Annotated in this window: 88 protein-coding genes and 2 pseudogenes (1 of these 90 running past the window's edge); 35 read left to right on the plus strand and 55 right to left on the minus strand. The window is 62.8% G+C overall.

All coding sequences use genetic code 11. From position 1 onward, the window contains the following. The 3 genes from EA472_RS14400 to EA472_RS14410 all read right to left on the minus strand — a co-directional run. Positions 1-1,298 (minus strand): globin-coupled sensor protein (locus EA472_RS14400; RefSeq protein WP_133306988.1); only part of this gene is annotated, 1,298 nt, incomplete at its 3' end. A gap of 178 nt (positions 1,299-1,476) precedes the next feature. Continuing rightward, positions 1,477-2,538 carry a chemotaxis protein CheW gene (locus EA472_RS14405; protein WP_124192222.1) on the minus strand — a complete coding sequence of 354 codons (1,062 nt, stop codon included), beginning with the start codon at positions 2,536-2,538 and terminating at the stop codon, positions 1,477-1,479. Further along, the gene (locus EA472_RS14410) at positions 2,535-3,323 is read right to left on the minus strand and encodes a ParA family protein (protein ID WP_124192223.1); all 789 of its coding nucleotides are present in this window, start codon (positions 3,321-3,323) and stop codon (positions 2,535-2,537) included. The genes EA472_RS14405 and EA472_RS14410 overlap by 4 nt, the downstream gene beginning before the upstream one ends. A gap of 120 nt (positions 3,324-3,443) precedes the next feature. Here EA472_RS14410 and EA472_RS14415 point away from each other — a divergent pair, with 120 nt between their 5' ends. From EA472_RS14415 to EA472_RS14430, 4 genes are all read left to right on the plus strand, one after another. Continuing rightward, positions 3,444-3,803: a response regulator transcription factor gene (locus EA472_RS14415; RefSeq protein WP_124192224.1), complete on the plus strand. Its 360-nt coding sequence runs from the start codon at positions 3,444-3,446 to the stop codon at positions 3,801-3,803. After that, positions 3,803-4,876, plus strand: coding sequence for a chemotaxis-specific protein-glutamate methyltransferase CheB (cheB, locus tag EA472_RS14420; RefSeq protein ID WP_124192225.1), 1,074 nt, complete (start codon positions 3,803-3,805; stop codon positions 4,874-4,876). Before EA472_RS14415 ends, cheB begins: the two co-directional genes overlap by 1 nt. After that, entirely contained in the window at positions 4,864-6,897 is a 2,034-nt protein-coding gene (gene cheA / locus EA472_RS14425) for a chemotaxis protein CheA (protein WP_124192226.1), read from the plus strand. Before cheB ends, cheA begins: the two co-directional genes overlap by 13 nt. A 172-nt stretch (positions 6,898-7,069) precedes the next feature. Further along, positions 7,070-7,690 (plus strand): chemotaxis protein CheD, encoded by a 621-nt coding sequence (locus EA472_RS14430; protein WP_124192227.1) that lies wholly within the window; start codon positions 7,070-7,072, stop codon positions 7,688-7,690. Between the two features lie 30 nt (positions 7,691-7,720). On the opposite strand, the gene EA472_RS14435 is transcribed toward EA472_RS14430, so the two are convergent. From EA472_RS14435 to EA472_RS14445, 3 genes are all read right to left on the minus strand, one after another. Then, entirely contained in the window at positions 7,721-8,503 is a 783-nt protein-coding gene (locus EA472_RS14435) for a hypothetical protein (RefSeq protein ID WP_207891166.1), read from the minus strand. Position 8,504: 1 nt separating this feature from the next. Continuing rightward, the gene (locus tag EA472_RS14440) at positions 8,505-9,215 is read right to left on the minus strand and encodes an RAD55 family ATPase (RefSeq protein ID WP_124192228.1); all 711 of its coding nucleotides are present in this window, start codon (positions 9,213-9,215) and stop codon (positions 8,505-8,507) included. Positions 9,216-9,296: 81 nt separating this feature from the next. Next, positions 9,297-11,879, minus strand: a complete 2,583-nt coding sequence (locus EA472_RS14445) for a COG1470 family protein (protein ID WP_243637854.1) — start codon at positions 11,877-11,879, stop codon at positions 9,297-9,299. A 357-nt stretch (positions 11,880-12,236) separates the two neighbouring features. Here EA472_RS14445 and EA472_RS14450 point away from each other — a divergent pair, with 357 nt between their 5' ends. The 3 genes from EA472_RS14450 to EA472_RS14460 all read left to right on the plus strand — a co-directional run bounded on the left by EA472_RS14450 (position 12,237) and on the right by EA472_RS14460 (position 15,201). Beyond that, on the plus strand, positions 12,237-12,932 hold the full coding sequence (locus tag EA472_RS14450; RefSeq protein ID WP_124192230.1) for a hypothetical protein: 696 nt from the start codon (positions 12,237-12,239) through the stop codon (positions 12,930-12,932). A 149-nt stretch (positions 12,933-13,081) separates the two neighbouring features. Then, on the plus strand, positions 13,082-14,341 hold the full coding sequence (locus tag EA472_RS14455; RefSeq protein WP_124192231.1) for a HEAT repeat domain-containing protein: 1,260 nt from the start codon (positions 13,082-13,084) through the stop codon (positions 14,339-14,341). Further along, positions 14,338-15,201: a CheF family chemotaxis protein gene (locus tag EA472_RS14460; protein WP_124192232.1), complete on the plus strand. Its 864-nt coding sequence runs from the start codon at positions 14,338-14,340 to the stop codon at positions 15,199-15,201. The genes EA472_RS14455 and EA472_RS14460 overlap by 4 nt, the downstream gene beginning before the upstream one ends. Positions 15,202-15,249: 48 nt before the next feature. Here EA472_RS14460 and EA472_RS14465 read toward each other — a convergent pair whose 3' ends face one another. The 3 genes from EA472_RS14465 to EA472_RS14475 all read right to left on the minus strand — a co-directional run bounded on the left by EA472_RS14465 (position 15,250) and on the right by EA472_RS14475 (position 16,168). Beyond that, entirely contained in the window at positions 15,250-15,444 is a 195-nt protein-coding gene (locus EA472_RS14465) for a hypothetical protein (RefSeq protein WP_124192233.1), read from the minus strand. 86 nt (positions 15,445-15,530) lie between these two features. Beyond that, on the minus strand, positions 15,531-15,809 hold the full coding sequence (locus tag EA472_RS14470) for a DUF7521 family protein (RefSeq protein ID WP_124192234.1): 279 nt from the start codon (positions 15,807-15,809) through the stop codon (positions 15,531-15,533). After that, positions 15,809-16,168 carry a winged helix-turn-helix domain-containing protein gene (locus EA472_RS14475; RefSeq protein ID WP_207891167.1) on the minus strand — a complete coding sequence of 120 codons (360 nt, stop codon included), beginning with the start codon at positions 16,166-16,168 and terminating at the stop codon, positions 15,809-15,811. The genes EA472_RS14470 and EA472_RS14475 overlap by 1 nt, the downstream gene beginning before the upstream one ends. 322 nt (positions 16,169-16,490) lie before the next feature. Between EA472_RS14475 and EA472_RS14480 the strand changes: the two genes are divergently transcribed. The 7 genes from EA472_RS14480 to flaJ all read left to right on the plus strand — a co-directional run bounded on the left by EA472_RS14480 (position 16,491) and on the right by flaJ (position 22,832). Beyond that, entirely contained in the window at positions 16,491-17,117 is a 627-nt protein-coding gene (locus EA472_RS14480) for an archaellin/type IV pilin N-terminal domain-containing protein (RefSeq protein WP_124192235.1), read from the plus strand. A gap of 12 nt (positions 17,118-17,129) precedes the next feature. Then, the gene (locus EA472_RS14485) at positions 17,130-17,828 is read left to right on the plus strand and encodes an archaellin/type IV pilin N-terminal domain-containing protein (protein WP_124192236.1); all 699 of its coding nucleotides are present in this window, start codon (positions 17,130-17,132) and stop codon (positions 17,826-17,828) included. 11 nt (positions 17,829-17,839) lie between these two features. Next, a complete protein-coding gene (locus tag EA472_RS14490; RefSeq protein WP_124192237.1) occupies positions 17,840-18,586 on the plus strand; it encodes an archaellin/type IV pilin N-terminal domain-containing protein in 747 nt (248 codons plus the stop codon). Positions 18,587-18,777: 191 nt separating this feature from the next. Then, on the plus strand, positions 18,778-19,272 hold the full coding sequence (locus EA472_RS14495) for a flagellin (RefSeq protein WP_124192238.1): 495 nt from the start codon (positions 18,778-18,780) through the stop codon (positions 19,270-19,272). Further along, entirely contained in the window at positions 19,272-19,742 is a 471-nt protein-coding gene (locus tag EA472_RS14500; protein WP_124192239.1) for a flagellin, read from the plus strand. The genes EA472_RS14495 and EA472_RS14500 overlap by 1 nt, the downstream gene beginning before the upstream one ends. Before the next feature lie 20 nt (positions 19,743-19,762). Then, positions 19,763-20,962, plus strand: coding sequence for a FlaD/FlaE family flagellar protein (locus tag EA472_RS14505; protein ID WP_124192240.1), 1,200 nt, complete (start codon positions 19,763-19,765; stop codon positions 20,960-20,962). A gap of 142 nt (positions 20,963-21,104) precedes the next feature. Beyond that, the gene (gene flaJ / locus EA472_RS14510) at positions 21,105-22,832 is read left to right on the plus strand and encodes an archaellar assembly protein FlaJ (protein ID WP_124192241.1); all 1,728 of its coding nucleotides are present in this window, start codon (positions 21,105-21,107) and stop codon (positions 22,830-22,832) included. A gap of 157 nt (positions 22,833-22,989) precedes the next feature. On the opposite strand, the gene EA472_RS22550 is transcribed toward flaJ, so the two are convergent. Together EA472_RS22550 and EA472_RS14515 are read right to left on the minus strand one after the other, a co-directional pair. After that, positions 22,990-23,145, minus strand: coding sequence for a hypothetical protein (locus EA472_RS22550; protein ID WP_165874902.1), 156 nt, complete (start codon positions 23,143-23,145; stop codon positions 22,990-22,992). A 175-nt stretch (positions 23,146-23,320) separates the two neighbouring features. Beyond that, positions 23,321-23,968, minus strand: a complete 648-nt coding sequence (locus EA472_RS14515) for a DUF7500 family protein (protein WP_124192242.1) — start codon at positions 23,966-23,968, stop codon at positions 23,321-23,323. A 379-nt stretch (positions 23,969-24,347) separates the two neighbouring features. Between EA472_RS14515 and EA472_RS14520 the strand changes: the two genes are divergently transcribed. The 3 genes from EA472_RS14520 to EA472_RS14530 are packed head-to-tail and all read left to right on the plus strand — an operon-like array spanning position 24,348 to position 28,915. Continuing rightward, positions 24,348-26,459: a FlaD/FlaE family flagellar protein gene (locus EA472_RS14520; RefSeq protein WP_124192243.1), complete on the plus strand. Its 2,112-nt coding sequence runs from the start codon at positions 24,348-24,350 to the stop codon at positions 26,457-26,459. Between the two features lie 9 nt (positions 26,460-26,468). Then, positions 26,469-27,227 carry an ATPase domain-containing protein gene (locus tag EA472_RS14525; protein WP_124192244.1) on the plus strand — a complete coding sequence of 253 codons (759 nt, stop codon included), beginning with the start codon at positions 26,469-26,471 and terminating at the stop codon, positions 27,225-27,227. Between the two features lie 14 nt (positions 27,228-27,241). Further along, complete coding sequence (locus EA472_RS14530; RefSeq protein WP_124192245.1) at positions 27,242-28,915, plus strand: type II/IV secretion system ATPase subunit; 1,674 nt, start codon at positions 27,242-27,244, stop codon at positions 28,913-28,915. Between the two features lie 1,250 nt (positions 28,916-30,165). On the opposite strand, the gene EA472_RS14535 is transcribed toward EA472_RS14530, so the two are convergent. The 3 genes from EA472_RS14535 to EA472_RS14545 form a co-directional block, all read right to left on the minus strand. Beyond that, on the minus strand, positions 30,166-31,635 hold the full coding sequence (locus EA472_RS14535) for an aldehyde dehydrogenase family protein (RefSeq protein ID WP_124192246.1): 1,470 nt from the start codon (positions 31,633-31,635) through the stop codon (positions 30,166-30,168). 106 nt (positions 31,636-31,741) lie between these two features. Further along, on the minus strand, positions 31,742-32,764 hold the full coding sequence (gene fba, locus EA472_RS14540; RefSeq protein WP_124192247.1) for a class II fructose-bisphosphate aldolase: 1,023 nt from the start codon (positions 32,762-32,764) through the stop codon (positions 31,742-31,744). 388 nt (positions 32,765-33,152) lie between these two features. Then, complete coding sequence (locus EA472_RS14545; protein WP_124192248.1) at positions 33,153-33,923, minus strand: IclR family transcriptional regulator; 771 nt, start codon at positions 33,921-33,923, stop codon at positions 33,153-33,155. A 151-nt stretch (positions 33,924-34,074) separates the two neighbouring features. On the opposite strand from EA472_RS14545, the gene EA472_RS14550 reads away from it, so the two are divergent. Next, positions 34,075-34,740 (plus strand): HAD family hydrolase, encoded by a 666-nt coding sequence (locus EA472_RS14550; protein ID WP_165874903.1) that lies wholly within the window; start codon positions 34,075-34,077, stop codon positions 34,738-34,740. Between the two features lie 121 nt (positions 34,741-34,861). Here EA472_RS14550 and EA472_RS14555 read toward each other — a convergent pair whose 3' ends face one another. After that, on the minus strand, positions 34,862-36,322 hold the full coding sequence (locus EA472_RS14555; RefSeq protein ID WP_124192250.1) for an FGGY family carbohydrate kinase: 1,461 nt from the start codon (positions 36,320-36,322) through the stop codon (positions 34,862-34,864). 147 nt (positions 36,323-36,469) lie between these two features. Here EA472_RS14555 and EA472_RS14560 point away from each other — a divergent pair, with 147 nt between their 5' ends. From EA472_RS14560 to EA472_RS14570, 3 genes are all read left to right on the plus strand, one after another. Continuing rightward, positions 36,470-38,272: a 2-oxo acid dehydrogenase subunit E2 gene (locus EA472_RS14560; protein WP_165874904.1), complete on the plus strand. Its 1,803-nt coding sequence runs from the start codon at positions 36,470-36,472 to the stop codon at positions 38,270-38,272. A gap of 66 nt (positions 38,273-38,338) precedes the next feature. Further along, positions 38,339-39,349 carry a thiamine pyrophosphate-dependent dehydrogenase E1 component subunit alpha gene (locus tag EA472_RS14565; protein WP_124192251.1) on the plus strand — a complete coding sequence of 337 codons (1,011 nt, stop codon included), beginning with the start codon at positions 38,339-38,341 and terminating at the stop codon, positions 39,347-39,349. A gap of 26 nt (positions 39,350-39,375) precedes the next feature. Continuing rightward, on the plus strand, positions 39,376-40,338 hold the full coding sequence (locus EA472_RS14570; protein WP_124192332.1) for an alpha-ketoacid dehydrogenase subunit beta: 963 nt from the start codon (positions 39,376-39,378) through the stop codon (positions 40,336-40,338). A 190-nt stretch (positions 40,339-40,528) separates the two neighbouring features. Here EA472_RS14570 and lpdA read toward each other — a convergent pair whose 3' ends face one another. From lpdA to EA472_RS14595, 5 genes are all read right to left on the minus strand, one after another. Beyond that, on the minus strand, positions 40,529-41,944 hold the full coding sequence (lpdA, locus tag EA472_RS14575) for a dihydrolipoyl dehydrogenase (RefSeq protein WP_124192252.1): 1,416 nt from the start codon (positions 41,942-41,944) through the stop codon (positions 40,529-40,531). Positions 41,945-42,135: 191 nt separating this feature from the next. After that, on the minus strand, positions 42,136-43,284 hold the full coding sequence (locus EA472_RS14580; protein ID WP_124192253.1) for an ABC transporter ATP-binding protein: 1,149 nt from the start codon (positions 43,282-43,284) through the stop codon (positions 42,136-42,138). A 5-nt stretch (positions 43,285-43,289) separates the two neighbouring features. Further along, the gene (locus EA472_RS14585; protein WP_124192254.1) at positions 43,290-44,183 is read right to left on the minus strand and encodes a carbohydrate ABC transporter permease; all 894 of its coding nucleotides are present in this window, start codon (positions 44,181-44,183) and stop codon (positions 43,290-43,292) included. A 1-nt stretch (position 44,184) separates the two neighbouring features. Next, a complete protein-coding gene (locus EA472_RS14590) occupies positions 44,185-45,072 on the minus strand; it encodes a carbohydrate ABC transporter permease (protein WP_124192255.1) in 888 nt (295 codons plus the stop codon). Positions 45,073-45,075: 3 nt separating this feature from the next. Continuing rightward, positions 45,076-46,437, minus strand: coding sequence for an ABC transporter substrate-binding protein (locus tag EA472_RS14595; RefSeq protein ID WP_124192256.1), 1,362 nt, complete (start codon positions 46,435-46,437; stop codon positions 45,076-45,078). A gap of 256 nt (positions 46,438-46,693) precedes the next feature. Between EA472_RS14595 and EA472_RS14600 the strand changes: the two genes are divergently transcribed. Beyond that, a complete protein-coding gene (locus EA472_RS14600; protein WP_124192257.1) occupies positions 46,694-47,470 on the plus strand; it encodes an HAD-IIA family hydrolase in 777 nt (258 codons plus the stop codon). Between the two features lie 61 nt (positions 47,471-47,531). Here the strand turns inward: EA472_RS14600 and EA472_RS14605 are convergent, their stop codons facing one another. From EA472_RS14605 to EA472_RS14640, 8 genes and pseudogenes are all read right to left on the minus strand, one after another. Then, a complete protein-coding gene (locus EA472_RS14605) occupies positions 47,532-48,500 on the minus strand; it encodes a metallophosphoesterase family protein (RefSeq protein ID WP_124192258.1) in 969 nt (322 codons plus the stop codon). A gap of 123 nt (positions 48,501-48,623) precedes the next feature. After that, a complete protein-coding gene (locus tag EA472_RS14610; protein ID WP_124192259.1) occupies positions 48,624-49,919 on the minus strand; it encodes an NAD(P)H-dependent oxidoreductase in 1,296 nt (431 codons plus the stop codon). A gap of 220 nt (positions 49,920-50,139) precedes the next feature. Further along, positions 50,140-51,672 (minus strand): FGGY-family carbohydrate kinase, encoded by a 1,533-nt coding sequence (locus EA472_RS14615; protein ID WP_165874905.1) that lies wholly within the window; start codon positions 51,670-51,672, stop codon positions 50,140-50,142. A gap of 785 nt (positions 51,673-52,457) precedes the next feature. Further along, positions 52,458-53,117, minus strand: a complete 660-nt coding sequence (gene ribB / locus EA472_RS14620; RefSeq protein ID WP_124192261.1) for a 3,4-dihydroxy-2-butanone-4-phosphate synthase — start codon at positions 53,115-53,117, stop codon at positions 52,458-52,460. A 201-nt stretch (positions 53,118-53,318) separates the two neighbouring features. Further along, positions 53,319-54,008, minus strand: a complete 690-nt coding sequence (locus EA472_RS14625) for a lipoate--protein ligase family protein (protein WP_124192262.1) — start codon at positions 54,006-54,008, stop codon at positions 53,319-53,321. 422 nt (positions 54,009-54,430) lie between these two features. Then, positions 54,431-54,814: a hypothetical protein gene (locus tag EA472_RS14630; RefSeq protein ID WP_124192263.1), complete on the minus strand. Its 384-nt coding sequence runs from the start codon at positions 54,812-54,814 to the stop codon at positions 54,431-54,433. Next, entirely contained in the window at positions 54,811-55,698 is an 888-nt protein-coding gene (locus EA472_RS14635) for a ParA family protein (RefSeq protein ID WP_124192264.1), read from the minus strand. The genes EA472_RS14630 and EA472_RS14635 overlap by 4 nt, the downstream gene beginning before the upstream one ends. A 590-nt stretch (positions 55,699-56,288) precedes the next feature. After that, a pseudogene (locus EA472_RS14640) lies at positions 56,289-56,750 on the minus strand (helix-turn-helix domain-containing protein); the annotation flags it as partial. A 583-nt stretch (positions 56,751-57,333) separates the two neighbouring features. Between EA472_RS14640 and EA472_RS14645 the strand changes: the two are divergent. After that, positions 57,334-58,545 carry an aminotransferase class V-fold PLP-dependent enzyme gene (locus tag EA472_RS14645; RefSeq protein WP_124192265.1) on the plus strand — a complete coding sequence of 404 codons (1,212 nt, stop codon included), beginning with the start codon at positions 57,334-57,336 and terminating at the stop codon, positions 58,543-58,545. A gap of 78 nt (positions 58,546-58,623) precedes the next feature. Here the strand turns inward: EA472_RS14645 and EA472_RS14650 are convergent, their stop codons facing one another. Continuing rightward, positions 58,624-61,095 carry a methyl-accepting chemotaxis protein gene (locus EA472_RS14650; protein ID WP_124192266.1) on the minus strand — a complete coding sequence of 824 codons (2,472 nt, stop codon included), beginning with the start codon at positions 61,093-61,095 and terminating at the stop codon, positions 58,624-58,626. Positions 61,096-61,318: 223 nt separating this feature from the next. On the opposite strand from EA472_RS14650, the gene EA472_RS14655 reads away from it, so the two are divergent. From EA472_RS14655 to EA472_RS14700, 10 genes are all read left to right on the plus strand, one after another. Further along, entirely contained in the window at positions 61,319-61,546 is a 228-nt protein-coding gene (locus EA472_RS14655; protein ID WP_124192267.1) for a hypothetical protein, read from the plus strand. A 225-nt stretch (positions 61,547-61,771) separates the two neighbouring features. Next, entirely contained in the window at positions 61,772-62,689 is a 918-nt protein-coding gene (locus EA472_RS14660; protein ID WP_124192268.1) for a HEAT repeat domain-containing protein, read from the plus strand. A gap of 108 nt (positions 62,690-62,797) precedes the next feature. Further along, a complete protein-coding gene (locus EA472_RS14665; protein ID WP_165874906.1) occupies positions 62,798-64,621 on the plus strand; it encodes an ABC transporter substrate-binding protein in 1,824 nt (607 codons plus the stop codon). Positions 64,622-64,693: 72 nt separating this feature from the next. Next, a complete protein-coding gene (locus EA472_RS14670; RefSeq protein WP_124192270.1) occupies positions 64,694-65,701 on the plus strand; it encodes an ABC transporter permease in 1,008 nt (335 codons plus the stop codon). Then, on the plus strand, positions 65,682-66,842 hold the full coding sequence (locus tag EA472_RS14675; RefSeq protein ID WP_243637856.1) for an ABC transporter permease: 1,161 nt from the start codon (positions 65,682-65,684) through the stop codon (positions 66,840-66,842). The genes EA472_RS14670 and EA472_RS14675 overlap by 20 nt, the downstream gene beginning before the upstream one ends. Next, entirely contained in the window at positions 66,839-67,909 is a 1,071-nt protein-coding gene (locus tag EA472_RS14680; protein ID WP_124192271.1) for an ABC transporter ATP-binding protein, read from the plus strand. The genes EA472_RS14675 and EA472_RS14680 overlap by 4 nt, the downstream gene beginning before the upstream one ends. Then, positions 67,906-69,000 carry an ABC transporter ATP-binding protein gene (locus EA472_RS14685; protein WP_124192272.1) on the plus strand — a complete coding sequence of 365 codons (1,095 nt, stop codon included), beginning with the start codon at positions 67,906-67,908 and terminating at the stop codon, positions 68,998-69,000. The genes EA472_RS14680 and EA472_RS14685 overlap by 4 nt, the downstream gene beginning before the upstream one ends. A 195-nt stretch (positions 69,001-69,195) precedes the next feature. Then, positions 69,196-70,197, plus strand: coding sequence for a hypothetical protein (locus EA472_RS14690; protein ID WP_124192273.1), 1,002 nt, complete (start codon positions 69,196-69,198; stop codon positions 70,195-70,197). A gap of 9 nt (positions 70,198-70,206) precedes the next feature. After that, positions 70,207-72,168, plus strand: a complete 1,962-nt coding sequence (locus EA472_RS14695; protein ID WP_124192274.1) for a glycoside hydrolase family 9 protein — start codon at positions 70,207-70,209, stop codon at positions 72,166-72,168. 83 nt (positions 72,169-72,251) lie between these two features. Beyond that, positions 72,252-73,283, plus strand: coding sequence for a Gfo/Idh/MocA family protein (locus tag EA472_RS14700; RefSeq protein WP_124192275.1), 1,032 nt, complete (start codon positions 72,252-72,254; stop codon positions 73,281-73,283). 227 nt (positions 73,284-73,510) lie between these two features. Here the strand turns inward: EA472_RS14700 and EA472_RS14705 are convergent, their stop codons facing one another. Then, positions 73,511-74,743, minus strand: a complete 1,233-nt coding sequence (locus tag EA472_RS14705) for a Gfo/Idh/MocA family protein (RefSeq protein WP_124192276.1) — start codon at positions 74,741-74,743, stop codon at positions 73,511-73,513. 322 nt (positions 74,744-75,065) lie between these two features. Here EA472_RS14705 and EA472_RS14710 point away from each other — a divergent pair, with 322 nt between their 5' ends. Further along, entirely contained in the window at positions 75,066-76,211 is a 1,146-nt protein-coding gene (locus EA472_RS14710) for a Gfo/Idh/MocA family protein (protein WP_124192277.1), read from the plus strand. Between the two features lie 133 nt (positions 76,212-76,344). Here the strand turns inward: EA472_RS14710 and EA472_RS14715 are convergent, their stop codons facing one another. From EA472_RS14715 to EA472_RS14750, 8 genes and pseudogenes are all read right to left on the minus strand, one after another. Beyond that, positions 76,345-76,986 (minus strand): Cdc6/Cdc18 family protein, encoded by a 642-nt coding sequence (locus EA472_RS14715; protein ID WP_243637857.1) that lies wholly within the window; start codon positions 76,984-76,986, stop codon positions 76,345-76,347. Continuing rightward, the gene (locus EA472_RS14720) at positions 76,949-78,061 is read right to left on the minus strand and encodes a Gfo/Idh/MocA family protein (RefSeq protein WP_165874907.1); all 1,113 of its coding nucleotides are present in this window, start codon (positions 78,059-78,061) and stop codon (positions 76,949-76,951) included. The genes EA472_RS14715 and EA472_RS14720 overlap by 38 nt, the downstream gene beginning before the upstream one ends. A gap of 197 nt (positions 78,062-78,258) precedes the next feature. Further along, positions 78,259-78,774: an NUDIX domain-containing protein gene (locus EA472_RS14725; protein ID WP_165874908.1), complete on the minus strand. Its 516-nt coding sequence runs from the start codon at positions 78,772-78,774 to the stop codon at positions 78,259-78,261. 53 nt (positions 78,775-78,827) lie between these two features. After that, positions 78,828-79,979 (minus strand): DegT/DnrJ/EryC1/StrS aminotransferase family protein, encoded by a 1,152-nt coding sequence (locus EA472_RS14730; RefSeq protein ID WP_124192280.1) that lies wholly within the window; start codon positions 79,977-79,979, stop codon positions 78,828-78,830. A gap of 339 nt (positions 79,980-80,318) precedes the next feature. After that, positions 80,319-80,885 carry a hypothetical protein gene (locus EA472_RS14735; protein WP_124192281.1) on the minus strand — a complete coding sequence of 189 codons (567 nt, stop codon included), beginning with the start codon at positions 80,883-80,885 and terminating at the stop codon, positions 80,319-80,321. A gap of 97 nt (positions 80,886-80,982) precedes the next feature. Beyond that, positions 80,983-82,233, minus strand: coding sequence for an MFS transporter (locus EA472_RS14740; protein ID WP_124192282.1), 1,251 nt, complete (start codon positions 82,231-82,233; stop codon positions 80,983-80,985). Positions 82,234-82,753: 520 nt separating this feature from the next. Then, on the minus strand, positions 82,754-82,996 hold the full coding sequence (locus EA472_RS14745; RefSeq protein ID WP_124192283.1) for a hypothetical protein: 243 nt from the start codon (positions 82,994-82,996) through the stop codon (positions 82,754-82,756). A gap of 58 nt (positions 82,997-83,054) precedes the next feature. Continuing rightward, positions 83,055-83,614 (minus strand): annotated as a pseudogene (locus tag EA472_RS14750) (transposase); the annotation flags it as partial. A gap of 152 nt (positions 83,615-83,766) precedes the next feature. Between EA472_RS14750 and EA472_RS14755 the strand changes: the two are divergent. Then, positions 83,767-84,558, plus strand: coding sequence for a sugar phosphate isomerase/epimerase family protein (locus tag EA472_RS14755; protein ID WP_124192284.1), 792 nt, complete (start codon positions 83,767-83,769; stop codon positions 84,556-84,558). A gap of 80 nt (positions 84,559-84,638) precedes the next feature. On the opposite strand, the gene EA472_RS14760 is transcribed toward EA472_RS14755, so the two are convergent. The 17 genes from EA472_RS14760 to EA472_RS14845 form a co-directional block, all read right to left on the minus strand. After that, the gene (locus tag EA472_RS14760; protein WP_124192285.1) at positions 84,639-86,507 is read right to left on the minus strand and encodes an MBL fold metallo-hydrolase; all 1,869 of its coding nucleotides are present in this window, start codon (positions 86,505-86,507) and stop codon (positions 84,639-84,641) included. Between the two features lie 231 nt (positions 86,508-86,738). Further along, positions 86,739-88,802, minus strand: coding sequence for a methionine--tRNA ligase (metG, locus tag EA472_RS14765; RefSeq protein WP_124192286.1), 2,064 nt, complete (start codon positions 88,800-88,802; stop codon positions 86,739-86,741). A 523-nt stretch (positions 88,803-89,325) separates the two neighbouring features. Then, positions 89,326-90,687, minus strand: a complete 1,362-nt coding sequence (locus tag EA472_RS14770) for a PKD domain-containing protein (RefSeq protein WP_124192287.1) — start codon at positions 90,685-90,687, stop codon at positions 89,326-89,328. A gap of 177 nt (positions 90,688-90,864) precedes the next feature. After that, on the minus strand, positions 90,865-92,643 hold the full coding sequence (locus tag EA472_RS14775; RefSeq protein WP_124192288.1) for a glycosyl hydrolase family 18 protein: 1,779 nt from the start codon (positions 92,641-92,643) through the stop codon (positions 90,865-90,867). Positions 92,644-93,036: 393 nt separating this feature from the next. Next, complete coding sequence (locus tag EA472_RS14780) at positions 93,037-94,035, minus strand: hypothetical protein (protein WP_124192289.1); 999 nt, start codon at positions 94,033-94,035, stop codon at positions 93,037-93,039. A 426-nt stretch (positions 94,036-94,461) separates the two neighbouring features. Further along, complete coding sequence (locus tag EA472_RS14785) at positions 94,462-95,700, minus strand: lysozyme (protein ID WP_124192290.1); 1,239 nt, start codon at positions 95,698-95,700, stop codon at positions 94,462-94,464. 370 nt (positions 95,701-96,070) lie between these two features. Then, on the minus strand, positions 96,071-97,819 hold the full coding sequence (locus EA472_RS14790; RefSeq protein WP_124192291.1) for a glycosyl hydrolase family 18 protein: 1,749 nt from the start codon (positions 97,817-97,819) through the stop codon (positions 96,071-96,073). Between the two features lie 521 nt (positions 97,820-98,340). Next, positions 98,341-99,762: a PKD domain-containing protein gene (locus EA472_RS14795; RefSeq protein WP_124192292.1), complete on the minus strand. Its 1,422-nt coding sequence runs from the start codon at positions 99,760-99,762 to the stop codon at positions 98,341-98,343. A 380-nt stretch (positions 99,763-100,142) separates the two neighbouring features. Next, positions 100,143-101,822: a S8 family serine peptidase gene (locus EA472_RS14800; protein ID WP_124192293.1), complete on the minus strand. Its 1,680-nt coding sequence runs from the start codon at positions 101,820-101,822 to the stop codon at positions 100,143-100,145. 191 nt (positions 101,823-102,013) lie between these two features. Then, on the minus strand, positions 102,014-103,378 hold the full coding sequence (locus tag EA472_RS14805; protein WP_124192294.1) for a PKD domain-containing protein: 1,365 nt from the start codon (positions 103,376-103,378) through the stop codon (positions 102,014-102,016). 249 nt (positions 103,379-103,627) lie between these two features. Next, entirely contained in the window at positions 103,628-105,835 is a 2,208-nt protein-coding gene (locus tag EA472_RS14810) for a family 20 glycosylhydrolase (RefSeq protein WP_165874909.1), read from the minus strand. A gap of 9 nt (positions 105,836-105,844) precedes the next feature. Next, positions 105,845-107,266: a PKD domain-containing protein gene (locus EA472_RS14820; protein ID WP_124192295.1), complete on the minus strand. Its 1,422-nt coding sequence runs from the start codon at positions 107,264-107,266 to the stop codon at positions 105,845-105,847. Between the two features lie 3 nt (positions 107,267-107,269). Next, positions 107,270-108,970, minus strand: a complete 1,701-nt coding sequence (locus tag EA472_RS14825; protein ID WP_124192296.1) for a PKD domain-containing protein — start codon at positions 108,968-108,970, stop codon at positions 107,270-107,272. A gap of 398 nt (positions 108,971-109,368) precedes the next feature. Then, positions 109,369-110,991, minus strand: coding sequence for a PKD domain-containing protein (locus tag EA472_RS14830; protein WP_124192297.1), 1,623 nt, complete (start codon positions 110,989-110,991; stop codon positions 109,369-109,371). A 377-nt stretch (positions 110,992-111,368) separates the two neighbouring features. Then, positions 111,369-112,811, minus strand: coding sequence for a glycosyl hydrolase family 18 protein (locus EA472_RS14835; protein ID WP_207891169.1), 1,443 nt, complete (start codon positions 112,809-112,811; stop codon positions 111,369-111,371). A 352-nt stretch (positions 112,812-113,163) separates the two neighbouring features. After that, a complete protein-coding gene (locus tag EA472_RS14840; protein WP_124192299.1) occupies positions 113,164-114,906 on the minus strand; it encodes a glycosyl hydrolase family 18 protein in 1,743 nt (580 codons plus the stop codon). 92 nt (positions 114,907-114,998) lie between these two features. Beyond that, on the minus strand, positions 114,999-115,343 hold the end of the coding sequence (locus tag EA472_RS14845; protein ID WP_124192300.1) for a glycosyl hydrolase family 18 protein. Its footprint extends 1,470 nt past the window's final position; the window shows 345 of its 1,815 coding nt (coding positions 1,471-1,815); its start codon lies beyond the right edge, outside the window; it ends in the stop codon at positions 114,999-115,001.

Consider the following 115,343-nt stretch of genomic DNA (forward strand, 5'->3'; position numbering starts at 1 on the left):
CTGTCGACGGTGTCCTCGGTGTCCTCCTGGATCTGGTCGACCATGCGTTCGATGGTGGTCGCCTCCTGTTGGGACTCCTCGGCCAGCGACTTGACCTCGTTGGCGACGACGGCGAAGCCGTCGCCGGCCTCGCCGGCGGTGGCGGCTTCGATGGAGGCGTTGAGCGCGAGCAGGTTGGTCTGGTCGGCGATCTCGTTGATGACTTCGACGATTTCGTCGATGCGCTGGACGCCCTCGCGCAGCTCCTCGACGTCGTCGGTGACCTCGTCGGCGGCGTCCTCGACGCGTTCCATCTTGTCGATGGCCTGCTCTGCGGTGTCCGTGGTGTCGCCGGCGAGCTGTTCGGCCCGCTCGCTGGTGGCGCTGACCTCCTCGGCGTTGGAGGCGATCTCCTCGACGGTCGCAGACAGCCCCGACACCTCGCTCGCGATCTCGTTCATCGACGCCGCCTGATCGGTCGAGAGTACTTCGATCTCTTCCGTACTCTCTGCGACCTCGTTCGTCGACGCGGAGACGTCGTTCAGCGTCGATCGGATGTTCCGGCGAACGTCTTCGATCTCGTTTCGCTCCCGGCTTTCGTTCTCGAGTCGCCGCTCGTACTCCTCGATGCGTTCCTCGTACTCCTCGATGCGCTCCTCGTAGCGATCGATTCGCGCCTCGTGTGCGCTCGAGAGCGCCCGTATCGCGAGTTGCTCGTCGACTTTCGAGAGCCGCAGGAACGAGAGCGTCCGTTCGGCGACATCGTCGACGGCGTTCGAGATCGGTTCCCCCTCGCCCGTCGAGACGGACGCGACGCCGCCGTCGGTTCGTCGTTCCTCCTCGATCGGCTCGAGGTCGGTTTCCGACTCGTACTCGGCTTTGACGTCGTCGGCGATGGCGTCGATTACGCCCTCGTAGTGGAGCGCGAACGAGCCGAGGTAGACGTCCGGCCGGTCTGAGAGGAGCGTTTCTTCCCCGTTCGAGGGGAGCCGCCGTCCGAAGTACTCGCTGTCGTAGGAACCGTCCGCGATCGACCGCAGGTACCGTCGCCGTTCGGCCTCGAGTGCGGGCTCGTCGACGCCGGCCCGCTCGAGCAGCGCCGACACGTCGCCGTGCGACCGGAGGGTCTCGACGTACGCCGCTGGAAGTTCGTCGCTGACGGCGTCGAAGACGTCCGAGATCGACTCGAGTCTCGCCTCGTCTTCCTCGCGCAACGACGCGAGCGATTTCGCTCGCGCGACGTCGTCGTCCGTCACGTCGAACGTTGCGATCGTTCGCTCGTCGTCGACGTCGGCTCCGTCACCGTCGGTTCTGGACATAGTCATGGAAGTGGGGGTACGCTAAATAAGTGTTCTTGCAGGTCGATCGTTCGTCGTGTATGAGTGCTCGTCATGGTGGTTCGATTTCCTCACCTCGTTTTCGCGCCGGCTCGTGTCGAACTCCGCCGCGTCCGCAACGGACCGCTTCCGTGCGTCGCTTCGCGCTCTCCGTTCGTCGTCATTCCGTGTTTTCGATGATCGCGTCGACGTCCAGCCACGTCACGAGCGTCGTCTGTTCGTCGACGTTCTTTTTCACGATCCCGCGGACGAACTCGTGTTGGTGATCGGCGTTCGTGTCCATCACGGTTCCCGTCTCGTCGATCTGTGACTCCCGATACGTCACCGCCTGTGAGACGTCCGTGACGCGGATGCCGAGTTTCTGTTTGTCGTCGTCGCGTTTCAACACGACGATGTACTGGTCGTCGGACAGTTCGTTTCGCTCGACGTCGAGCATCGTCGTCGGGTCCAGGACGCCCGTGATCTCGCCGCGGAGGTCGGTCACGCCGTCGATCGCCTCCGGCCCGCGGGGAAACCGGGTGATGTCTTTCATCTCGACGATGGCGCTGATCCGGTCGATCTCGATCGCGTACCGGGCGTCGTTCAGCGAGAACTCGAGCATCTGTACCGTGTTCTCTCTGTCCTGCGTGGAGTGCAACAGGGTGTTGCCCTGCTCGAACACCTCGCCCTCGCGTCCGATCGCGGCCCGTCCCTGGTCGTCGCTCGCCCGCTCGATCGCGGAGGCGTCGACCGTCGGTTCCGCGCCCATCATCTCGGTCGTGCTAACCATCGCCGACGTGTCGGCGATCGCCCCCTGCAACGCCGGATCGACGGTTTGTTGCCCGTCGCCGGCCGCGGGTACAGCGTCGTCGCCCGGGCTCGCCGCGGACTCGCCCTCGCCCTCGCCGCTCGAGGCGGGATCGATCCCGTCCGGGCCGTCTCCGCGCTCGGTTCGACCGTCGCCCGTCGATCCGTCGTTCACCGACTCGCCGCCTCCGTTCGCCGATCCGTCTCCGTCGCCCGCTGACTCGTCGTCCTCGTCCGCCGTTCGGGTCGATTCGTCGGCCCGCTCGTCTCTCGCTTCGGTCGCCGACTCGCCGTCGGTTGTGGCGTCCGTGCCGTCGTCCGTGGACGATTCGTCGTCGCCTGTCCCGTCGGCGTTCGCCTCGTCGGTTCGACCGTCACGGTCGCCCGCGGTTCGGTTTCGCAGGTCTCGAAGTCGTCGTGCTCTGTCGTCGGTCATGCCGGCACCTCCTGTGTGCTGAACTGCTCGTCGAGCTCTTCGGCCATCGCGACGAACACGTCGCGCATGTCGACGTCTTCCTCGATGGCGAACAGTGACTGCCCGTCGGCGAACGCACGCTGGAGCGCAACGCGCTTGCGGACCCGGTAGATGGGGACGTCGGGTAACGCGTCCTCGAACCACGCGAGCATCTCGTCGTCCTGTCGCGTCGTCTCGATACGGTTTGCCACTAGCGCAACCGGATCGATCTCGACGTCGTGATCCATCTCCAGCGAGCCGACGTAATCGAACAGCAGCTCGAGCGACCGCTTGCTCGTCGGCTCCGTAAGCGCGGGAATTACGAGATTCTCGGTCGCACACAGTGCGTTGTCGGTGATCACGCCCAGGTGGGGCGGACAGTCGACGATTACGTACTCGTAGTCGCGCTCGAGGCGATCGAGAAGCGAATCGAGACGCGTCTCCGACTCCGGTTGCTGGGCGAGCGACGACGCGGCCGCGTTCATGTCGATGTTGCTCGCGACGACGTCCATCTCGGCGTGTGAGTAGACGATCTCCTCGAGCGGTATCGCCGTCGGATCGACGAGCGCGTCGAGCAGCGTCGGCGGCTCGTCGTCGTACGCCTCGAGCAAGCCCAGCCCTTCGGTCGCGTTGCCCTGTGGGTCGAGATCGACGAACAGAACGTCCCGGCCGAGTTCGTTCAACGCCCCGGCCAGGTTGATCGCCACGGTCGTCTTTCCGACGCCACCTTTCTGGTTCGTTACACACAGCCGAGCGGGTCCCGCCATTCGTCTGGGTCGTTCCGACTCTGCCTACATAACTCGAACGGCCAAAATGTTCCTCGAACGAACCGCTCGCGCGCTCATCCGGCCGAATTCTTTATGCGGGGCACATCACAATCCAGTCCCATGGCAGTGAACGTCTTGATCGTCGATACTTCCGAGGCGACCCGCGAGGTCCTTCGGGAGGCGATCTCCGAGGAGTTTCGCGTCGTCGCGGAGGCCGCCGACGGTGCGGAGGCCATCGAGATCGCCGAGACCACCCACGTCGACGTCGTCGTCATGGACCTCGCGATGCCTGGGGTCGACGGAATCGAAGCAACTGCCACGATCACGGAGCTACACCCGGACGTCAGCGTCGTCTTCTGTACGAATGCTACACAACGAGAAACGATGAGATCCGCAATCGAGGCCGGCGGTGATGGCTACGTTACGAAGCCGTTCGAGAACAGTACGATTCAGGACGCGATACGCGACGCGATCTCCTGATGGTCCGAGCCGTAATCGCGGACGACTCCGCAGTGATGCGCGAAACCCTCGGGAAGATTCTCGAGGACGGCGGAATCGACGTCGTCGCCCGAGCGAAAGACGGCCTCGAGGCCGTCGAGGCCATCGATCGGTACGAACCCGACGTCGCGACCATCGACATCCAGATGCCCGAACTCACCGGCCACGAGGTGATCGAACGCGTCATGGACGAGAATCCGACGCCGATGCTGGTCATCAGTTCGCACACGACTCGCAACGCCGACGCCACGTTCGAGGCGCTCGAGGCCGGTGCGGTCGACTTCATCGCGAAACCGTCGGGCGACAACTCGGTCGACATCTGGACCAGACAGGACGAGATCGTCGATCGCGTTCGCGCGGTCGCCGACGCGGACGTGACGGGAATCGACGACGGTCGCGAGCGATCGACGCGGGATCGAGCGCCGACGCGGGATCGAACGCCGACGATCGACGTCGGCGACGAGTTTCCCGGCGAGCCGACGCTCGTCATCGGCGCATCGACCGGCGGCCCGCGCGTCGTAGAGCGGGTGTTGTCCGAACTTCCCGAACGAGCGGGACTACGAATTCTGGTGGTACAACACATGGCTGATCACTACACGAAACGGTTTGCGAAGCGTCTCGACGAACGAACAGCGTACGACATCCGCGAGGCGACCGACGGCGATACGGTCGGCCCGGGCGAGGGCGTCCTGGCGAAGGGCGGATACCACCTCGACGTGACCGGCTTCGCCGACGGTCACCTCGCGGTGGCCAACGACGACGGCCCAAAGCGCCACAACGTCCGACCCGCAATCGACGTCACGATGGAAGCGACAGCGGAGCGAGTCACCGGTAACCTCGTCGGCGTCATCCTCACCGGGATGGGTGCCGACGGCGCGGCCGGCCTCGAGTCGATCAAGGAGGCGGGCGGGAAGGCGATCGTTCAGGACGAAGAAACGTCGCGCGTCTACGGCATGCCGAAGGTGGCAACGGAGCGCGTCGACGTCGACATGATCCTGCCGGGCGATCGGATCGCAGAGGGGATCACCAACGCGTTCACGGGGTGGTCCGCGTGAGCGACGTGACGAACACCTTCGTCCAGGAGAGCCAGGAGGACATCCAGCAGCTCAACAACGCGCTGTTGGACCTCGAAAACGCCGCCGACCCGGAGAACTCGGAGTCGATCGAGACGGTCTTTCGGGTCGCACACAACCTGAAAGGCAACTTCGGCGTTATGGGCTACACGGACGCGAGCAACATCGCCCACGCCGTCGAGGACCTGCTCGATTGCATCAGATCCGGCGAACTCGCCGTGACGGGCGATCGGATGGACCTGATCTTCAGCGGCGTCGACCTCCTCGATCAGATGGTCCAGGAGATCTCGGAGACGGGTGAGACGGAGACGAACCCCGAGGCGACGATCGAGGAGATTCGCGCCTCGATCGAGGGCGAGTCCGAGAGCGCCGACGACGGCGACGAGGCGGCCGACGCGGACGACGGGGCGGCTGACGTCGACGCTGCCGTTCCTCTCGCCGACGTCGCGGCCGACCTCGGCGACGACGTCGACCTCGACGAGGCGGAACTCTACCGAACGACCGTCGAGTTCGAACCGACCGGATCGGAACACGTCGACGCGATGTTCGTCATCGACGCCATCGAAGACGAGTACGACCTTCTCCGGCTCGATCCCGACGGCGACGTGATCGAGGACGGCGAGTTCGACGCGACGTTCGACGCCTACGTTCTGACCGACCCGGACGTCACCGCCGACGACGTCGCGACGTTCTACGAGAACAACCGATACGTCGAAGACAGCGCCATCGAGCACATCACCGACGACGTCGCAGCCGAGCGCTCGCAGGCGGCGGAAGAAGCCAGCAGCTCGGACGGTTCGGCCGCCGACGCGGATGGCGATTCGCCGGCGTCGTCCGAGTCGGCGTTCGCCCACGGCAGTCAGGAGGTCGAATCGATTCGGGTCGACGTCGAGCAGGTCGACCAGCTCTACAACCAGGTCGAAGAGATGGTGACCAGTCGGATCAAACTCCGCAAGATCATCGAGGAAAACCAGCTGGTCGAAGCCGAGGACGAACTCGAGGAACACGGCAAGATCACGGCGAGTCTGCAGGATACCGTTCTCGAGATCCGGCTGGTGCCCCTGAAGAAGATCGTCGGCAACTTCCCGCGGGTCGTCCGCGACCTCTCCCGAAAGCAAGAAAAGGAGATCGACTTCCAGATGGACGGCGTCGACATCGAGATGGATCGCTCGATTCTGAACGAGCTGGGCGATCCGCTGATGCACCTCATTCGAAACGCCGTCGACCACGGCATCGAGCCGCCCGAAGAGCGCGAACGAAAGGGGAAACCGCGCGAGGGCACGATCAAGCTCATCGGCGAGCGCGACCGCGATCGCGTCTCGGTCACGGTCCAGGACGACGGTCGCGGACTCGAGGTCGAAGAGATCCGCGAGAAGGCGATCGACCAGGGTGTCATCACCGAAGAGGAGGGTCGCGTCCTCGACGACTCCGAGGTGTACGATCTCATCTTCCACCCCGGTTTCTCGACGACCGAGGAGGTTACGGAAGTCAGCGGTCGCGGCGTCGGGATGGACGTCGTCAATCAGGTCGTCCGCGGCGTCGACGGCTCGATCAACGTCGAGAGCGAGCCCGGAGCCGGAACCAGCGTGACGCTAATGTTACCGGTCAGCGTCGCGATCGTCCGCGTCCTGTTCGTCACGGTCGGCGACGAGACGTACGGCATCCCGATCAAGAACATCGACGAGATCTCCGAACTCGAGGATCTCACCGTCGAGTCGGTCGAAGACCGACCGACGATCACCCACGACGAACGCATCTACCCGCTGCTCTCGCTCGGCGACCGACTCGACGTTCCGGACGTTTCCCCCGCCGAAGACGACATGGTCGTCCGCATCAAAGACACCGTTCGACAGGTGTGCATCCGCTGTTCGGACGTCGTCGGCCAGGAGGAGGTCGTGATCAAACCCTTCGAGGGCGTCCTGAGCGGTGCGCCCGGAATCAGCGGCGCGTCGGTTCTCGGCGAGGGTGAAGTCGTGATGATCCTCGACGTGGATACGCTGTGACGCTGCACGCTCGGTCGCTTCGGCGAGGGCGCGCTTCGTTCGCGTCGCGCGGTGACGAACGCGCCGATGGGACCATCGACGTAGACCGGACGGCGGTCACTGTCGGCCGATCCGACCGACGGGACGGCTCACCGATTCGATCGCTCGTGATCACGGGACGGTGGTGTACCCGATGACGGATCCGGACTCGAACGATCGCCCGCGAGCGTTCGATCTGTCCGATCTCCCCATCCACGATGCGGAGGAGACGCCGGTTTCGCCGATCGACGCCGCCCGGCGACGTTCGTCGGCCGCCGCCCGCGACCCCGACGGCAACGGGGCGGTTCCGGTCGGCATCGCGGACTACGTCGTCGTCGACGACTCGACTCCGTTGAAAACCAGCGGACTCGGCTCGTGCATCGGGGTGGTCGTCCACGACGAAGCCGCGACCGTCAGCGGGCTACTCCACTTCATGCTCCCTCGAGCGGACGAAGCACACAGCGGGAACCATCCGGACGCAAAGTTCGCCGACACCGGATTCGAGGCCATGTTCGCCGAGTTTCGCGATCTCGGCGGGAGGCCGTCTCGCTCGTGGGCGAAAGGTGCGGGCGGTGCGACGATGGTCGAGTTCGCGGAGACGAGCCGGTCGATCGGCGCGCGAAACGTCGAGGCCGTCCGCCGCGAACTCGAGTTCTACGGCGTCTCGATCGCGGGAACCGACTTCGGCGGCCACCACGGTCGATCGATCGAGTTCGATCCCGCCACCGGAACGCTCACCGTCAACGGTGCGGACGGCGTCGAACGAACGCTCTAGATCGATTACGTCCGCGAAAGCTCCGATTCGTCAGTTTTCGCTTTCGCTCGCGTTTCGACCGTCGCGCTCGTCCCGACTTTCGCGCCCGTTTCGGCTGTCGCTCGAGCGGTGGCGCCGAGAGCCGGAGTCCGGCGTCGACGAGGCGTCGCCTTCCGTTCCGCTGGCGTCGTCCGCGGCCGAACTCGGCTCGCCGGCTCGGTCGTTCGTGGTCGCACTACTCTCTCCGGACGGTTCGTCCGCTCTCGTTTCGCCCCGGGCCCCGTCGCCGCCGGAATCCCCGTCGTCCGACGGATCGTCCGTCGACCGACCGTCGCCTTTGCCCCCGCGAGTTCGGTCCATAGACCGACCGAAGACCGTTCGTCGGCCCTCTCGAGTGCGTCCCGGACTTCGATCCCTGTCCAGCAACGACGGCCGTTTGACGCGGTCGGTGCTGTCGTCGGGAAGCGTGTCGATGGCGACCCGCCTGAGCGCCTCCGGAATCGTATCGTCGCCGTCGACGTCCTCGAATTCGGCGTCCGCCGATTCGTCACGGGGGTTTTCGACGATCGTCTTCCCGTCGACGAGCGCGTCCCACACCTGCTCGTCGTCGTCGGCCTTCCGTTGGACGTCGCTCGCCTCGGTCCGCCCCTTCTGGAACGCGAGTTCGACGAAGCTCTGGTCGTAGTTCGTGTCGATCTGTTCGCCCAACCGGTCTAGCTCCCCGGGGTGCGTCTCGCCGAGTCGCGCCGCGACGCCGAGTGCGAACGCGCGTCGGACGACCTCCTCCTGGTCGTCGATCACCTCCCAGTCGGTGCCGAAGTGGCGTTCGTACATCTCAGACCTGGATCTTCTCGTTCGGATCGACCTGGAGTCCACGATCGGTGAACTCGATCTTTCGGATGTCGCAGTCGATTTTCGTTCCCCGCATCTTGATGATCTGTATGCCCCTGGTCATCCCGCCGGACTCGAGGTAGTTGTGCATGAAGATGACTCCGTGTGCGAGGTAGTGGCCGTCGGTGTAGGATGTGGGATCGGTCATCTCGGAGATCAGTAACACGGTGGCGTCGGCGCGCTTGAGCTTCGTCAGAAACTTGATGAGCGCGTCGAGGTCGTCCGAGAAGTAGTACTCGAGCAGCATCGTCGAGTCGATGACGAGCCGGTCGACGCCTTTCGATTCGACGAAGGCGACGAGCTGGTTGGCGAGATTCTCGACGCTCGAGGGAAACTCCCCGCTCGATCGCGACGAAGGGGCGAGAAGCCGCTGGGCTTCGCTCTCGAAGGCGTTCAGCACCTTCACGTGACCGGAGTTGACGGCCTGATCGAAGCCGAACTCGTAGCCACCCATGTCGTCGACCAGTTCGGCTTCGGTTTCGTGTAAGGTCAGAAACAGCGTCGTCTCCCCGTCGATGGCGCCTTTCGTGACGAACTGCGAGCAGAACGTCGTCTTACCGCTTCCCGGCGGGCCGCTGATCACGTACAGCCGGTCTTTGAGGATACCGCCGTCGACCAGCGCGTCGAAGCCCGGTACACCCGTTGTGATTCGCATTACCCACAACCAGACCCGTCCCGGATAAATATATTCTGTATTCCTCTCTCGCAATCTAACCGTGGAAAATAGCGCCCTCGCTCACCCGAGGTTCGCGATCAGAATTCCGTCAGCCCGGAGTACGACGCCGACGTCTCCGGATATCCCCTGGAAGATCTCCTCGTGAGCCGTGATGTCCTCGACGCCCGCGCCGACTTTGAACTGGCTGACGTTTGGCAACGCACCGAGCGCGCGCCGTTCGTCGGGATCGAGTTCGAGGTCTTCGAGGAGAACGGTGTCGTGGGCCGTCTGGCAGCGAACGCGCACCGTCGCCGCTCTCGGCAACTGGTTCTGGACGACCAGCGTTCCAGGCCCGATTCCGACCAGCCCCTTCAGCGCGGCGACGAGCGCGGGAACGTCGCCGTCTCTCGCGGCGACGGCGGCCGCGGTGAGATCCTGGCGTGCGGACGCTGCCGAGCGTTCCACGCCCGCTTTCACGGCCGCCGCGTCCGGCGGGAAGTTCTCCGGATCGTTACGGTACGCGAGGAGAACGAGCACGGAACCGGCGACGCCGAGGATGCCGAGGACGACCAGATACCACGGGAGGATCCCCTCCTCCTCGTCGTCGGCCGATTCCACTTCGGTCGGCTCGCCGTCCGTCGTCTCGTCGTCGGTTTCGGACGGATCGTCGTCAGTTTCGTCCGCGTCGTCCGGCTCGTCGTCCGCGTCCTCGACGCCAGCGACCGTCGTCGTCTCCGTCGCGTTGTCGGTGACGACGGCGAACTCGATGGTCTCGTCGGGGGCGTCCGCCGTCGCCGTGAGGGTTTGTGACTCCCACGGACCGAGCTCCAGCCTGTCGATGTGGACGACCTCGTCGCCGAGTAACAACTCGACGTACTGTTCGCCGGATTCGATCCCCGTGTTGTTGATCGTCGCCGAGAGATCCACCGTCGATTCCGACGATCGATCGGCGGAGAGCTCCGTGACGTCGAACCTGTCCGTGTCGTCTCGAACGGTCGCGTTCGCGACGTCCTCGTCGTCGTTGCTGATCACGGCCACTTCGACCTGGGGGACGTCCGCGGCCCAGGTTCGAAACGAGAACCGCTCGACCGTTCGCTCGCCCGGCTCGAGCGAGACGGTGCTGTTGTCCCGGACGTGCCGGTCCGTCCTGTCGGGATCGTCGACGCCCCGGTCGATCCGCAGCCGCACGTCCTGTTCGCCGGCGATGTCGCCCGTGTTCTCGATCGCCGCGGTGACGACCAGCCGGTCGGTAACGTTCACCGGCTCCACGACGTTCTGGATGTCCACCGCGAAGCCGCTTCCGGCGACGAGCGGCCGCGCGGTGTCGCCTTCGCCGGGACTGCGCAGCTCGACGTCGACCCGCGGCGCGTCGCCCTGTTCCGTCTGGTACGTAAACTCCTCTTCGACCCACTCGTCGCCGTCCAGTTCGACGGTCTTCTCGTCCGCGAGCTCGCCGTCGACGTACAGCTGGATGGGGTGTTCCTGCGGACTGTCCGGGATGACGCCGGTGTATCCGATCTCGCCGGTGATGACGAGCTCGTCGCCTTCGTCCGGGTAGTTTCTGTCGACGATCGCCGCCGTGACGCTCTCGTTGAAGGAGGCTTCGCCGATCACGTCGACGTTCGCGCTCGCGGTATTGTCCCCGTCCTGACTGATGAGTTCGACCGAGACGCCGGGCGAGTCGTCCTCGCTCGTCTGGTAGGTGAACGTCTCGGTCGTGCGCTCGCCGGGACCCAGCGTCACCGGCTCCGTCGTGACGTACTCGCCGTCGACGCGGAACTCGATTAGCACGTCCTGTTCACCCTGCGGATAGTTCCCTCGTCGTTCGATCTCCGCGGTGACCTCGAGTTCGTCGCCGGCTGCTGGCGCGAGCTCGTCGGCGTTGACGATCGAGACGACCGTCTCCGACTCGTGGATCGTCACGTCCGCCGTATCGACGCCGCTTCCCGGCGGATGGTAGTTCGTATCGGCGGTTACTTCGACGGACTCCGCGCTCCGATCGCCCTTCGACGTCTCGTACTCGAACTCGATCGTCGTCGTCTCTCCCCTCTCGAGGGCGACGTCCTCGTCGATCGTCTCGATCACGCCGCCGGATTCGTCGAACAGCTCGAACGTAACGTCTTCCGACTCGGTCCCGTATCCGTCGTTCGTGATCTCGACGGGAACCGTGAGCGTTTCGCCCTCGCCGACGGACTCGATCTCTCCGTCCAGGATCGTGACGTTGAAGTACGCCTCGTCGTACTCCTCGAAGACGATCCGATCGCCGGTGTTCTCGACGACCGCGTCCGATCCGCCCTCGCTCGTTTCGACGTAGCCGTCGCCGTTCACCTCGAGCGTATCGTTGACGACGCCGTCGGCGGTGACGACGAGGTTCGGATCGCCGGAAATCGTCTGGATCGTGTTGTTCTCGACGACGACTGCCTGCCCGCTTTCCGTTTCGATCCGCCCGTCCTCGTTTACGACGAGCGCCTCGTCTCCGCTCGTCCCCTCGACGCTGACGTTCGGGTTCGGGGGTACCTCGTCGGCGGCGCTCTCGGTGACGACGTAATCGTCGGCGAACCGAACGACGACGTACTCGTCTTCGTGGTCGTCCCCGGCGCTCGCGACGGTCGGTGCGACGACGACCAGTGCCGAGACGAGCACCAGCGCGACGAGACACGCCACCGCGAGTCGGCGACGGCTCTTCCCGGCCGTCGTCGTGCGCTTCGTCCGCCGTCGGCTCGACGCTCGGACGCACACGGAACGTGCACTCGAGCGCTCACCGCTCGGTTCCGGATTGGCCGTCGAACTCAGCATCGCACGCTCACCAGTCGCGTCGAGTCGGGGTGCCGTGGTTGCTCCGTCATGGTCTCGTGCATTCCGCCGATCGAGTCCTGTTGTCGCCCAGTTAGTAATCCACTTATATGATATTGCCGGCCCGTACGGGAACGATCGGCACACGCGTCCCGGTTCGACGGACGGTCGACGTCGATCGAGACGGCCGACGCGTTTTTCACCTACTGGTGCGACGCCTTCAATAAGATGCCAGAGCGTTCCGAGTATTCGACCGACGACCGCCGTGCTCGAGTTCCCACAACTCGTTCTCGAGCTCCGTCGGAACCCGAGGGTACGAACCGCACGTTCGCGACGAGTCGCCGGCGAGCGCTCGCCGCCGTCGGCGGCGTCTCGCTCGGGCTGACGGCGGGCTGTCTCGATTCGGTCCAGAGCATCGGCGGCAGTCGAACCGCGATCGAGCCGGAAGATCCCGGCGACGAACGGAACGCGACGCCGAGCGAGTTCTACTTCTTCCTCGAGGAAAACGGCATCACGGTCGACGAACTCTACCACGACACCGAAGACGACGATCTGATCCTGTTCTACGAGTCCGACGCGGAAACCCGCGACGAGTCCGAAGACGAGATCGCGCTGATCTACGTGGTCTTTCGCGATGCCCTCGTCGCTCGCGGCGCGGACGTCCAGTACCTCTACACCGAAGTTCTCGATCGATTCGAGGGACAGGTCGAAGGCTGGGCGGTTAACTCCGAGTGGGCACAACAGGAGGTCGACGGGGAGATCAGCACGCTCGACGTCTGGAACGCGATCCTTCGGACGAAAGTCTACGAGGAGGGCGAGAATCCGTATCTGCCGAACAGCAGCGACGAGACAGACGATTCGGCGGCCGAAACCGGAGCCGACGACGATCCCATGAATGGTGACCAATCGACCGACGACGAGTGACGTGAATGAGGTTTTCGAATCCAGTTCCTCGGACCGATCGCCGTCGTACCGACGGGGCCGGAACGGGAACTTTGAATATTCGCAGGCGAAACACGTAGCCATGCATTCAACGGTGTGGCTTCCCGTCCCGGATAGGTGATCTCCCACGGATGACGCTATTTGAACTCGAGCGAAACGCCGACTTCGATCAGCTCATCACGATCCTCGAGGAGAGTTCGAACCCGGACATCCGAAAGCGATCGGCGGAGATCCTCGGAAGTCTCGAGTCGGAGACGGGCGAACGGAATACGCCGCGGGAGGAGGTGATCGACGTGCTCGTCGCCGCCGCGAAAGACGACGAGGACGAGGGTGTCCGCGCCGGCGCGATCGACGCGCTGGACCAGTACGGACAGGACGCCCTCGAGCAGTTCATCGGCGAGATTTCGGGTCACGACATCGACGACGTCGCCCAGTGGAAAAAGGCGGAGATCCTCGCAAAGGGGCTGAACGCCGACCTGCCCGAACTCCGCATGGCGGCGGCGACCGGACTCGGTCGAATCGGCGAGGACAACGTGGTCAACGCCCTCGTCGATCGACTCTCCGATCCCGATCCGCGGGTACGGATGCGCGTTTCGCGTGCGCTCGCACGTATTGGTTCCACCGAGTGCGTCCCGGCGCTGGCTCGTCGATTACACGAAGACCAGTACGACGTTCGAATCGAGGTCGCGTACGCGCTCGCGGACATCGGGACCGAAAACGCACTTCGGGAGCTCGTCGACGTCGCGAACGACGACGACGAGGTGTTGCGACGCATCGCCGTCGACGCGCTCGGCAGACTGGGTAGCGTGGAGGCGGTCGAAATCCTCGCCACCGCGTTGAGCGACGATTCGGACGTCGTCCGGCGAACGGCGATGTTCTCGCTCGTCCAGTTGCTCTCGCAGGCTCCCTCCGGCGCGAGCCACCAGGTTCGCGAGAAGATCGTCGGCGAACTCGAGGAAGCCAACGAGCGCGAGGCCGTCCAGCCGTTGATCGAGATTCTGGATCGGAGCACGGAGACGGCACAGCGTCGAAACGCGGCCTGGTTGCTGGGCCGGATCGCCGACGAGGAGTACGTTCGCGACGCCCAGGACGCGCTGATCGAGACGCTCGGCGACGACGACGAGATGACCTCGAAGTTCGCCGCCACGAGCCTCGCGTTGCTCGCGGGTGACGGACTCGAACAGCGGCTGTTGGAGCTGGTCGAAAGCGACAGAGACGAGGAGATGCGCGTCAAGGCGCTGTTCGTACTCGGCAAGATCGGCGGCGACAGGTCCCGAAAGAAGCTGTCGTCGTTCGTCGAGCGAACCGACAGCGATCGGTTGCGAAAACGCGGGTTCTCGGCGCTGTCGAAGCTTGGCGGCGTCGGAATGCCGAGTGGTGATATTCCATGAGCAAGTCGGAACAGAAACTCGCGGACGTCACCGGCAAGTTCACGCAAGTCGTCCGCGACGGACGAAAGCTGTCGGATACGAACTGGTCGAACGGCCGAATCGTCCTCTCGAACAAGCGACTGGTCATCGTCGGCAACGAGGGAAAAGAGACGATCCCCCTCTCTAAGATCCAGTCGATCCGCGGACGGTACGACGTCAACCAGACGATCGCGAAGGTCTCGAACTACATCAGCATCAACTACGGACCGAACGTCCACCTCGTGTCGATGGAGGAGGTCGACGCGTTCGAACTGCAGATGCAAAAGGCCATCCTGGACGGCGAGATCGTCCTGATCAAGCACCCGGCGGTCAAAGGCGGCGTCGTTCAGGACACGTCTTGGTGCAAGGCCCGAACTAAGATCGATACGGGCGTCGCCAACTTCGCGGTCGAGAACGGCACGTTCGTCCAGATCGAAGTCGACGACGTCGGAACCGTCGAGAGCGACGAGCGGACGGTCCGATCGAACGAACGACCCGTCATCGAAGCCGAACACACCGAAGACGGCTCGAGCGTCCAGACGTACATCTCGGGATCGTCCCAGAACTGTGCGATCCTGAAGTCGGTGCTCGATCGCGGCGCCGAAAAGAACGCCTCGCAGATCGACCTCTCGGGCAAGGAAGAGGAGGTGCTGATGGCGATCTACTCCGGCGTCTCACCGTTCGAGGTCCCGGAGTTTCTCGACATCGATACGGACGAAGTCGAGGAAATTTACGAGCGGCTCATCGAACTGGACGTCCTCGAGGAGGTCCGCGTTCGTCGCGAGGTCGCGTTGAAACCCCGCGGGCGAAACATCGCGAGCGAAGCGATGAACAGCAAGTGAGCGCGAAGAATCGGCGGAAAACGAAACACGAGCGGGCCCGCTCGCGGATCAATCGCTTTTGAGATAGCTCACGTCGCGCTCGAGTTCGTACCCCTTTGGCACCCCCACGTTCTCGAGGCAGTCGTCACAGAGTGGCTTGGCGTACGTCCGGTTGTTGCTCTTGCCCAGAATGTTCGCGTCGTCCAGAGAGATCACCTCTTCGCAGCGGCTACACTCGATCTTGTCGCCGTCGACGATGTTCATGTCGCGATTATCGACGAGAGCTCGAATAAGTGTCCCGGCCGAGGGTTCGCACGGACCACGGTCGAGTCGGCCTCGTTCGGCGCGCGTCACTCCGCGTACAGGCTCAGAATCACCGCGACGAACCCAAGCGTCGTCACGAAGTAGTTGACGGTCAGGAGCTGACGCGGGTTCTGGAAGTCGTTGACGAACGCGCTGATCGTCGTCGCCGTCGCGGCCGCGACGATCAGCGTAAAGCCGACCGATAGGTAGATCATCGACCGACGTTCCGTCTCCGCGTACGCCTGGACGGCCATCCCCGCCATCACCAGCCCGGAGGCGATCAGCGACGCGCTGAAGACGACGTACAGAATTTCGACGAGGTACATCAGTCGTCACCACCGATGCCGCGACCGAGGTCCTCCCAGACGCTCGTCAGGCGCTGGCTGGCGACGTCGGGTTCTTTCGATTCGATCTCGAGTTCGTCCTCCTCGAATCGGATCACGATCTCCTCGACGTTGCGCCGGTACAGCGTCTGGCTCCGTCCGGGCTCGCCGAACTCCCTGTCGTCTTCGTCGTCCTCGAGCAGGCCGAGTTCGGTGAGCACCTCGACCCGCCGGTAGCTCGTCGTGACGGGAATATCGAGCTCGTCGCTCAGCTCCTGGGCGGATTTTGGTTCGTGCGCCGACCGAAGAATGTCCGGGCTGTACTTCTTGCCCAGACTTCCCAGCACTTCGGTGGGATCCATGTGCGGCTGATACAGACCCCGTCCACTAAACCGTACTGACCACATGACAGGTCGCGTACGTCATTTTCATCGCTGAAAACGACACTCGAGAGCCCCTTCAAACGCGATTTTCTTCCGCTTCCGGAACCGTCTGACGCGTGGCGTTCGCTCGTCAGACGCTGCCGTCGTTCGTCCGGGATCGTTCCGGACCAGTCGACGGTAGGATTATCCACATTTCGCCGTGATGTCGTTCCCACACTTGAAAATATTGGCTCAGGTTTAATAACGGTCCATTTAGAGTATGGGGTAGCGCCCGTCTCAGGCGGGTGTTTACCCCCTACATATGTTCGCAGACGAGACAGACCAGAGTCGCGGTCAGGTGGGGATCGGCACGCTCATCGTGTTTATCGCGATGGTGCTGGTCGCCGCAATCGCAGCAGGCGTACTGATCAACACGGCTGGCTTCCTGCAGACGCAGGCTGAAGCCACCGGCGAAGAGAGCACCGAACAGGTTTCGAACAATCTCAACATCGTGAGTACGACGGGTAACGTTTCCGTCGACGACGAAGGTCCGATCAACGAGGCCCGGATGGTCACCCAGATGTCACCCGGTGCCGACGACATCGACTTGAGTGAGATGACGATCCAGGTGATCGGTCCGGGCGGCGTGGCGGACCTCACCTCGAACGAGAGCGGTATCGCGGACGCCAGCGACGAACACTTCGGCCTGGAGGCCATCACCGACGGCACCGAACCCGACGTGCTCCAGGAGCGAAGCGATCGCGTCGCGGTCATCATCGACCTCGAGGAGATCGACGCGACCGAAGAGATCAACGGTGATCAGGGACTTCACGAAGGCCAGACCGCCGACGTGACGCTGACGCTGCAGTCGGGCTCGCAGTCGGTTGCAGTCCTCAGCGTGCCGGATTCGCTGAACGGCGAAGACGCAGGTAACGATGTCAGGCTATAGGAGTGACTTACAATGTTCGACACACGTAACGACGACCGCGGTCAGGTGGGGATCGGCACGCTCATCGTGTTCATCGCGATGGTGCTGGTCGCCGCAATCGCCGCGGGCGTCCTGATCAACACGGCCGGCTTCCTGCAGACGCAGGCTGAAGCCACCGGTGAGGAAAGTACGGCACAGGTATCGGACAACGTCCAGGTGATGACGTCCGTCGGGATCACCAACGAGTCGTCAGAGTATCAGAACGACGACTGGTTCGACGAGGCTCCCGAGGGCAATAACACCATCGTTCACGTCGAGATGACGATCCAAAAGAGCCCGGGTGCGGACGCGATCGACATGAGCGAGGCGACGATCGAGTACCTCAACAATCAGGCGATGACGCTCACCCACAACGGGACCGTCGAAGACGGCGGATTCAACTCGTCCGAATCCTTCCTGACGGAAGAGATTCGCGGTGACTCCGGACCGAGCGTGCTCATCGCCGACGACGACCGGCTGGCCATCCACGTCCCTCTCGGAACGCTCACTTCGGATGCGTTCGATGACCACCCGTACGCGCAGGACGATCCGGGTGAACTCGTCGAACAGCCCGAGTTCATCGAGGAAGGCGACGACGTCGAACTGACGATCACGACGGCTCAGGGCTCCCAGACGCCGGTGGCCCTGCGCGCGCCCGACATCATCCGAAACGAACCGGCAGTCGCACTCTAATCTGAGAACCTATGATTTCAACAGGCAACACTACTTCCGACGACGACCGCGGTCAGGTGGGGATCGGCACGCTCATCGTGTTCATCGCGATGGTGCTGGTCGCCGCGATCGCAGCAGGCGTACTGATCAACACGGCCGGCTTCCTGCAGACGCAGGCCGAAGCCACCGGTGAAGAGAGCACCGCACAGGTGTCCGACAACATCCAGGTGATCACCTCGGTCGGTGAGACCAACTCCTCGAGCACGTTCGACAACGCCGACGGTGACTGGTGGGCAGACGACAGTCCGGACAACGACACCATCGCGCTGGTGACGTTGGCGGTCCAGAAGAGTCCGGGCGCTGACGCCATCGACATGAGCGAGGCGACGATCGAGTACCTCAACGACGAGGCGGTGACGCTCACCCACAACGGAACCGTCGACGAAGATCTCGACTCGAGCGACTTCAGGGATCTCATGGAGGACGGAGACAGTGACGGAATCGCCCAGAACAACTCCTTCATCACGACCGAACTCCGTGGTGACTCCGGACACACCGTCTTGATGAACGACGACGACCGACTCGAGATCCACATCCCGCTCGGCGAACTTAACGAGAGCCACGGAATTGTGGAAGGTTCCGATCCGATCAGCCAGCCCCACTTCATCACCGAAGGCCAGCAGCTGGATCTGACGATCACGACGGCCCAGGGCTCCCAGACGCCCGTTACGCTGACGGCACCTGACATCATCCGCGACGATCCGGCGGTCGCCCTGTAAGGGCTTTCACCGATCGCTCGTATCGCAGCCGAACGATTTTTTGTGCGTTTTCACCTCGAGCCGCGCCTCTTCGTTTCGCTTCGGGTCGATTGCCCGTCCGCCTGTCGGCTCGACGTCCTCCGGATTCGTGCCAACGCTTCGCGCACCCTGGCCAGAGGGCTTTTGACCGATGGTTGCTTCGGTACGGCACAATGGGGTTTAGTACGAGTGGCGCGATGGCCGTGATATTCATCGGTCTCCTCATCGCAGCCAGCGTCATCGTCCCCACGCTGTTTACGATCAGTAGCGAAACCGGCGAGGCCTTCTCGACGCAGTCCGAACAGATCCGCGATCAGAAGAACACGGCGATCTCCGTCCACGGCGCGGAGAACACCACCGAGAACGTCACGGTCTCCGCGACCAACGAGGGAACGCGAACGCTCGATCTCTCGAGCACCGACCTGCTCGTCGACGGCGACTACGTTCCGCTCACCGCGACCGAGACCGTCGTGATCGCCGGCGACGACCGGCGCAACGCGACGTCGATCTGGCCGCCGTCGACCGACCTCGAGGTCTCGTTCACCAACGAGACGGTCGACGAGCACGTCCGCGGCGCGTCGAACGTGACCGAGGTCGACCGGGTCACGATCGTAACCGAGACGGCGATCAGCGACGCCAGCCGCATCGAAGCGGCGGGGGACGACTGATGTCGGGCGTCTCGGCGACGCACCTGATCCTCTTCGTCGCTAGCTTGACGATCGCCGCCGCGATCACGGGAACGCTCGTCGTCGAAACCGGCCAGCTGAGCAATGCGATCGAAACGCGCGGCTCGAACGTCGCCGACGAGATCAAGACGGACGTCGCGGTCATCAGCGACGAGGCGACGACCGAGGCGGTGTACGACGAGAGCGAAAACGAGGTGACGGTTCTCGTCAAAAACACCGGCTCTCGCAGTTTATCGACCGATCCGTCGACGTTCGACGTTCTCGTCGACGGGACCTACGTACCGAGCGGTCAGCTGACGACAGAACGCGTCGACGCCGACAGCGACGCGTGGCGACCGGGCGGCGTCGTCGAGGTGACGGTCGATCTCGAGGAGAAGGCTCCGAACGGCGACACAGAGATCGCGATCATCGTGAACGGCAACGAAGACAGCATCGACGTCTACATCGACTGACCAACCAGGACAGCATACACATGAGTGGATTACTCGGCGACGACGGTGACGAATCGAACGACGACCCGGATGCCGACGTCGAGGACGACCTGCTCGGTGGCGACGACGGGTTGATGGGCGACGACATGGGGTTCGCCGACGACGAGGGCGGCGACTCGGACGAGGAGCTGACCTACCGGCTCAACGAGATCGAAAAGGAAGTCGATTCGCTGCAGAACAAGGTCGAAACCGTCCGCGGCGAGAACGAGAAGATCAGCGATTCGATCTCGACGGTCGAGCAAAACGTCGACAAGCTGGTCGACCTCTACGAGATCGTCACCCACGGCATCAATCCGTTCGTCGGAGATCAGGAGATCGGCAACGCGTTCGAGAACGCGACGGAAGGTGGATTCGGCGCGACCGACGATATCGGCGACGATATCGACGACGAAATCGCCGAAGCGAGCGCGGAAGATTTCCTCGACGATCCGATCGACGATGACGCCGACGAGTTCGACGATCCGATGGCGGACGAGTTCGACGAGTCGACGGCGGACGACGAGTTTTCGCTCGAGGAGGATACCGAAGGCGCGCCGCTGGATCTGGAGGACGACGGTGACGACGAACTGGAGCCGGAGAGCGAAGACGGGGTGCTGGACGACGCCACCGCAGACGAGAAGATCGACGAGTTTCTGGCACCGACCGACGATTCAGACGCCGAAGAGACCTCCGAGTCCGCCGACGAGAACGAGACCGACGGATCCCACGCCGACGACCTCTCTGCGGCTGCCGGCGCGACGTCGACCCAGAACGACGCGGACGCCGACGACGTCGACTCTCCAGTCACTGACATCGAAGACGCCGTCAACGGCGAGATCGGTGAGCCGCCATATCTCGTCCGCCACCCGTCTCGTCCGACTGCCGAAATCGCGACGCTCGAGTGGATCGCGTTCCTCGTCGAGACGGCCGGTATCGAGGGGACCGCACGGACCATCGCGTACTACGAGTCCATCGGCTGGATCTCCGCCGGCGTCGAAACGTATCTCCAGTCGTTGCTGTACGGATTCGGAGACGGTGAGGGCGATCCCCCAGACGATCCGGATCCTCGTTCGGTGTTGAGTTCGGCCGAACACAAGCGGAGCTTGCGATACATCGCACACATCGCGACGCCGGAGAAGACGTCGACACCGTTCGACGAGGAACCGCCACAGAGCGTCTCCGTCGATTCGTCGTGGGAGTGATGACGGCGTGGAAGTGACGAATCGAACTGCCGGGAGCAGGCCAGAAACTTTGTATGGCGAGGATACCGACGTATTCGCCACGATCCGGTTTCGTCGGTCGAAGCGAACGCGACCCGCGTAACGAGTACCGATCCGATCCATCATGAGCATCGTCGATAAGACCGTCGCCGCCAACGACTTCGGAAAGTCGGTCATCCAGTCGTACGACGAGATGGAGATCCCCACGCGGATCTACATTCTCGCGATTCTGGTCCCGGCGTTTCTGATCTTTCTCGCGACGATCGCGGCGGCGGTCGTTCTCGACGCGTTTTTGCTCGTCCGACTGCTGATCCCCGTTCTCGGGCTGTTGATCTTCTTTTCGGCGGTCGGGTATCCGCGACTCGCGGTCGACCAGCGTCGCATCGAGATGGAAAACCGGTTTCACCTCTTCGTCATCCACATGACGATCCTCTCGACGACGAACATCGACCGGATGCAGGTCCTTCGAAAACTCGCCCAGGAAGAGGAGTACGGCGAACTCGCCGACGAGATGCAACGCGTCGTCGATCTGGTCGACGTGTGGCACTTGAGCCTCGGCGACGCCTGCCAGCGACGGGCGAAGGAGGTTCCGAGCGAGTCGGTCGAGGACCTCCTCGAGCGGCTGGCGTACACGCTCGACGCCGGCCAGCAACTCGACGAGTTCCTCTTTCAGGAACAAGACGTGCTGATCGACAAGTACTCCACCGTCTATCGACAGTCCCTCGGCAACCTGGACGTTCTGAAGGACCTCTATCTCTCGCTCATCATCTCGATGACGTTCGCGCTCGTCTTTGCGATCGTGTTGCCGTTGCTTACGGGCAACGATCCGACGATCACGACCACGCTCGTGATCGTGCTGTTCGTGTTCGTCCAGATCGGCTTTTTCTTCGTGATCCGGGCGATCGTTCCGGACGATCCGATCTGGTACCTCGAGGACGGCTACCGGACCACGACGAAAAAACGGATGTTGGGCTCGACGGTCGCCGGAATAATCCTCAGCGTATTCGTCGTCATCGGGATGACCCTCGCGTTCTTCGAGTTGATCCCCGGCACCGAGTCGATCGAGTTCAGCGCGGTGCCGCTGTTGCTCTACATGCCGATCGCGACGCTTCCGCTGTTGATCCCCGGCCTCACGTTCTGGTACGAGGAACGGCGAGTGTTCGATCGCGACCGGGAGTTTCCGAACTTCATCCGCGCGCTGGGCACCAGTGAGAGCGCCAAACAGAGCACCACTTCCGAGGTGCTCGCGACGCTTCGAACGAAGGACTTCGGCCCGCTCACCGAGAACGTCGACGACCTCTACCGACGGCTCAACATGCGAGTGAGCACCGAGAAGTCGTGGCGATTTTTCACGGGAGACGCCCACTCGTTTCTGATCCAGAAGTTCAGCGAGATGTACCTGGTCGGTCGCGACATGGGAGGCGGTCCGAAGCGGCTGGGAGAGCTCATCAGCAAGAACATGAGCGAGATCATCAACCTGCGCGAGGAGCGTCGCCAGCAGACGACGACGCTGATCGGCGTCATCTACGGGATCACCGCCGCCTCCTCGTTCGCGTTTTTCATCGGCCTCGAGCTCGCGTTGATGCTCTCGAGTTTCGACATCGACCTCGAGGGAGAGATCCTCGGGGGCTCGCTCATCCACACCGAACAGTACAACGTTCCCGTGCTCCGATTCCTGATCGTTCTGGTGTTGATCTTCAACGCCTTCATCTCGTCGCTCGTGCTCCGCGTGGCCGACGGCGGCCACTTCGGTAACTCCTATTTCCACTTTACCGCGTTGCTCTGGGTCGGGGCGCTTACGGGGACGATTACGGAACGGCTGGTCGACCTGATCATCTCGGTCGACCTCTGATCCGGTCTGGCGTCCGTCACCGCCGGCGAGGCCGCGAATCGTCTGCGATCCCGCCGGTACATCGGTACGGTACTCCGCACGTCGGTTTCTTCTCGTTCCGGAGTTCACGTCCGTCTGTTCGCCATCGGTCGTGTCTTCGTCGGGGCCACAAACGTCTTTACTCGGCCGTCGAAAGTGACGAGTACCCGGTCATGATACCCCCTACTCCCCGTTTCACGTCGTCGACCCGCGGTGTCGAATCGATACACAGCGGTCTGTTGCTGTTCGGTTTTGCGGTGATGCTGTCGCTGTATATGGCGGCGGTGATCTTCATAAACGGCTACTGACACGAACTGTTGTACGTGGTTACCGGTGCAACTGCGACCGGCCTGCGGTTGTACTGACACATCGTTACAACGGACCGGACGAATCGAATCAGCGGTTCCGGTATCGACCGGAGAGGACAGCGTCGGTGGTCGGTACGTGCGGACGAGAACCGGGGCGTGTCGTCACTCGATGGCCTCGAGCAGCTCGCCGATCGTACTGGACCTGGTGAGTCCGTGTCTTCTCGCGGCCCGTCGAACCTGGGACGGAGAGAGCGGCGGGGAGAACTCGGATTTCGCCAGCAACAACGTCGCCGTCCGCTGGGTCGGCGTCTCGGTCGCGACGTGCTGTGCGTACCAGAGAACCAGGTTGTTGAACGTGCCGACGGGATCGTCCGACGTCGTTCGGTGACGGACAGTCGACTCGTCGAACCGGGAGACGATATCGATGGCGAACCGCGCGTCGGTTCGCTCGAGTTCGTCCGCGAGCACCGACCGCGCTACCTCGGGACTTCGGATCGGCTGGTGGTCGCCTTCGTTCCGCTCGTCGTTCGATGCAGCCGATTCGCCGCGTCGGTCGGTCGGTTGTTCCGGTTCGCGACCGGACTGGGGTGCCGGTCTGTCCCGACTGTGTTGGACGTTCGGCGGGCTGTGGTCGGCGGAGACGACGTACCGGCCGTCGGAAACCTCGGCAACGTACGGGCTCTCGGTGAAGTCCAGATCCTCGGGCGAGAGCGCACCGCCGCCCGCACCACCCTTGGGTTGCTCGCTCGGCAGCACGGGCGGAACGTCGGCATCTTGTTTCGGGTTCGTTTCTTTGTTACTGTCCGTCATACCCTGTCCCTTCTCAAGCCTTCTACCCCGACCGAAAAGAATCCTTTGTTTGAAACGACGTCGACCAGCACGATACCGTTTCGGCGACGATCGGATACATTTTGTCGTGCGATCCTTGCACGAGAGGCGAGTCGAATTTTCCTCGGTTCGTGACCGGAACCGAGAACGCGCCCGTCACGGAAACTGCCGTCGGCGCTCGCTGGCCGTCAGACCTCCGTCGGACGCTGGTCCGATGTGGCCGCAATCGCTTAATACGTTGATTCTCATAGTAGTCACAGATGACTACTCGTGGCCGACGCCCCGGAAGCACACCCCCGTTTCGAAACGTCGGGGTCGGCCACGGTGACGATCGAACGGCCGTTAACGTGATGGGTTCACCATGTTATTATCCATAATCGGCAACATACTCGGCAACGAGGACGAGGACGGTGGAACGACCTCCGGAAACGGTGACGATCCGCTGATGGATGGTGAACTTGCGGGCAGCATGAGCGCCGAGGAGCTGATGCCCGGTGCGAGTTCCGACGAGGGGATGGACGGCGGCACCGACGACTTCGGCGGGAGCGCCGACGGTCTGGGCGGTGGGGACGACCTTGGTGGTGGGGACGACCTCGATGACGGCGACGATCTGTTCGACGACGGCGGATCCGACGACTTCCTGGGCGACGGTGCCCAGATGAGCGACGGCGGCGAGATGTCGCTCGACGAGATGGAGGACGCAAACGGCGGCGTCTCGAGCGAGGTCGAGGCCCGCGTCGAGGACATGGAAAACGAGATCGGCTCGCTCGCCTCGACGGTGAACACGGTTCAAAGCGAGAACGAAAACATAAGCGACTCCCTCGAGGAGATCGAGGACAATATCCGAAAGCTCCTCGAGGTGTACGAGATGGTTACGCAGGGTGTCAACCCGTTCGTCGAGGACGACGCGCTCAACGATACGTTCGGTAACGGCGGCGGGGCACCCGGAACGGGTGACTTCGGCGGTGCGAGCCTCTTCGACAGCGGAGAGGCCGACCAAGAGGACGACGCGGTGGAAGACGACATCGCGAACGCCGAAGCCGAGGAGTTCCTCGACGAGAGCCTGATAGACGATGACGACGGGTTCGACCTCGACGAAGGTGAAGACGACGAGTTCGGTGACGAGTTCGACGAGGGCGAAGACGACGAGTTCGGCGGCGAGTTCGACGAGAGTGACGGCGACGAGATGGACCTCGACGGCGACGGAGGTGGCGACGGGGATCTCTCGTTCGACGAACTGAAATCGCAGTACGACTCCGGGGAGGCCGACTGGGACGACGAGGACGCCGAGGCCGAGACCGAGGAGTCGCTCGACGACGACCCGTTCGAGGACGGCCACGATGGGGCCAACGCCGACGACGAGTTTTCCGAAGGCGATCTTGCCGGAGACGACGAGTTCGCCGACGACGATCCGTTCGAGGACGGCCACGATGGGTCCGACGTCGACGACGAGTTTTCCGAAGACGACCCGTTCGAAGACGAGACGGCGTCGACGCCGGTCGAACCGGAAGCGTCGGCGGAGGACGCAGTCGAGGCGGACGTGATTCCGTGGGACGACGGCGGCAGACCGTATCTCGAGTCGGTGCCGTCCGAGTACGACACGGAGTTCGTCGTGATGGACTGGCTCGATTACCTCGTCGAAGAAGTAGGTCTCGACGGCGCGTCTCAGACGATTCGGTTTTACGGATCGATCCACTGGGTGAGCCACTCCGTCGAGGGGTATCTGCAGACGATCCTGAACGGGTTCGACGGCGGACCTGACCTCGACGATCCCGAGCCCCGGTCCGCGCTCGGCGTCGATCACAAACGGAGCCTGTGGTGGATCAGTCGAATCGCCGATCCGTCGAAGCACCACCCCTCGTTCGAGGAGTGGCTCGAGGACGAGGACGTTCCGTTCGACGGGGAGCCGATCGGCGAATCGCCGGGCGAGCGCCTGACGTACGCAGAGTCGGATGTCGACGGCGTCGGCGAATCAGGATCCAACGCGGGTTCGAATTCGTTCGGAGTGGAGTCGATCACCGACGACGCCGACCGGAGCGGCGAATCGGAATCGCTGAGCGCGAGTGACCAGGGAGACGAACGCAGCGCACAGAAGATCCTCATCGACGAGGCGGAGGACGAGGGTGAGTCCGGCGACGAGCGCGAACCGCTCGGACAGCCGGCGCTCGCTGAATCGGACGCGAACGTCGACGGCGGTCGAATGATCTGGGTCGACTCCGACGTCGTCCTCTCGGAGTCCGGCGTCGAACTTCGAAACACCCGTGACGGCCACGGACGGGACGGCCGCGTCGAACTCGTTCAGTCGGTGCTCTCGCCCGAGCGTTCGGACGAGATCACCGACGTCGAGGAGTGGCGGGAGACGTACATCAAGCCGTTGGTCGTCCCGGACGACGAGTCGGATCTCGAACGGTGGCAGGTCGATCTCATCAGGTCGCTACTGGCACCCGACGAGGGAACCGACCGAGTACAGTAGTCTTTCAGTATGAGCAATTTCAAAAACATCTTCTCGCTCGGACTGGACGAGCGCGATCGCCTGAACAAGGAACTCGGCGGCGGCATTCCGACGGGGAGCATCGTATTGATGGAAGGCGATTACGGCGCGGGAAAGAGCGCGATCTCCCAGCGCTTTACGTACGGGCTGTGCGAGACGGGCAAGTCCGTCACGTTTCTGTCGACCGAACTCGAGGTGAAGGGGTTCGTCGACCAGATGGACTCGCTCAACTACAACGTCGAGGAACACCTCCTGTTCGAGAATCTGCTGTTTCTCCACGGCGACCTCGACAGCGGCGGCGTCCTGTCGTCGTCCGACGAGGAGCAACGACGCCAGGACCTGCTGACGGACCTGATGGACGAGGAGACGATCTGGTCGGCGGACGTCATCATCATCGATACGTTCGACGCGATCCTCCGTAACGACCCGAAGTTCGAGGCCCTGGTGCGGGATAACGAAGAGCGCCAGGCCGCACTCGAGATCATCTCCTTTCTGCGAAACGTCATCTCCCAGGGAAAAGTCGTCATCCTCACGGTCGACCCTTCGACCGTCGGCGAGGAGGCGATCGGTCCGTTTCGGTCGATCGCTGACGTCTTTATCGAACTCGAGATGATCGAGGTCGGAAACGACATCCGACGACAGTTGTTCATCAAGCGGTTCGCGGGAATGGGCGAACAGGTCGGCGACCGGATCGGGTACTCGGTCCGGTCGGGAGTTGGAATCGTCATCGAAAACCGAAGCGTCGCCTGACCTGTGGTGTACTCATGACCGAAATGGGGACGCCGAAGCCGTCGGACGAGCTCCAAGAGCTGGCCGCTCGACGGCCGCATCTTCGCGATCACCTGAAGAAATTCAGACAGATAACCGGCGAGTTCCCGCTGTTGATCGACGAGCCGTCGGCGGAGTACGAGGCGGACCACCCGAACGTCATCTATCCCGTCGGCGGCCCGATCTACAGCCACATCTACGGCGACGTCGGCACCAAAATGCAGTACTTCGCGGTCGAGCCGACGCTGTCGGAGGAAGAACAGGGCGTCTTCTCGGCGGTCAAAGATTCGCTGTTGCGTCGGAGCGCGACGAAAAAGGCACCCGAAAAAGAAGCCGAGTACGACGACCGCATCGAGGAGCTACTGACCGAGTCGACCCACATTAAAGGTGAAGAGCCCGAGAACCTACTCGAGCGGCTGAAGATCAGATTCCACCCCGGAATCCAGGAGATTCCCCAGGAGACGTACGAGAACATCCGGTATCGATTGAACCGAGACATCGTCGGTCTCGGCCCGCTCGAACCGGTCATGCGCGATCCGGCCAACGAGGACATTCACGTCATCGGCCCGAACGAGTGTTACGTCGACCACGGCGTCTACGGGATGGTCGAGACGACCGTCGACTTCGGAACGCAGGCCGAGTTCGACAGCTGGCTCAGTAACATGGGCGAACGCATCGGCAACCCGATGACCGACGCGGAGCCGATCGTCGACTCGACGCTGCCGGACGGCTCCCGTCTCAACGTCATCTACAGCGACGACGTGAGCGTGAAAGGACCCAGCCTCACCATTCGTCAGGGCGACGAGGTGCCGCTTTCGGTCACCCAGATCACTAACTGGGGGACCCTCTCGCCAGAACTGGCGGCGTACCTGTGGCTGTGTCTCGAGAACGAACGAACCGTGTTCGTCGTCGGCGAAACCGCATCCGGCAAGACGACGACGCTCAACAGCATCATGTCGTTCATCCCGCGCGACTCGAAGATCTACACCGCGGAGGACACGGCCGAGGTGCTCCCGCCACACGACACGTGGCAGCAGCTGCTGACGCGGGAGAGTCGCAGCGAAGACAGCGCGGACGTCGACATGTTCAACCTGGTCGAAGCCGCGCTCCGTTCGCGTCCCGAGTACATCGTCGTGGGTGAGGTTCGTGGTGAGGAGGGTCGCATGGCGTTCCAGGCGGCACAGACCGGTCACCCGGTGATGCTGACCTTCCACGCGAGCGACATCGTCTCGATGATCCAGCGATTCACCGGCGACCCCATCAACGTCCCCGAGACGTTCATGGACAACGCCGACGTGGCGCTCTTCCAGAACCGCGTCAAGCAGGGCGACAACGTGTTGCGACGGGTCACGAGCGTCCAGGAGATCGAGGGCTACTCCGAGCAGATGGACGGCGTCGTCACCCGACAGGTGTTCTACTGGGACCCGGTCGAAGACGAGATCATCTTCCAGGGGATGAACAACTCCTACGTGCTCGAAGAACAGATCGCGACGCTGCTCGGTTACGCCGACACCCGCGACATCTACGACGACCTGCGCTTTCGGGCGGACATCATCGAACGGATGATCCAGGAGAACATCCTCGAGTACCACGAGGTGAACGCGACGATCGACGCGTTCCAGCGAGACGGCGTCGAGGGCCTGCCGTTCCACGCGACCCGGCCGGACTGATCGCGGTCGTCCGATTCGTCATCCGTTCCGGCTCGATGCGCTCGTTTTCGATCGGTCCGTCGCTCGCCCCGTCGGTTTTCGATCGGTCCGTCGCTCGAGTTCGCCGGTTCGAGCGGAGAGCTGATACTGACTGCCGTACCGATTTCCCGTGGGACTCGGACGTATTGTAGCTGTACCGGCACTGACTTACAGCAGATCACACAATAGGTAGCTATCACCAATAGGTCCAATAGCTAAAATAGGTGAATATTCTCTGAGAAACGGCCGTCTGGAAACCGTGACAGAGTCGCTCGGTCCCGCGTATGATTTCGCACGCTCCGCTCACTCGGCGCGTCGAGCGGACGCGAACGGTTGTCGCCTCGAGCCGGTTCAATTCCGTTCCGCCGATCTCATCGGGCGATCGCAGCCAATCGCGAGAGCCGGCTCGCTCGAGTTCACCCCCTCTTCGTCGCGTCGTTCACGACGCACGGTAAAAACATATGGATATAGATAACTCTCAATAATTATTTGAATACTGATGGAATATTGCTACTCCAGCGGATACCGATCAGGACGCCGTCTCGGCGCGTGTGCGAGAAGCGAGCGTCCATCATGAGTAGTGCTCACGTCGCTCCCACATTCCCCGCGAAACCGTAGACGTGGCTTGTGCAGGGCGTCGAGAGAACGAGCGCGTCACGACTCCTGTTCGGAACCTCGAAAGACGCCTTCGTCCGATTTGACTACCGGTTCGGGAGATCGTTGCGACGGTTCAGTATTCACCGTTGACGCTCTCACGGCACAATCTGAAACGGTCGTCGTCGAAACGAGTCACTCCACTCGAGTCGGGCGGCAAGCGTCGGTCGTGTTGGCGGCTGTCTCTTTCCGATTCGATTCGTCCGGCCAGTTCGTCTCCTGTCTCCGAGACCACGTCGACGGGTGGAGTCGGAACCTTCGTTCCGTCTGGCGCGACAGCCCATCAACGGTCGACGCTGGTGGAAGCTGTCCGGACGTCACTATACCGGCGAATGGCTGAAGCGAGCGCTCGATAGCCGAGCACCTGTTGAGATAGTGTATACTCAGATCGAGTCTACCGAAACATATAACTTTCAAATTATAACTGTAAAAATGATATATTCGCGGGCTACATCGTTCGTCGGCGGTGCCGCCGTACACCCCCTTCGTTCAATTTACGAACGTCACCGTTCGTGGGTCGGTGATCCACGCGCGTACCACGACGCCAGAGGACCGGGGATTCGACGGCGACCGTCCCGTCACAGTACGATGCTTTTCGTCCGCAAAAACGCGTGAATCGACGAGTCGAGTCCTTCCCGCCCGATTCCGGAGTCTTTGTTGCCGCCGAACGGTATGTCTCCCAAGCCGTGACTCGGTGCGCCGTTGATGCGAACGGCTCCGGCGTCGATTCTGTCGGCCAGTTCGATCGCGCGCTCGTAGTCGCTCGTGAACACGGCCGCGTCGAGCGCCAGGTCGGATCCGTTGACGATCTCGAGCGCGTCGCTTTCGTCGCCGAACGTCGTCACCGCTGCGACCGGTCCGAACTGCTCTTCGTCGATAATGCGAGCCTCCCGAGGAACGTTCGCGAGCAGGGTCGGCTCGACGTAGTGAGTTCGTAGCTCGTCCGGAACGTCCGTCGGCGCGCCGCGCTCGCCACCCCGCACGAGATCCGCTCCGCGTTCGAGGGCGTCGGTGATCAGCGTTTCGACCCAGTCGGCCTGTCCCTCGCTGATCAGCGGACCCAGCGTGGTTTCCGAATCGAACAGGGGACCGGCCTGCCAGTCGGCCATCGCCGCGTCCATTCGATCGATTACGTCGTCGTGAATCGACTCGTGGACCAGTATCCGCGAGATTGCCGAACACCGCTGGCCCGCGTACTTCAACGCGCCCTTCGTGCAGCTGTCGACGACTGTTCCGAGGTCGGCGTCGTCGAAGACGACGGCGGGAACGTTGCCCCCGAGTTCCATGTGGAGGTTGACCATCCCGCTTTCTCGCGCCACGCGGTTGCCGGCTCCCGAGGAACCGGTCATCGCGATCGCGTCGATTCGGTCGTCGCCGGCGAGTACGTCACCGATTTTGCTCGACGCGCCCGGAACGAAGTTGAACGTTCCGTCCGGAATTCGATCGACGCCGTCGATCACGTCGGCGAGAATCGCGGCGGAGATCGGCGTCTTGCTCGCGGGCTTGAGCAGGACGCTGTTTCCGCAGGCCAGCGCCGGCGCAACCTGTAGCGCGGTCGTCGCCAGCGGATAGTTGTACGGCGTAATGCACAGGACCGCTCCCACGGGTTCGTGCTTGACGATCGCGGTCCAGCCTTCGTGGCTCGACGTCGACCCTTCGCGGAATTCTCCGTTGCTGACGAGCAGTCGCGCCTCTTCGGCCGCGCGATCGAACCGCTCGGCGGCGCTTCGAACTTCACTCCGCGCCGACGAAATCGGTTTTCCTGCCTCCCGAACGATGGTCTCGCCGAGTTCTGCGGACTGCTCTCGTATTCCCTCCGCGATCGCTTCACACCACGTCGCGCGTTCGACGACCGACGTCCGTCGCAGCTCCGGCTTGACGGCGTCAGCGGCGGCGAGCGCAGCACGCGCTTCGGCCGGTCCCGCACCGGTCACTCGTGCGAACGTTCCGCCGGCCGCGAGATCAGTAACGGGCAGGTTTTCGTCGGTTTCGAGCCAGGATCCATCGACGTATACGCCTCGCTTCGTCCGTTTGCTCTTCGTACCCATACTCTCCCTTTTCGGCGCTAGGTAAAATATTTACTCAAATCTGCAAAACGATTCGAGGACGTCGAAACGCGCGTTCGCGATCGACCACCGTCGGCGCAAGTCCGCGTTACGTCGACTCGAGCCGATCGTTCCCGTCGTCGAGATACCGACTTCGTCCCGCGCTTCCGGAGACCTCGGCCAGTTCGGCGTGTACGTCCGCGATTCGTTCGCGAATCAGCCGGCCGCTGACTCGCGGGTCGAAGTGATCTTTGTTCGGCGTCCACTCGGTCTCGTTGAAGAAGCTCTCTCGACCGTTCAGGTGTTCGTTCGGCGGGACGATCGCATCCCGGTTCGTCTCGTAGTGGTCGAGCGCCGTTCGCGTGTATTCGTACTGATAGCGCGTGTCCTTGTTCACCTTACAGATTCCGTGTGACAACATCGTTCGTAGCTGGTCAGGCTGGACGCCGGACGAGCCGTGGAGAACCAGCGGGATATCCAGTCCGTGGTCCCGTAACGCTTCGCGGATCTCACCCGCGAGATCCGGCCGGAGCTCCAGATCTTTCCCCTTGGCCACGCCGTGTTGTGTCCCCACGGAGATCGCGAGCAAGTCGCACCCGGTCCGGTCGACGAACTCGACGGCCTGTTCGGGATCCGTGTAGAACGCGTCGTCGACCTCGATGCCGTCTTCGGCGCCTTTGATCTGTCCGAGCTCTGCTTCGATGAGGACGTCAGCGTCTTTCGCTTCGGCCATGGACGTCACTTCTCGAGTTATCCTGACGTTCTCTTCGAACGGTTCGCTCGAGGCGTCGATCATGATCGACGACGGAATTTCACGATCCAGCTGGTACTCGATAAACTCCACGTTCGTCTGGTGGTCCATGTTGAGAAACACGCCGATGTCGTATCGATCGGCGACCGCTTCGATGTACCCACTGAGAGCCGTTAGCCCCGCTCTAGCGTCACCGTTTCCTGCGAATCGGCAGGCTCCTTCCGAGAGCTGGAGAAGCAGATCCGATTTCGCCCGTGACGCTCCCTCCAGCAGTCCGATCAACACGTTCGGCTCGGCGACGTTCGATGCGATCAGTCCGAACTCGTTCGACAGGGCCTCGTCGTATACGGCATCGAGTTCACTCCCACGATAGAACGACATGATGATTCGGTTCGATCGTTGCCCTCCGCATGTATAGTCCATTCGAAACGACGATCGGTCCGTCACCGTGCTCGCTTTCGGCCTGTGATCGGAACCCGGTCGAAAGCGATCTTGCGTCGCCGTCGGAACTATCGTCGTACGCGCAGCTGTTCTCCTCCTCATAACAATAATTCTGACCCGGTGGCTCCTCGGCCACGGAGGTCTCATCCGTCGAACGCGGCCGCAGTATTCCGAGTTGCCACCGGATGGTATACGCCAGTACAACTGTAAAAAATTTGTACGCTCGTTCCGGACGTGATCTGCGACCGATCGTCCAGTTCCCGCGGATCGATACCGGGACGACGCGACCGTCGTCCGATTGTCGGTATTTTACGTCGAATATCTCGGCTCAGGGGGCGTTTTGATTGATGTTTAGCTCGATCACGTTGAGCGTACTGTTGACGATCGACGGAAACTCGTCGTAAAATCGATCGTCGGTCATGCGGCTTGCGGGCCCTGAGACGCTTACGGCCCCGAGGATGTCGCCGTCGTCGTCGTGGATGGGCGCACCGACACAGCGGAGTCCGTCGATGTGTTCGCCGTCGTCGAACGCGATTCCGCGATCACGCACCTCGGCGAGACACTCTGTCAGTTCGTCTCGCGTAGTGATGCTGTTGGACGTTTTTGCCGGCAGACCGTGCCGGTCGATGATCTCGTCGATCCGTTCCGCCGGGAGACTAGCGAGAATCGCCTTTCCGGCGGCGGTCACCTGAAGCGGTCGACGAAGACCGGGATACACCTCGATGTTGACGGCCTGGGCTCCGGCTTCACAGGCCAGGTAGACGGCGTGGCCGTGCTCTTCGACGACGAGATTCGCGATCTCCCCAGTCTGATCGGCCAGTCGTTCGATCTCGGGAAGCGCCTGCTGATACAGCGTGTGCTGATTCCGGGCGTATCCTCCGAGTTCGAGCAATCGAAGTCCGAGTCGGTACTCGGCGCCGTCACGCACGACCAGTTCCTCGTCGACTAGCGTGCTGAGGTGATTGTGCGTCGTGCTCTTGTTCATCCCGAGTTCCGATGCGAGCTCCGTTAGCGTGCCGCCGTTCTTCCGAAAGATCGTCTCCAGAATTCGGATCGTTTTCTGGCTCGTCGTTACGGGGTGGTTTGCGGTTTCGGTCATGTCTCCCAGTCTTCTCTACACCCAAATAAACATTCTGACTTGCGTAACACCCGTTCCATTCGGCAAAACGATCTTCGTTGCGGTCACTCGCCGTTCGACCGTTCGATGCAGGGTAGATACTTATCGACGAAGGCCGTGGTCTCGGTCACTGATGGGACGAACGGTCCTTTTCGACATGGACGGGGTACTGGTCGACTCGGAACCACACTGGCAGCGATACTGGCAGACGGAAGTGTTTCCCGAGACGGTGACCGGCCAACCCACGCTCGAGGACGTCACCGGCCGAAACTTCCGCGAGAGCCTCATCGTTCTCGACGAGACGTACGGACTGCCCGGCGGCCCGGATCGCTTCGAGGCCGAACTGGAGTCGTTCGCCGAGACGATGTATCGAGACCACGTGTCCGTCGTCGACGGAATGCCGGCGCTCGTCTCGGCGATCGATCGACGAGCGTCCGGAATCGGGATCGTCTCGTCGTCTCCCCGTCGATGGATTTCCATGGTCGTCGACCGATCGCCGATGACCGAACCCGACGTGATCGTCAGTACGGAGGACATCGAGGCACCTGGCAAACCGCATCCCGCGGTCTACGAACACGCCATGGAACGACTCGGTGTCGATCCGACGGACTGTCTCGTCGTCGAGGATTCGGTGAACGGGGCGCGTGCGGCAGACCGCGCCGGCGCGACCGTGATCCGGTACCGACACGGCCACGACGTCGAACCGATTCCCGAGGCCGCCTACGTCGCGGACGACTGTTCTCACCTGCGATCGCTGCTTCTCGCGCGACTGGACGGACGCGGACCCGACTCGCGGTAGCTGGTGTTCGTCGACGGCTCAGTCGTCGGTACCGCTTTCGAACCGTTCGATCCGCTCGAACGGATCGTCCGGCGCCTCCGTTGTCCGCTCGAGCGAGGCGATTACCGTCCGACGGCTCCCGCTACTCCCGATCGTACAGCTCGGCGACCTGGTGCCATCGGTCGAGGTACTCGTCCCGGCGCTCGTCGTAGCTTTCGTTTTGCTCGCGGTCGGGTTCGATTTCGGATCGCCGTCTCAGGAGACAGTCGATGGCTTCGCTGCTGTCGGCGTACTCGGACGTGATTAGTGCCGCCGGGATGAGCAATCCGGCCGTCATGCGGGGTTGCATCTCGCTGATCGATCGGTTCCAGATCTGCGACCTGAGCTCGTTCCACCAGCTGTAGTCGTCGCGTAGGCTCGGCGCGCCGTCGTTTACGAGCTGAACCCGATCGATGGTCGTCTCGAAGTGTTCCTGAATCCGGTAGATGTACGTCCACTCCGCGAGCACGATACCGGTCATCAATCCGCGCACGATCCGTCCTCGCACTTCCTCGGTCGAGAGCGCCGCGTCACACTCGACGCCGAGTAGCGACGTTCCCACCGCCGGATTGTACAGGGGGCTGCGGTGGCCCTGCAGGAAGACCTCGTACTCGTCGCCCGGCGTGGTCGATTTCGCGAGTTCGAACCCGTGTTCCGGGGCGACGTCGAGCACGTGATCGAAGTACCACCGGAGTACCGATCCGCTGTCGAAGGACGCACCGAGAATGTACCCGTCGAGCGGATGTCGGTGGTAGTAGAGCGCCTCGTGGGGCGTGATCTCGTCGAGGACGTACTTTATCACGCTCGTCGCGCCGAACGTGACGCTGAAGTCGCCCGGCTCGAGACACCCGTTCGCGAGCACCGACGCGCTCCCGTCGGTCATGCCCTGGTACAGGTTACAACCGCCGAACCCGATTCGCGTCGCGACTTCGCTCTCAGCGGGTCCGATGTACGATCCGGGGGGACGGATGGCCGGAAACAGCGACGCCGACAGTCCGCACGCCTCGAACAGCGTTTCGTCCCATTCGGGCATCGACACCGTGATATCGGCGCCGAACTTCATCGCGTTCGTCCAGTCGGTTTCGACCGTTTGCCAGCGCCTCGAGCGGCCGTACCGGAGTCGGTACAACAACCACGTCGTCGGGCTCAGAATCCACTCGACGTCCTCGAACCGACGTGGGTGATCCCGGCGAAGACGGAGGACCTTGGCGAGGGGGCCTGTCGACGAGGAGACCACGTCCCAGTTCGTCAGATCGGACCCGTTTCCGGACTCGCGAAGCTGTTCGGCCTGTTCCGGTGCCGACTCGTAGTACATCTGGGGTGGAAACACCGGCTCTCCGTACTCGTCGACCAACAGGACGGTGCCGGACGTGCTGGCGATCGAACAGGTCCCAGAGGGTGGAAGATCCGGCGTCGCGCTCCGGAGTGCACGCTCCCAGGCGATCGTCGTCTGCTCTTCGATCGGTGCCTCGCCCGCGGAGAGCAGCGTTCCGTCGGGATCGTAAACCGCGATTCGTACGCTCGAAGTGCCGAGATGGACGCCAACGAGGCGCGTTTCGCTCATGCGTGAGCGTAGAAAGAGGGAGAATAAAGTCGTTCCGTCCGTTCCGACGTTCCGGACTCGAGTGCGGGGTGAGATCCCTCGAGATCGCGATCGGTTCGGCCAGGAACCATACACTTTTATAACCCGCTCGAATATCTCGACCATAGTATGGGTTATATCGTTCGCATGCCACAGATGGGCATGGAGATGGATCAGGGTGAAGTCGTCTCCTGGGAGTACGAAGAGGGCGACGCGGTCGAAGCCGACGACGTGATCGTCGTCGTCGAGTCCGAAAAGGCGACAAACGAAGTGAACGCCCGCGAGGACGGCGTGATCCGGCGGATCATCGTCGAGGAGACCGAGAAAGTCGAACCGGGAACGCCGATCGGCATTCTCGCCGGACCCGAGGAGGATCTCGCGCAGTACGAAACGCAGATCGACGCGTCGCTCACCGAATCGGCGGACGACGGAGACGGCGAACGACGCTCCTCGAGCGGTCAGTCCGCGGCCGCCACCGCTTCTGCGACCCGGTCAGAAACGACGGACCGAGCCGCCGACGTCCGCGCCTCCCCCGGAGCGAAGCGACTCGCTGGCGAGGAAGGCGTCGATCTGACCGCGGTCGATGGATCCGGACCGGGCGGCGCCATTACCGAAGACGACGTCGAGGCTCACCTCGAGAACGCCGACGACGCGACCGATGAGACGACCACCAGCGCGGCGTCGTCCGACGAACCGGTTCGAGCGTCGCCCGGCGCCCGACAGCGTGCGACGGCGGAAGGAGTGTCCCTCGCCGCGGTCGACGGGACCGGCCCCGGCGGTGCGATCACCGAACGCGACGTCGAGGCCCACGTCGAATCCGGCGGCGAGACCGCGACCGGCGCCTCGCGAACGATCCGCGAGACGCGCGAACTCTCGACCGTCCAGCAGACGATCAGCGACCGCCTGGGCGAAAGCTATCGGGAGGCCGTTCACGTGACGCTGAACCGCTCGTTCCCGACCGGAACGCTCCGCGAAGTCAAAACGGCGGCCGACAGACGGGACCTGGACGTCTCGCTGACCGATCTTCTGCTTCGAGCCGTCGGCACCCAGCTCGAGGCACAGCCGGAGTTCAACGCTCTCTTCGAGGACGGCCAACACAAACTCGTCGAGGAGGTAAACGTCGGCGTCGCCGTCGACGCCGACGGCGGACTGCTCACGCCCGTCGTTCCTGCGGTGTCCGAAAAGAGCGTCGAGGACGTCGCGGCCGCGCGGCGGACGCTCACCCGACGCGCCCTCGATGGCGAGGCGTCGATCGACGACCTCTCCGGCGGAACGTTCACGGTTTCGAACCTCGGAATGTTCGGTATCGACGACTTCGATCCGATCATCAATCCGCCGGAGATCGCGATCCTCGGCGTGGGTCGGATCCGCGACGACGGGACGATGACGCTGAGCCTGTCGTTCGACCACCGGGTGGTCAACGGAGCCGACGCCGCGCGGTTCCTGGACGGTCTCGTCGACGTCTTGACCGCGCCGGACGCGCTGTGTGAGTACTTCGACGCCGACGTGTCGCCGGCACCGGACCTCGACGACCGCGAGTTGCGAATCGAAACCACCGGCGAACTCGCCGGTCGGGTCGCGTCGGCGTACGGCACCGTCGAGTTCGACGAACCCGAAGCCGTCGGCGGCTCGGGATCGGCTCCGTCACCGGTCGACCACTTTCTCGGCGCGCTCGGCTCCTGTCTCTCGCTGACGGTTCGTCAGCTGGCGTCCCGGGACGACGTCGGCGTCCGCTCGGTTTCGGCCGACGTCGTCGGAAGTCCCGATCGGGGACCACTCGAGACGGTCGACGTCCGCCTGCGAATCGAAACGGAAGCCGACGTCGAAACCGTAAACGCGCTCGTCGACGAGGCCGAACGGACGTGTTACGTCGCGCGCGTCGTCAGCGACGAGGTGCCCGTGCGTCTCGACGTCGACGTCGAGTCGCCGTAACCGTTCGTTCGTCGCTTCCCTGCTCGTTCATCAAAGTTTATATGGATGGGTTGGGTTTACCTCGATATGAGTTCGCAAGGAGAGCGATCCGCAGCGATCGCAGACCAGGAGCGAATCGAGATGCTCCGGACGATGGTTCGGATCCGCAAGTTCGAATCGGTCATCCAGAACAAGTTCGCAGACGCCGAAGTTCCCGGCTTCCTTCACCTGTATATCGGCCAGGAAGCTATCGCAACTGGCGTTTGCCAGGCGCTCGAGGAGCGTGACTACCTGACGAGCACCCACCGCGGCCACGGCCACTGTATCGCCAGGGGGCTCGAGACAGACCGCATGGCCGCCGAACTGTACGGCAAAGAGACCGGCTACTGTAAGGGCAAGGGTGGCTCGATGCACATCGCTGACGTCAATGCGGGGATGCTCGGTGCGAACGGAATCGTCGCCGGCGGCATTCCGATCGCGACCGGCGCGGCGCTGTCGGCGAAGATGCGCGACACCGACGAGGTCGCCGTCTCGTTCTTTGGCGACGGTGCGCTCTCCGAGGGCGCGTTTCACGAGTCGTTCAACCAGGCCGGCATCTGGGACCTTCCGCTGCTCGGGATCGTCGAGAACAACCAGTACGGCGAAATGACCGGACTCGAGGAGCAACACCCGCCGTCCGCGCTCGACGATCTGACGATCTACGGCGAGCCATACGGCGTCACTCGGATGCGAGTCGACGGGATGGACGTCGAGGCCGTTTACGAGGCGACCCTCGAGGCCGTCGAGCAGGCGAGAAACGGCGACGGTCCGGCGCTCATCGAGTGCGTCGGTTACCGCTTCGAAGGCCACCACGAGGGTGACAGCCAGTTCTACCGGCCCGACGGGGAACTCGAGGAGTGGAAGCAACGCGATCCCCTTCTCACGTACCCACGGAAGCTCATCGACGATGGCGTTCTCACCGAGGAGGAACACCAGGAGATCGAAGCCGAGATCGAAGCCGAGATCGAGGACGCGATCGAGTTCGCCCGAAACAGCGACTACCCCGATCCCCAGCAAGCCTACGAAGGGGTTTACAGCGACGGAGGTGAGCAGGCGTGAGCACGGCCGCCGGCGACGTCGAAGAGATGGCCGTCCGCGACGTGATCAACCAGACGCTCGGCGAGGAGATGGAGCGCGACGATCGAGTTTACATTCAGGGGATCGACGTCTCCGGCCGTGGCGGCACCTCCAACATCCTCAAAGGATTGGACGACCGCTTCGGTACCGACCGCGTGCGAAACACGCCGATCAGCGAAGTCTCGATGGTCGGAAGTGGCCTCGGAGCCGCTGCGACCGGCATGCGCCCCGTCGTCGAGGTCATGTACTGTGGGTTCCTGGGTGTCGCCGGCGACCAGTTGCTCAACCAGGTCGCCAAGATGCGCTACATGTTCGGCGGGGAACTCGACCTCCCGATGGTGATCCGAACGAAGAACGTGATGGGTGCCAACGCGGCCGCTCAGCACTCCCAGGCACTGCACCACTGGCTGGCTGCGATTCCCGGGCTGAAGGTCGTCTGCACGTCGACCCCCGCCGACACCAAAGGGCTACTGAAAGCCGCGGTGAGAAGCGACGATCCCGTCATCGTGTTCGAACACGGGGGCGTCTACAACAGAAAAGCCGAGGTGCCGACCGAGGACTACGTGTACGAGATCGGCGAGGCGGCGATCGAGCGCCCCGGCGACGACGTCACCGTCGTCGCGACGCAGAACCAGCTCTGGAACGCGCTCGAGGCCGCCGATCGATTGTCCGCGGAGGGAATCAGCGTCGAAGTCGTCAACCCGAGAACGATCTCGCCGCTCGACACGGAGACGATCGTCGAGAGCGCACGAAAGACCGGCCGCTGCGTCGTCGTCGACGACACGCCGCTGAGTTACGGGACTCAGTCACAGCTGTCGGCGACGATCTCCGAGGGCGCGTTCTGGGATCTCGATCTGCCGGTCAAGCGCCTCGGCGTGGACAACGTGCCGATCCCGTTTAGCCCGACGCTCGAGGACGAAGTCATTCCCGGAACCGACGACGTCGTCGACGCGATTCTCGACCTCGCCTGAGCGATCCGCGTCGTCGCCCGTTCGATCTCACGGTCGAACGAGACGAGCTGGACCTCGCGCCTGCAACTAACCCACTCGCCGTTTTTTCGTCGCACGAGCGACGCCTTCAACCATCGGTGAATACTCACGGCTCGTACTGGGCCCGGAGACCGGCGGAAGTGGATAATTTCGGAAGAACGAGCGCCGTCAGTTACCCGTTGAGCGTGTGGATCGCCTCGCCGCGAGCGTGGGCCGCAGCTTCCATCACGGCCTCGCTCAGCGTCGGATGCGTGTGGACGGTCGTGGCGAGGTCCTCGAGGGTCGCGTCGAGGTCGATCGCGAGCGCCAGTTCGGCGACGAGCTCGGACGCCTCGGGACCGACGATCTGTGCACCGAGAACGCGTTCGGTGTCGGCGTCGGCGATCACTTTGACGAACCCGTCCGTCTCGTTCAACGTGAGCGCGCGACCGGACGCCTCGAGCGGCATTCGACCGACGACCGTCTCGCGTCCGTTTTCGGTCGCTTCGTCGACCGACATCCCGACCGAGCCGACCTCCGGATCGGTGAAGACGGCGGCGGGAATCGCAAAGTCGTCGAGCGTCGTCGACTCTCCGGCGATCGCGTCGGCGGCGACGTGGCCTTCCTTGCTCGCGGCGTGAGCCAGCATCGGCCCGCCGGCGACGTCCCCGATGGCGAAGACGTGCTCCGTCTCGGTGCGCGCCTGCTCGTCGGTTCGGACGAACCCGCGATCGGTCGTCTCGACGCCGGCCGCCTCGAGATTGAGCGAGTCCGTCACTGGTTCCCTACCGACGGCGACGATCACGTGGTCGGCGTCGTACTCGAACGTCTCGCCGCTGGACGATTCGGTTCCTACGCGCACGCCGTCGGCGGTGGCGGTGGCTTCCGTCGCACCCTCCCCGAAGCGGAACGTTATTCCGAGCGCTTCGGCCCGCGAACGGACGATTTCGGAGACGTCGTCGTCGTATCCCGGTAGCACGTCGTCGAGCATCTCGACGACCGTGACGTCCGTCCCCAGTTTGGCGAACACCGTCGACAGCTCCATGCCGATGTAGCCCGCGCCGACGACGACCAGCCGTCGCGGAACTCGCTCGAGCGAGAGCGCGTGCGTCGACGACAGTACCCGCTCACCGTCGAACGCGAGCCCCGGTAGCTCGATCGGTCGCGATCCGGTCGCGACGACGGCGTGGTCGAACGAGAGGCGCTCGGTCGATCCGTCGGTTTCGACCTCGAGCGTTCGCTCGTCGGCGAACGACGCGACGCCGTCGACCAGCGTCACGCCGCGGGCCGTCGAAAGCGTCTCGACGCCGCCGGTCAGCCGGTCGACGATCCCGTCTTTCCACTCGACCATCTCCCGCAGATCGACCGCCGCTTCGGCGTACACGCCCATCTCCTCGCTCGTTCCGGCCTCGTACGCGACGTCCGTGGCCGTGATGAGCGCTTTCGAGGGGATACAGCCCACGTTGAGACAGGTCCCTCCGCAGGCGTTTTTCTCGACGAGTACGACGTCGCGTCCGTGCTGTGCCGCTCTGATCGCGGCGACGTATCCGCCGGGTCCGGCGCCGACGACGACGACGTCCGCTTCACTCGGGACTGCTCCGGTAGTCATACTGAACTCGAGTATTCACGGGAGCAGTATAAAATTACTGAGTTAGTGTCGCTTCGACGGTGGGCGTGAGGACGAACGTCGGTTTGGCTCCGAACGTGCTCTCGAAAGTCGGGAACGGTTACGCGTCGCTCACGGTGAAATAGTCCGGACAGAATAGCGATCGTTCCACCGCGTTCCCGAGCGCGATGGAACTAGGTAGATTCGATACTGATGTCGTCCGAACGTTCGTCGCGCTCGACAGTATCGTCGGAGTGATAGAGATTTTCTCCGGTGGCGTCGTCGAACAGGTGTAATCGTTCCTCGTCGACGGATACCGTAAGTGTGTCTCGACTCGTTATGTTCTGTCGGGGATTGTCGACCCAGACCCGAAGATCGTGTGTTCCGACGCTGCAATAGACCAGAAGCGCGTCGCCGAGCGGTTCGACGACGTTCACGTCGACCTGCATCGTCTGATCGTCGCCGTCGTCGCTCAGCGAGAAGTCCTCGGGCCGAATGCCCAGCTTCGCCGTCCCTTCGCCGAACGAGGTGAGCGAATCGGTTTTCGGTAACGTCAGTTCGAACTGTTCGTGGCGGGCGACGAAGTCGCTATCTTGTTCGTCGACCTCGACCGGAAGGACGTTCATCGACGGGTTTCCGATGAACTCGGCCACGAACTGATTGGTGGGGTAATCGTACACCGTTTGCGGGTCTCCGATCTGCTGAATTTCGCCGTTGTTCATCACGGCGATTCGGTCGCCGAGGCTCATCGCCTCGGTCTGATCGTGCGTCACGTAGATCGTCGTCGCCTCGATGTCGTCGTGAACGGTCGCGAGTTCGGCTCGCATCTGCGTTTTGAGCTTCGCGTCGAGGTTCGACAGCGGCTCGTCGAGCAGAAACACGTCCGGGTCTCGAACGATCGCTCGACCGATCGCGACGCGCTGTTTTTCCCCGCCCGATAGCTCACCCGGTTTGCGATCCAGCAGATCCTCGATACCGAGTAACTCCGCCGCTTCCCGAACGCGCTCGTCGATCTCCTCGTCGTCGAACGAACCTCTGGACTTCATGCCGAAGGTCATGTTGCGACGGGCGCTCATGTGTGGGAACAGCGCGTAGTTCTGGAACACCATGGAGACGTTCCTGTCCTTCGGAGAGACGTCGTTGACCAGTTTGCCATCCATGCGAAGCTCGCCGTCGGTGATGTCTTCCAGCCCCGCGAGCAAGCGAAGCGTCGAACTCTTCCCGCAGCCGCTGGGTCCGACGAGGACCAGCAGCTCCTTGTCCCGTATTTCGAAGTCGATTCCGTCTACGGCAACCACGTCGTTGTACTGCTTCGTGAGATCTGTAGCTTGTATCAATACCATGGCTATCACTTCTGTTGAACTCCAAAGGCTTGAAGTAGCGGTTTTCGCAGCAGGATCAACACGACCAGCGGCGGGAGCACCGCGAGGATCGATCCTGCCATGATGACTCCCCATTCGACCTGTCCGGACCACTGTGACCCTTCGAGCAACTTGATACCGACGACGACGACCTGATTCGCGTCGTCCTCGATGATGACGAGCGGCCAGAGGTACTGATGCCAGGTGTAGATGAACGTGATAACCGACACGCCGGCGATCATCCCGCTCGACATGGGTATTACGACTTCCCTCAGGAATTTCAGGGGCCCAACGCCGTCCAGTCGTGCTGCTTCGGTCAGCGAATCGGGAATCGACAGGAAGTGCTGACGGAAGATAAACAACGCTGTCGCGCTCGCGAAGTACGGAATCGTCAACGCGAGCATGGAGTTCGTCCATCCTACCGAGACCATCATGTCGAACAGCGGGACGATCCGCACCGGAACCGGGAACGTAAGAGTCAACAGGATGAAAATAAAGATTCCGTTTTTGTACGGAATCCGGTAATAGACGAGCGCGAGCGCCGCGATCAGCGCGAGACCCACTTTCCCGATGACGACGATGATCGACATGATCAGCGAGTTCAACAGGTACAGCCCGAACTGGAAGTCGAACAGCGCACGCTGGTAGTTCTCCAATCCGGCGCTTCCCGGCAGGAGATACCCTGGTTGATAGATTTCCGCCCGCGTCTGCGTACTCATCAGGAGCGCGAGCAACAGCGGCGATACCACGAGTAACGTCAGCGTCCCCAGGAGGACGTGTCGTCCGACGACGCCGACGGTGACCGATCCAGCGGGAGTCGAGACTGAACCGTCTCCGATCCGCCCGACGCGATCCACGGCTGAACTAATCTTTTCGATCATGTTATGACCCGTAGTGAATTCGTTTGTCGCTCCACGCGAACTGGATGTACATCGCCAGCGCGACGATGACGAACAGGATGACTGACTCCGCCGCAGCGAGTCCCATACTTCCGAACTCGAATGCGTCCCGATAGATCTTGTAGATCAGGATGTTCGTCGCTCCGCCGGGTGCTCCCTGCGTCATCAGGTCGATGAGGGGAAACGTGAGGTAGAACGAATACATCGTGTTCATCACGACCAGGAACAACAGCGTGGGAGCGATCAACGGGGCGTACACCTTGGCGATGAGCGAGTGCGTCCCGACGCCGTCGAGACGCGTCGTCTCGGTCAACGTCTCGGGGACGTTGTTCAACGCGGCGACGATGAATATCACGTTGTATCCGATCTGCTTCCAGATCGCCGCCGTCGCGACCACGAGCATCCCCTGCCAGCCGACGCTGAGCCAGCTGAGATTGATACCGAACAGTCCGAGGAAGTGGGTAATGACGCCGGTACTCGGGTGAGCGAGAAACAGCAGGATGCTCCCCGCAACGGCGGGCGGGAGCGCGTACGGCCACACGACCGCAATGAGATACGCTCCCTTCCCGAACGACGTGATGTATATCAGATACGAGATCGCGAAACTCACGACGATCGTCCCGAATATCACCAGCGCCGCGAACAGGAAACTCACCATAAGGCTGTTTCTGAACGTCGAGGACGACGCGAGGTACGCGAAGTTGTCCAGCCCGACGAACGTCTCCCCACCCCCGATCGTCGAAACGCGATAGAGGCTCAAGCGAAACAGCTCGAGCCCTGGATAGTATACCAGAAACGTTATAACGGCGAGCAGCGGCGCTAGGAGCGCCGCCGCCTGCCATCGGCTGGCGAATGGTTCCTTTGCGGCCATCGATCACTCACCAGCGTGGCGCTGCAGCAACTCGTCGATGCCGGATTTCATCGTGTCGATTCCCTCGTCGACCGCCGTCCCCTGGGAGATGTCGTTGTAGCCTTCGGCGATTCTCGTTCGAACCTCCAGGAACGGTCCCATCACGGCCCCCTGTGTCGCGATCGTCGACTCTGTCTCCTCGAACTGGTCGAAGATCGTTCGGAACACGGGGTTCTCGTCGAAGAACCCTTCCGAGGACAGCACGTCTCGCGCCTCGCTGTGTGGCGGCTGATATCCCGTATCCCTGTGCCACTGCGCACCCTGCTCGGCTTGCAAGAGCCAGTGGATGAACTCGCCGGTCGCCGCGCTCAGTTCGCTTTCGTCGGAGAGTCCGCGTCGCGTCCAGAGTGCGCCACCGCCGACGGTCAGTCCGGTGCGATCGACGTCGTCCGGCATCGGCATGAACGCGCTGCCGATCTCGAAGCTGGCGTCCTGTTGGAGCGCGCCGAGTGCCGACGTCGAGCCCATCATGATCCCGACGTTCCCGTTGACGAACGACTGGGTGGCCGATCCCCACGCCTCGATGCCCTGGGTCTCGTACAGACCGTCGTCGTCCATCTGGGCCCACCACTCGAACGCGTTCTGTCCCGCGTCGGTATCCAGCATGATCTCCGTCGGATCGTCGGCGCGACCGTTTTCGTTGTTGACGAGAACCTGATTCTGCAGAGCGAACCAGTTCTCCACGAAGTACGATGCGTTCGGCCACGTCGCGCCGTAATCCGAAAATCCTCCGTCGACGAGCTGATTCGCCAGGTCGGTAATGTCGGAGAATCGCGCGTCCGTCGGCGGTTCGGATGCCCCGACCTCGTCGAGGGCGTCTCTATTGTAATAAAGGACTCCGCCAGCGACGTTAAACGGCACCGCCTGGAGCGCACCGTCTAACGTGTAGTAGTCCATCATGAACGGTTCGTAGTTGTCGCGGGAGAACTCGTCCGGGAGGTTGTTTTCGATCGGTTCGAACTCCCCGCTTCCCATCACGCCGCCGGTCGCAACCTCGTTGACGTTTAGAATCTCGGGAGCGTTCCCCGACTGGGCGGCCGAGAGCGCGGCGTTGAACGCTTCCCGGTATCCGCCCTGGAACTCCTCTCTGACGGTTATCCCGTTGTCCATCGAGTTGAACTCCTCGACGAGACTGGTCACGGCTTCCCCGTGTGCACCGCCCATGGCGTGCCAGAACCGGACTTCGATGTCGCCGTCGTCCGTGGTAGGCGTTTCGTCGCTGCTTCCGTTTCCGTTTCCGTCGTCACCGCCGGTACAGCCGGCGAGACCCGTCGTGGTCGCTGCACTGACACCGATCAGGAACTTGCGTCTGCTGGAAGTAGACATTACGTCCTCATACAGACAATACCAGTATAAATAATTTACTTTCAACTCCTCGGAGCGCTCACGACGAGGCGTCGGTTCGCTGGCGGTGTGAGGTAACCGGCGGCATCTCGGCGGCTCTGGCCGAGGAGACGACTTCCACCCCAACCTGTTGTGTCGCGTCTCCAACCCTTGAACCGCGGGCTGTGGACGTACGGTCGATTTTCCGATCACTATCCTGATCGCAATAGATTAATAGCTGTACTCGACAGAACTCTCCATGAAGGCAGCATTGATCGACCTCGATGGAACGGTCTGGCGAGGAGAACGGCTCATCGACGGCGCAGCCAGCGGGTTAGGAGCGTTGCGCGATGCCGGTTTGCCGATCGTCTTTTTCACCAACGCGGATAACCTCCGACCGGAGCAGTTCGTCGAGCGACTCGAGTCGCTGGGACTGGACGGCGATCTTGGCTCGCTCGTCACCGCCGGTTCCGCGACGGCGTCGTACGTCGTTTCGAAACATCCGGACGCGAAGACGTTCGTCCTCGGGCCGGAGGAACTCCACCAGGACTGTCGCGACGCGGGCGTCCAGCTCGTCGAGTCGGGTGAGGCGGACGTCGTCGTGGCCGGCCGAACGCTCGAGTTCGATATGGATCTCCTCGCGCGGACGCTCGACGTGTTCACGGAGGAGACGGTTCTGCTGGCACCGAGCGTGGATCGGACTCACCCCGTCGAGGACGGGGAACGACCGGGGGCGGGCGCGATAGTCAGTGCGGTCACGGGAATGACCGGAACTGAGCCCACGGTCGTCGGAAAACCGTCGCCGTGGATGGCGGACATCGCGGCCGATTCGATCGGCGTCGATCCGTCCGACTGCCTGATCGTCGGCGACCGGCTGGAGTCGGACATCCAGATGGGTGCCGACGTCGGGATGACGACCGCCCTCGTCCTCACCGGAGCGACCGATCGGTCGGATCTTCGATCGACCGAATCGGAGGGTATCACTCCGGATCACGTCCTCGAGTCGCTCGGCGACGTCGAGGACGTGCTGTCGTAGCCGACCGCCACTCCTCTGCTCGAGGACGAATCGACGGTTATCCCTCGTCCAGGCCGACGCGTCAGCCGCGACGGTCGTCGAACCCGCGATCGACTAACGGAAGCGATCGAAGTCGCTCGGACGCCAGCTCGACGATCGCCTTCCCGTCGGGGTCGCCGTTCATTCCGCTCATCCACGCTTCGGCCATCCCCGACCGATCGGCAAGCGGTACGAGCCGAATCGTCGTGCCGGTCGACGTGATTTGTAACAGGAGATACGATTGTGGGAACGAACAGACGGCCGGTGCCACCACTTCCGGCACCGCCGATTCGGTGACCGAGGGGAGGTGATGGTGGCCGGATAGCACGAGCGAGACGTCTCCCGACTCCAGGACGTCCACGATCTCCTCGCGATTGTCCACCGAAAACCAGCTCCACGGATACGCGTCGACGTGTTCTGGCTGCGGCCAGAGCGTGTGGTGGAGTACGACCACGGGCGCTGAGAGGCCGGGAAGCCGCTCGGCGAGCCACCGAAGTTGTTCCTCGGAAACTGCTCCGCCCCATTCGTCCGCGAGAGAGCCGTCGGGCATGGACGCGCTGTTGAGACCAACGACGTCGACGTCGCCGACCGAGCGGACGAACGGATACTCCCCTGCGCCGAACCGCTGAGCGAACTGCGATAGCGAGAGCGGATTGTGATCGGTCGACGCTTTCTGCACGTCGTGGTTTCCCGGAATAGCCGCCGACGGTGGTTCGAGTTCGTCCGTAATGCGTTCGAACGCGTCGAATTCGGCCGGATACCCGTCTCGCCCGAGGTCCCCGCCGAACACGACGAAATCGACGTCGCGGTCGTTGACGTCGTCGACGGCCGTTCGGAGTCGCTCCTCCGTTCGATGAAAGAGCTTCCACGTTCCCGTCTCGGTCGGTGTGAGGTGGATGTCCGTCACGAACGCGAGCCGGGCCGGCGTTTCGCTTCGTGGTCGTTCGAATCTCGCCAGTACGGGCCCCGCACTCGAGAACCCGTCGCCGTTCTGTTCATCGTTTTCACCCATGTTTCGATTGCTGAACGCTTGCCGTTTCTCAGTATAAAGATACTGATCGCGTCCCCGGTGTCCGTTCGCGTTCTGCTGGGCGCGATCACGCTCGGGTCGTCGACACTCGGCTGCAGCGGCCGATCAAAAGTGCGAGTCCTGTAATTTTCTGAGGTGGTACAGATCCGAGTCTTGCACTTCGACGTCTTCGTACCGGATCGGTTCGTCTTTCGACACGGACTGCTGGACAGTTGCCCCCTCGACGAGGCTAATCGGAACCATGTTTTCGTCCGCGACGACGTCCGCACGTTCGGTCAATCCGTACACCGTGTGGCCGCCGATCCCGTCGATCTCGTCTCCCGCGGAGAGGTCGCATTTTGCAACGGCAACCGTGTCGACCACCGGTTTCTGGGGGACGAGGCTCGCGTCTCCGCCGAGTCCGGCCCGAGCCGCGCTGAGAAGCGGTTCGATCGTCGGAATGTGATAGGAACGGTAGAACACGTAGTTCGGTCCGCTTCCGAGTTTGAGATACTCGAGGTCCTCCTGAATCGTATCGCTTTCGGTGGTTACGACGACGAACACGCCGGGTGCGACGTCGCCGCCCAGCGCGTAATCGACCACCCCCGACTGCGACAGTATCCCGCTCTCGCCGCCAGTGCTGAACACGTCGGCCAACGCTTCCACGCTCGACACCTCGGGACCGTGCATCCCGCGGGTATCGACGGTGAGTCCAGTCGCGTTCGCGACCATCGTCATCTCCAGCATCGAATTCGTTCCGTCCACGAACGCCGTGTAGATCTCCGGATTGAGGTCTTTCTCCCGTGCCTGCTCTGCGACCGAACTGGGGGTTGCGGTTCGGTCGAGCGGATTGTTTTTCCCTTTCCCCGCCGCCACGACGTCGAACCCGCAGCTTTTCACGAAGTTGTACAGTTCCATGATGGCGCCGGGTTCGTCTCCAGCTGCGCCGCAGTAGGTGACGCCCGCCTCCTTGGCGAGCAGACTCAGGTACGGTCCGACGACGGCGTCCGTTTCGTCGGTCAACATCACGACGTGCTTTCCGTTGGTAATCGAACGCAGGGCAGCTTTCGCACCGACCTGTGGAATCCCCGTCGCGCAGATGATGACGTCCAGCTTCTCGAGTTGCGGAAGCACGAATCCGTCGGTCGTCAACACCCGGTGACCGTCGGACAGCATTGCGTCGGCCTCGGGAACCGTCTCTGCGACTCCGACGTTGGTTTCGTCGTAGCCCATCGCCTGGACGGTTTCCCAGCTTCGATCCAGATCCACGTCGGCGATCGCGACGACTTCGATTCCGGTAAGACGTTCGGAGGTAATCGCGATCGATCGTCCCATCCGTCCGACGCCGATGATCCCGAGAGAGACAGAGTCGTCAGTCGATTCGAGTAACTCTAGTTCGCGATACAAGCTAGTTGTCGACATGCCCGGACCTATAGCGTATAGGTAATTAGCTTTTTCGTCTCCGTGAGAACGTCGCCGAGTCCGTTCCGGGTCCGATTTTGGCGTGGAGATTGGTTCTCACGCGGTTCACGGAGCACGATTTCTCTCATTCGTGATCTCCTATATCCGGCGATATATCCAGTGATGAATCACTTTCTCGTCTTCGATTCGATCGGCGTCTCTCCTGACGGTGCGTTGAGCATCACCTGCTACCGAGTTCGCTCAACCGGTGCATACTGTCTTTGAGTTGCGGATAGAGATCGCGGTAAACGTCGTAGTACTCGTCGTACAGCGCGGTCGACTCCGGATCGGGCTCGGTTCGCTCGTTTACCGTGATCGACTCGCGCAGCGGCTCCAAGTCGTCGAAGACGTCTGTACCGAGGCCCGCGAGGTACGCACCGCCGAGCGGAGAGCCGAGGGGGTCCGCCACGTACTCCTGTGTCACCCCCGTGATGTCGCTGACGATATCGCGCCAGAGTTCGCTCCGTGCACCACCGCCGATCGCGCGGACCCGATCGACCGGGACCCCCTCATCGCGCATCGCTTCCAGGTGATGTCTGAAGCCGTATCCGACGCCCTCGAGCGTCGCTCGATAGACGTGTTCTTTCGTGTGCGAAAGCGTTAACCCCGTGATCGTCCCCCGAGCGGAGTCGTCGGTGATCGGCGTTCGCTCCCCGCTGAAATACGGTAACAACACCAGTCCGTCGGAGCCAGGATCGATTTCCGCTGCTCGATCGTCGAGTAGCTCGTAGGCCGTGGCGCCGTTCGCACGCTGTTGCTCTTCGAACGCGAACTCGTCTCTGAACCACTTGAGAATGGCTCCGGACGTAGCCATTCCTCCTGCTGCCGTGTATTTTCCCTCGAGACAGTGCGGAAACGACCACAACCCTTCGGGTCGGCGCTCGTTTTCGAGCGTCGTGAAGATGACGCCGGTCGTCCCGTACATGAATATCGAGTCGCCGTCGTCGACGGCGCCGACGCTGACCAGCGAGGCGATCGCGTCCCCGGTTCCGACGACGACGGGCGTTCCCTCTGCAAGGCCGGTGGCAGACGCCGCTGATTCCGTCACGTGACCGGCGATCTCGGTCGACCACTGGGTCTCCGGTAACAGATCGTGCGGGATGCCGACCGCGTCGATCATCTCGTCGTCCCAGTCGAGCGCCGTCGGATCGTACAGCGGATGAAAGTAGCCCGCGATGGCGTTGTCCATCGTGTAGTTACCCGTCAGCCGAGACACCACGTATCCCGTGGCATCGAGGATCTTGTCCGTCCGTTCGAACAGCTCCGGTTCGTTTCGTTTGTACCAAAGGATCTTGGGACCGACCGACTGAAACGTCAGCTTGTTCCCGCAGACGTCGTATATTCGCTCCGCCCCGATCCGGTCGTTGAGGATCTCGATCTCTTCGGACGTCCTCGTATCGACGCCGTAGAGGATCGCCGGTCGCAGTGGCTCTCCTCGTCGATCGACGGGAAGCATCGCCGCGTGCAGCGCGCTGATCCCGATCCCCGCGATTTTTTCGGGCGGAACCCCGCTTCGATCGAGCAGTTCGGTAGCGAGTTCGACGACGTCGTCCCACCACATCTCGTCGGCGTCGTGTTCCACCCATCCCGGCTTCGGAACGAGCACGTCGTGTTCCGTCGAGGCGGACACCACCGTATTCACCTCCGAATCGACGATGACGCCGCTCGACCCGGACGTTCCGACGTCGATCCCCAGAAGATATTCCTCGTCCATCGTTGATTCCATCCGTTTCGATCCGCTCGTAATAACTATTTCGGAGCGTTCGATCCCGGTTAGTTCGAAAAATCGAACGCACACCCGGGAAAGTCATCGACGGAGTGAGACGGCTCGTTGCATCGCCGAACTGTCCACTCTTTCGTTCACACCGCTTTCACGTCCGCAACTTACGCCGCAACGCAGACCCGACCGTTCGACGTCTACGGTCACCTTCCCGGGTAGTACGTGATCTCCGACACTCGATTCGTTCGCCTTGACACTACTATTGTTATGTATGGATGAACGAGAATCTTGTAAGCTGTAAAATGGACCCTGCGAACCATCGACTCCTCGAGAGACGACGCTCACGCGACGGCCGAACCGGGACGATTCGTCGATCGGACCGAGATCGGGGACTCAAATCGGGTCACCGGTGCGGAATCGATGGATCTTCCGCCTTCGATCGGCGACTCGTTGCAGACGCACGACAGATCATTACAACCGTACTCTCGTAATACGTTACGAAACGAGTTCTGTCGTAGTGAACGACTAGTCTGTATGATGAAAGGCCGGCGAGACGGACGGGTTCGACGGTGAGAGCTGTCGGTGGGGACCTGCCGCTCGAACCGTACGGAGCGGCCGACCGCGTCGGAAAACGTCCTACGGCCACTGGATCACGTGCGTCCTGGCGTTCCTCGAGCCGAAGACGCCCGCGACTACGGGTCGTCGGATTCGACCGCTTCCGTCGATACGCCGGTGGTCCCGTCCCACTCGGTCCCGCATCGGCCATCGCGATAGCGCGGCTATAGATCGCTCATGTCCACGTACACCAGTCCTTCAGACTCGGCGTACCGTTTCGCGTCGTCCGGGTCGAGCGCCGTTCCCGTCTCGTCGTCCAGCATCTCGCAGACGACTGCGGCCGGCGGTCTGTTTGCGTTCTGCGCGAGTGCGACTGCAAACTCCGTGTGTCCCCTTCGGTCCGCCAGGAGCTCCGGTGCGGCCCGGAGAAGTTGGACGTGGCCGGGCGATCGGAACTGCTCGACGAAGGTTCCCAGGCACGGTTCGGCGGCGAGTGCACCGAGTTCGGATATCGTTACCGCCCGATCTCGATCGGTGATACCGGTGAACGTGTCCCGGTGGTTGACCGTCAGCGACGACGCCGACCGCGCGTCGTACTCCAGGGAGTCACTGGCGGCGACCGGATGGTCGATCGCCTCCCGCGCGAACGGCAACTCGAGCGTCGCGGTCACGGCATCGGACAACGCGACGCAGATCAGTCCGCCGGCGTCGTTTCGCATCCGCGCGACGTCCGCCGGTTGCACGACACAGGCGGGATACACCATGTCCACCTCGTTCTCTCGGTCGGCGCTGTCGTAGGCGAGAATCGGATCTCCGGCTTTGAACGCCGCGATGGCATCCGTGACACGGTCCGTTTCGATCCCGACTCGGTCAGCGTTCGTCATCGTGCCTCCTGTGGAAACGGCAGTCGTACGCTTCGCCCGATCGAATACCCACCGGGAACCGTCGGTTCGGCCAGTTGCTGATCACTCCGATATCTCCGGTCGATCGTCAGATAAGCATATCGAAACTGTTTCGCGTTCCACTATTGGGGGGGGTGGCGTAGAGCCGTTCGAACGACCTCCTCGAAATGACCCCCATCGATCTCAGCGTCGGAGCTGTGTCACGGTCACGGTCGATCTGGTTTGTCCCGCCGTGAGTGCGCTTTCCAAAGCGTCGATCACGGCCGCCGGATCGCTGTTTCCACCGGAACGCGCGAGGCTTCCGACCGACTGGCGATCGAAGGGAACCCCGAGTGCGTCGTAGATCTGGGAAAGCACGCGCGATATCTCGTCGTGATCGCTGACGACGACGATCCCCGAAACGAGCGCTGCACCGTCTCTCACACGCTGTGCGATCCCGACGAGCTTTCCGTTCGCGCGCAACGAGTGCGTACCCGGACAGAAAGAGTCGTTCGGCTCGCCCCGTCGCGTATCGACGCCGAGTTCGGTAAGTGCAACGCGCACGTCCGCGCGGACCGCCTCGTACCGCTCGCTGAGACCCGCTCGCGGATCACGGATCGGAACGCAGTGTGCGAACGCGACCGTCGTCCCGGTGTAGGCGACGGCTCGACCGCCGACCAGGCGTTCGACGGGCTCGTATCCGTTTTCTCTGGCTATCCGCCGAGCGTCCTCATAGCGGACCGCGTTCGAATCGCGCCGTCCGAACGCGACCTGGCGGTGCGGTTGCCAGACGCGGACGATCGTCTCCCGGGACTGTGCGGTGCGCTCGAGTAACCGTGTAGCCACGTCGGTATCCTCGTGAGGGGTCGCCGCGTGGCCGCGAACGACGTGCATGTTCCCGATTTACGGATCGCCTCCTCTTAGCGTTTCTCCGACGCGAGCGTCGTCGCCGCCGACGGTCACCTCGTCGTCCGCTCCGGCCGCGAAGAAATTCGATATCGCGATATAGAATATACAAATCGGAAGGCGGCTCGAGACTGCTCGAGCCGGTGGAAATCTGCACTATCGTCGTATGTGGATTCACACACGTAAAGAACCCTTTAACCAAGTGGATGCTCCGTCGCCGCCGCCGTCTCGCGACGGCGTGATCGACCGCTCGCGCGCCGACGGTTACGCCCGTCGCGATGGCGTCGTGTATCCGATACTGCTATATCGAATCGTCGCTCGAGAAGGGAACGGTGTTCCGTCAGTTTCGATCCGCTCAGGCCCTCCAGCTGGGAGTCGAATACCGTGTCGGCGGTCGTCGAACGAGCGGTTTACCGCGTCCGCGTTTCGCGAACCCGTTCGGGTACTTCGTCGATGTGGTCGATCGCGACCTTCAAAATCGCGTCGTGGAGCTCGCGCGTTTCCTCGTCGCGAATCCCCAACCGACGAAGGGACGGAACCACCCGAATACCCAGTTCGTCCTCGAGTTCGTCCCACGTCTCCCCGCGGGCGTACAGCGGCCGCTGGCGAACCTCGCTGTACTCGAATCCGGGACCGGCGTCCGCCGGCGAATCGGGCTCGGCCGAGGCCGGTTCGACCGATTGCGGCTGGTCGGGCTCCGTGTCGACACGCTCGCTCGCGGTCGCCTCGCCGTCGGTCGTCGATTCCGCGACCGTCTCGTCGCCCTCGAGGTCGTCGAACGGATTGTCGCTCATCGATCGATTCCTCCGTTTGCGACGATCCCTGCGAGCTCTCGATAGCAGGCGATCTGGTCGTTGTCGGGTGCGTAGTCCTGTAGCGGCTGGTCGTGTTGCAGCGATCGCGAGAGCGCCGACCGGTGTCGAATTCCCGGCTTCGGGGGGTCGATTTCTCCCGCGTCGATCGCGTCGAACTCGTTCGCGGTAATGCGAGCGAAGTCGGGGACGACCTCCTGAAGCGCCTGGCCGTCGTTGACCTCGTAGGTCGCCGTGTTGAGATTCTCGAGCAGCTCCCGGTCTTCGGTCTGCTGGTCGATCCGGTCCGACAGTTTGTTCGGGACGACCGAGAGAACGTCGACGTCGATGTACTCGCGCGCGGGCTCGATCAGGCGCTCCATCGTTCGCTTGTAGCCGCCGATCGCACTCGAGCCGGGCTCGAGCGGGATCAGCACGTTCCCCGTCGCGACCAGCGCGTTGTTGTTGAGCATCCCCGGATACGCCGGACAGTCGAAGACGATGTACCGGTACCGATCACCGAGCAGGGGGTCGACGATCTTCGATTTCACTCGCGCGGATCCCTGCATCGCTCCGGCTAGATCGTTCTCGACGTCCTCGAGCGTATCCGACGACGGAAGGAGGTCGAAGCCGTACTCGGTCGTCCGGATGAGATCCGTCGGCGTCGCGTCTCCATCAAGGATGACGTTTCGCAGATTGACGTCCCCCTGGTAGGCGTCCTCGAATCCGAGGCCGTTCGTCGCGTGTCCGTTCGGGTCGAGGTCGGCAAACAACGTTTCTCCCCGCTCGGCGAGCTGGCGCGCGAGGTTCATCGACGTCGTCGACTTTCCGACGCCGCCTTTCAGTATGACGACGCTTACGGCGCGTGGTTCGTTCGTGTCGGTCATGGTCGATTTCTTCGCCCACGTGCGATAGGGACCTATTATCGCTAGTAGGTCAGTTTCGGTGGACAGTCTCTACACGTGTCGTCCGTTACTTAACTGTACCGTAGCTCCGATGGGTATCTACTAAAGGTGCTCGAGCTACAGCCTGTGGTTCAGGTCACTTGCCTATAATAGGTGGCTCACCTACCTAAGGTAATCTACCTATTGAACTTGAACTACCTATTTCACCTGGTTTGTGGACCATGTTTACCCGAACAGCCGTCGATCAAACGAGCCAGACATATTTTTATGCGTTATTATCTCTCGGGATTACAATTTCTAGATTAAACGATATAGTAACGTTGCATTCCATTACCCTATTCTAGCTATTCCACTCTTTTTCGAATGATATTTGAACATTCAACGAGGTAAAGCGAGTTAAACTGTGGAAATGCGATTTCATTACAGCCAAGCTATATTCCACTATCCGAATACATGTTTAACATAGTGTTCCCGCGTCGAAACGGCCTATCCCGGATATGTAACAGCGAGAGTCAACTCGGGTCACACTGCGGTACCCACGTCCAGTGGCCGCCGTTCGTCCCGTTTGCCGACTCGGCGGACGCATCGTCGGATTCGGTCGATCGAAGACGGTACTCTAGCCCCGCTTCTTTCATCAGTCGACGACAGCTTGGAATGGAGTACTCCACGTCGTAGGCTTCCTCGAGATACGTCTGGACGAGCGACGGCGTCCACGACGCGGCGTCGTATCCGACTGCCGCCGGTCGTTCGCACAGCGTGTCCGCCAGCCGATCTCGCTGACGGTCGTCGAGTTTCCGGGGCCGTCCGGATCGTCGAGCGTCGGCCACCGCCTGCTCGAGTGACGTCGACTCGAGTCGCTTGAGCCAGCTGTAGATGGTTCGTCGTTCGACGCCGAACCAGTCGGCGAGTTCCGTCTGCGTCACGCCGTTTTTGTACGCGATCGCCGCCAGCAACCGTTGTGTCGGTTTTTTCCCGTCGACCTCCTCGAGTGTCCGTTGTAGTTCCTCGACGGAGATCTCGTCGAGATGGTCCATCGGAGACGTATACGTACAAAAAATAAAAAGAGTTACCGAATGCGACGGGCCACCGCGTAGTGAAATCGGTTGACCGTCGCGAATTCGCTTCACTGTCGTTTCTCCGCCTCGATTTCGTCCGTCTCGGTCCGGATTACTCCGTTTCGCCACTCGAACGAGCTCGCCGGTCGAACGTTCCGCTATCCGTTCAGCACCGTTGTCGGAGTGTTTCGACCTTCGAAAAAATACGAGCCAATGTCGAGAAAACAAGGTGTTTCTTGCGTACTTACTGCCGTGTATTACACTCGTACGGGTGTAATGGTTTGTGGTTCAGTAACAAAGTTTCGCCAGGAGAAACACCCGCAAACGGCTCCGTCGCACGGCACCGTTCCCGAGGACTACTCGAGGGAGTGCACTCCCTCCCCGGAATCGCTTGAATTCTTCGGTGAGCGCGAAAAACGAGTTTCGTCGCGACGTCCGATAGCAGTCGACGGTTTCCTCGTCGGCGTCCGTCTCGAACCGAATTGTTTCCCACACCGAAACACACGGGAGATTGCGATCAACCGAACGTATATGTAGTGTCCTGAATTTGTATTGTATCAAAATGGGAGACCGCACTGTGTACGACGAGCTAGGAGTTCCGCACGTCGTCAATGCGACTGGCACGAAAACCCGCATCGGCGGTAGTCGGATTCGCCCGGAGGCACTCGAGGCGATGGAACGCGCCGCGAACGAGTTCGTCAAACTCTCCGATCTGCAGGCGAGAGCCAGCCAACTCATCGCCGAGGTGGCCGGTTCGGAAGCGGGATACGTGACGAGCGGTGCCGACGCGGGATTGCTTCTCTCTGGTGCTGCTGCGATCGCTGGCGACGATCTCGAGACGATGGCTCAGCTGCCGGACACCGACGGCGTTCCCCACGAGATCGTCATGCCCCGGACCCACCGAACCGGCTACGACCACGCGTTCCGGGCCGCCGGCGCGACGATCGTCGACGTCGGCACCAACGACAGACACCTCGGCACCGGCGCAACGAACGTCGAACCCTGGGAGATCGACCGCGCGATCACCGACGAGACGGCCGCGGTCGGCTACGTCCAGAAACCCTACACCGAACCCCCCCTCGAGGTGGTCGCGGAGATCGCCCACGACCACGACGTCCCCGTCATCGTCGACGCCGCGGCGGAACTGCCGCCGGCGGAGAACCTCACTCGGTTCGTCGAGGAGGGGGCGGATCTGGTGGTCTTCAGCGGCGGAAAGGCGATCCGGGGGCCCCAGACGACGGGCGTCGTCGCCGGTCGCCGGGATCTCGTTCGATCCATCGCACTACAGAATCTCGATATGCACGCCGCACACGACGTCTGGCGGCTACCGGAGGAGCTGGTCGACCCCGACGAGATCGACGGCGTCCCGCGTCAGGGGATCGGCCGCTCGCTCAAGGTCGGAAAAGAGGAACTCGCCGGCATCATCGTCGCCCTCGAGTCCTTCCTCGAGGAGGATTACGACGCGATCCGAGAGGAGTGGCGACGCGACGCCGAGCACATCGTGGAGGCGATCGACCCCATCCAGGGCGTCGACGCGACCCTCGACGGGAGCGACGTCTCGGTCGCCTCTGAGATCGTCGTTCGCGTCGACCCGAACGTCGCAGCCCGTTCGGCGACGGAACTGGTCGGCGCGCTCCGATCGGAGATCCCGCGGGTGTTCGTCGGCGCGGATCGACTCGACGACGACGTCGTCACGATCAACCCGATGTGTCTCGAGGACGGCGATCGAGAGTACGTCGTCGACCGGATCGAGTCGTATCTGACCCAGCGGTGATCGCGGGCCGGCTTCCGGTGAGTACAGCGATACCGTCGGGCCTCCCAGCGGTTCCAACCGTGAAAACGAGGTGATTGCCTACTTTTCGCCGAACTCGAACGACTGTTCTTGGCTTTCGTCATCCCGACCCGCGTCGGTCGCGTCGTCTTCGTCGTGGGTCGTCGAGCCGGCTCGTTCGCCGTCCGCGTCCGCTGTCCGCTCGCCGTCCGTCTCGTCGCCGTCCGTCTCGGATTCGGCGTCGGAGCCAGCCGTCGTCTCGGACGCGCTTCCGTCGTCGAACGTAATCGCGCCGGTGTCGGCGTTCGCAGTCGGACCGACGCCGTCCACCTCGCCGGCGTCGGCGTCGGTGTCGAACCGGTCGAGCGCCTCTGAGAGGTGAACCGCCTGCGTCGAGAGGTCTGACGCCGACTGAGACACCTCGTTCATCGCTGACGTCTGCTCTTCGGCGGCGGCGGCGACGGACTCCGCCTCCGCGGTCGTCTCTTCGCTGATCGTCGCGGCCTCGTCGACGATCGAGACGACCTCCTGTGTGGTCGCGGCCTGCTGTTCGGTCGCGGCCGAAATCTCCTGGACGCCGTCGTTCGTCTCGCGAGCGAACTCCGCGATAGCCTCGAGGGCGTCGACGGCTTCCTGGACGCGAGCGCCCGCTTGATCGACCGCCTCGCTGGTTTGCTCGACCTCGGCGGCCGAGCGCTCGGTCTGTTCGCGGATGGCCTCGAGTCGGAGCTCGACTTCCTGTGCCGCGCGCTTGGCGTCGTCGGAGAGTTCCTTGAACTCCTCGGCGACGGCGCCGAAGCCGCCGTCTTCCTCGTTGGTGACCGAGCGGGACGCTTCGATGTTGGCGTTGAGCGCCAGCATGTTCGTCTGCTTGGAGACCTCCTTGATCCGGTCGATCAACTCGTCGATTTGCTGGACTTCGTCCTCGAGCTGGCGGATCTCGGCGACGGTGTCGGCGACGTCGGCTTCAATCTCGTCCATCCCCTCGATCGCGTCGGTCGCGGCCTCCTGACCGTCTCGGCCGGTGTCGGCAGTCCGCGCCGCGACGTCCGCGACCTGATTCGAGGAGGCGGCGATCTGTTGGGTCGTCGTCGAGAGCTGTTCGATCTCCCGATTCGCCGTCTGCAGGGAGTCGTGTTGCTGTTCAGCTCCGGTCGAAATCTCCTGAGTCGCCTCCGCGACCTGCTCCGACGCCGATCGGACCTCCTCGCTCGAGGCGGTCACCTGTTCGGACGCGGTCGCGACGTCGCTCGCGAACGCGTTGAGCCGGTCGACGGTCGCTTCGATCTCCGCGATCATCTCGTTGAACGCCTCGGCGATCGAGATCATCGCCTCGTTGTCGGTCGTCGGCTCCATCCGACTCGTCAGATCGCCGTCGGCGGTCGACTGCATCACCGCGCTGTACTGGGTCGCCGTCTCCTCGAGCTCCTCGTTCATTCGCGCGACGCGTTCGCGCTCGCGTTCGGCCTCGTCTCGAGCGGACTCCGTCTCGCGCATCTGCTCGCGCAGGGAAGTACGCATGTCGTCGAAGGCGTCGTAGAACCGGCCGATCTCGTCGGTTCGAGAGGCCGTCAGATCGACGCCGAGGTCGCCCTCGCCCATCCTGGTCGCTTTGGTCTGAAGTCGCTCGAGCGGCGTCACCGTCTGTCGCCCGAGAACGACGCCGATGAACGCGAGCGCGACGAGCGCCGAAACGACGATCGACAGCACGTTCCAGCCGACGGTTTCCTGGACGGCGAACGCCTGCGACTCCGGAACGCTCGTCACGGCGACCCAGTCGGTGCGATCGACGCGCTGGTACGCACGAACGGGATCGCCCTCGACGAACTGCCCGTCGCCGCTTTCGGCGACCGCCGCGACCACGTCCCGATCGAAATCGCCGGTCTCGTCCGCGTCGGCCAGCAACACGGGGTCGCCCTCCTCGTTGACGAACGACGTCCACTGGACACCGTCGTCGATCCGCTGGCTGCGGAGTTCGAGCGAGGCGTCGAGGACGACGATCCGGTCGGAGCCCGACACGTCGGCGGCGAACCCGACGACGTGGGTCTGTCCGCCGCCGGGGTCTTGGTAGGACTGATCCGACACCCAGACGTCGTCCCGTCCGCCGAACTCTTCGTCGATGTCCGCGCGCGCCCACGGATACTCGAGTTCGTCGAACGGCGTCTCGCTCTCGAGGGTCGTGCTGGCGACGACGACCTCCGATTCGGGATCGATAACGTGGATGCCGCTTCTGTCCAGCGACGTCCGTCTCGGCTCGATCGCGTTTTCGATCGTCGACTGCTCTTCGGCTCGGACGCCCTCGTACTCGCTGACCATCCGCGCTTCGAACGCGCGGACCTGTACCCACTCGTTCATCGCGTCCGCCTGCTGGTCGGCCGAAGATTCGAGCGACTCGCGGGTGTCTTCCTCGAGCGTTTCGTTTACCTGTACGTATCCGATCGCTCCGGCCGTCCCGATCGCGAGAAGGACGATCAGGACGGAGACGGCGAACTTCGCCGCGAGCCGACGTCTGACGAACGACGGAATCAGGCGAGATAACGCGTTCCCTATCATATCTTATTTTTGGTAGCTGTCCTCTGGAACGTACAAGGAAGGTAACGGTATATATGTGTGTTGGCCGAACTGGACCCGAACGCCTGTGCCGTCCCGAACGCTCGTCTTCGGCCCGCGATCGTCCCGGGCGGCCGTGCGTCGACGCGTACCTTTATACAGGCGGGGTGGCATCTCCCGGTATGAACCGGTCATCGAGCGCGGGCGAACGAGGTGATCGAGGGCGATGAGTTACCGGGACCGCTTCTGGAACGTCGTCTGTACGTACCGTTCGGTGCTCGTGATGGTTCTCGCCGTTCTCTTCGTTCTCGCCCTGTTGAACCTTTTCGCGTTCGTCCAGCTCGACCGGTCGGCGGAAACGTTTCCGATCGTCCTGCTCAATTTCGCAATCCTGGGTTCGCTGCTTGCACTGACGGGGATCACGCTGTGGGGCTGTAAGCGACATCTGGCGTGAGACGAATCGCCGTGCTGACTCACCGGTGGGCCGGGATACGTCTTCAGAGGGTGTCTCGTGGGAGTGCAGAGGTTCCCAGTAGCGAACCGAGACGCGGTGTCGAGGGACGGACTTCGAACCCTCCAACCGGCTACGATACTCACTATCAGTTGCATCGGTCCTGACGAACGACAGTCCACACGAGACGAACAAAGTATATGGGGGTTCCGTCGATGGTGACACGTAATGAGCACCGATCTCGAGTCCAGATCGCGCGAACTCCTCGAACGAGCGCGCACCGAGCCGGATCGCGTCGACGTCTCGGCGATCGAACCGCTGCTCGAGGCCGACGACGGTCACGTTCGCCACGACGCGTTGCGAGCGGCGACGCTGATCGCCGACGACGAACCCGATCGACTGCGGCCGATCGCCGGTGTGATCCGTGCACGGGTCGACGACCCGTATCCCGTGGCTTCGAGTACCGCGATGATGGCCCTCTCGCTGCTCGGCGAGTCCCATCCGGACGCGGTTCGACCGGTCGCCCCGACGATCGTCGATCACCTCGACGATCCGTCACCAGGCTACCGATTCAGGGCAGCGTCCGCGCTCGTTCCGCTCGCGGAGCCGTATCCCGAGTTCTTCGTCGAGCGCGCGGACGTACTCGTCGACCGCCTCGTTGCGGAACCGGTCGTCACGCCGATTCGAACCGAGGCGGTTCGCGAAGAGAACCTTTCCCCGGACCGGATCAAAACGAGAGAGAAGGCGCGCGAAGCGGACAGGGGCCGATCGATCGCGTGCCGCGAGATCCTCGCGCACCTCCTCGTTCACGTCGCGAACGTTCGGCCCGACGCGCTCGCCGACCGACTCGAGGAGATCGCTGACGAACTCGAGGCGGCCGAGCCGTCGGTTCGGGAGGCGCTCGTCGACGTGTTCGGACACGTCGCGGAGGCCGACCTCTCGACCGTCGAGTTGCCGATCGATCGGACCGTCGCGCTGCTCGAGGACGACGACCCCACGGTTCGCGCTCGAGCGATCCGGACGCTCGGGTTCGCCGGAGCGGCCGACGCAGTCGATTCGCTGCGAGCGGTGGCCGAGAGCGACGACGACGAGGCCGTCGCGGAGTTCGCACGTGAAACTGCCGACTGGCTCGCGGAGACCGAGTGACTCGGATCGCGACGGGTTCGCCGGTCTCGCTGTCTGAACCGCTACGTCTCGTCCTGTCGAATAACAAATGGGAAATTTTATATAATGACAAATCAACCAGGGAGGTGTATGGTTGACAGCCAATCGCATGGAGGCTACAGTGAGATAGTCTCCCGACGGAAGTTCGTCGAACTTACCGGAATCGCGGGAGCTGCGGCTCTCGCGGGGTGTTCCGGTGGGGAGACGGACGACAACGGAAACGGTGCTGGGAACGGGAACGGAAACGGGATGGGGTCGCGGGAAGACGCGCCGGACTTCTCCGAGGCTCGTCTCAGGACCGCGAACTCGTTTTTCGATCCGGAAGACATTCAGTACAACAACCACCTGTGGGACGGGACGACCCACATCAACAACTCGCTGTTTCCGGAGCTTGCGAAGTGGAACTACATTACACAGGAGTGGACGCCGCATGCGGCCGTCGACTGGGATGCGGGCCCCGAGACGTTCACCGTCGAGCTCCGGGACGATCTCGTCTGGAGCGACGGCGAACCGATCACGGCCGACGACCTCGAGGATCGTCTCCGTATCGGCGAGGAGATGGGCGAGGAGCTACACGATTTCATCGACGACTACGAGGCGGTCGACGATACGACCCTCGAAGTGCGGTACTCCGAGGGAACGAACCCGTTCATCGTCGAACAGTCGCTGTTGCACCACCACATCGACACTCCCCGGCAGATGTGGGGGGAGTTCGTCGACATGGACGATCCCGACATCGGGAACATCCAGTCGTTCACTCCCAGGGGTCTGGGCGGGGACGACGACGTCGACGACGTGATCGCCGGCGGGACGGTCGTCCAGGACGAACGCGGGGCTCAGAACATCTCCTACCGCGTGCGCCACTCCGGCGTCGAGATCGACGGACGGGAGATCGAGCCCCACCCCGACGCCGACGAGAACATCAACTTCGCCGGCTACGAGATGGGATACCGCTCGGGCAACACCGAGTATCACCAGAGCATGATGTCGGGGGAACTCGACGCGATGCACAGCGTCTTCGTCCCACCGGAGACCGTCGACCAGTTCGAACACTGGCACATGATCCCGACGCCGATGGGATTCGGACCGGGGCTCATCTTCAACCACGACGACCCACACTGGGGCCAGCGCGAGGTTCGCCAGGCCGTCGCCCACGTCGTCGATCGACAGCGAGCCGTCGACGCCGTCGGGGACACGACGCAGGCTCACATCGAAACCCCGTCGGGAATCTCGACGTCGCTCGTCGACGAGTGGATCGACGCGAACGAACTCGACACCTACACCGGCGGCGAGGACGTCGCGGCGGACTTGCTACAGGACGCCGGCTACGAGCGCAACGACGACGACGTCTGGGAACTCGACGGTGAGCCGCTCGAGGCGGACATCCTCGCGCCGGCGGGCTGGACCGACTGGATCACGGCGGCGGACTCCGCGGTCGACGATCTCACCGGCTTCGGTATCGACGTCTCGCTCTCGCCGACGCCGCGTCCGGAGGTCACGGGCGAACGGCTGCCGGCCGGCGACTTCGAGATCGTCGTCGAGGGCTGGATTCCGGGCGGCATGAACGGCTTCTGGCCGTACTTCTCGCTCGACCACGTCTTCCGAAACACGGACTTCGCGGAACCCGAAAATCGGCCCTGGAACAACCTGCCACAGGAGATCGACGGAATCGACACCCACGAACGCCTCGACGCGTTCGCCGCCACCCAGGACGAAGACGAGATGCGCGAGATCGCACAGGAACTCGCCGAACTGTACAACGAGGTCCTTCCGGCCGTTCCGCTCACCGAGGGACTGGAACAGTCGTTCCTTTCCACCGACGGCTGGGGCTTCTCGACCGACGAGGGGGACGTTCACAACCAGTGGCCGCTTCACTGGCTACCCAAACAGGGCAACCTCTGGGCAACCGAGTAACGGAGACGAACGCACAGATAGCGCACATATGTCGATTTCCGATTATCATTTCACGCGTTGGATGACGGTTCCATGAACTGGTGGGTCAAACGCACAGGACAGGCGCTGTTTACCATCTGGGCGGTGATTACGATCACGTTCGCCCTCATCAGAGGGTTGCCGGGTGATCCGGGTTCCCGGATCCGGGATCAGGCCCAGCGTCACAATCCGAGTATGTCGCAGGCGGCGCTCGAGCGGTTGATCGAGGCGCGGATACCGGCCAGCTACGACGATCCGATCCACGTCGCCTACTGGGAGTATCTAACGAGCGTGCTGCAGGGCGACCTCGGCTACTCGACGTTCAGACAGGGCGACGTCGCACCCGAGATCGCGTCGGTGCTGCCGTGGACGATCCTCATCATGTCGCTGAGCATGCTGTTGATGTTCGCGCTCGGACTCGGCCTGGGTGCGCTCATGGCGTACAAGGAGGGATCGCGCTTCGACACCGCACTGACCGGCGTCTCGATCTTCTTCAACTCGATTCCATACTACGTTGCGGCCGTGTTGCTGATCGCGGTACTGGGCTACCGGCTGAGCGTCTTCCCGGCGCGAGGTACCCACTCGGATGCGACGGAGCCGGGACTGTCGGTGCACTTCGTCCTGGATGCGCTCTATCACGCGACGTTGCCGACCGTTTCGTTCGTGATCACCGGCTTCGGGATCATCGCGCTGACGATGCGCGGAAACAGCATTCAGACGCTCGGAGAGGAGTACATCCGCGTCGCCAAACTTCGGGGCATTCCGGATCGGCGCATCGCCATCCGATACGTCGGACGGAACGCGATCCTCCCGATGTGGACGACCCTGTTGATCTCGATCGGATTCATGTTCGGCGGGGCGATCATCCTCGAGGAGATCTTCCAGTACCGCGGAATGGGATGGCTGATGTTCCGGTCGATCGAACACAACGACATCTACCTCATGATGGGAACGTTCCTGATCGTCACGATCGCCGTCGTCGTGTCGCTGTGGATCGCCGACGCGACCTACGGCTGGCTCGATCCGCGGATCAAATCGGGTGATGAAAGTGAATCCTACTGACGCACCGTCCGACGACGAGTCGGGAACGGACGGCCGTCGGTCCCGATTCGAGGGATCGACGCTGTTCGATCGCGACGACGCCGACGGCGAGTATCGAACCGACGGCGGCCAGAGCGCCGGCGACGGACAGATGTTCGCCGACTCGGAGTTCACCGAAGTCACGACGGGACAGCGTCTCTCGGAGGTGTTCTACGAGTCGATCTACGAGCCGTTCGTGATCGCCTGGAGCGACTGGCGAACGAAAGTCGGCTTGAGCATCATCTCGCTGTATCTGTTGCTGGGTGTGGTCGCCTGGGTCTCGGCCTCGGAGCTGTTGTTCCTCGATCGGATCACGATCATCGAGCCGGCTCGCGGGGACGGGCCCATCCGACTCGCGCCCTTCCAGGACTGGAGCTACCCGCTGGGGACGGACATGATCGGTCGCGACCTGCTGGCGGCGATGATCCACGCGACGCCGCGGATGTTGCAGATGATCCTCGCCGGTGCGGTGTTCGCGACCGCCGTCGCGACGGTCGTCGGCACCGTCGCCGGCTACAAAGGCGGCGTCACCGAGCGCTCGCTCATGACCCTTTCGGACGTGCTGATGACGATCCCCGGTCTCCCGCTGGTGATCGTCCTCATCGTCCTCATCGATCCCAGCAGTCCGTACCTGATCGGGATCATCATCGTGATCAACGCCTGGGCCGGACTCGCACGGACGATCCACTCCCAGGTGCTGACGATCCGCGAACACTCCTACGTGGAGGCCTCACGGACGATGGGAATCGGCACGCCGACGATCATCAGAAAGGACATCCTGCCGAATCTGATGCCGTACATCCTGATCAACTTCACCAGCATGGCGCGACGGGTCATCTACGACAGCGTCGCGCTGTACTTCCTCGGGGTCATCTCCGTCCAGACGATCGAAAACTGGGGCGTGATGATGAACATCGGCTACGAGAACAACGCGCTGATCATCCCCGAGGTCTCACACCTCCTGTTCGTCCCGATGGTCTTCGTCGTCGGACTCTCGTTCGGGTTGATCCTGTTCTCGCAGGGGACCGATCGACTGTTCAACCCGCGCGTTCGTGCCCGCGGTAGCGGCACCACCAAATCGAAAGACGACGAGGAGATCACGACCGGAGGTGGTGCACTATGAGTACCCACGAAACGACAGCAGCTGACGAACGGGCGCACAGTGCGTCGGATCCAATCGTCGAGATCCGCAACGCCGAGGTCGTCTTCGAGATGGACCGCGGCGTCTCGCGAGTGCTCGACGACGTAAGCCTCGAGATCGAACGCGGCGAAATCCTCGGTATCGTCGGCGAGAGCGGCAGCGGCAAGTCCATGCTCGCCTCCTCGATGCTCGACGCCGTCGTCGATCCGGGGGTGCTCTCCGGCGAGATCACCTATTATCCGGAGGATGGCGACCCCATCGACGTGCTCGCTCTTTCCGACCACGAGCTCCGACAGCTGCGCTGGGAGGAGATCGCGATGGTCTTCCAGGGCGCGATGAGTTCGTTCAATCCGACGATGAAGATCAGGACACACTTCGAGGAGACCCTCGAGGCCCACAACTACTCCCTCGGCGAGGGAATGGATCGGGCCCGAGAACTCCTCTCGGATCTGTATCTCGATCCCGACCGCGTCCTCGACTCCTATCCCCACGAACTCAGTGGCGGGATGCAACAGCGCACTCTGATCGCGCTCTCCGTCGTCCTCCAGCCGAACGTGCTCGTGATGGACGAGCCGACTGCTGCGTTGGACCTGCTCATGCAGCGATCGATCATCTCGCTGCTCGAGGATCTGAAAGCGAAGTACGATCTGACGATGGTGTTTATCACCCACGACCTGCCGCTGGTCGCGGAACTGGCCGATCGACTGGCCGTGATGTACGCCTTCGAACTGATCGAACAGGGGCCGACCCAGGACATCCTCCACGACGCGGGCCACCCGTACACGCGCGCGCTGCTCAATTCGACGCCGAACCTGGACGCGCCGCTCGAGGAGATGCGACCGATCGCCGGCTCCGCGCCGGATCCGGTGAACGTCCCCGCGGGCTGTTCGTACCACCCGCGGTGTTCGCTCGCCACCGACCGCTGCGTCGCGCAGGATCCGGACAGTCGGCCCGTCGACGGCGATCACGTCGTCGACTGCCACCACTGGGAGGACGCCGCCGACGAAATTCCGCTCAACCACCTCGCAAACATGGAGGGAGACCGATGACCGACGAACCGCTCGTTTCTCTCGAGAACGCCGAAGTCCACTTCGAAGAAGAGCAAGGGCTACTCGATTTCAGCGACCCGGACGTCGTTCGCGCGGTCGACGGCGTCTCGCTCGACATCGGCGAGAAGGACGTCGTCGCCCTGGTCGGCGAATCCGGGTGCGGGAAGACGACGCTCGGAAAGACCACGATCGGACTCCAGCGTCCGACCGGCGGCAGCGTCAAATACCGCGGCCAGGACATCTGGGACGCCAAAGACGGCACTGGCGACGTCGACATCCCCTACGAGGAGATCCGACGCTCGCTCCAGATCATCCACCAGGATCCCGGTAGCTCGCTGAACCCCAACCGAAAGGTGCTGGGAACGCTCGAGGCACCGCTGAAGAAGTGGCAGCCGAACATGAGCTCCGGCGACCGTCGCCGCGAGATCGTCCGGATGCTCGAGGAGGTCGGCATGACGCCGGCCGCGGACTACGCGGGTCGGTATCCACACCAGCTTTCCGGTGGAGAGAAACAGCGCGTCGCGTTGATCCGGGCGCTGTTGATGGATCCCGATCTGATCCTGGCCGACGAGGCCATCAGCGCACTCGACGTCTCGCTTCGCGTCGACATGATGGATCTCATGTTGGATCTCCAGGAGCAGTTCAACACGTCGTTCGTCTTCGTCTCCCACGACCTCTCGAACGCGCGGTACATCGCCTCCCACGCCGGCGGACGCATCGGCGTCATGTATCTGGGTGAACTGATCGAAGTCGGTCCGCCGGAACAGATCATCAACGACCCCCAACACCCCTACACGAAGGTGCTCCGATGGGCGACGCCGGATCTGCGCACGACCGGCGAGACGGAAGCGCCGCCGGTCCGAAAGATCGACATTCCCGATCCGAAGAACCCGCCGTCGGGCTGTCGGTTCCACACGCGCTGTCCCGAAGCCCGGGAGGCGTGTACGCAGCAATCGCCCGCGTCGTACGCCAACGGGGCGAGCCACCGCGTGCGCTGTTTCCGCGTGGACGACGCACACGAGTACTGGTCGAGCCCACCCGTTTCGGACGAGCCGGACGACCAGCGACCGACCGAAGCACACTCCACGTAGCCGATCGCTTCGGAGCAGTTTCGGTTCGACTGCATCCGACCGCTACCGTTTTCGTCGACCCCGAGCGACGGTTCCCTCGAGCGACCGCGGTCGTTCCGTTCGGGTTCGCTCGTCGTTGGCCACGACTTCCCTCGCCGTTTGCCGACCGATTCGTAACCCAAAGAGTAAAATATCCTGCTTAGCATGTCTCACTCGATGCTCGAGAAAGGGACGAGTTACTTTAGTGTCAGAGACCCGAAACACGCGGAAGAGGATCTCGATCGCTTCAAAGAGAACGGATTGAACGCCGTGTTACACACGTTCAGCGAGCGGGACAGACAGTACTACACCGAGACGATGGCCGAAATCGTCGAGGCGAGCCACGACCGCGATTTCACCGTCTACATGAACCCGTGGTCGATCGGCCGCGTCTTCGGCGGCGAGGCGCTGTCCGAGTTCATCGGAAAACACCCCGAGAGCTGTCAGGTGCTGTCGACCGGCGACCGGGTCCCCACGGCGTGTTTCAACGACCCCGAGTTTCGAGAGTACATGCGCGGGTGGGTCGCGGACGCCGCGGAAATCGGTGCCGACGTTCTCTTCTGGGACGAGCCCCACTGGTACATCCCGGAGTGGTTCGACCACGAGGTTCCGGAAGGGACCTGGACATGCCGCTGTGAGAGCTGTCAGGAGCTGTACGAACAGGAGTACGACGAGCAGATGCCGGCGACGCGAACCGAGCGGATCGACGAGTTCCGCGAGGCGTCGCTGCTTTCGTTCCTCGACGAGATGATGGAACTCACCGCCGAGAAGGGCCTCGAAAACGCCGTCTGTCTGTTGCCGAGCGAGGACTCGGATCACGGTCTGCGCGACTGGGAGCGACTCGCCGCCAACGAACACCTCGACGTTCTCGTCACCGATCCGTACTGGGCCGTCTTCGACGAGGAGAGTCCGGAGTTCATCTCGTATTTCACCGACACCGTCGTCTCGCTCTCCGAGGAGTACGACCTCAAGAGCCAGATCTGGATTCAGGGCTTTCGGCTCGACGACGATCCCGAAACCATCGATGACGTCCGGAAGGCGACGCGCGCGGCGATCGACGGCGGCGTCGACAGCGTGTTCATGTGGGGCTACGACGCGTGTCGGTCGATCTCCGGCATCGCCTGCGAGGATCCCGACGCCGTCTGGAACGCCTATCTCGACGAACTTCCCGCGGAGTGACGTTCGCCGATGGACGTTCTCGTCAACCAGGCCGGCTACGACCGCGACGAACGAAAGCGAGCGATACTCGCGTGTGCGGCCGGCGAAACCCCCGGCCGGGTCAGAGTGGTCGACGCCGACACCGACGCGGTCGTCGTCGAAACCGATGCGACCCGCGACGGCCCCGTCGCGAACTGGCGGGACTGGGTGTTCTGGTCGACCGAGTTCACCGCCCTCGAGGCGGCGGGCTCGTACTACGTGGCCGTCGACGTCCTCGAGGACGCGGCGGTCGACGGTGACGGGAGCGAACGCGAGACGGAGGCAGTCGGTGACGAGAACGGATTCGCGGTGGAAACCGGCAGCGACGGGAGCGAACGCGCGGTCGACGCGAACGCCGACGGAGCGCGTCGGCGTGTGCGATCGCACGTCTTCGACGTCGACGACGACGTAATCGCCGAGGAGGTGCTCTCGGACGTTCTCTACTATTTCAAGACGCAGCGCGCCTCCGGGCGGTTCGATCGGGCCGATCGGAGCGTTCCGTTCGTCGGCGACCGGGACGACGCCGTCGACGTCAGCGGCGGCTGGTACGACGCCTCGGGCGACATGAGCAAGTACCTCAGCCACCTCAGCTACGCCAACTACGTCAATCCCCAGCAGGCGCCGATCGTCGTCTGGGGACTGCTCGACGCCTTCGAGCAGCTGTACGCGGGCGAGCGCTCGCTCGGCGCACTGCTCGAGGAGCGGCTGCTCGAGGAGAGTCTCCACGGCGCGGACTTTCTCGTCCGAATGTGCGACGACGAGGGGTACTTCTACCACACCGTCTTCGATCAGTGGTCGAAAGAAACCGATCGGCGGGAGATCTGCGCCTACGAGGGCGAGGACGGAACGAAGACTGCGGACTATCAGGCCGGCTACCGACAGGGTGGCGGCGTCTCGATCGCGGCCCTCGCGCGCGCGAGTCGAGTCGACGAATCGTCGGAGATAGCGAAGGCGGCAGCGTTCGACCCCGACACGTACCGCTCGAGGGCGATCGACGCGTTCGACCACCTCGAGGAACGCAACGAGGCGTACCTCGACGACGGCACCGAGAACGTCATCGACGACTACTGCGCGCTGTTGGCCGCGACGGAGCTGTACGGCGCGACCGGCAAGCGGCGGTTTTACGACGCAGCGAGCGATCGCGCTCGAGCGCTGCTCGAGCGCCAGACCGCCGACGGCCGATACGCGGGCTGGTGGTGCGCCGACGACGGCGATCGGCCGTTCTTCCACGCCGCCGAAGAGGGACTACCGGCGCTCGCGCTCTGTCGGTTCCTCGAGGTCGCTGCGGGGGCGGAGTCGGTCGCCGTCGGCGTGGCTCCGACGGCCGAGACCGCGTTTCGAGACGAGATCGTGGACGCGCTCGCGTCGTACTGGACGTTCGAACTCGAGATCACGACCGACGTGGTCAACCCGTTCGGCTACGCCCGCGCGTACGTGAAGGCGGTCGACGAACCCGAACCGCGGGCGGCGTTTTTCTTCCCGCACCAGAACGAGACGGGCTACTGGTGGCAGGGCGAGAACGCCCGCATCGCCTCACTCGCGGCGGCCGCCGTTCGCTCGTCGCGCGTCCTCGAGAACGCGAGCGACGGCGCTTTCGGCGGCCGTCGCGATTCGCTCGAAGGCGCACGCGACGGCTCCCTCGAAAACGAGAGCGACGACCTCGGTCGATTCGCCCAGGCGCAACTGGACTGGATCCTCGGATTGAACCCGTTCGACACGTCGATGGTCGAAGGAACCGGCCGGAACCCGCCACACTACCACGAGCGATTCAGGAACGTCCCCGGCGGGATTTGCAACGGGATCACCGCCGGCGTGACCGACGAGTCCGACGTCGCCTTCCTCCCCGAGGGGATCGGCGACGATCACGCCCACCGGTGGCGCTGGGCGGAGCAGTGGCTCCCCCACGCCGCCTGGTTCGTCGTCGCCGTCGCCTCGCGACACGCGATGGAGTAGCCCACGGTAGACGCAGATGCGCTCGGCACGTCGAATCTCCGTACAGGCGAAGCTTCTTTTACTCGCGTGCGAACGAACACGGTATGACCTGGCGATTCGTGGGTGCGAACTTCGACCAAATGCACATGAACACCAATCTCGAGTGGGTCCACTCTCACCCGGACGCCGAGCTCGTGGGCGTCTGCGACGAAGAGCCCGGAACGTCGACGGGCTCGCTGCCCGAGGCCGTTTCCGACCTCGAGATTCCCGACGGGGACGTCTACGACGACCTCGATGCGTGTCTCGAGGAAACCGCGCCGGACGTCGTGCTCGGCTGTCCGCGAAACGCCGAACACGCGACGTTCGTCGAACGCGTCGCGCCGTACGACGTCCACCTCGCGATCGAGAAGCCGCTCGCGGCCACGCTGGCGGGTGCCGATCGGATGCTCGAGGCCTGGAACGACGAGAACCTGTTCGTGATCAACTGGCCAGTGCTGTGGGATCCGGTCCAACACGAGGTCCGACAGCTCGTCGAAACCGGGATCGTCGGTGACGTCCTCGAGATCCAGTACTACGGCGGAAACGCGGGCGCGCCGCCGGACGGGAGCTGGTTCTACGACCTCGAGGCGGGCGGAGGGTCCCTGCTCGATTATCTGGGCTACGGCGCGACGTTCTCGACGTGGTTTCGTGGCGGGGAACTGCCGACCGACGTCACCGCCGAAACGTACGTCCCCGACGGGATGGCGGTCGACGTTCAGTCGTCGACGGTCTGTCGGTACGAGTCGGGACTGTCGACGCTGCAAACTTCCTGGCGGCTGCTTACCAATCCCTGGGAGATTCAGCCCCAGCCGGCGAAGGGCTACGAAATCGTCGGCACCGAGGGAGCGATCAGCACCCGCGACCGGGAGGCCCCGATTCGGGTCACCACCGCGGACGAACCGGAGGGGTACGCGGTCGAGCCCGACCCGCTTCCCGACCGGTTCGACGACCTCGTTTGCTACGTTATCGACCGCCTCGAGACCGGTGAGTCGCCCGAAGGACCGGCCGATCCGGTCTTCTGTCGCGCCGCCCACCGGATCGTCGAGAGCGCGCGCCGAAGTGCCGACCGCGACGAGACGGTCGCGCTGGTCGACTGACGATCGAACTCGCCGACTCGCGGCTCGAGACACACGAGTGCGTTCGAACATTCCGTCGAAACGACGCCACGTCCCCGTTCGTGGGTGTTCGTGGTACAGGTTCGCCCGCGATTCGCGAACGTTCGTGGTGCGGATTCGTCCACGCTTCGTGAGCGTTCGTGGTACGGGTTCGTTCAGGTTTGTGAGCGTCTCAGTTCGTGATCCGTGAGCGTCCAGATACGTCCCGGCTAGACGCGTTGTCGTCCCCGTGCTGGCGGCGGCGTGTACGTCGAAAGGTCGACCGTCCGAAGATCGACCTCCTGTCCAGTTTCGGCGGCCCTGTAGGCGGCCATACACAACCGGAGGATTCGGCGACCGTCCTCGAGGTCCAGCATGCCGTTTTCCCCGTCGCGGAAGGCGTCGACGGCGTCGCGGTTCTCCGCGACGAATCCTCCGGTTACGGCGCTTGCGGCGTCGATCGGCATGCGGCCGCTCGTGGCGGTCTGCTTTTCGGCCCACCCCTCTCCGTTTCCGGCCGAGTCGGAGAAGAAGACGCTCGAGGACTCCTCGTCGGCGACGACCTGGCCGGAGTACTCCGGACCGAGGAGTTCGATGGTGCGACGGACGCCCGCGCCGACGTAACACCACGACCCCGACGCCTCTGAGATTACCGGCTCGCCGTTTTCGTCCTCGTAGCGAACCGTCGCGCGAGCGTAGTCGTCGGTCGGATCCGACTCGTAGTCGACGCCGTGTTCCTCGCGCAGCTGCTGGGCGTACCGCTTTCGACTCCACTTGAGCGTCTCGGTGTCGGCGGAGACGGCGACGGCCTCGAGGTCTCCGTCCGGTCGCTCGGGATCCGAGAGGAGAACGTGATTGCCTGCCAGCGCGTGACAGAGCATGTCGGTGAGCGCGCCACCACCCTGTAGTTCGCCGTCCCAGAACCACGCCGAGTGCGGACCGCCGTGTTCGGCCTGCGAGCGCGCGAGGTACGGTCGACCCGCCGGCCGGCCGCGCTCCCACAGGAGTTCGCGCATCTTGCGAATGTCGGGCTCGTGGGGCCAGTTCTCGAGGTAGGCGTGCGAAAGACCCGCCTCCTCGATGCGGTCGATGACGTGAGCGGCCTCGCGCAGGTTCCGCGCCACCGGCTTTTCCATCGCGATGCCACGGAGCGATGCGCCGTCGTCGATCGCGTCGATTGCACCGTCGACGACGTCGACCCGCGTGAAGTTCGGACTCGTGACCCACAGGCCGTCGACGTCTGGATCGGCGGCCAGCGCCGCGACCTCCCCTTCGCCGTAGACGGTCGGATCGCCGAGTCCGGCCTCGCGACACTCGGTCGCGAGGTCGGCGGCGGTGTCGCGCGTTCGATTCTGTATACCAGCGACGTGGACGTCGGGAAGATACTCGACGCTCGGAACGTGTAGCTCCCGCGTGATGAATCCACAGCTAACGAAGCCGATGCCGAAGCTCTCGGTCGCCATACGTTCTACAGCGACCGCCGACAGCATAGATGTGTTGATCGAGGTGACGAACGTCGCCGACCTGGACGCTCGAGAAAGGCTACCGACACCGGAGCGATCTCGAGACGCCGAGTTTCTGTCGCACGTTGCAGAACGGAGTGAACGCTCGAGTGCCCGAAAGGAGATGGGTGGTGACGGAATAATGATGGGGTGGCGGACCGGGAGACGACGACGGGGTGGCGGAACCAAGAGATGACGGGGTGGCGAAGCCGAGCGATGACGACCGAGAGCGAAAACGGTGGCAGATGGGTGAATTGATTGTCTCCCGCGATACAATCGTGGTATGTCCGTCGAGATAGGCATTATTGGGGCGGGAAATCGTGGGCAGAAACACGCAGCCGAGTACGCGAGCGTCGAGGGCGCGGACGTGGTTGCAGTTGCGGACGTCGACGACGACGCCGCGCGGGCGCTCGCCCGGGATGCGAACGCGGATACGTACAGCGACTACCGGGACCTGCTCGCGGATGCGGACGTCGACGCGGTGTCGCTGTGCGTCCACAATAACCTCCACCGGCCGATCACCGTCGACGCGGCCGACGCCGGTTGTCACGTCTTTTGCGAAAAGCCGATGGCGTCGACCTACGCCGATGCGAAGGCGATGGCCGACGCCGCGGCCGACGCCGGCGTTCACCTCGGGGTGCAGAACAACCGGCTGTTCGATCCGGAGACGCGCGCCGCTCGGACGCTGATCGACGAGGGAAAGCTGGGCGACCCCTACTACGCCCGAGGCGTGTTCTCGCGGCGGCGTGGTAGGCCGTTCGTCGACGGCTACGGCACGCCGTCGTTCGTCTCGAAGGAGTCGGCCGGCGGCGGACCGATCATCGACGTCGGGACGTACGTCATCGGCCAGCTACTGTACCTGCTCGGGAACGAACGCACCGCGCGGGTGAGCGGCGCGACGTTCGAACACACCGCTGCGACCTACGACGAGGAACTGGTCGGCGACGGTCGCGAGCGGTACGCCGACCGACTCGAGACGTCGGGCTACGACGTCGAGGACGTCGGCCTTGGGATGGCTCACCTCGAGGACGGCTCCGTCCTCTCGGTGCGGGCGGCCTGGCACATGTACCTCCCCGACGACTCGAGCGCGCTCGTTGGCACTCAAGGCGGAATCGAACTCGAGCCGTTCCGGTTGTACACGACGACCGCCGACTACGAGGCGACGGTCTCGCTCGACGTCGAGGAGTTCGAGCGCCGCCAAACGCTCCTCGAGAGCGACTCCGGCTACGAGATGGACCGGTCGGACGGTCAGTTCCACCACTGGATCGACACCGTCCGCGGGACGGTCGACGACGCGATCCCGACCGCCGAGATCGCGCTCAACTCGATGCTCGTCATGGAGGGGATCTACCTGGCACAAGAGGAAGGTCGCGAACTCACCGCCGACGAAATCGCGGAACGCTCGGAGTCGACCGCGATCGATCTCTGAGGGTTACCTCGAGTAGTTCGTTTGAGCCAAACGCTCGAACAGTTCGGATCGTCGATCACTCGTACAGTTCGGTGACTCTCGAGTCTTCCCGAAGTGCTTCCTCGACCGACTCCGGTCGAATTGAGAACGAATACTAGTGATAAGATCCTCCTTTTGGGCCCTTATTTTTCTCCTCGACGTCGAGAAAACCTTTAAGGGTCAGTTGCGAGAGTCGATCGTGAACCGTCCGATCGCTTCGTACGTCGACACCGATCGTCGTCGATGCGATCCGATAGCGTTCGTATATCGTTCCGCGTTTCGCGGGTAACGCGTTTTCAGCCTCGAGCGTTAACAGCGCGTACAGCGTCAACTTCGATTGCGTCGGAATACAGCCCAGTTCCTCACGGACGTTATCTCGTTCGACTGCTCGATCGGCTCGTCGAACGTGTTCTTCCGTGACCGTCGAAGCACCCTCTCCACGAGCGAGGTCTCCGGCCTTGTACAATCGACGGAGTGCCTGTCGGGCTGATCCGGAACGCTGTCCCGTAAACGCCGTTATAAGCGGAATTACGTCGGCCTCAAGAACGTCGTCGCGAAAAGCGAGTGCAGCGCGTTGCTCGAGAATGTTCCGTAGTTGGTTCGCGTCGTAGGGTGAAAACAAAATCTCCTCGTCACACAACGAATCCTCGAAGGGGTTGGGTGAAATCGTACGTGACCGTGGCCCTCGAGCCGTGTTTTCCCGGGTTCGGAAGCGGTGTTCAGCGCGGATGGTCGACCGACTCGACGACCGATCCACATTCCGGCACCGTCTCGTCCGGTCCGCCCTCGAGAATCTCGATCACCCGTTCGATCGTGTCGTAGTAGTGCCGGACGTCCGACAGCGTTGGGTCCGGTTCCGCCCCCGTTCGAACGGCAGTAACGAACGACGACAACTCCGCGTAGTAGCCGGAAGCGCCACCATCGCCGATCGGGCTCGGTTCCCACCCGGACTGCCATCGTTTCTCCGAGAGATTCGAACAGTCGAAGGCTGGATTCGTCCCTTGGACGTCGATAGTGCGGAGCTGCGAAAGCCGTACGCAACGATTGTTCTCGCTCGTGAGATCGATGGAGAGATCGAACCGTGGTGCTATCGACGAGAGTTCGATAGTGCACAGCCTCCCCTTTCCATACGCGAGATGAAGGATAACTATCTGGTAGATGTTACCTCGGCGCGCGGCAGTGGCTACCACGTCGGTCGGTCGGCCGAAAAACAGATCAGCGATGTCAAGAGCGTGGATGCCGGTCGCGAGCAGTAGCGACCGCAGATGAGAGTCAAGCTCCCACAGCGTCTCTGCCGGTTTGTCGGTCGAGAAGTCGACTCGCAAATACTGCGGTTCGGACTCGAAGGTATTCCGCGAAAGTTCACGGAGCGTTCGCACGCGCTCTGAGTGACGAAAGTTCAGCCCGGTCCCCACGATCGCCTCCGACTCGTGTTCGAGGTCGATCAACCTCTCCAGCGTTCGTCGATCTCTTGCGGGGGGCTTCTCGAGGAACACGTTAACGTCTCGCTCCAGGCAGACTCGTGCGACCGCCTCGTGGACTTGCGGCGAACTGGCCGCGACGACGATATCGAGATCTTCTTTTTCGACCATTGCACGCAAATCCTCGTACGTCCGATCGGTCCCGCACGTCTTCGCGAGACGTTCCGCCCGATCTAGCTCGATATCGCACAGACAGGCCGTTCGAACGCCATCGAGGCGCGTGATGTTCGGTAGCAGATTATCGCTCATCTGTTCGCCACACCCCACGATGCCGACAGCGAGCGTCCGGTCCTCGATCGCCCCCTCTCGCGTCTCCCGTCGTGCACCCCTGCGACTCGCCCCTTGATCCATGTTCATTATAATACGTTTATAAGTAAAAATCTTTTGGTTTTATATTGGAAATAATCGTAATATAGTTGTAGTGGCGTGGCCCGGACGGCTGGGCAAGGATAAATTGAACGACGACCGACCGCAGCGGTGTCGCAAACACGCGCACGTAGCCACCACCGAAAGAGCGAAAACCACCGCGGCATCCCACCTGGCCGGCGTTAGGTCGAAACCCGATGAAGATCGAAGTCGTACTTCGTCAGGTTGCTTCCGATCGACCGATAGTCTCCGGTGCGCATTACCGAGAAGAAGTGATCCGCCAGTCGTTCGGTCGACTCGAACATTTCTTCCCGCGGCAGGGACTCCTGTGTGACCCAGTCCGCGGTGGCCGCTTCCCGCTCGTTTACATCCAGTTCCCCGGAGCGTACACGAGCCAGGTAGAGACAATCAACGTGGATGTGATCGCCGTCCTCGTAGTCGTCCCGGATGAATTCCTCGACGATCAATTCGGGCGTGATCGTTTCTCGTGCGTCGCCCAAGTCCGCGGAAAAGTGGGCGTGGTTCGAGGAGAGAAACCGTAGCTTCAGATCGAGCTCTTCGCGAACTTCTCGTACCGCCGCCTCGCACGGGTTTTCGTTCGGTTCGACGTGACCACCTGGAACCATCCACTTCCCCAACTTCTTGTGCTCGAGTAGCGCGATCTCCCACGTCCCATCCGTCTCCCTGAAGAGGTACACGGACGACGTGAATTGCTTCGGAGCAAGATCGTGTCCGTACGACAATTCGCCCGTCACGGAGAATCAGCCTCGAGTACCGAATCGATGATGTAGTCGAGTTCTGATCGGTCGAGCCCTTCGTGAGTCGGGACGGTGAATATTCGTTTGGTGAGCGCTTCGGCGTTTGGACAGTCTGTGCGGTACTCCGAAAAGAGCGGATACTCGAAGAGCGGCTTAAAATTGTACGCGTACGTGTCAGAGACCACGTTATAGTTCACGAGTCGGTCCGAGATCTCACTGCCGGAGCGGTCCGGGTCTCGGCTTTCCAGGACAAGGGCGTAATAATTCGGCGAGTGCTCGGGCGGCGTCGGAATTTCTCGTGGGCCGTTTTCCTGAGCGAGTTGGTCCATAAGATACTCGGCGTTCGTTCGCCGTCGTTCGAGCTTCGAGGAGAACTTGTCCAACTGGGCGATCCCCATCGCTGCCCCCATGGCGTTGAACTTGTAATTCATTCCAAATCGGTCGCCGTAATTTGCGGAATGGTCGGCGAATTCCCGCCTCGAGAAGTAACAAATTCCGAAACTCCGCAACTCGGCGACCTTTCGTGCCAACTCGTCGGAGTCAGTGAGCAGGAATCCGCCTTCTCCGGTACAGATCACCTTCTGTTGGTGCGTGCTGAACGATCCGATGTCGGCGTTCGTCCCGACGTAATCGTCGCCGATGGTCGCTCCGTGCGCCTGTGCGGCGTCTTCGATCACTACGGTCCCGCGTTCTGCTGCGATGTCGTTCACGGCACCGATCTTGGTAGGATAGCCCCACATCGGGATTGAGATGATCGCCTTCGTATCCGGCGTCAACCGCTCCCTGAGCGAGTGCGGACAAATCGAAAATGAATTGTGGCTCTTCGTATCGACGAACACGGGTGAGGCGCCAAGGTTCAGGATTGGTAGTGCGGTCATCACTGGGCAGGTGGGCGGGAGTGCGACCTCGTCACCCCGTCCGACACCGGCCGCGCGAAGCGCGCCTTGGAGGGACACCGTCCCATTCGCGTAAGCGATTGCGTGTGACGTGCCGAACTGTCGCTCCAGAAGCCGTTCGTATTCGTCTACGACCGGGGCATTCCCAGCGAGGCTCCCAGCGTTGATCGCGGAAACGATCTCGTCGACATCATCTTCGTCCACGCCGACGTGTAACGTCGTCAACGAACGTTCGATCCGATCGATCATCTGTCGACGCTTTCCTGTCCGGATATTGTCACAGGTCCTACCACGCTCTCAACCCAATTTGTGCTGATACATTTCATAGGTATCTAGTATATATTATCTGCACACACTCACCATAATATTTGCGGATTAGGCTTTCGGTACCGAGACTACGGCCGTGACGTCGTCGAGACCGATCAGCCGCGCCGCCCGTTTCCGCGATTGATGGACCGAGAGGGCGGTCGCGGAGGTTCGAACAATCGTAAACGCCCAGTCCGACGAGACCCACCGATCCACCATGCAGCGTCGTCCTACGGTGGAGCCCGCGCCGCATACCTCGGTGTGACGGATGAGGCTTAGAAATCAGTCGGATCGCTCCCAGATTTTCGTCTTTGGACACTTTTTTTTCTGGTGATCGAACTGGGAGACGGATCCGATCATAATGTCATAATTTCGTGCCCGCCTGGCCTCGTGATCGTTTTCGTTTGCGAACAGGAATCGCTGTGTACTGTTCAACAGCGTTGTCTTCGCGCAGTCTGGTAATTGCTCCCACGCTTCCCCCGCCGAGCAATTCCACCCTTCGTCCTCCGCCGGTAGCTCGTTCCAGACGAAGTGGTCTCCGAGGTGGTCCAAGCTTTCCAATCGTGGTGCCTGTGGCGCCGCCCAGGCGATTCCGGTGTTTGCCACCGGTAACTCCCAGCTCGGAACGACGATGAACGCGTCCATGTCGCTCAACTTGTCTCCGGTGTCGATCTCCGCGTCCGGCTGGACGAAACTGCCGTGCAACCAGACGTCCCGGGTCCTCTCGAGAAGTTTTTCGTCGATTATCTCGGTCACCAGAATGTCTTTCATCTCGTTAAATTCGAGCAGCGGAGCTTTCCGTTCGAACTCCCGTTTCGCCTGCTCGTATGGAATTTCGCTGACCACCATCGTTGCACATTATTTTATCACACTGGGTTATAAATACATCGATTGTAATTAATCATTAAATGGAGGTCTGAAGCTCGCTCCGCGATTCGGGGACAGTTCACGATTGGTTCGGAAGCGAGAGTTCCTCTGCTCCGACCCTCGTGATTGCGGGGAGTCGCCGCAAACGCAGGTGCGACAAGAATATGATGACGACGCCAAGGAAACCGAGACCCGACAGCGTCAGAACGAGGGCGGCGCCGAAGAGCTCTCCCAGGACACCGCCGAACAACGCACCGAACGGGTAGGAGACGACGGAAACGCTCTGTATGGTCGACGAAACGCGGCCGATCAGCTCGTTAGGGACCGTGTTTTGGATAATCGTTTGTTTGAACACGGTATAGGCGCCGACGGGTACCCAGGCCACTGCGAACAGTATTGTCATCAGAATAGTCGACGAGGCCTGGATCGACAGTATCCACGAAACAGTACCGACGAAGAACAGCGTGATGAGTAACTTTCCGAGCGGAAGCTCCTCCAGAAGCGATGCCGTGACGGATCCGATCAACATTCCCACTGCCAGGGCGGACAACAGAATTCCGTATATCTCGGGACCGCCACGCCCATCCGAGAACGTCGGAAGGACCGCAAATGCCACGCCGAAGGCGACATTCCCGATCGCGGCGGAAAGGACTATATACAGGAGGAGGGAATTTCTGACGTAGTCGAACCCCTCCGACACCTCGCCGAGATAGTCCCTAACGTATTCCTTCCCCAGCTGCTGACCGCTTCCGGTCTTGGCGGAGGGGATACTGGTCGTTGCGAATATCAGCGCAGCAATCACGAACGTGAGCGCATCGACCACGAACAACACCATCGTTCCGAAGACTCCGATCAGGATCCCCCCGATGGACTTGGCCGCGATATCGAGGGATCGGTACGAAACCGAAAACATCGTGTTGGCGCGGACGAGCTGTCTTTCGTCTACGATCCTCGGCAGCGCAGCGTTCTGTGCCGGATAGATGAACTGGTTGATCAGAGACAGTACCGGAATGACCGTGAGAACAAGCAGGATCGACAACGTGTCGGTGAGTGCAGCGATCGGAATCGAAAGGATGACGACGCCCTGGATGAGTTGGCTGGCGACGAATATCCTCCGCAGTTCCCACCGATCGACGAACGGGCCCAGGAGAAATTGCAGCGCCTGCGGAAGCTGTAACAGAAATCCGGCCACCCCCACGTAAAACGGAGAACCACCCAACTCGTGAACGAGCCACATCGCACCTATGATGTAGAGGCTGTCACCGATATTGGAGGAGAATCGCGCGAGGAACATTCTCCGAAAAGTGATATTGGACCAGAGACCGTTCATGGCCAGTTTTTCAGTTCCTGTGAATATATATTATTCCAATAAAATTTCCATCGATATTTTCGGGCGAACCGATCGCGTTTACCGCCCCAGTCGACGAATCCGGTGGTGAGACGCCGAAAGCCGTCTGTACAGCTATCTTCGGACGGCCCGGTCTCGGCCGGAAGCGGCGCCGGCAGGATCGAACTCCCAATCCCCCGGCAGAAGACTGACTGACCCATGAAGCCAGCGGAGAGCGGGGTACGCGCGACTGCCTCGCGACCGCCAGCTTCGGTAGCGGATTCCGGTATCGTGAGCACACTCCGGGGGCGATGCTCCCCGGCGTTGTCGCTGGCGGTGATCACGGTAGCTACGTTCGCCTCACGATCACCGCGGTCGGATCGCGGGCATCGGTCGAGTCGTCGATACGATCTGGTCTCGAACGATCCGCAACCGCCGGGTGCACAACAAGCGCACGAATACGACGATGGCACGGCGAAAAATCGGAGTCAGTTAGCGAGGTGTTTCAAGCACTCGTCAAGCGCTACGACTCTTCCATCGGCGACGCGTCGGCACTAACGGTGGCTTCCGCCATCGGTGAACCGTCTGCACTAACGGTGGCTTCCGCCATCGGCGACGCGTCGGCACTAACGGTGGCTTCCGCCATCGGCGACCCGTCTGCACCGACGGTGGCCCGCTCCACGGACTTCGACAGACCGTCGATCTCGACCTCTTCAAGGTTCACGTTTGCGGTTACCGCCTCAGCGTCATTCGTATTGACACTCATGGTTGCAATTTCATGCTCGTGTTACATAATATTAAATCTTTTGCACCATTTTCTTTAGTTAGGCCTCAGTAGCCGGTTTGATGGCGGTAGCAAGCAGTTCTTGGAGAATGGGATGTTGTTTGTGGATCTTCTGCGCGGCGGCGATAAGGCGGTCAAGCAGTGGTTACCCAAGGTAGCCACTCAACCGGTAGAGAATGAGCTGGGCGTGCGACCGGAAGGTCGCCGCCCAGCGTTCCGGCGGAAACACGAGGTCATCATCTGCATGCTCAACGACCAGACTAAGCAGCTCACGACTCACGACCAAGGACAACGGCGCCGCGTACAACAGAATCTCTACGACGTGCTTCTTCGTCGTATCGAACTCATTCAGTCTGTACTGCGTCTTCAGCTCCCGAAACAGAAGTTCTACTTCCCAGCGACAGCGGTAGATCGTCGCTAGATCCTCCGGTAGGAACTCCTCGCGCGAGAGATTCGTGATGTACAAGTGGTAGTCGTCGGCGTCCTCGTTGCGGACCGATGACGCGGAACCGTTTTCGTATCACGTGACTGCGCGCCCGCGTACTCTCTCCGGTCAAACTCGATCTCAACTTCGACATCGATGGACTTGCGACAGCGATCGACGTACTCGTCGTCGAGAACGCTTTCCTTCCTCGCATTTCTCCTGTTCCAATCCGATCGCTTGCCGCACTCGAGACGAGTCGCGTGGGTCACACAGTCACTTCCTAGACGGCGGACGAAACACCTATCCCGTCCGTTTCCGACCGTAACGTATGGTCGAGAGCGCGATTCAGCTGTATACGCTACGGAACGCCGACGTACCGTTCGGCGAACTGCTCGAGCGCGTGGCCGACGCGGGGTTCGACGGCGTCGAGTTCGCTTACCGCGTCACCGACGAGAATCCCGACGCCGTCCGCGAAACGCTCGAGGAAATCGGGCTCGCGGTCGCCGGCGCACACGTGCCGATCGAGTCGTTCGAGGAGGAGTTCGACGACACCGTCGCGTTCTACGAGACGCTCGGTTGCGACGAAATCGTCGTCCCGTGGCTCGACCAGGAGTGGTTCGCCTCTCGCGAGGGGCTCGGGTCGGGAATCGAGCGACTCGAGGCGCTCGAAGACCGCCTCGCGGACCGGGGAATCACCCTCCACTATCACAACCACGATCACGAGTACGTCGCACTCGACGAGGGGAATGCCGAAGACAACGAGGAAGGTATCGGAGACAACGAAGGAGGTGCCGGAAAGGAACCTCACACCGGCTTTCACGCGTTCGTCGAGCGGAGCGAGGTCGATCTCGAACTCGACCTCGGTTTCGTCCTGAAGGCGGGCGACGATCCCGTCGAACTGCTGCGGGCGGTCGACGGGCGCTGTCGGCTGGCTCACGTCAAAGACGTCGACATCGACTCCGGCGAGCTGGTTCCCGTCGGGACCGGCGACCTCGACCTCGCGGGGTGTGCCGACGCGTTTCGCGACTGTGGCGGCGAGTGGCTGATCTACGAGTGGGAAGGGGACGATCCCCTGGCCTCGCTCGAGGACGCCGCGGCTACGATGGATGAACTGGTGTGAGCGTCGCCGCCGATTCGATCAGCACGACGAAGTCGACGCCGCGATCGGGGTGGGCGTCGTGACCGGATCGCGATCGGTCGCTACCGATCGTCGGAGAGCGTGTCGATCCTGAGTTCGACGACGTCACCAGCTTCGAGATCGACGGGCTCGAGAAGCCGGACGAACTGATCGCCATCGCCGTCGCTCAGCACGCGGCCCCGAATCGTCTCCTCCGAACGCTCGAGTTTCGCCTCGATCGCCTCGAGACGTGCGAGGAGTTCGTCCTCGATGTGATCCCCTCGCGCTCCGGACGGCTGAGTCGTTCGTTCGGATCCGTCCGCGTCGGTCGCTCGTTTAGGTCCGTCCGCGCCGTGGCAAACGAGCGCATCGTCGGGCGACGTCTCGACCTCGGAATCGGGGACGTGACGATCCGCTGCGGACGACGATCCGCCGTCCGACGACGCTTTCGGAGCCGTCGAGCGTGCTGACGCCGTCGAAGATTGCGGCGGTGTCGAAGACTCCGGCCGCGTCGACGACGGGACGAACGCGGCCTCGAGTCCCTCGAGGTCGACGCCTTCCGCTTCGAGGTCGATCGGCCGTCGACGGTCGACCGCAAGTTCGGCGTCGGCGTCGAACGGTCGCGTTCGCATCGCCTCCCACTGTCGTTTTCTGATTCGCGTCGCGGTCTCCGATGCGATCCAGTCGGGGGCGATCCACTGACCTCCCTCGTACAGGCAGTGGACGTGTTCGTCGTTCGTTCCCCAGGTGAAACAGCGATCGAACCGCCGCTGGAATCGATTGAGCGCGTCCCCGCCCGCGTGTTTGATCACGACTTCCTGGGGGGCGAGCGAGCGAACCAGTTCGTCGATCGTCTCGAGGGACGGATGGTTGCGAAACGGAAACGAACGTGTCGTACAGCGTGCGTTCGAGCGCTGATCGCGACCGTTCGTCGACAACTGGACGAACACCGCGGCGGGGTCGTCCTCGATCGTCTCGAACAACCGGCGGGCGCTCCCGGTCGCCGCCGTCTCGGGTCCCGCGATCGTCACACCGCCGTCCTCGAGGACGGTTTCGCACCGTTCGAATACCTCACGCGTCTCCACGCCGGGAACGTCGTACTCGAGTGCGGCGTACAGCTTGGCGGCCTGTCCGACGAGGGTGATCGGAAGTGTACGGTCGATCGCAGCGGCCGCGTGTCCCAGGAGCGTCGCGTACTGCACGCCGTTCAGCGAACTAGCGGCCACGACGACCCGCGATCCGGCGTACGCTCGCTCGAGCACCGTCCGGAGCGACTCGTCGAGCGCGGACTCGTAGCCGTCTTCGTTCGAGACGTTCAACAGGAGACAGTCGACGTCGAACGGGAGCGTCGTCGGCAAACCGGGGAAGCCGGCACACGGCCGCGTCGTGAAGTCGCCGGTGACGAGGACGTGTTGGGTTCCGCCGAACAGGTCGGCGTCCGTGCTCTCGTCGCGAAACCGGATCACGAAGCCGGCCGCACCGGGGGTGTGACCGGCGGACACCGGCCGAATCTCGAGGTCGTCGAGTACCGGTTGATCGCCCTCGCCAGCCGACGCCCGTCGGTCGCTCCCGTCGTCCGATTCGCACCGGTCGAGAATCGTCGTCCATCCGTCGATCGGCTCGAGCGCCTCGAGCGCGAGCGAGACGTCCCCGAGCGCGTTGTCCTTCGTCGCCTCCGGGAGGGCATGTTCCAGGATGGTCGCCGTCGCCGGCGAGGTGTAGATCGGCGCGTCGTCCCGGACGTTTCTCGCGAGCGTCCGGTAGTGATCGATGTGGGCGTGTGTGAGCACGATCGCGTCGAGTCGCTCGTCGTCCTCGAGGAGTTCCTCGAGATCGACGCAACTCCCCGAGTCGACGAGGACGCACGCGCGCGTCCCGTCGTCTGCGGTAAACCGCAACAGCGTAGACTCGTTTCCGCTGTGAACGTTCGCGTGTTGATAGGAGACGCGCATACGTGCTGGGACGTCTATTTGCTCACAGACGCGGGCGGGTATTACAAGTATCGATCTGTGAGTAATATTCGCGTCAGAACGATGTTCGGTAATTGCGGAGGCGGCGTGGCGGTCGACGGCTGGTCGCAACGGGATCCGGACTCGCAGCAAGACACACGACTTCAACAACCGGGACACGACCTCCTCGATGGCGGCGGTCCCGGGAACCGACCGTCGCGAACGTCACCGGGGCTACTGGATGCGCTCACCCGGCTCCGCATCGCCGATCGTCGTCAGTAGGTCGGCCTGGTCGCCGGCAGCGAGGAGCATGCCGTTGCTCTCGACGCCGAACAGTTCCGTCGGTTCGAGGTTGACCAGGACCACGACGCGCTCGCCGATCAAGTCCTCGAGGTCGTAGAACTCGCGGATCCCCGCAACCACCTGTCTCGTCTCGGTGCCGACGTCGATCTCCAGGTGAGCGAGCTTGTCCGCGTTCTCGATCGGTGCCGTGGTCTCGATCCGACCGACCCGCATGTCGAAATCTTGGAACTCCTCGAAACTGATTCGATCGTCGCTCAGCGGGTCGATCGCCGCCTCCGAGTCATCCTCACCGCCCGCCTCGTCGCCCCTGGACTCGATCCGATCGGCGAGCTGGGCTTCGAGCTCCGCGACGTGGTCGTCTTCGATGGACTCGAACGGCTCGGTCGGCTCCTCGAAGGGCTCGGCTGGCGGCGCCAGGGCGGCTTCGATCGTCGCATCAGCGAGGGCATCGTCCTCGCCCAGTTGTTCCCAGAGAGCTGCCATCTTCTCGGGGGCAACGGGCGCGAGTAGCACCGCCCCGGCCTTCACCAGTTGCACGCAGTCACGGACGACCTGAGCGGCCTGCTCGGGATCCTCGTCCAATAGATTCCAGGGTTCGTGGTTCTGGATGTACTGGTTCCCGAACCTGGTGAGGTCCACGCCGATCGTTCCGATCTCGCGGATGTCGTAGTCGTTGACGGCTGCTCGGAACTCCTCGATCGCCGCTTCGATCCGGTCGATCACCCGGTCCGAACACTCGACGTTCGGCGTCCCGCCGAACTCGCGGTGGGCGAAGAGCAAACTCCTGTACGCGAAGTTTCCGACGGTGTCGACGATGTCGCTGTTGACGCGTTGCTGGAACTTCGGCCACGAGAAATCGATGTCCTTCTGGAAGTTCCCGTTGGTGATCAGGTAGTACCGCAGCAGATCCGGATGGAACCCTTCGTCGAGGTACTCTTCGGCCCAGACGGCCCGATTCCGGCTGGTCGAGAAGCCCGCGCCGTCCAGGGTCATGAAGCCGCTGGCCAGGACCGCGCGGGGCTCGTTGTACCCCACGGCCCGCAGCATGGCCGGCCAGAAGACGGTGTGGTGTTGGATGATGTCCCGACCGATCACGTGGACAATCTCGCCGTCTTCTTGCCAGGCTTCCTCCCAATCGAAGACCTCCGGCCCGACGCGTTCGGAGTACTGCATGGTGGAGGTGATGTACTCGGTCGGCGCGTCGACCCACACGTACAGCACCAGGTCGTCTTGACCTTCCGGCGGCTCACCCGGGTAGTCGACGCCCCAGTCCATGTCGCGGGTGATACACCAGTCCTCCAGTTCGCCGTAGATCCACTCCCGCGGTTGGTTCTTGGCGTTCTCGGTTCCTTCGAGCCGGTCAATGAACTCCTGGAGGTACTCTTGGAGATCCGAGAGCCGGAAGAACTTGTGGGACTCCTCGCGGTACTCGGCCGGGTTCCCCGTCACCGTCGACACGGGGTTCTCGATCTCACCCGGCTCGAGGTGACGTTGACAGCCCTCGTCACACTCGTCACCCCGCGCGCGCTCGCCGCAGTAGGGGCACTCGCCTTCGACGTACCGGTCCGGTAACGACATCTCCTCGACGGGGTCCCAGGCGACTTTTATCTTGGACTCGACGAGGTGGCCCTCGGCCTCGAGCGTCCGGACGAATTCCTTGGTCAGTTCACGGTTCTCCTCGTCGTGGGTGTTCCCGTAGTTGTCGAACTCGACGTTGAATCGGGGAAAGAGCGATTCGATCCGCTCGTGCCAGTAGTAGGCGAACTCCTCAGGGGTCGTGTCCTCTTCCTCCTCGGCGTTCACCGTCACCGGCGTCCCGTGCATGTCCGATCCGCAGACGAACGCCGTTTTCTGACCGAGCAGCTCGAGCGCGCGCGAAAAGGTGTCGCCCGCCACGTAGGTGCGGAAGTGCCCGATGTGTAAATCGCCGTTGGCGTACGGTAACCCACACGTTACGACTGCTGGATCGCTCGTCGGATACGGGTCGCGTGTCATGATTATTGTAGTTGACTCCGCAAGTGGTCATGTGACTATCGACCTGACACCGAGCATCCGGGTTTTACTGCACCACCGCAGCCGTATGACGGGCCGACGTGGTCACAGTCCACCCGAAGAAGATCGAAAGTAAGCCATACCGAGTACCCGCGATTCCGGGTACGAGTCAAAATGCATGTCCGGCGATATCCAACCTCAGATTAAAAGGATTTCGATCCAGAAGCGGGTCCAGCCGTGGTGACTGCCACTAGCTGACACCGTCCGAAGACGACAGTGCCGAACTGTCTCCCGGGCGAATACAAAAACTGAGTGTGTCTCGAACGAATGGAGCGAACGCATCGATAGAGGGGTGTGTCTGACGGTCGTTTCATCAATCGAGACGGGCGAGAGATGTGCGAGCCAAACAATGAAGCGGACGTTCAAGCAAAGAACTGGAAGCTCGAACAGCCTTAGGTAAAACGATTGAATTTTACCAGAGTCCCCACCTCAAGAGAGAACCGGAAAGAAACTCGGAACCGAGGGATTAGTCGCCGCTCTCGAACTGGTAGAAGACGTCCGAGAACTCGCCGCCGTCGTCCTCGCCGAGCACCCACGGCGCGATGCTGTACATCCCCTTCTCGTTGGCGTAGTCGACGAGCTCGCTCGCGACGTCGGTGGTGATCTCGCCGAGATACGGCGTCACGCCGACCATCGTCCAGAGTTCGTCTCGAGACTGATCGGGATACGCCTCTTCGAGGAAGTCGACCGCACTCTCGAGCGCGGACGTGATCGTCTCGAAGTTCTCGGGTTCGCCGTCGAAGTGCATCGCCATCGCCTGGACGTAGTCCAGTTCGAGGCCCTTCTCGACGGCGTCCTCGATGAACACCTTCCCGGGGGAGTGACCGGAGTCCGCGAGGCCGTCCGGGCTGGCCGAGACGGTGAAGCCGACGGTAACCTCGGGACGTTCGTCTTTGAGCAACGCGAGCGCCTCGTTGCGGATCTCGTGGAGGTCGTCGGGTCGGTCGGGATCCTCGGCGTTCTCGTCGTCGATGTCGAGGTGGGTGACGTCGAAGGTGTCGAGCAGGTCGGCGTACGCCTCCTTGAGCTCCTCGGGGTCGTCGGCGTCGCGGGCGACGACGGGGCTCTCCCAGCCGCCGATCGAGAGGCCGACCTCGATGCCTTCGTCCTGCAGCGTCTGTATCTCGTCGGCGTAGGTGTCGAGTGGCTCCTCGTCGCACTCGTGGTTCTGACAATCCGCGAGCCAGGCGGGCGAAATTTCGTCGTCACGCGTTCCGTCGCCGATGAACGACATGATGACGCGGTCGGTGCTTCGATCGAGGGTGCCGTCGACGACGTCGTACCAGGTGCCCTGGTACGGCGAGTAAATGCCGTCGGCGTCCGGGGGTTCGACGTCGCCGACGTAGACGGTCGACTGGGTGCTGTCGCTTTCGCCGTCGACGTCTTCGACGGTGAGTTCGACGGTGTACTCGCCCTCGTCGCCGTAGGTGTGCGTGACGACCTCGCCGGTCGCCGTCTCGCCGTCGTCGAACTCCCACTCGTAACTCTCGAGATCGCCGTCCGACTCGCTCGCGTCGAACTCGACGTCGTCGCCGGGGTCGGGACTCGAGTCGCTGACGGAGAACGACGCGGTCGGTCCCGGATCGTGCGTTTCGACTTCTTCCCAGGGGCCCCAGTCGCTTTCGCCGGGCTCGTCGCCCTGGGTCCACCACTGGGCCTCCCAGACGACGCCGTCGTAGACGACCCGGTCGCCCTCGGTGTACGTCTCGTCGGGATCCCACTCGGGATACTCTTCGGCGGCGACGGTCGCGCCGGCGACGCCGAGGCCGCCGAGCAGGATCGATAGTTTCGATGCGTTTCGTAGCAGCGTTCGTCGTGTCGGTTTCATCGTATTCGTAGGTATTTCGGGGTCTCGTTTTGCGAGCGATGCGTGACGTGTTGCGAACTGCGGGCGCACTTTGCGATCCGCGCAGCCGTTCTTCGAACGACCGAGGGATCCGCGAACTACCGCGTCGAACCGACGCGTGTCTGCGACCGAGCGTCGTGTCGGAGCGCCTCGACGAGACTACTCGAGCAACGTCTCGGAGAGCGCGCTCAACAGCTCGTGATCGGGCGTGTCGTGCGACAGCGCCCACAGCATCGTGCCGCCGTAGTCGTTGTCCTTGACCCACTCCATTTTCTGCTCGACGGTCTCGGTCGTCTCGTGGGAGATCATCAGCCCCTCGTTCTCGCCCCATCCTTCGCCGGGCGAGGCCGGAACGGTCTCGTCGGGGTTGTAGCTCCAGGCGGTCACCGCCTCCTCGTCGATCGTGGTCTCCCAGCCCTCTTCGCTCAGGTCTACCTGGCTCTCGGCGTCTCCGCGAATCTCCCCGGCGAGGTCCCAGTACTCGTAGATCCCGCTGACGCTCGAGCCGCCCTCGGGGTCGGGATCGGGGAACGAGCCGTCGCCGGTGTCCTCGAACTCCTGGAAGAGACCGTCGTCTTCGCCCGTCCCGAAGTCGTCCTCGGGCGGGTCGATCCCGGCGAAGCTTCGACCGTAGAACGGGACGGCCATGTTGAGATCGTCGGGATCCCAGCCCTGGTCGACCCACCACTCGAGTGCGTACGACGCGTACCAGTCGTCGGCGTAATCGTGTGGATCGTCGTCGTTCTGGTGCAGCGGCGAGTGGTGAGCCGTGTACTCGGAGAAGCCGCCGTGATAGTCGAACGTCATGAGCGAGACGAAATCGAGGTGCTCCTGGAGCGTCTCGTGATCGAAGTCTTCGTTGTGCTCGACGTTGGCCGAGTGTGCGGCGGTGAGCCAGTACCGCTTGCCGTCTTCGTCTTCGGCTTCGTCGAGTTGCTTGCGACACTCCTCGAGCAAGAGGGCGTAGTTCTCGTGGTCTTCGTCGGGTCGGACGACGTTGCCCTCCTCGCCCTCGAAGCCCGGATACTCCCAGTCGATGTCGATGCCGTCGAAGCCGGTCTCCCGGAGGATCTCGACCGCGTCTGAGGCGAACCGCTCGCGGTTCTCCTGGGTGTGGGCGGCGTCGGAGAAGTACTCCGAGTCGCCCCAGCCGCCGATCGAGATGAGGAAGACGACGTCGTCGTGTTCGTCGACGATTCCCTCGAACGAGTCCTCGTGGCCGTAGCCCGCCTCGTCGGGGAACAGTAGACGCGCCTCGTGGTCGTCGCCGACGATCTCGATCGAGCCGTCCTCTTCGGGGCGCATGAACGCGTACTGGAGGTGGGTGATGTCGTCGTACGGGATGTCCTCCGGGTAATAGTCGCGCTCGTACTGGGCCCACTGCATGTAGTACGAGACGACGCGCTTGTCCGCGGGACCGGTGTCCCGATCGACGACGGAAAGCTCCTCCGTGGCGGTGTCCGTTTCACCGTCGTCGTCTTCGACGGTGAGTTCGACCTCGTACTCGCCGTCGTCGTCGAACGCGTGCTCGACGACCTCGCCGTCTGCCGTCTCGCCGTCGCCGAACTCCCACTCGTAGCTCTCGATCTCACCGTCCGACTCGCTCGCGTCGAACTCGACGTCCTCGCCGGGCTCCGGAACCGCGGGACTTACCGAAAACGCCGCCTGCGGCCCGTCCATCCCACCGCCGTTCTCACAGGGTCCGACGAGCGTCCAGGCTCCCTCTTCCTCGTCCGGTTCCGTCCCCTGGGACCACCACTCCGCCTCGTAGAGGTCGCCCTCGAAGACGACCCGATCGCCGCCGGTGTAGGCGGTGTCGGCGTCCCAGTCGGGGTAATCGCTACAGTCGTCTGCTGTCGCGCCGGTGGCGGTCGCACCGAGTCCGAGCGCGGACAGCGCCGATGCCTTCCACAGAACGTTTCGTCTGGTTTCTTTCATGATCGTGGATACTGGTACGGGATGTCGTCACCCGAACGGTCGAACGCGCGGGTAGCTGCCCTCGTACCGTAACGCCTCGTGCGAAGCGCTACCAAATGTCTAACTCCATCGGTAATAAATCTGTACATTCAAGATAGTATTTAATACACTGAGAGAAGAGTAATCGAGAGAATCGTAAGTAAAACAATAACATTTGCGGTGATTTCCCGACGCGATTCGCGGAAAGCGAAAGGCCGATTCCGGCAGTTCGTCGCTCGAGACAGTCTCTCGATTCGATCGCAGTTCGGACGGGGACCGCCGTCTCCCCGGTAGACGATGGGTGACGACGATCGGAAAGCGACGGGTTGCGATGGCGATGGAAAGCGGTCGCCGTCGGAAGACGACGACAAACGTTCAGGAATTGAACTCGTTGAACGTGTGTGAGAACTCGAAGTCGTCCTGTTCGATGCCGCTGCACTCCGCATCGACGGAGCCGTCCGGACAGTCGCCGTTGTCACGTTCGACCGACCAGAACGACAGGAGTCCGATATCGTTGTCCTGGGCGTACGACAGTACCTCAACAGCGTCTTCCGGATAGAACGCGCCGCCGACGTCGTTTTCGCCGATCATCGGCGTGATGCCGATCATGTTGTAGAGTTCGTCGTCGTCCCTGTCGGGGAACCACTCGGTTAGCTGATCGTGCGTGCTCTCGGCGGTCGAAATGACTGCGTCCGCATCCGGCGGAATCCAGCCGTAGTTCATCGTCATCGGGTTGACCCAGTGGATGTCGACGCCGTGGTCGATCGCGCTGTCGATGATGTGCTCGTCCATCACCCCCTGGGTGCTCGCGCGAACGGTGTAGGAGACCTTGACCTCCGACCGACGATCCTGGAGGATCGACAGCGCCTCGTTTCGCAGATCGATCTCTGCTTGCGATCCGCCCTCGTCGTCGATGTCGATGTACGGGCTTCCGTACTCGTCGACGACGAACTCGAAGGCGTCGGCGAGCTCGTCCGGATCGTCGTAGTCGGAGACGAGATAGTTACCGATCGCTCCGCCGTAGGAGATGACGACTTCACCGCCGTCGTCCCGAAAGTTCTCGATCTGATCGTCGAGTTTGCTCTCGCCGACGACGTAGTCCGGATCGCCGTCCCAGGCCGGGGTTCCGTCGCCGGTTCCCAGGACGAACGCCAGGTGAAGGTACGGCGTCTCGGCCAGATCGGACCACTTCGACGGCCCGTCGTCCGGGGCCGTCGTCATGTGATGGAACGGTGCGAACGCGTTGCTCGGGATACCGTCCGTCGTCTCGATAGTATCCTGGGCCGCTGTGGTAGTACTGATGCCGGCAGCTCCGACCGCCAGTGCCGACAGTGCCGATGCCTTCCGCAGGACGTTTCGTCTCGTGTGTGTCATGGTTCGTATCTCGTGGTGAGTTCGGCGTTGCACAGCGCTCGCTGTGTGGACGTCCCGATCGCGCGATGATCCGACACAGCCGTCGGCGATGCGATCCGACCGCGGACAGCTATCGAGAGACCACCGGCGACAGAGTCGAGGCGTTCCCGTGTATTCCGTCCGTGCCGATCGTGCGTCGAGCCCAACCGACGTGCCAGTTGGCACCCCGTTCGTCTGCTCGCGACTCGTTCAATGACCCTATTTTGTTCGACGCCACATTATTCATCAAAGGCTACAAATAAAATGCTTTTTGTCATTTCAACTCGATCAATACGTTAATTCATCGTGATTATTTTTGGTTGTAACCAGTCGGTATTGGATATGGTTCGAGCCGACGCGAACGGGCACCGAAACGCGTCAGTGAGCGTCGACGACGGTGAAACGCGGTCATTGATCGTCGATACCGCCGAAGATAGTCGAAAACTCGAACGGCTCCTGCTCGATCTGGCTGCTCTCGAACAGCGCGCTCCCCTCGCCGTCGTCGCGGATCAACTCCCAGAACGAGAGCCACCTGACGCCGGTATCCGTGGCCTGCTCGAGGACGTACTGGGCATCCTCCTGGGAGAAGACGTTCTCTTCGACGTCGTTCTGTCCGATCATCGGCGTGATACCGATCATATTCCAGCGCTCGGCGTCCGACTTCTCGGGCCAGAGTTCGCCGAGCTGGTTCTGAACGTTCTCGGCGCACTCGAAAACCGTCTCCCCGTTCAGTTCGAAGTCGGCACCGTAGTTCATCGTCATCGGATTGACGACGTCGATTTCGACCCCCTTTTCCGCGGCGTCCTCGAGGACGAACAAGACGTCGTTGTCGTCGTGAGTCGGCAATCCCTCCGGCAGTGCGGGGAGCGTGTACGAGATCTCCACGTCGGGATAGTCCGCCTGCAACAGCGCGAGCGCGTCGTTTCGCCGCTCGATGACCGCCCTGCCGTCGCGAATGTGTTGTTCCTCGTCGAAGTCGATAAACGACGCGTCGGTGGCCTCGATCACCGCTTCGTAGTGATCCCGTAGCTCGGTCGCGTCGTCCGTCGCCTCGGCGAGATACGTTCCGTCGAGGCCGCCGAAGGAGACGACGACCTCCCCGTCTTCCTGCTCGCGCAAGTCCGAGATCTGTCCTTCCACGTCGATCCAGCCGACCGACTCGCCGACGGGAACGTCGCCCGCCCAGGCCGGCTCGCCGTCGTCGCCCGCGAGGACGAACGCGACCGTGAAGTATCGCGTCCCGGCGGGCTCGACGTACTCGATCAGCTCGTCGTGGCCGTCGAGCGTCACGTCGACGTACGGGGCGAAAAAGTGCTCCGGGAGGTCGCCGGCCGAGGGAACGTCGTCGTCCTCGTCACCATCGTCGCCACCGTCGTCGCTCTCGTCATCATCCTCGTCCTCGCAGGGAGCGGTCTCCTGCCAGGGGCCCCAGTCGTTCGCGCCGGGTTCGTCGCCCTGGGTCCCCCACTGGGCTTCCCAGACGGTGTCCTGGTGGACGACCCGATCGTCGCCGCCGTAGACAGTGTCAGGTTCCCACTCGAGGAGGTCGTCGCAGTCCTCGGTCGCCGATGCGGTACCGCTTGCACCGATCGCCAGCGCGGAGATCGCCGATGCCGTCGCGAGTATCGATCGTCGAGTTCGTTTCATGGTGAGTCACGCTCCGTCGTCGGCGTCGGTCGCGGCGGTACCGACGTGACGCCCGCCAGTACTGGGCCCGTCGGTCCGGTGAGTACCGCCGCTGACGCGATGGGAGGCGTGTCGAACGCGATTCCGTGTGTCGTTTTCGTCGTCGTTGATCGTCCGTATTTCATAGTATCGTCGTTCACTCGATCGAAGGTGATCGATCGCTTCGGATACGAGCGCGTGGTGATGTACATACGAGAGCGCTCGATGGGTGGAACAACTCGAGGAACGCACAAACGTCCTCGAGAGGCGCTCGCACGGACTATCGTAAGTCATTGCCGGCGAGACCGCGTCCGTCTGCGGTCCCACCGGTAAATCGTTACAATAGGCCGTATCAGACGTTCTCGAGGATGGTATCGAGCAACGTGTCGTTCCAGTCCTGGGCGAGTTCCCAGAACATCACGCCCTGCATGCCGCGTTCTTTGGCGAACTCGACTTTCGCCTCGATGGCGTCCTCGTCGTCGTAGCTGATGAGGATCCCCTCGTCCTCGTTGACGAGGTACGGCACTTCACCGGGTTCGTGACGGTTGACCTCCCAATCGTCGTCGTCGCGCATGTTCTCCTCGATATCGCCGAAGTCGAACGCGCCGGTCGCGTCCTCGTCGTCCTCGAGGATGTGATGCCAAGTTCCCTCCGGGAGGCTATCGAAGTTGCCGTAGAGGTCGATGCTGCCGAAGCTCGACTGGAATCCGCGGCCGTAGAACGGCATGCCGAGCACGAGTTCGTCGTACTCCGCGGGGTCGGCCGGCGGATACTCCCACTGGCCGGGCCAGTAGCCCTCCTCGCCGTGGTCGCCGGCGTACAGTTCGTCGACGGCGTACTCGACCCAGTACTGTTCGCCGTCCTCGTAGCCGGCCTCGGCGGTCGCTTCGTTGTCGGTGGGATGGACGTCGGGGCCGTACAGCGGCGCGTTCAGGCCGGCGGAGTCCATCCACTCGCCGGTGAAGTCGTAGGCCATGACGTACACCGAGTCGCAGATCTCGCCGATCTGATCGTGTCGGAGGCCGCCCGCGTTCCAGTCGGAGCCGCCGTTTGCCACCGACAGGTAGTAGTAGGTGTCGTCCTCGTCGGCCGCCTCGTCGAGCGCCTCGCGCAGGTCCTCGAGCAAGAGGACGTGGTTCTCGTAATCGTCGTCGTTGCCACACTGGCACTCGCCCTGTTCGGGGCCGGGATGTTCCCAGTCGATGTCGACGCCGTCGAAGTTGTACTCGCGCATCAACTCGACGCAGTTCTGTGCGAACGTCTCCCGCAGGTCGGGATCGGCGGCGACGACGTGGAAATGTTCGGACATGGTCCAGCCGCCGACCGAGAGGTGGAACCGACAGTCGACGTCGTCGGCCAGTTCCGCGAACGCCTCCAGATTCTCCTCGTCGGACTGGCCGTCGACGTCGAACTCGGTGTCCGGATCCGTCGGCGGGAAGACGTTGCCGTCCTCGTCGAGATCGATGAACGCGTACAGCACGTCCGTGATCTTGTCGAACGGCACGTCCTCGGGGTAGTAGTCCTGTTCCTCGTTGGCCTTCCAGCCGGGGTAGTAGCCGACGACCTTGAAGTCGTCGTCGGGACCCTCGAGCTCCTCGAGAACCTCGACGACGACCGAGGCGGTGTCGGTTTCGCCATCGACGTCTTCGACGGTGAGTTCGACCTCGTACTCGCCCTCGTCGTCGAAGGTGTGTTCGACGGCCTCGCCGTCTGCCGTCTCGCCGTCGCCGAACTCCCACTCGTAGGAGTCGATCTCTCCCTCGGAGTCGGAGGCGTCGAACTCGATCTCGTCACCGACTTCGACGCGATCGATACTCGCGTCGAAGCGGGCGACGAGTTCGTCGTCATCGTCGTCCTCGCAGGATCCGACGAGCGTCCATACGTCCTCGCCGGCGTCGGGTTCCGTCCCCTGGGACCACCACTCCGCCTCGTAGAGGTCGCCCTCGAAGACGACCCGATCGCCGCCGGTGTAGGCGGTGTCGGCGTCCCAGTCGGGGTAATCGCTACAGTCGTCTGCTGTCGCGCCGGTGGTGGTCGCACCGAGTCCGAGCGCGGACAGCGCCGATGCCTTCCACAGAACGTCGCGTCTGGTTTCTTCCATGGGTGTAAACGGTGGTCGCGCGAGGGACATCGTCGCACGGAGCGCGGTTCGGACGAAACGCCGAGAGTGATCGGGTCGTTCGTCCGATGGCCGATCCGATCAGTCCGAGAGCGACGAACGGAGTCACCGCTCGGCGTCGGTCTCGAGGCACGTGATCGCGACGAACGCAGCCGTCGCTGTCCACCTCGCTACCGTGCTTTCGAAGACCGCCTGCCCTTCGCGCTGTGCGCTTCGTGCCAAGCGCTACCGAACATCTCACCACCCGACATAATAAATCTTGATATTATCGGCTGCATCCATCGGCTATAATCCACAATATTTGTCTAGTTTGTACACTATATCAAGATGATCACTTCACTCTGTTTTTCCGAAAATGCTATTATTCCTAACTTGTAAATACTTATTTTATATTCACCTCTCTCGTCGTTGTCGATCTTCGTTCACCGACGGAGACAATCGGCCGGGAAAAGAGACTCGCTCGAGCGACTCGAGACGTCGTGAAAACGTCGACCGGTGCGAGGTCACTCCGAGGTGAACGGGCTGAAGTTCTCGGAGAACTCGAACGGTTCCTGGTCGATCCCGCTGTGTTCGGGATCGAGGCCGTCGCCGGGATTGTCGCGTTCGATCGACCAGAACGACAGCAGACTCAGGTCGTTCTCCTCGGCGTACGATCGAACTTCGGCGGCGTCCTCGGGATAGAACGGGCCACCGGAGTTCTGGACGCCGATCATCGGCGTGATGCCGATCATGTCGTAGAGCTCGTCGTCTGACTTGTCGGGATACCACTCCTGCAGTTGCTCGTGGGTCCCTTCGGCGCACTGGATGCAGTTTTCGGCGCTGGTTCGCACCCAGCCCCAGTTCATCGTCATCAGGTTGACGTAGCCGACGTCGACGCCGTTGTCGATCGCGTTCGTGATGATCTCGGTGTCCGCGACGCCGTCGACGCGCGTCCGGACGGTGTAGCCGACGTGAACCTCGGGACGGCGATCCTGCAGAATCGAAAGTGCCTCGTTGCGCAGGTCGACGACGCTCATGTCGGGTGCCTCGTCGTCGATGTCGAGGTAGGGGCAGTCGTACTCGTCGACGATGAACTCGAACGTGTCGGCGAGTTCGTTCGGATCGTCGTAATCCGACGCGAGGTAGTTGCCGACCGCACCGCCGAAGGAGATGATGACCTGCCCTCCCTGTTGCTGCAGTTCGCGGATCTCGTCGTCGAACTGGCTCTCGCCGACGACGTGATCGTGGTCGCCGTCCCAGGCCGGCGTTCCGTCGCCGGTTCCGAGGATAAAGGCCAGGTGGAAGTACTCCGTCCCGGCGGGATCGGCCCACTCGAGCGGCGAGGTGTCGGGATCGGTGGTCAGGTGATGGTAGGGTGCGAACACTCGATCCGGGATCTCGCCGGGATCGACGGGCGGGGAATCGTCCTCGGCGACGTCGACCGTCTCCGTGGTGCTGTCGGTCTCACCGTCGGCGTCGGTCACCGTCAGTTCGACGGTATACTCGCCCTCGTCCTCGTAGGCGTGCGTAACGACCTCGCCGGCGGCCTCGGTGCCGTCATCGAGCTCCCACGCGTAGGATTCGATCTCGCCCTCGGAGTCGGAGGCGTCGAACGTGACGTCCTCGCCGGGTTCGGGACTCGAGTCGCTGGCGAAAAACGACGCGGTCGGTCCCTCTGGCGGTTCCGGTTCGGGATCCTCGTTCTCGTCGACTTCCTCCCAGGGTCCCCACTCGTTTGCACCGGGTTCGTCGCCCTGGGTCCACCACTGGGCCTCCCAGACGTAGCCCTCGTAAATGACCCGATCACCCCCCGTGTATACGGTGTCGGGGTCCCACTCGGGATACTCGTCGCTCTCGGCAGCGACGGCACCGCCGGCTCCGATTCCGGCCAGCAGCGCGGACAGTTTCGTTGCGTTACTCAGAACGGTTCGGCGTGTTCGTTTCATGGTCGTGTCTCTCGTTCTCGCGGTTCGTGTCCTCGTTCGGGATCCGACGGGCGCGACGCCTGTCGATCGATCCGACCGGCGATCATCGCCCTCGTTCCATGATAACTCGGAACACGAGACCGAATATGAGCACGCAATGGAACTATAAAATGATTTCGAAATAATGTATAGAGCTAATACGATTCTACGTTGATTTTCTGTTGTTTTTCAGCAGTTAAACGGCCGCTGAATGGCGTATACGAGGGGGTCACGGCCGACACTCGAGCCGGTCGATCGTCGGTTGGTGAAATGGAGGTCGAACACGAGTCAAAAAAACCGGTCGTCCGGAAATCCGGATCGACTGATGTGTCGTCTCGAAAGAGCGAACCGCGGCGGCGCGGTCAGCAGTCCTGGACGTGCGACCACCACATGCTATCGTGGCTCGGCGGGACCGTCATGACCTCCATCTCAGCCTCCCAGATTGCGCCGTCGTAGGCGACGCGGTCGCCGGGGGAGTAGACCGTCGCGTTGTCGTAGGTCGGATAGTCGTCGCAGTCACCCGGCGGGTCCGGGTCCTCGTCGACGGTGACGGTCACCGAGTCGCTGTCGGTGTCGCCGTCGCCGGAGACCGAAAGCGTCGCGGTGTACTGGCCCTCGTCGTCGTAGGCGTGCTCGACGGTTTCACCACTTTCCTCGGTGCCATCGCCGAGTTCCCACGCGTAGCTGTCGATCGGACCGGAGGAGTTACCGCCGTAGAACGTCACGGTCTCGCCCGGGTCGACGACCGACGGCGAGGCGTCGGCGACCGCCGAAACGTCGTTCGGCGGATCGCCGTTCTCGCCGACGATGTTCGCCGCGTCGACCCGACCCGATCCCTGCTGATTTCCGGGGAGGCCGATGTCGACCGCCGTCTCCTCGAGCGCCTGTCGCAGTTCGCTCGGCCCCCACTCGGGGTTGGCCGCCAGCCCGAGCGCGGCGACGCCGGCCGCCGTGGGCGATGCCATCGACGTACCGGACATGTTGTCGTACCCGCCGTTTGGCATCGTCGAGAGGACCTGCACGCCGGGCGCGGCGACGTCGATCTCGGGGCCGGTGCTGCTGAAATTCGCGAGACTCTCCGAGGAGTCGATCGCCGAGACGGCCACACAGTTCGAGAACGCCGCCGGGTAGGAGACGCAGTTGCTACATGGACCGTCGTTTCCTGCCGCCGCGATCGGGAGCGTCCCGTTGTCGTAGGCGTAATCGATGGCACTCTGGACGACGCCGCTCGGTTGCTGTGCGCCGAGGCTCAGGTTGACGATGTCGGCGCCGTTGTCGGCCGACCACTGGATGCCGTCGGCGATGTCGCTCCAGGAACCGCCGCCTCCCCCGCCGAGGACGCGCACCGCGTACAGATGGGAGTTCGAGATGCCGGCGATTCCCTCGCCGTTGTCGGTCGTCGCGGAAGCGATTCCCGAGACGTGTGTTCCGTGAGCCGAACCGCGCGCGTCGGGATCGTTCGTTCCGCCGGCGGGATCGGTCCCCGGGTTCGAGCCGAACTGCGCCTGCAGGTCGGGATGATCGTAGTCGGTGCCCGTGTCCGCGATCGCGATCGTCACGTCCGACGACCCGAGCGTCGTCTCCCACGCCTCCGGCGCGTTGACCACCTGTGGCGCGTACTGTTGATCGAATCCGGGATCGTCCGGCACGTACTGTGCCGGCTCGATCGACTGCTCGAGCGCGTAGTACGTTCCGTTCTCTTCGACGAACGCGACGCCGTCGGCTCGTTCGATGCGCTGTGCGACCGCCGAATCGGCCTGCGCGCTCGCCTCGTCGGGAAGCTCGACGGCGAAGTAGCCGAGCACGTCGTTTCGATGGACGACGCTCGCGTCGGCCGGGAGCTCTCGTTCTACGTTCTGCTGTACCGATACCGTCTGTACCGTCGGTGCCGTTCCGACCAACAGCTCGTCGGGCTTCGGACCCGGTTCGCGACCGGGTTCCGCGACCGTAACACCACTGAGCGCTGCGACACCGCCGATTGCTCCCAGACTGCGGAGCACGTCCCGCCGTCCGGGATTACTGTGATTGTTATTTTCTGTCATACCGCACCTGATGTCTATCGATATCCGTATTATATTTTTCTATTGTTTATACTAAAATAATTAATTAACTAGATAGTTAACTAGAGTGGCTGGAAAAGGGAACGAAGATAGAAAATGCGCTGGATACCGGCGAACGGCGTTCAAACCGACGATAACCGAGGGTGATCGGTCTCGACGGCGAACGCGTGCGGTCAGTTCCCGCTTCCCTCGAACTGGTAGAAGACGTCCGAGAACTCGCCGCCGTCGTCCTCGCCGAGCACCCACGGCGCGATGCTGTACATCCCCTTCTCGTTGGCGTAGTCGACGAGCTCGCTCGCGACGTCGGTGGTGATCTCGCCGAGATACGGCGTCACGCCGACCATCGCCCAGAGCTCGTCCTCGGATTTTTCGGGATACACCTCCTCGAGGAAGTCGACCGTTCCCTCGAGCGCGGACGTGATCGTCTCGAAGTTCTCGGGTTCGCCGTCGAAGTGCATCGTCATCGGCTGGACGTAGTCCAGTTCGAGGCCCTTCTCGACGGCGTCCTCGATGAACACCTTGCCCGGCGACTCGCCCCACTCGACGATGCCGTCCGGCGTGGCCGAGACGGTGAAGCCGACGGTGACCTCGGGACGTTCGTCTTTGAGCAACGCGAGCGCCTCGTTGCGGATCTCGTGGAGGTCGTCGGGTCGGTCGGGATCCTCGGCGTTCTCGTCGTCGATGTCGAGGTGGGTAACGTCGAACGTGTCGAGCAGGTCGGCGTACGCCTCCTTGAGCTCCTCGGGATTGTCGGCGTCGCGGGCGACCATCGGACTCTGCCAGCCGCCGATCGAGAGGCCGACTTCGATGCCCTCGTCCTGGAGCGTCTGGATGTCGTCGGCGTAGGTATCGAGCGACTCTCCCTCACACTCGCGATTGTCGCAGTTGGCGAGCCAGGCGGGCGAAATCTCGCCGTTCCGGTAGGGATCGCCGATGAACGACATGATGACGCGGTCGGTGCTGCGGCTGAGGGTGCCGTCGACGACGTCGTACCAGGTTCCCTGGTACGGCGTGTAGACGCCGGTCGGCGTCGGCGGCTCGACGTCGCCGACGTAAATCGTCGACTGGGTGCTGTCGCTTTCGCCGTCGACGTCTTCGACGGTGAGTTCGACGGTGTACTCGCCCTCGTCGTCGTAGGTGTGCGTGACGATCTCTCCGCTCGCGGTCGTTCCGTCGTCGAGGTCCCACGCGTAGGACTCGATGTCACCCTCGGAGTCGGAGGCGTCGAGCGTGATTTCGTCGCCGGGGGCTGGACTCGAGTCGCTGACGGAGAACGCGGCGCTCGGACCCGGGTCGTACGGCTCGATCTGGTCCCACGGGCCCCATTCGCCACCTTCGCCCGGCTCGTCACCGCGCGTCCACCAGTTGGCTTCCCAGACGTAGCCCTCGTGGATCACGCGGTCACCCCCCGTATACACCGTGTCCGGGTCCCACTCGGGATACTCCTGGGCGGAAACGGTGGTGCTCAGTCCGACGCCGACAGCCAGCGCGGACAGTGCCGATGCGTTGCGTAGTACGTCTCGTCGTGTTCGTTTCATGGTTGTCACCTCCGGCGGACCGTCGACTCAGCGAGCTGCTCGTCGTCCCCGGAGTCGCATCGGAGTCGACACCGCCGGAATAGATCCCCCAGGGACAGTACATAATTCATTGCTCTATCTAATAATAATTTTGGATAGTGTTTTAGAAATGTGTTTTTATAGCGTCACGATCTCGGAAGACGGCCGAGGAAAGCGATTCGTTCGTGAGAAACGAACGCGAGGACCGCCGACCAGATCGAAGCGACGGCGCTACCCGCCGTCCGGCCAGTCGATCTGGTCGGAACGGTAGTAGTTGATTTCCTGGCGGTCCCACCGTGGACCCTGTGCCGCCAGCCGCTCGCGGAAGTTCTCCCACTCGGTGTCGGCGTCGGGCGTCCAGCCGACCTCGGCGATGGAGGCGATCCGCGGGAACAGCATGAACTCGACGTCCGCGAACGTCTCGAGCGTCTCCGACCACAGCGCCGCTTCGGGACCGACGATCGAGGATTCGTCGACGTCGTCGACGTAGCTGCCAGGGTCCCACTCGTAGGACTCTCGCACGGACGTCGTCCCGGCCCAGGTGAGGCCGAGTTCGGTCTCCCAGTGGTACTTCATATCGAGGTAGGCGTGGCTGGCCGGCGAGGCGATAATCTCGTGGCCCTCTTCGACGGCTCCCGGAACGTCGACGCCGGAGGCCGTCGAATCCGGTGCCCAGAACTGGCCGATCGTCTCCGTCGGCGGATCCGCACCGAGGATCTCGTGCCAGCCCATCGGTCGCTTGCCGGCGTCCTGGACGATCGGTACTGCTCGATCCATGAAGTGCTCGTACTCGTCGTCGTCGAGCGGATCGGCTTCGTCGCCGCCGATGTGGAGATACGGCCCCGGAGTCAGCTCCGCGACCTCGGTGACGACGTCTTCGACCCACTCGTAGGTGAACTCCTGGTCGACACAGAGCGAACTGAACCCGACCTCGATGCCGGTGTAGGGCTCCTCGCACTCGTCGTCGCAGTTGAGTTCACAGACCGACGCCAGCGCTGCGTTCGTGTGGCCTGGCATGTCGATCTCGGGGATAACCGTGATAAATCGGTCCTCGGCGTGTTCGACGATATCGGCGTACTCCGCCTGGGTGTAGTAACAGTCCTCACACTCGCCGTCGACCTGATACTGACCGCCGACCTCGGTCAACTCCGGCCACTCCTCGATCTCGATGCGCCAGCCCTGGTCGTCCGTCAGGTGAACGTGGAAGTGGTTGATCTTGTACTGGGCGAGGTAGTCGACGAACCGCTTCATCTCGTCGGCGGTGCGGAAGTGCCGCGCCACGTCCAAGTGTGCGCCGCGGAAGTCGAAACGCGGCGAGTCGACGATCTCGCCGCCGGGAACTGTCCACTCGGCGGACTGCTCGGAGTCAGCTTCCACCGCCGCGGGCAGGACCTGTCGGAGCGACTGGACGCCCCAGAACAGCCCCGCGTCGGTCCCTGCACCGATCGTAACCCCGTCCTCGTCGACAGACAGCTCGTAACCCTCCTCGCCGAGGTCGTCCACGGCGTCCAGGAAGACGAGCTCGATCGCATCCGCCGCCTCCGACGGCGCATCTGCGACGGGCAGCTCGTATCCCGTCGGCGGACGAAGGAGGTCCGCGAGGTACTCGCCGACCGCTTCGGCCTCGTCGTCGACGACGATCGCCGTCTCAGCCGTGATCTCGAACTCGGCGTCGGTCGTGCTCACGTCGGCCGGTTTCGGAATTACGTCCTCGAGCGACCGCTCGACCGGATCGGGCACGTCGCCGCTACAGCGCGTGACCGCCCCCCAGGGACCGCCGTTTCCGGCGGGCTCATCGCTTTCGGTCCACCACCGTGCTTCCCAGAGGATACCGTCGTGGACGACCTCGTCACCGCCCTCGTAGACGGCGTCCGGGTTCCACTCCGCGATGCCGGCACAGGGGCCGTCTTCTTCGTCGCCGACGGTAACGATGACCGCGGCCGTATCCGTTCGCCCCTCGGCGTCGGTCACCGTCAGCGCCACGGCGTACTCGCCCTCCTCGGCGTAGCTGTGACTCGTCGTCTCGCCGGTCGCGTCGGCCTCGCCGTCGCCGGTGAGGTCCCACTCGTAGCTGTCGATCGACGCATCGCCGCCGCTGGAGCCGCTGGCGTCGAACTCGACCGTCTCGTCGAGTTCGACCGTCGTCGCCGAGACGGCGATCGACGCGGTAGGGTCCTCCGCTTCGCCGTTGTCCCCGCAGGCCCCCTCGAGAGCCCAGACTGCGCCATCGTCGTCGGGTTCGTCGCCTTGCGTCCACCACTCCGCGGTGAAGAGATCGGCCTCGTAGACGGCCAGATCGCCGCCGGTGTAGGCGACATCGGGGTCCCACTCGGGGATGCTCTCGCAGTCGACGGACGATGCTGCGCTCGCGCTGGCGGCGATCCCCAGCGCGGAGAGCGTCGATGCCGATCGAAGGATCGAACGTCTGGTTGGTTTCATCGTTGATGATTAGTTGAGTTGGTTGAATGTCCGTGAGAACTCGAACGGGTCCTGGTCGATGCCGCTGTGTCGTGGGTCGACCTCCTCGGGGCCGGGGTTGTCCCGCTCGACGGACCAGAACGCAAGCGTTCCGACGTCGTTGTCCTGGGCGTACGCCAGCACCGCCTCGGCGTCTGCGGGAGTGAACACGACTCCGGTGTTGTTCAGGCCGAGCATCGGCGTGATGCCCAGCATGGCGTAAATTTCCTCGTCGGACTTCTCGGGGAGTTCGCCCGATAGCTGCTCGTGGGCCCCTTCGACCGTTCCGATAACGGACTGGTCGTCGAACTCGCCCGCCGACCCGTAGTTCATGGTCATCAGGTTGAGCCGGTGGATCTCGACGCCGCGGTCGATCGCGTCTGCGACGATCACGTCGAAATCGCTCGGGGAAACGCCCTGGGAATTGCATCTCACAGTGTAAGATATCTCTACCTCGGGACGACGGTTCTGCAGGATCGACAGCGCCTCGTTGCGAACCTCGTTGGTGGTGGAACTGGCCGCTTCATCGTCGATGTCGATGTAGGGCGTCTCGTACTCGTCGATGATGAACCCGAACGTGTCGGCGAGTTCCTCTGGATCGTCGTAGTAGTCGGCGAGGTACGGGCCGACGGCCCCGCCGAACGAAAGGATCGCCTGTCCGCCACGCTCCTGGAGCGCCCGGATCTGGTCACCGAACTCCGTCTCCCCGACGACGTAATCGTGGTCGGCGTCCCAGGCGGGCGTCCCGTCCTCGAGGCCGAGAATAAAGGCCAGGTGGAAGTAGTCCGTTCCGGCCTCGTCGGCCCACTCGACGGGCGTCGTCTCCGACACCGTGTTCATGTGGTGGTAGGGAGCGAAGTACTGCTCGGGCAGTTCGACGACGTCGTCCGGCGGGTCGGGTTCGTCCTCGAGGACGGTGAGTTCTCTCGAGGCCGTATCCGCGTTGCCGTCGCCGTCCGCGACCGTGAGCGAGACGGTGTGCTCGCCTGCCTCCTCGAAAGCGCGTTCGACGACTTCGCCGTCAGCCGCCGTTCCGTCGTCAAACTCCCATGCGTAGCTCTCGACGTCTCCCTCCGAATCCGACGCGTCGAACGTTACGGATTCGTCGACCGTCGGACGGCTCTCGCTCACCGAAAACGACGCGGTCGGCTCTTCCGGCGGCTCCGGGTCGAAACCACCGTCTTCGACGTACTCCCAGGGACCCCACTCGCCCTCGCCGGGTTCGTCGCCCTGGGTCCACCACCGGGCCGCCCAGATCGCCCCGTCGTGGACGACCCGGTCGCCGCTCGTGTAGACGACGTCTGGGTCCCACTCGGACGGCAGGTCCTGAGCAACGCTCGTCACGCTCGCACCCAGCAGGACCGCGGAGATCGACGATGCGCTCCGGAGGACGTTCCGTCTGGTCTCGTTCATCGGTCAGCCCTCCTCCCAGGGGCCCCACTCGCTGTCACCGGGTTCGTCGCCCCGGGTCCACCACTGGGCTTCCCAGACCGTTCCGTCGTGGACCACACGGTCGCCGCTCGTGTACACCTCGTCGGGGTCCCACTCGGGATACTCCGGCTCGGACTCGTCGTCCTCGACGACCGTGACCGTCTGCACCGTCTCGCCCTCCCTGTCCTCGTCGTCGACGACCACGAGCCGGACGTCGTAGCTGTCGTCGGACTCGTAGACGTGCGTGAACGTCTCGCCGCGCTCCTCGAGGCCGGGCTGAAGGTCGTAGTCCCAGAGATACTCGACGATTTCGCCCGCCGGCGCGTGAGAGGCCGATGCGTCGAAGGCGACTTCCTCGCCGACGACGGGGTCGTCCGGCTCCACCTCGAAGGCCGCGACAGGCTCTTTCTCGTCTGGCTCCTCGACCGTGATGGTGGTCGTGGCCGCGTCGGTTTCACCGCGGTCGTCGGTCACCGTCAGCTCGACGACGTACTCGTCGACCGCATCGTATGCGTGCTCGACGGTTTCGCCGTCGACCTCCGTTCCGTCACCGAGGTCCCACTCGTAGGCGACGATCTCGCCCTCGGGAGCCGAGGAGTCGCCGCCGTCGAAAGTCACCGTCTCCTCAGGTGCAACCGCGTCGTTGCTCGCTGAGATCACCGCAACCGGATCCGGGTCCGGATCGGGGCCCGATCCCGGTGCCGGATCCGTGCGGTACTCGCGGCTGGGTTCGCCGATGTTCGTCTCGTCGCCGACTTCCGGCGCGTCGATCAGCCCCCAGAAGGAGTGAATCGACAGCCCGAGGTACTTCTGACCGGTCTCCTCGTCGATGAACTGCTGATCGGTCGGTGGCCCTTCCTCGATCCAGTTCTCCTCGACCCAGCCGTAAAGCGCGTCCGCGTCGTCCCAGTTCCGGTTGGGATGGCCGTGCTCGTTGATCCCCTGGCCCAGCGCGAACGGCGTGTCGTAAGGCTGGGTCACCCGTCCCAGGTTGGGCCAGAAGTGCTCCATGTCGAGGTCGTAGACCATTGTACAGTAGTAGTCGAGGTTCCGATGTTCCATCACCTCCCGTACGCGGTCGTCGTCGGTGTTCCGGGCCCACATCGGGTCCTGTGACATCGAGACGATCAGGTCGTCGGGGGCGTCGTCGAGGCGGTCGAGTATCTCGGGTTTGACGTCGTAGCGATCCCCGTTCTCGACGTTGATGTGGATGCCGTCGAAGCGTTCCTCCGGCGGGTGGTTGCCGTTCCACTCGAGGATCGACTCCGCCTGGGGCCATGCCTCCGCGGCGACCCAGCCGGCGACGCCGCCGCCGACGAGCGGTTCGACCTGAATACCCCAATCGTGGCAGACGCGGAGGAACCGCTCGACGTCCTCGTCGGGCGCTTCCCGGACGGGCTCCTCCAGGGGCTCGTCGGCGGTCGGATCGGAGTAGTGTGGATAAAAGGTCCCGATCGAGTGGGCTTCAGCTTTGTCGAAAAACAGCTCCCACCGGCCGTCGTAGCCGTCCATCACCGTTTCGCCGTCGGCGATGATCGTGTACGGAACCCAGTCCCAGAGGCCCCGGTCGTTGAAGACGGAGTAGTCGGGATCGACGTTCGTCGCCGAAACCGACTCCCCCGTGGCCTGGACCGACGAGGTGGCAGCAACCCCGAGGGTGCCGACCGAGGCCAGCGATGCTTGCATCAGTATATCGCGGCGTGTCTGTCTCATAGTTGGCGATCTGGCGGTCCCCGACGGACGTGCCGGGTACCGACATACATAATTATTCATTTTACAACTATAAAATTTTATTCCAGAGATAAACACATCTAGGATAAAATTGTTGTGTATTAACACGTTCGCGCGTTCGACGATCGGACACGACGGGCGGGTTCCGTACCTGCTCGAGGGACTGCCCACGTCGATCGCCCGACCGATCGAAATCGATCCGACCGAGTCGGTGGTCGGGACTTGGACGGATGCAGTTCGCTACCCGGTTGCGATGGCGACGCCTCGGCGAGTCCGGTCGTTCATACGTTGAAATTGTGTACCGGCGATCGGCAGGATGGGGTCGCCGATCGGCGGTAAGACAACAGTCCCTGTCAGTTCCCGAATCGATTCTTCATATCGAGCGTCTCGACCAGTTCCAGGTTCCGGTCGATGCTGTCCATCTCCTCGCGGAACTCGACGTGACAGGTGTCGAGCATCACCTCGAGCAGGTCGTCGTAGGGCCAGTCGTACTGGCTGGGGCCGGTGACGTTGTTGTAGGTACAGGAGAACTTCTGGTTGGGATAGAGCGTCCGGTACAGATAGGGGTTGTTGTGCATCGCCAGCCGGATGCCGTACGCCGACAGCGGCGCGTCGGTTCCTTCGAAAACACCCGGTTTGGCGTCGTCCGGCAACGCTACCTCGATGACGTCGCGCTGTGGATGACCCACGGAGTAGTTCTTCCGCTGGGCGTTGTCGTAGGAGAACTGATCCAGCCCGGTGGCCTCCTTCGACGGGCCGACCCACCAGATGATCGTACCACACAGCAACAGCGGTACGTCGGTGAGGTTCTCGAAGACCAGCGCCATGTCGAACTGCCAGCCGTCACCGTGGAGTTCCGCGGTGGCCTCGAGCGGCGCGTTCGCCGTGAAGCCGTCGCCGAGGGACTCGCCCGTGAGCGGGTGGACCTTGTCGATGGTGGCGTCGATGATCGGATTGTCCGTGTTGGCGTACTGGCTGTCGCTGACGCCGTCGCTCCAGTCGTCGCGTTCGTGTGCCTGGTCGTGAACCAGATCGAACTCGTCGCCTCGCGGCCACTCGTCCTGGACGAACACCGACGGATCGTTCGTCGCCGAGACCGGATCCGTCTGGGCCGTGAGACCGCCGCTCCGTCCGCTTCCGTCGTTGAACGGGATGTCTTCGGTCTCTTCGGCCAGGCCCGCCAGCCACGCCATGATCCGCGCGGAGTTCTCTCGCGACACGCCGTCGTCGTCGAAGCGCTGGACCAACTCGAGTCCCCGGTCGCCGAGCGCGTCGAGTTCCATCGAGCCGTCCCCGGCGTTGCTCTCGATCGCGTCGACGTCGGCGCCGAACTCGGTGGCGTCCGGGTGCAACTCGTTCTCGAGTAGCCCGGGGACGCCGCCTTCGGACTCTCTCGGGAAGAAGATTCGGTCGTACTCCGGGTAGAACTCCTCGAGGGTGGTGTCGGCTGTGACGTCGCTCTCGGGGTCGTCCTCCTCGTCGACAGTAACGGTCGTCGAATCGGTGTCGGTTTCGTCGTCGACGTCGGTAACGGTGAGTTCGACCTCGTATTCGCCTTCCTCGTCGTAGGAGTGGGTGACGCTCTCGCCGCTCGCTTCCGTGCCGTCGCCGAGGTCCCACGCGTAGCTGTCGATCTCGCCGTCCGACCCGCTCGCGTCGAACTCGATCTCGTCGCCGGGTTCGGGGCTCGGGTCGCTGACGGAGAAGCTTGCGGTTACGTCTTCGTTACCGTTGTCATCTTCGTCGACCTCCTCCCAGGGACCCCACCCGTTCGCGCCGGGTTCGTCACCCTGCGTCCACCACTGGGCCTCCCATATCGAGCCGTCGTGGGTGACGCGGTCGCCGTCCGTGTAGACGACGTCGGGATCCCATTCGGGGTACTCCTCTGCACTGACCGTCCCGGTAACGCTGAGACCGGCCAGACCCAGAGAGAGTGTCGATGCGTTGTGCAGTATCGTTCGGCGTGTTCGTTTCATGATTGTGAGTTTCCGGGGTAGTAGCTCTCGTTCGTCGGAACGATCGTGCGCTCGGATGCGCCACCGTCCGTACCGAACGACGGCGTTCCGACCGGCATCGGACCGGCGAGCGTCGTCGTCCCCATCGTGGAATAGCAGGTGACGAGTTCTGACGAACTCGATCCCGTCGGTTGGTGGCCGCATACGTCGTGATCGTCGACCCGAGCACAGCGATGTTTTATCTTCAATATGGTAAAATAATTACGGTAAATGTAATTAGATCATTACATATTTCGCTAGCTTCTACTCGTTCCCTGGGGAACCGATGGCTCGACAGGGACGAAAACGCACGGTTCACCGCGGGCGGGCTCGTAACCGACGCGAAGCTGCGCGTCGGCTTACGGTTCTAATGCGTCGTTGACCGCGTCGACGAGCGTCTCGTTCGGATCGTGGCCCGACGCCCAGTACATCAGCGGATGGTCGTGTTCGGCAGCGTACTCGGCTTTGAGGCGGATCGACTCCTCGTCATCGTAGCCGAGCAGGTTCTCACCGTCGAACCGCCACGGCACCTTGGCCTCGGCGTCCCAGAATCGGTCGTAATCGTCGAACTGCTCCTGAATCTCCGGATACGACGGAACGGCACCGGCGTCGGAAAACGGCTGGAACAGTCCGTCGTTCTCGTCGCGTTCGACGCCCGCGTACTCCCGTCCGTAAAACGCCAGGCCGAGGACGAGGGCGCGTTTCGGCCACCCCTGGTCCAGCATGTACGTCATCGTGTTGTGGACCGACTTATCGGTCGGCGACTCCGGATTCGAGTACAACGGCGCGTTGTGATTTGTGTACTCGACCCAGTCCAGTCCGGGCGAGTGCATGTCGTAGGTCATCATCTTCGCGAAGTCGAGCACGTCGGCCAGAGCGTCGTGCTCGAGGATCTCGAGGTGTTCCTCGTGAGCCGAAAGCGCCGCCGTGAGGTAGTATTCGGTACCGTCCTCCGCGCCAGCGTCGTCGAACTGTCGTCGACACTCGGCCAGCAGCGCCGTGAAGTTCTCGGGGTCGTCGTCGTAGGAAATGAGATCGTCGGGACCGAACGGACCGGGATACTCCCAGTCGATGTCGATCCCGTCGAGGTCGTGTTCGCGCATGAGCTCGACGCACTCGCTCGCGAACCGTTCGCGACTCTCGGCGTCGGCCGCGGTCTGTGGGAATCCGTCGGAGTTGCCCCAGCCGCCGATCGACAACAACGTCACCGCGCCGTCGACGCCGCCGACGTCCCACGGTGCCGACACCGATCCGTCGGCCGAGACGTCACCGAACGTTTGGATGACGTGCGTGACCTTCTCGGCGGGCGCAGGGCCCGCGAACTCGTAGGCCATGACCGGGTGCTCTCCGCCAGGCCAGCCTTCGTCGTCCTCGTCGACCGTAACGACGGTTTCGGTGCTGTTCCGGTCACCGTCGATGCCGACGACGGTCAACGTGACGTCGTACTCACCCTCGTCCTCGTAGGTGTGGGTGACGACCTCGCCTTCGGTCTCGGTTCCGTCGCCGAGGCCCCACTCGTAGCGTTCGATCTCGCCGCTCGAGTCGGAGCCGTCGAGGGTGATTTCGTCGCCGGGATCGGGGCTCGCGTCGGAGACGTCGATCACGGCGTCCAGGTCGGGCTCGGCATCTTCGACCTCGTCCCAGGGCCCCCACTCGGTTTCTCCGGGCTCGTCGCCTCGGGTCCACCACCTGGCCTCCCAGATGGTTCCCTCGTGGACGACTCGGTCGCCGGACTCGTAGACCTCGTCCGGATCCCATTCGGGATACTTCGTGGCGACGCTGGTGGCACTAGCGCAGAGCAACAGTGCTGTTATTGACGATGCTGTACCGAGTACGGTACGTCGAGTTCGTTTCATAGTCGTGTTCGTGGTTCGAAGAGGGTGGATGAATTCGCAGGGACGTCGACCGAATCCGGAGCGAATTCGGCCGGTGTGATGCGAAGAGCACGCTCGTCTTCTCCTCAGATCAGCCGTCGATCGGAGTGCAGCTGATCGGCTCGGTCCCGACGAAACGCAGCCGGACGTCACGGTTGCACGTCTCGAACGCACCACGTCGAATCGGAGACGTGAGCCGCTCGAGTCGTCGTTGATTCCGCTTTGCTGAATCGGCCGACGCTCCCGCCCGCCGGGACCGCCGGCGAACTGTTCGGTCGGTTCAGATGTTCTGGAGGATGGTGTCGAGCAGCGTCTCGTTCCAGTCCTGGGCGAGTTCCCAGAACATCACGCCCTGCATGCCGCGTTCTTTGGCGAACTCGACTTTCGCCTCGATGGCGGCCTCGTCGTCGTAGCTGATGAAGATCCCCTCGTCCTCGTTGACGAGATAGGGGACCTCACCCATCTCGTGACGGTTGACCTCCCAGTCGTCGTCGTCGCGCATGTTCTCCTCGATGTCGCCGAAGTCGAACGCGCCGGTCGCGTCCTCGTCGTCCTCGAGGATGTGATGCCAGGTTCCCTCGGGGAGACCGCTGTAGTTCCCGCCGAGCTGGGGGGGACTCTGCCACTCGCCGACGGAGAAGCCGCGGCCGTAGAACGGCATGCCGAGCACGAGTTCGTCGTACTCCGCGGGGTCGGCCGGCGGATACTCCCACTGGCCGGGCCAGTAGCCCTCCTCGCCGTGGTTGCCCGCCCACAGCTCGTCGACTGAGTACTCCGCCCAGTACTGTTCGCCATCCGGGTAGACGTCACGGTCGTTCGTCGGATGCGTGTCGGGACCGTACAGCGGCGCGTTCAGGCCGATGGTGTCCATCCACTCGCCGGTGAAGTCGTAGGCCATGACGTACACCGAGTCGCAGATCTCGCCGATCTGATCGTGCCGGAGACCACCGGCGTTCCAGTCGGAACCGCCGTTTGCCACCGACAGGTAGTAGTACTGGCCGTCCTCGTCGGCCGCCTCGTCGAGCGCCTCGCGCAGGTCTTCGAGCAAGAGGACGTGAGTCTCGTAATCGTCGTCGTTGCCGCACTGGCACTGCCCCTGTTCGGGACCGGGGTGTTCCCAGTCGATGTCGACGCCGTCGAAGTTGTACTCGCGCATCAACTCGACGCAGTTCTGTGCGAACGTCTCGCGGGTGTCCGGATCCTCTGCGACGACGTGGAAGTCGTCGGACATGGTCCAGCCGCCGACCGAGAGGTGGAACCGACAGTCGACGTCGTCGGCCAGTTCCGCGAACTCCTCCAGGTTCTCCTCGTGGCTCTGGTGTGGAATGTCGAACTCCGTCTCGTCGTCCTCGGGCGGGAAGACGTTGCCCTGTGCGTCGAGATCGATGAACGCGTACAGGACGTCGGTCACCTTATCGAAGGGGATGTCGCTCGGATAGTAGTCCTGCTCCTCGTTGGCCTTCCAGCCGGGGTAGTAGCCGACGACCTTGAAGTCGTCGCCCGGCCCCTCGATCTCGTCGGTGACGGTCAGTTCGAGCGACGCGGTGTCGGTGTCGCCGTCGGCGTCGGTCACCGTGAGTTCGACGGTGTACTCGCCCGTCTCGTCGTACGAGTGGGTGACGACCTCGCCGGAGGCCTCGGTGCCGTCGCCGAGGTCCCACTCGTACTCCTCGATGTCGCCTTCGGAGCCGGAGCCGTCGAACTCGACCTCGTCGTCGACTTCGACGCGTGTTGCACTCGCCGCGACGTTCGCTTCCAGTTCCGGCGGCTCGGGATCCGATTCGACTTCGTCCCACGGACCCCACTGGCCGCCCTCGCCGGGTTCGTCGCCCTGGGTCCACCACCGGGCCTCCCAGATCGCCCCGTCGTGGACGACCCGGTCGCCGCCAGTGTAGACCGCGTCGGGATCCCATTCGGGATACTCCTGGTCCTGTGCTGCTACCACCGAACTCGCGCCGAGTCCGGCGAATAAAATCGATGCCTTCGATGCGTCGTTCAGTAGATCACGTCGTGATCGTTTCATCGGTGTCTGTTAGTCGCGTGTTCGTCAGTTGTCCGGTGCTGTACGATGGCCGCTCGTGCGAACGAGCGTCGGAGTCGGCGGTTCGAACGGCGTCAGCCGTTCAGGTTGTCCCAGAGCGTGCCGATGAGGTCACCCTCGTAGGTGTCTCCGCCGATGGCCCACAGCATCGTCCCCCCGTAGGGCGACTGCCGGAGCCACTGCATCTTGGCTTCCATCGACTCCTGGGATTCGTAGCTGATCATCTCCCGGCTGTCGGCGTTCCAGGCCCACGCGGCGACCGCGTCCTCGTCGTAGTAAACCTCCCAGTCGGGGCTGTCCAGGTCGACGGAGTTGCTCCCACCGCGGCCGTCGCCCTCGAGGTCGAACCACTCGAAGACGCCGCCAAGCTGGGAGCCGGGCTCGCCGAACGCCGGGTAGGAGCCGTCCATGCTGGCGTC

This window comes from Natrarchaeobius oligotrophus (assembly GCF_003841465.1).
In the GTDB taxonomy this organism is placed as follows: Archaea; Halobacteriota; Halobacteria; order Halobacteriales; family Natrialbaceae; genus Natrarchaeobius; species Natrarchaeobius oligotrophus.

Excerpts from the sequence above, each read along its gene's own strand:
- EA472_RS14405 (WP_124192222.1), bottom strand. The coding sequence starts at position 2,538 with ATGACCGACGACAGAGCACGACGACTTCGAGACCTGCGAAACCGAACC.
- EA472_RS14410 (WP_124192223.1), bottom strand. The coding sequence starts at position 3,323 with ATGGCGGGACCCGCTCGGCTGTGTGTAACGAACCAGAAAGGTGGCGTC.
- EA472_RS14415 (WP_124192224.1), top strand. The coding sequence starts at position 3,444 with ATGGCAGTGAACGTCTTGATCGTCGATACTTCCGAGGCGACCCGCGAG.
- cheB (WP_124192225.1), top strand. The coding sequence starts at position 3,803 with ATGGTCCGAGCCGTAATCGCGGACGACTCCGCAGTGATGCGCGAAACC.
- EA472_RS14430 (WP_124192227.1), top strand. The coding sequence starts at position 7,070 with ATGACGGATCCGGACTCGAACGATCGCCCGCGAGCGTTCGATCTGTCC.
- EA472_RS14435 (WP_207891166.1), bottom strand. The coding sequence starts at position 8,503 with ATGTACGAACGCCACTTCGGCACCGACTGGGAGGTGATCGACGACCAG.
- EA472_RS14440 (WP_124192228.1), bottom strand. The coding sequence starts at position 9,215 with ATGCGAATCACAACGGGTGTACCGGGCTTCGACGCGCTGGTCGACGGC.
- EA472_RS14450 (WP_124192230.1), top strand. The coding sequence starts at position 12,237 with ATGCCAGAGCGTTCCGAGTATTCGACCGACGACCGCCGTGCTCGAGTT.
- EA472_RS14455 (WP_124192231.1), top strand. The coding sequence starts at position 13,082 with ATGACGCTATTTGAACTCGAGCGAAACGCCGACTTCGATCAGCTCATC.
- EA472_RS14460 (WP_124192232.1), top strand. The coding sequence starts at position 14,338 with ATGAGCAAGTCGGAACAGAAACTCGCGGACGTCACCGGCAAGTTCACG.
- EA472_RS14465 (WP_124192233.1), bottom strand. The coding sequence starts at position 15,444 with ATGAACATCGTCGACGGCGACAAGATCGAGTGTAGCCGCTGCGAAGAG.
- EA472_RS14470 (WP_124192234.1), bottom strand. The coding sequence starts at position 15,809 with ATGTACCTCGTCGAAATTCTGTACGTCGTCTTCAGCGCGTCGCTGATC.
- EA472_RS14475 (WP_207891167.1), bottom strand. The coding sequence starts at position 16,168 with ATGGATCCCACCGAAGTGCTGGGAAGTCTGGGCAAGAAGTACAGCCCG.
- EA472_RS14480 (WP_124192235.1), top strand. The coding sequence starts at position 16,491 with ATGTTCGCAGACGAGACAGACCAGAGTCGCGGTCAGGTGGGGATCGGC.
- EA472_RS14485 (WP_124192236.1), top strand. The coding sequence starts at position 17,130 with ATGTTCGACACACGTAACGACGACCGCGGTCAGGTGGGGATCGGCACG.
- EA472_RS14490 (WP_124192237.1), top strand. The coding sequence starts at position 17,840 with ATGATTTCAACAGGCAACACTACTTCCGACGACGACCGCGGTCAGGTG.
- EA472_RS14495 (WP_124192238.1), top strand. The coding sequence starts at position 18,778 with ATGGGGTTTAGTACGAGTGGCGCGATGGCCGTGATATTCATCGGTCTC.
- EA472_RS14500 (WP_124192239.1), top strand. The coding sequence starts at position 19,272 with ATGTCGGGCGTCTCGGCGACGCACCTGATCCTCTTCGTCGCTAGCTTG.
- EA472_RS14505 (WP_124192240.1), top strand. The coding sequence starts at position 19,763 with ATGAGTGGATTACTCGGCGACGACGGTGACGAATCGAACGACGACCCG.
- flaJ (WP_124192241.1), top strand. The coding sequence starts at position 21,105 with ATGAGCATCGTCGATAAGACCGTCGCCGCCAACGACTTCGGAAAGTCG.
- EA472_RS22550 (WP_165874902.1), bottom strand. The coding sequence starts at position 23,145 with ATGAAGATCACCGCCGCCATATACAGCGACAGCATCACCGCAAAACCG.
- EA472_RS14515 (WP_124192242.1), bottom strand. The coding sequence starts at position 23,968 with ATGACGGACAGTAACAAAGAAACGAACCCGAAACAAGATGCCGACGTT.
- EA472_RS14520 (WP_124192243.1), top strand. The coding sequence starts at position 24,348 with ATGTTATTATCCATAATCGGCAACATACTCGGCAACGAGGACGAGGAC.
- EA472_RS14525 (WP_124192244.1), top strand. The coding sequence starts at position 26,469 with ATGAGCAATTTCAAAAACATCTTCTCGCTCGGACTGGACGAGCGCGAT.
- EA472_RS14530 (WP_124192245.1), top strand. The coding sequence starts at position 27,242 with ATGACCGAAATGGGGACGCCGAAGCCGTCGGACGAGCTCCAAGAGCTG.
- EA472_RS14535 (WP_124192246.1), bottom strand. The coding sequence starts at position 31,635 with ATGGGTACGAAGAGCAAACGGACGAAGCGAGGCGTATACGTCGATGGA.
- fba (WP_124192247.1), bottom strand. The coding sequence starts at position 32,764 with ATGTCGTTCTATCGTGGGAGTGAACTCGATGCCGTATACGACGAGGCC.
- EA472_RS14545 (WP_124192248.1), bottom strand. The coding sequence starts at position 33,923 with ATGACCGAAACCGCAAACCACCCCGTAACGACGAGCCAGAAAACGATC.
- EA472_RS14550 (WP_165874903.1), top strand. The coding sequence starts at position 34,075 with ATGGGACGAACGGTCCTTTTCGACATGGACGGGGTACTGGTCGACTCG.
- EA472_RS14555 (WP_124192250.1), bottom strand. The coding sequence starts at position 36,322 with ATGAGCGAAACGCGCCTCGTTGGCGTCCATCTCGGCACTTCGAGCGTA.
- EA472_RS14560 (WP_165874904.1), top strand. The coding sequence starts at position 36,470 with ATGGGTTATATCGTTCGCATGCCACAGATGGGCATGGAGATGGATCAG.
- EA472_RS14565 (WP_124192251.1), top strand. The coding sequence starts at position 38,339 with ATGAGTTCGCAAGGAGAGCGATCCGCAGCGATCGCAGACCAGGAGCGA.
- EA472_RS14570 (WP_124192332.1), top strand. The coding sequence starts at position 39,376 with ATGGCCGTCCGCGACGTGATCAACCAGACGCTCGGCGAGGAGATGGAG.
- lpdA (WP_124192252.1), bottom strand. The coding sequence starts at position 41,944 with ATGACTACCGGAGCAGTCCCGAGTGAAGCGGACGTCGTCGTCGTCGGC.
- EA472_RS14580 (WP_124192253.1), bottom strand. The coding sequence starts at position 43,284 with ATGGTATTGATACAAGCTACAGATCTCACGAAGCAGTACAACGACGTG.
- EA472_RS14585 (WP_124192254.1), bottom strand. The coding sequence starts at position 44,183 with ATGATCGAAAAGATTAGTTCAGCCGTGGATCGCGTCGGGCGGATCGGA.
- EA472_RS14590 (WP_124192255.1), bottom strand. The coding sequence starts at position 45,072 with ATGGCCGCAAAGGAACCATTCGCCAGCCGATGGCAGGCGGCGGCGCTC.
- EA472_RS14595 (WP_124192256.1), bottom strand. The coding sequence starts at position 46,437 with ATGTCTACTTCCAGCAGACGCAAGTTCCTGATCGGTGTCAGTGCAGCG.
- EA472_RS14600 (WP_124192257.1), top strand. The coding sequence starts at position 46,694 with ATGAAGGCAGCATTGATCGACCTCGATGGAACGGTCTGGCGAGGAGAA.
- EA472_RS14605 (WP_124192258.1), bottom strand. The coding sequence starts at position 48,500 with ATGGGTGAAAACGATGAACAGAACGGCGACGGGTTCTCGAGTGCGGGG.
- EA472_RS14610 (WP_124192259.1), bottom strand. The coding sequence starts at position 49,919 with ATGTCGACAACTAGCTTGTATCGCGAACTAGAGTTACTCGAATCGACT.
- EA472_RS14615 (WP_165874905.1), bottom strand. The coding sequence starts at position 51,672 with ATGGACGAGGAATATCTTCTGGGGATCGACGTCGGAACGTCCGGGTCG.
- ribB (WP_124192261.1), bottom strand. The coding sequence starts at position 53,117 with ATGACGAACGCTGACCGAGTCGGGATCGAAACGGACCGTGTCACGGAT.
- EA472_RS14625 (WP_124192262.1), bottom strand. The coding sequence starts at position 54,008 with ATGCACGTCGTTCGCGGCCACGCGGCGACCCCTCACGAGGATACCGAC.
- EA472_RS14630 (WP_124192263.1), bottom strand. The coding sequence starts at position 54,814 with ATGAGCGACAATCCGTTCGACGACCTCGAGGGCGACGAGACGGTCGCG.
- EA472_RS14635 (WP_124192264.1), bottom strand. The coding sequence starts at position 55,698 with ATGACCGACACGAACGAACCACGCGCCGTAAGCGTCGTCATACTGAAA.
- EA472_RS14645 (WP_124192265.1), top strand. The coding sequence starts at position 57,334 with ATGGGAGACCGCACTGTGTACGACGAGCTAGGAGTTCCGCACGTCGTC.
- EA472_RS14650 (WP_124192266.1), bottom strand. The coding sequence starts at position 61,095 with ATGATAGGGAACGCGTTATCTCGCCTGATTCCGTCGTTCGTCAGACGT.
- EA472_RS14655 (WP_124192267.1), top strand. The coding sequence starts at position 61,319 with ATGAGTTACCGGGACCGCTTCTGGAACGTCGTCTGTACGTACCGTTCG.
- EA472_RS14660 (WP_124192268.1), top strand. The coding sequence starts at position 61,772 with ATGAGCACCGATCTCGAGTCCAGATCGCGCGAACTCCTCGAACGAGCG.
- EA472_RS14665 (WP_165874906.1), top strand. The coding sequence starts at position 62,798 with ATGGTTGACAGCCAATCGCATGGAGGCTACAGTGAGATAGTCTCCCGA.
- EA472_RS14670 (WP_124192270.1), top strand. The coding sequence starts at position 64,694 with ATGAACTGGTGGGTCAAACGCACAGGACAGGCGCTGTTTACCATCTGG.
- EA472_RS14675 (WP_243637856.1), top strand. The coding sequence starts at position 65,682 with ATGAAAGTGAATCCTACTGACGCACCGTCCGACGACGAGTCGGGAACG.
- EA472_RS14680 (WP_124192271.1), top strand. The coding sequence starts at position 66,839 with ATGAGTACCCACGAAACGACAGCAGCTGACGAACGGGCGCACAGTGCG.
- EA472_RS14685 (WP_124192272.1), top strand. The coding sequence starts at position 67,906 with ATGACCGACGAACCGCTCGTTTCTCTCGAGAACGCCGAAGTCCACTTC.
- EA472_RS14690 (WP_124192273.1), top strand. The coding sequence starts at position 69,196 with ATGCTCGAGAAAGGGACGAGTTACTTTAGTGTCAGAGACCCGAAACAC.
- EA472_RS14695 (WP_124192274.1), top strand. The coding sequence starts at position 70,207 with ATGGACGTTCTCGTCAACCAGGCCGGCTACGACCGCGACGAACGAAAG.
- EA472_RS14700 (WP_124192275.1), top strand. The coding sequence starts at position 72,252 with ATGACCTGGCGATTCGTGGGTGCGAACTTCGACCAAATGCACATGAAC.
- EA472_RS14705 (WP_124192276.1), bottom strand. The coding sequence starts at position 74,743 with ATGGCGACCGAGAGCTTCGGCATCGGCTTCGTTAGCTGTGGATTCATC.
- EA472_RS14710 (WP_124192277.1), top strand. The coding sequence starts at position 75,066 with ATGTCCGTCGAGATAGGCATTATTGGGGCGGGAAATCGTGGGCAGAAA.
- EA472_RS14720 (WP_165874907.1), bottom strand. The coding sequence starts at position 78,061 with ATGGATCAAGGGGCGAGTCGCAGGGGTGCACGACGGGAGACGCGAGAG.
- EA472_RS14730 (WP_124192280.1), bottom strand. The coding sequence starts at position 79,979 with ATGATCGATCGGATCGAACGTTCGTTGACGACGTTACACGTCGGCGTG.
- EA472_RS14735 (WP_124192281.1), bottom strand. The coding sequence starts at position 80,885 with ATGGTGGTCAGCGAAATTCCATACGAGCAGGCGAAACGGGAGTTCGAA.
- EA472_RS14740 (WP_124192282.1), bottom strand. The coding sequence starts at position 82,233 with ATGAACGGTCTCTGGTCCAATATCACTTTTCGGAGAATGTTCCTCGCG.
- EA472_RS14745 (WP_124192283.1), bottom strand. The coding sequence starts at position 82,996 with ATGAGTGTCAATACGAATGACGCTGAGGCGGTAACCGCAAACGTGAAC.
- EA472_RS14755 (WP_124192284.1), top strand. The coding sequence starts at position 83,767 with ATGGTCGAGAGCGCGATTCAGCTGTATACGCTACGGAACGCCGACGTA.
- EA472_RS14760 (WP_124192285.1), bottom strand. The coding sequence starts at position 86,507 with ATGCGCGTCTCCTATCAACACGCGAACGTTCACAGCGGAAACGAGTCT.
- metG (WP_124192286.1), bottom strand. The coding sequence starts at position 88,802 with ATGACACGCGACCCGTATCCGACGAGCGATCCAGCAGTCGTAACGTGT.
- EA472_RS14770 (WP_124192287.1), bottom strand. The coding sequence starts at position 90,687 with ATGAAACCGACACGACGAACGCTGCTACGAAACGCATCGAAACTATCG.
- EA472_RS14775 (WP_124192288.1), bottom strand. The coding sequence starts at position 92,643 with ATGAAAGAAACCAGACGAAACGTTCTGTGGAAGGCATCGGCGCTGTCC.
- EA472_RS14780 (WP_124192289.1), bottom strand. The coding sequence starts at position 94,035 with ATGACACACACGAGACGAAACGTCCTGCGGAAGGCATCGGCACTGTCG.
- EA472_RS14785 (WP_124192290.1), bottom strand. The coding sequence starts at position 95,700 with ATGAAACGAACTCGACGATCGATACTCGCGACGGCATCGGCGATCTCC.
- EA472_RS14790 (WP_124192291.1), bottom strand. The coding sequence starts at position 97,819 with ATGGAAGAAACCAGACGCGACGTTCTGTGGAAGGCATCGGCGCTGTCC.
- EA472_RS14795 (WP_124192292.1), bottom strand. The coding sequence starts at position 99,762 with ATGAAACGAACACGCCGAACCGTTCTGAGTAACGCAACGAAACTGTCC.
- EA472_RS14800 (WP_124192293.1), bottom strand. The coding sequence starts at position 101,822 with ATGACAGAAAATAACAATCACAGTAATCCCGGACGGCGGGACGTGCTC.
- EA472_RS14805 (WP_124192294.1), bottom strand. The coding sequence starts at position 103,378 with ATGAAACGAACACGACGAGACGTACTACGCAACGCATCGGCACTGTCC.
- EA472_RS14810 (WP_165874909.1), bottom strand. The coding sequence starts at position 105,835 with ATGAAACCAACCAGACGTTCGATCCTTCGATCGGCATCGACGCTCTCC.
- EA472_RS14820 (WP_124192295.1), bottom strand. The coding sequence starts at position 107,266 with ATGAACGAGACCAGACGGAACGTCCTCCGGAGCGCATCGTCGATCTCC.
- EA472_RS14825 (WP_124192296.1), bottom strand. The coding sequence starts at position 108,970 with ATGCAAGCATCGCTGGCCTCGGTCGGCACCCTCGGGGTTGCTGCCACC.
- EA472_RS14830 (WP_124192297.1), bottom strand. The coding sequence starts at position 110,991 with ATGAAACGAACACGCCGAACGATACTGCACAACGCATCGACACTCTCT.
- EA472_RS14840 (WP_124192299.1), bottom strand. The coding sequence starts at position 114,906 with ATGAAACGATCACGACGTGATCTACTGAACGACGCATCGAAGGCATCG.